116 protein-coding genes and 4 pseudogenes (1 of these 120 running past the window's edge) are annotated in these 115,343 nt (G+C 43.6%); 17 read left to right on the plus strand and 103 right to left on the minus strand.

Annotated elements, in window-relative coordinates; all coding sequences use genetic code 11:
• Positions 1–298 precede the first annotated feature (298 nt).
• Positions 299–751: a hypothetical protein gene (locus K1I44_RS04355; protein ID WP_219985374.1), complete on the minus strand. Its 453-nt coding sequence runs from the start codon at positions 749–751 to the stop codon at positions 299–301.
• Positions 752–942: 191 nt separating this feature from the next.
• On the opposite strand from K1I44_RS04355, the gene K1I44_RS04360 reads away from it, so the two are divergent.
• Positions 943–1,356 (plus strand): helix-turn-helix domain-containing protein, encoded by a 414-nt coding sequence (locus tag K1I44_RS04360; protein WP_219985375.1) that lies wholly within the window; start codon positions 943–945, stop codon positions 1,354–1,356.
• Positions 1,357–1,463: 107 nt separating this feature from the next.
• On the opposite strand, the gene K1I44_RS04365 is transcribed toward K1I44_RS04360, so the two are convergent.
• On the minus strand, positions 1,464–1,868 hold the full coding sequence (locus K1I44_RS04365) for a DUF1640 domain-containing protein (protein ID WP_219985376.1): 405 nt from the start codon (positions 1,866–1,868) through the stop codon (positions 1,464–1,466).
• Positions 1,869–2,227: 359 nt separating this feature from the next.
• Here K1I44_RS04365 and K1I44_RS04370 point away from each other — a divergent pair, with 359 nt between their 5' ends.
• A complete protein-coding gene (locus tag K1I44_RS04370; RefSeq protein WP_370627957.1) occupies positions 2,228–2,635 on the plus strand; it encodes a YwpF-like family protein in 408 nt (135 codons plus the stop codon).
• 10 nt (positions 2,636–2,645) lie between these two features.
• Here the strand turns inward: K1I44_RS04370 and K1I44_RS04375 are convergent, their stop codons facing one another.
• The 10 genes from K1I44_RS04375 to K1I44_RS04420 form a co-directional block, all read right to left on the minus strand.
• Complete coding sequence (locus tag K1I44_RS04375) at positions 2,646–3,161, minus strand: class D sortase (RefSeq protein ID WP_219985378.1); 516 nt, start codon at positions 3,159–3,161, stop codon at positions 2,646–2,648.
• The gene (locus K1I44_RS04380) at positions 3,143–4,066 is read right to left on the minus strand and encodes a processed acidic surface protein (RefSeq protein ID WP_219985379.1); all 924 of its coding nucleotides are present in this window, start codon (positions 4,064–4,066) and stop codon (positions 3,143–3,145) included. The genes K1I44_RS04375 and K1I44_RS04380 overlap by 19 nt, the downstream gene beginning before the upstream one ends.
• Before the next feature lie 60 nt (positions 4,067–4,126).
• The gene (locus tag K1I44_RS04385) at positions 4,127–5,473 is read right to left on the minus strand and encodes an aspartate kinase (RefSeq protein ID WP_219985380.1); all 1,347 of its coding nucleotides are present in this window, start codon (positions 5,471–5,473) and stop codon (positions 4,127–4,129) included.
• Between the two features lie 109 nt (positions 5,474–5,582).
• Entirely contained in the window at positions 5,583–6,011 is a 429-nt protein-coding gene (locus tag K1I44_RS04390) for a DUF1284 domain-containing protein (RefSeq protein ID WP_219985478.1), read from the minus strand.
• 40 nt (positions 6,012–6,051) lie between these two features.
• The gene (locus K1I44_RS04395; protein WP_255573213.1) at positions 6,052–6,537 is read right to left on the minus strand and encodes a competence protein ComK; all 486 of its coding nucleotides are present in this window, start codon (positions 6,535–6,537) and stop codon (positions 6,052–6,054) included.
• Positions 6,538–6,623: 86 nt separating this feature from the next.
• Positions 6,624–8,732 (minus strand): methyl-accepting chemotaxis protein, encoded by a 2,109-nt coding sequence (locus K1I44_RS04400; RefSeq protein ID WP_219985381.1) that lies wholly within the window; start codon positions 8,730–8,732, stop codon positions 6,624–6,626.
• Between the two features lie 94 nt (positions 8,733–8,826).
• Positions 8,827–9,909, minus strand: a complete 1,083-nt coding sequence (gene csaB / locus K1I44_RS04405; RefSeq protein ID WP_219985382.1) for a polysaccharide pyruvyl transferase CsaB — start codon at positions 9,907–9,909, stop codon at positions 8,827–8,829.
• Complete coding sequence (locus tag K1I44_RS04410; RefSeq protein WP_255573225.1) at positions 9,906–11,777, minus strand: DUF5693 family protein; 1,872 nt, start codon at positions 11,775–11,777, stop codon at positions 9,906–9,908. Before K1I44_RS04410 ends, csaB begins: the two co-directional genes overlap by 4 nt.
• Positions 11,774–13,306 carry a putative polysaccharide biosynthesis protein gene (locus K1I44_RS04415; protein WP_219985384.1) on the minus strand — a complete coding sequence of 511 codons (1,533 nt, stop codon included), beginning with the start codon at positions 13,304–13,306 and terminating at the stop codon, positions 11,774–11,776. Before K1I44_RS04415 ends, K1I44_RS04410 begins: the two co-directional genes overlap by 4 nt.
• Complete coding sequence (locus tag K1I44_RS04420; RefSeq protein WP_003398081.1) at positions 13,303–14,037, minus strand: WecB/TagA/CpsF family glycosyltransferase; 735 nt, start codon at positions 14,035–14,037, stop codon at positions 13,303–13,305. Before K1I44_RS04420 ends, K1I44_RS04415 begins: the two co-directional genes overlap by 4 nt.
• A 140-nt stretch (positions 14,038–14,177) precedes the next feature.
• Between K1I44_RS04420 and K1I44_RS04425 the strand changes: the two genes are divergently transcribed.
• Positions 14,178–14,738: a hypothetical protein gene (locus K1I44_RS04425; RefSeq protein WP_219985385.1), complete on the plus strand. Its 561-nt coding sequence runs from the start codon at positions 14,178–14,180 to the stop codon at positions 14,736–14,738.
• 23 nt (positions 14,739–14,761) lie between these two features.
• Here the strand turns inward: K1I44_RS04425 and K1I44_RS04430 are convergent, their stop codons facing one another.
• On the minus strand, positions 14,762–15,889 hold the full coding sequence (locus K1I44_RS04430) for a YecA family protein (RefSeq protein WP_219985386.1): 1,128 nt from the start codon (positions 15,887–15,889) through the stop codon (positions 14,762–14,764).
• 126 nt (positions 15,890–16,015) lie between these two features.
• Between K1I44_RS04430 and K1I44_RS04435 the strand changes: the two genes are divergently transcribed.
• From K1I44_RS04435 to K1I44_RS04445, 3 genes are all read left to right on the plus strand, one after another.
• Positions 16,016–16,873 carry a CvfB family protein gene (locus tag K1I44_RS04435; protein WP_219985387.1) on the plus strand — a complete coding sequence of 286 codons (858 nt, stop codon included), beginning with the start codon at positions 16,016–16,018 and terminating at the stop codon, positions 16,871–16,873.
• Complete coding sequence (locus K1I44_RS04440) at positions 16,870–17,862, plus strand: Gfo/Idh/MocA family protein (RefSeq protein WP_219985388.1); 993 nt, start codon at positions 16,870–16,872, stop codon at positions 17,860–17,862. Before K1I44_RS04435 ends, K1I44_RS04440 begins: the two co-directional genes overlap by 4 nt.
• A 111-nt stretch (positions 17,863–17,973) precedes the next feature.
• Positions 17,974–19,026, plus strand: coding sequence for a Fic family protein (locus K1I44_RS04445; RefSeq protein ID WP_219985389.1), 1,053 nt, complete (start codon positions 17,974–17,976; stop codon positions 19,024–19,026).
• An 8-nt stretch (positions 19,027–19,034) separates the two neighbouring features.
• On the opposite strand, the gene K1I44_RS04450 is transcribed toward K1I44_RS04445, so the two are convergent.
• On the minus strand, positions 19,035–19,454 hold the full coding sequence (locus K1I44_RS04450) for a VanZ family protein (RefSeq protein WP_219985390.1): 420 nt from the start codon (positions 19,452–19,454) through the stop codon (positions 19,035–19,037).
• Positions 19,455–19,594: 140 nt separating this feature from the next.
• On the opposite strand from K1I44_RS04450, the gene K1I44_RS04455 reads away from it, so the two are divergent.
• Entirely contained in the window at positions 19,595–21,220 is a 1,626-nt protein-coding gene (locus tag K1I44_RS04455; protein ID WP_219985391.1) for an SWIM zinc finger family protein, read from the plus strand.
• The gene (locus K1I44_RS04460; RefSeq protein ID WP_219985392.1) at positions 21,217–23,919 is read left to right on the plus strand and encodes a DEAD/DEAH box helicase; all 2,703 of its coding nucleotides are present in this window, start codon (positions 21,217–21,219) and stop codon (positions 23,917–23,919) included. Before K1I44_RS04455 ends, K1I44_RS04460 begins: the two co-directional genes overlap by 4 nt.
• A gap of 119 nt (positions 23,920–24,038) precedes the next feature.
• Here the strand turns inward: K1I44_RS04460 and K1I44_RS04465 are convergent, their stop codons facing one another.
• The 3 genes from K1I44_RS04465 to K1I44_RS04475 all read right to left on the minus strand — a co-directional run bounded on the left by K1I44_RS04465 (position 24,039) and on the right by K1I44_RS04475 (position 29,536).
• The gene (locus K1I44_RS04465; protein WP_219985393.1) at positions 24,039–27,095 is read right to left on the minus strand and encodes an efflux RND transporter permease subunit; all 3,057 of its coding nucleotides are present in this window, start codon (positions 27,093–27,095) and stop codon (positions 24,039–24,041) included.
• A gap of 96 nt (positions 27,096–27,191) precedes the next feature.
• Positions 27,192–28,163 (minus strand): UDP-glucose 4-epimerase GalE, encoded by a 972-nt coding sequence (gene galE / locus K1I44_RS04470; protein ID WP_219985394.1) that lies wholly within the window; start codon positions 28,161–28,163, stop codon positions 27,192–27,194.
• A gap of 62 nt (positions 28,164–28,225) precedes the next feature.
• The gene (locus K1I44_RS04475) at positions 28,226–29,536 is read right to left on the minus strand and encodes a UDP-glucose dehydrogenase family protein (RefSeq protein WP_219985395.1); all 1,311 of its coding nucleotides are present in this window, start codon (positions 29,534–29,536) and stop codon (positions 28,226–28,228) included.
• A gap of 162 nt (positions 29,537–29,698) precedes the next feature.
• Between K1I44_RS04475 and K1I44_RS04480 the strand changes: the two genes are divergently transcribed.
• A complete protein-coding gene (locus tag K1I44_RS04480) occupies positions 29,699–30,391 on the plus strand; it encodes a plasmid pRiA4b ORF-3 family protein (RefSeq protein ID WP_255573215.1) in 693 nt (230 codons plus the stop codon).
• A gap of 213 nt (positions 30,392–30,604) precedes the next feature.
• Entirely contained in the window at positions 30,605–32,446 is a 1,842-nt protein-coding gene (gene amyS / locus K1I44_RS04485) for an alpha-amylase (RefSeq protein WP_219985396.1), read from the plus strand.
• Between the two features lie 126 nt (positions 32,447–32,572).
• On the opposite strand, the gene tagU is transcribed toward amyS, so the two are convergent.
• The 9 genes from tagU to K1I44_RS04530 form a co-directional block, all read right to left on the minus strand.
• Positions 32,573–33,496: a polyisoprenyl-teichoic acid--peptidoglycan teichoic acid transferase TagU gene (tagU, locus tag K1I44_RS04490; protein WP_219985397.1), complete on the minus strand. Its 924-nt coding sequence runs from the start codon at positions 33,494–33,496 to the stop codon at positions 32,573–32,575.
• A gap of 103 nt (positions 33,497–33,599) precedes the next feature.
• On the minus strand, positions 33,600–33,746 hold the full coding sequence (locus tag K1I44_RS04495; RefSeq protein WP_219985398.1) for a hypothetical protein: 147 nt from the start codon (positions 33,744–33,746) through the stop codon (positions 33,600–33,602).
• Positions 33,739–33,936, minus strand: coding sequence for a hypothetical protein (locus K1I44_RS04500; protein ID WP_219985399.1), 198 nt, complete (start codon positions 33,934–33,936; stop codon positions 33,739–33,741). The genes K1I44_RS04495 and K1I44_RS04500 overlap by 8 nt, the downstream gene beginning before the upstream one ends.
• Before the next feature lie 198 nt (positions 33,937–34,134).
• Positions 34,135–34,974 carry a dTDP-4-dehydrorhamnose reductase gene (gene rfbD, locus K1I44_RS04505; RefSeq protein WP_219985400.1) on the minus strand — a complete coding sequence of 280 codons (840 nt, stop codon included), beginning with the start codon at positions 34,972–34,974 and terminating at the stop codon, positions 34,135–34,137.
• Positions 34,971–35,984, minus strand: a complete 1,014-nt coding sequence (gene rfbB, locus K1I44_RS04510) for a dTDP-glucose 4,6-dehydratase (protein ID WP_219985401.1) — start codon at positions 35,982–35,984, stop codon at positions 34,971–34,973. The genes rfbD and rfbB overlap by 4 nt, the downstream gene beginning before the upstream one ends.
• 3 nt (positions 35,985–35,987) lie before the next feature.
• Positions 35,988–36,545 (minus strand): dTDP-4-dehydrorhamnose 3,5-epimerase, encoded by a 558-nt coding sequence (gene rfbC, locus K1I44_RS04515; protein ID WP_219985402.1) that lies wholly within the window; start codon positions 36,543–36,545, stop codon positions 35,988–35,990.
• An 18-nt stretch (positions 36,546–36,563) separates the two neighbouring features.
• Entirely contained in the window at positions 36,564–37,451 is an 888-nt protein-coding gene (rfbA, locus tag K1I44_RS04520; protein WP_219985403.1) for a glucose-1-phosphate thymidylyltransferase RfbA, read from the minus strand.
• A gap of 17 nt (positions 37,452–37,468) precedes the next feature.
• Positions 37,469–38,626 (minus strand): beta 1-4 rhamnosyltransferase Cps2T, encoded by a 1,158-nt coding sequence (cps2T, locus tag K1I44_RS04525; protein WP_219985404.1) that lies wholly within the window; start codon positions 38,624–38,626, stop codon positions 37,469–37,471.
• Between the two features lies 1 nt (position 38,627).
• Positions 38,628–40,010, minus strand: coding sequence for a glycosyltransferase (locus K1I44_RS04530; protein WP_219985405.1), 1,383 nt, complete (start codon positions 40,008–40,010; stop codon positions 38,628–38,630).
• A gap of 692 nt (positions 40,011–40,702) precedes the next feature.
• Between K1I44_RS04530 and K1I44_RS04535 the strand changes: the two are divergent.
• Positions 40,703–41,916: pseudogene (locus K1I44_RS04535) on the plus strand (IS701 family transposase).
• 65 nt (positions 41,917–41,981) lie between these two features.
• Here K1I44_RS04535 and K1I44_RS04540 read toward each other — a convergent pair.
• The 3 genes from K1I44_RS04540 to K1I44_RS04550 all read right to left on the minus strand — a co-directional run bounded on the left by K1I44_RS04540 (position 41,982) and on the right by K1I44_RS04550 (position 44,116).
• Positions 41,982–42,818 (minus strand): glycosyltransferase family 2 protein, encoded by an 837-nt coding sequence (locus K1I44_RS04540; RefSeq protein ID WP_128356943.1) that lies wholly within the window; start codon positions 42,816–42,818, stop codon positions 41,982–41,984.
• A gap of 237 nt (positions 42,819–43,055) precedes the next feature.
• On the minus strand, positions 43,056–43,559 hold the full coding sequence (locus tag K1I44_RS04545) for an IS630 family transposase (RefSeq protein WP_219985406.1): 504 nt from the start codon (positions 43,557–43,559) through the stop codon (positions 43,056–43,058).
• A gap of 26 nt (positions 43,560–43,585) precedes the next feature.
• The gene (locus K1I44_RS04550; protein WP_219985407.1) at positions 43,586–44,116 is read right to left on the minus strand and encodes a helix-turn-helix domain-containing protein; all 531 of its coding nucleotides are present in this window, start codon (positions 44,114–44,116) and stop codon (positions 43,586–43,588) included.
• 165 nt (positions 44,117–44,281) lie between these two features.
• On the opposite strand from K1I44_RS04550, the gene K1I44_RS15585 reads away from it, so the two are divergent.
• Positions 44,282–44,494: a winged helix-turn-helix domain-containing protein gene (locus K1I44_RS15585; RefSeq protein WP_219985408.1), complete on the plus strand. Its 213-nt coding sequence runs from the start codon at positions 44,282–44,284 to the stop codon at positions 44,492–44,494.
• Positions 44,495–44,717: 223 nt separating this feature from the next.
• Here the strand turns inward: K1I44_RS15585 and K1I44_RS04560 are convergent, their stop codons facing one another.
• Positions 44,718–45,809 carry an O-antigen ligase family protein gene (locus tag K1I44_RS04560; RefSeq protein ID WP_219985409.1) on the minus strand — a complete coding sequence of 364 codons (1,092 nt, stop codon included), beginning with the start codon at positions 45,807–45,809 and terminating at the stop codon, positions 44,718–44,720.
• A gap of 645 nt (positions 45,810–46,454) precedes the next feature.
• Between K1I44_RS04560 and K1I44_RS15590 the strand changes: the two genes are divergently transcribed.
• From K1I44_RS15590 to K1I44_RS15325, 4 genes and pseudogenes are all read left to right on the plus strand, one after another.
• The gene (locus tag K1I44_RS15590) at positions 46,455–46,685 is read left to right on the plus strand and encodes a hypothetical protein (protein WP_255573235.1); all 231 of its coding nucleotides are present in this window, start codon (positions 46,455–46,457) and stop codon (positions 46,683–46,685) included.
• Positions 46,628–46,750: a winged helix-turn-helix domain-containing protein gene (locus K1I44_RS15595; RefSeq protein ID WP_255573227.1), complete on the plus strand. Its 123-nt coding sequence runs from the start codon at positions 46,628–46,630 to the stop codon at positions 46,748–46,750. Before K1I44_RS15590 ends, K1I44_RS15595 begins: the two co-directional genes overlap by 58 nt.
• Before the next feature lie 17 nt (positions 46,751–46,767).
• On the plus strand, positions 46,768–47,142 hold the full coding sequence (locus K1I44_RS04570; protein ID WP_219985481.1) for an IS630 family transposase: 375 nt from the start codon (positions 46,768–46,770) through the stop codon (positions 47,140–47,142).
• Positions 47,143–47,390: 248 nt separating this feature from the next.
• Positions 47,391–47,816 (plus strand): annotated as a pseudogene (locus K1I44_RS15325) (winged helix-turn-helix domain-containing protein); the annotation flags it as partial.
• Between the two features lie 14 nt (positions 47,817–47,830).
• Here K1I44_RS15325 and K1I44_RS04580 read toward each other — a convergent pair.
• The 63 genes and pseudogenes from K1I44_RS04580 to K1I44_RS04885 form a co-directional block, all read right to left on the minus strand.
• A complete protein-coding gene (locus K1I44_RS04580) occupies positions 47,831–49,036 on the minus strand; it encodes a CDP-glycerol glycerophosphotransferase family protein (RefSeq protein WP_219985410.1) in 1,206 nt (401 codons plus the stop codon).
• Positions 49,037–49,087: 51 nt separating this feature from the next.
• Positions 49,088–50,038 (minus strand): Gfo/Idh/MocA family protein, encoded by a 951-nt coding sequence (locus K1I44_RS04585; protein ID WP_255573228.1) that lies wholly within the window; start codon positions 50,036–50,038, stop codon positions 49,088–49,090.
• A 12-nt stretch (positions 50,039–50,050) separates the two neighbouring features.
• Positions 50,051–50,440: pseudogene (locus tag K1I44_RS15600) on the minus strand (FAD synthase family protein); the annotation flags it as partial.
• Positions 50,440–51,690 (minus strand): flippase, encoded by a 1,251-nt coding sequence (locus K1I44_RS04590; RefSeq protein ID WP_219985412.1) that lies wholly within the window; start codon positions 51,688–51,690, stop codon positions 50,440–50,442. The gene K1I44_RS04590 and the pseudogene K1I44_RS15600, both read right to left, overlap by 1 nt.
• 51 nt (positions 51,691–51,741) lie before the next feature.
• The gene (locus tag K1I44_RS04595; protein ID WP_219985413.1) at positions 51,742–52,422 is read right to left on the minus strand and encodes a sugar transferase; all 681 of its coding nucleotides are present in this window, start codon (positions 52,420–52,422) and stop codon (positions 51,742–51,744) included.
• Positions 52,423–52,446: 24 nt separating this feature from the next.
• Positions 52,447–53,328 (minus strand): UTP--glucose-1-phosphate uridylyltransferase GalU, encoded by an 882-nt coding sequence (gene galU, locus K1I44_RS04600; protein WP_219985414.1) that lies wholly within the window; start codon positions 53,326–53,328, stop codon positions 52,447–52,449.
• Positions 53,329–53,668: 340 nt separating this feature from the next.
• Entirely contained in the window at positions 53,669–54,433 is a 765-nt protein-coding gene (locus K1I44_RS04605) for a tyrosine-protein phosphatase (protein WP_219985415.1), read from the minus strand.
• 136 nt (positions 54,434–54,569) lie between these two features.
• On the minus strand, positions 54,570–55,232 hold the full coding sequence (locus tag K1I44_RS04610; RefSeq protein WP_304511207.1) for a CpsD/CapB family tyrosine-protein kinase: 663 nt from the start codon (positions 55,230–55,232) through the stop codon (positions 54,570–54,572).
• A gap of 28 nt (positions 55,233–55,260) precedes the next feature.
• A complete protein-coding gene (locus tag K1I44_RS04615; RefSeq protein WP_219985417.1) occupies positions 55,261–56,001 on the minus strand; it encodes a YveK family protein in 741 nt (246 codons plus the stop codon).
• 305 nt (positions 56,002–56,306) lie between these two features.
• On the minus strand, positions 56,307–56,705 hold the full coding sequence (locus K1I44_RS04620; RefSeq protein ID WP_219985418.1) for a hypothetical protein: 399 nt from the start codon (positions 56,703–56,705) through the stop codon (positions 56,307–56,309).
• A 137-nt stretch (positions 56,706–56,842) separates the two neighbouring features.
• Positions 56,843–57,073, minus strand: a complete 231-nt coding sequence (locus K1I44_RS04625) for a hypothetical protein (RefSeq protein ID WP_219985419.1) — start codon at positions 57,071–57,073, stop codon at positions 56,843–56,845.
• 66 nt (positions 57,074–57,139) lie between these two features.
• Positions 57,140–57,568, minus strand: coding sequence for a 3-hydroxyacyl-ACP dehydratase FabZ (gene fabZ / locus K1I44_RS04630; RefSeq protein ID WP_219985420.1), 429 nt, complete (start codon positions 57,566–57,568; stop codon positions 57,140–57,142).
• A gap of 86 nt (positions 57,569–57,654) precedes the next feature.
• Positions 57,655–57,858, minus strand: coding sequence for a DNA-directed RNA polymerase subunit beta (locus tag K1I44_RS04635; RefSeq protein ID WP_219985421.1), 204 nt, complete (start codon positions 57,856–57,858; stop codon positions 57,655–57,657).
• Positions 57,859–57,870: 12 nt separating this feature from the next.
• Entirely contained in the window at positions 57,871–58,695 is an 825-nt protein-coding gene (locus tag K1I44_RS04640; protein ID WP_219985422.1) for a flagellar hook-basal body protein, read from the minus strand.
• Between the two features lie 10 nt (positions 58,696–58,705).
• Positions 58,706–59,494: a flagellar basal-body rod protein FlgF gene (gene flgF, locus K1I44_RS04645; RefSeq protein WP_219985423.1), complete on the minus strand. Its 789-nt coding sequence runs from the start codon at positions 59,492–59,494 to the stop codon at positions 58,706–58,708.
• A gap of 87 nt (positions 59,495–59,581) precedes the next feature.
• Positions 59,582–60,586, minus strand: a complete 1,005-nt coding sequence (gene mreB / locus K1I44_RS04650; RefSeq protein ID WP_003396964.1) for a rod shape-determining protein — start codon at positions 60,584–60,586, stop codon at positions 59,582–59,584.
• Positions 60,587–60,678: 92 nt separating this feature from the next.
• A complete protein-coding gene (spoIIID, locus tag K1I44_RS04655) occupies positions 60,679–60,942 on the minus strand; it encodes a sporulation transcriptional regulator SpoIIID (protein WP_003396966.1) in 264 nt (87 codons plus the stop codon).
• Between the two features lie 222 nt (positions 60,943–61,164).
• Entirely contained in the window at positions 61,165–61,956 is a 792-nt protein-coding gene (gene spoIIQ / locus K1I44_RS04660) for a stage II sporulation protein SpoIIQ (RefSeq protein ID WP_241762325.1), read from the minus strand.
• Positions 61,957–62,010: 54 nt separating this feature from the next.
• Positions 62,011–62,997 carry a stage II sporulation protein D gene (gene spoIID / locus K1I44_RS04665; RefSeq protein ID WP_219985424.1) on the minus strand — a complete coding sequence of 329 codons (987 nt, stop codon included), beginning with the start codon at positions 62,995–62,997 and terminating at the stop codon, positions 62,011–62,013.
• Between the two features lie 98 nt (positions 62,998–63,095).
• Positions 63,096–64,394 (minus strand): UDP-N-acetylglucosamine 1-carboxyvinyltransferase, encoded by a 1,299-nt coding sequence (gene murA, locus K1I44_RS04670; protein ID WP_003396974.1) that lies wholly within the window; start codon positions 64,392–64,394, stop codon positions 63,096–63,098.
• A 31-nt stretch (positions 64,395–64,425) separates the two neighbouring features.
• The gene (locus K1I44_RS04675) at positions 64,426–65,121 is read right to left on the minus strand and encodes a YwmB family TATA-box binding protein (RefSeq protein WP_003396976.1); all 696 of its coding nucleotides are present in this window, start codon (positions 65,119–65,121) and stop codon (positions 64,426–64,428) included.
• An 81-nt stretch (positions 65,122–65,202) separates the two neighbouring features.
• Positions 65,203–65,433, minus strand: coding sequence for a DUF1146 family protein (locus tag K1I44_RS04680; protein WP_219985425.1), 231 nt, complete (start codon positions 65,431–65,433; stop codon positions 65,203–65,205).
• Positions 65,434–65,490: 57 nt separating this feature from the next.
• Positions 65,491–66,993 (minus strand): NADH-quinone oxidoreductase subunit NuoN, encoded by a 1,503-nt coding sequence (gene nuoN / locus K1I44_RS04685; protein WP_219985426.1) that lies wholly within the window; start codon positions 66,991–66,993, stop codon positions 65,491–65,493.
• A 4-nt stretch (positions 66,994–66,997) separates the two neighbouring features.
• Positions 66,998–68,515 carry an NADH-quinone oxidoreductase subunit M gene (locus K1I44_RS04690; protein ID WP_219985427.1) on the minus strand — a complete coding sequence of 506 codons (1,518 nt, stop codon included), beginning with the start codon at positions 68,513–68,515 and terminating at the stop codon, positions 66,998–67,000.
• Entirely contained in the window at positions 68,515–70,371 is a 1,857-nt protein-coding gene (gene nuoL, locus K1I44_RS04695) for an NADH-quinone oxidoreductase subunit L (protein ID WP_219985428.1), read from the minus strand. The genes K1I44_RS04690 and nuoL overlap by 1 nt, the downstream gene beginning before the upstream one ends.
• Positions 70,372–70,430: 59 nt before the next feature.
• On the minus strand, positions 70,431–70,742 hold the full coding sequence (gene nuoK / locus K1I44_RS04700) for an NADH-quinone oxidoreductase subunit NuoK (protein ID WP_219985429.1): 312 nt from the start codon (positions 70,740–70,742) through the stop codon (positions 70,431–70,433).
• On the minus strand, positions 70,739–71,248 hold the full coding sequence (locus K1I44_RS04705) for an NADH-quinone oxidoreductase subunit J (protein WP_219985430.1): 510 nt from the start codon (positions 71,246–71,248) through the stop codon (positions 70,739–70,741). The genes nuoK and K1I44_RS04705 overlap by 4 nt, the downstream gene beginning before the upstream one ends.
• Positions 71,245–71,664 carry an NADH-quinone oxidoreductase subunit NuoI gene (gene nuoI, locus K1I44_RS04710; RefSeq protein ID WP_003396988.1) on the minus strand — a complete coding sequence of 140 codons (420 nt, stop codon included), beginning with the start codon at positions 71,662–71,664 and terminating at the stop codon, positions 71,245–71,247. The genes K1I44_RS04705 and nuoI overlap by 4 nt, the downstream gene beginning before the upstream one ends.
• Before the next feature lie 22 nt (positions 71,665–71,686).
• The gene (gene nuoH, locus K1I44_RS04715; protein ID WP_219985483.1) at positions 71,687–72,688 is read right to left on the minus strand and encodes an NADH-quinone oxidoreductase subunit NuoH; all 1,002 of its coding nucleotides are present in this window, start codon (positions 72,686–72,688) and stop codon (positions 71,687–71,689) included.
• Positions 72,688–73,788: an NADH-quinone oxidoreductase subunit D gene (locus K1I44_RS04720; RefSeq protein ID WP_003396992.1), complete on the minus strand. Its 1,101-nt coding sequence runs from the start codon at positions 73,786–73,788 to the stop codon at positions 72,688–72,690. Before K1I44_RS04720 ends, nuoH begins: the two co-directional genes overlap by 1 nt.
• 3 nt (positions 73,789–73,791) lie before the next feature.
• On the minus strand, positions 73,792–74,805 hold the full coding sequence (locus K1I44_RS04725; RefSeq protein ID WP_219985431.1) for an NADH-quinone oxidoreductase subunit C: 1,014 nt from the start codon (positions 74,803–74,805) through the stop codon (positions 73,792–73,794).
• Positions 74,806–75,318 (minus strand): NuoB/complex I 20 kDa subunit family protein, encoded by a 513-nt coding sequence (locus K1I44_RS04730; protein ID WP_003396994.1) that lies wholly within the window; start codon positions 75,316–75,318, stop codon positions 74,806–74,808.
• Complete coding sequence (locus K1I44_RS04735) at positions 75,309–75,707, minus strand: NADH-quinone oxidoreductase subunit A (protein WP_035044958.1); 399 nt, start codon at positions 75,705–75,707, stop codon at positions 75,309–75,311. Before K1I44_RS04735 ends, K1I44_RS04730 begins: the two co-directional genes overlap by 10 nt.
• Positions 75,708–75,854: 147 nt before the next feature.
• Complete coding sequence (locus tag K1I44_RS04740; protein ID WP_003396996.1) at positions 75,855–76,259, minus strand: F0F1 ATP synthase subunit epsilon; 405 nt, start codon at positions 76,257–76,259, stop codon at positions 75,855–75,857.
• A gap of 23 nt (positions 76,260–76,282) precedes the next feature.
• Positions 76,283–77,704, minus strand: a complete 1,422-nt coding sequence (gene atpD, locus K1I44_RS04745; RefSeq protein ID WP_003396997.1) for a F0F1 ATP synthase subunit beta — start codon at positions 77,702–77,704, stop codon at positions 76,283–76,285.
• Between the two features lie 28 nt (positions 77,705–77,732).
• Positions 77,733–78,593: a F0F1 ATP synthase subunit gamma gene (locus K1I44_RS04750; protein WP_128999602.1), complete on the minus strand. Its 861-nt coding sequence runs from the start codon at positions 78,591–78,593 to the stop codon at positions 77,733–77,735.
• 71 nt (positions 78,594–78,664) lie between these two features.
• Positions 78,665–80,179: a F0F1 ATP synthase subunit alpha gene (gene atpA, locus K1I44_RS04755; protein ID WP_009360961.1), complete on the minus strand. Its 1,515-nt coding sequence runs from the start codon at positions 80,177–80,179 to the stop codon at positions 78,665–78,667.
• A gap of 24 nt (positions 80,180–80,203) precedes the next feature.
• On the minus strand, positions 80,204–80,740 hold the full coding sequence (locus tag K1I44_RS04760) for a F0F1 ATP synthase subunit delta (RefSeq protein WP_021095061.1): 537 nt from the start codon (positions 80,738–80,740) through the stop codon (positions 80,204–80,206).
• Entirely contained in the window at positions 80,737–81,246 is a 510-nt protein-coding gene (atpF, locus tag K1I44_RS04765; RefSeq protein WP_077429188.1) for a F0F1 ATP synthase subunit B, read from the minus strand. Before atpF ends, K1I44_RS04760 begins: the two co-directional genes overlap by 4 nt.
• A 147-nt stretch (positions 81,247–81,393) precedes the next feature.
• Positions 81,394–81,606, minus strand: coding sequence for a F0F1 ATP synthase subunit C (gene atpE, locus K1I44_RS04770; RefSeq protein WP_021095059.1), 213 nt, complete (start codon positions 81,604–81,606; stop codon positions 81,394–81,396).
• 52 nt (positions 81,607–81,658) lie between these two features.
• Complete coding sequence (atpB, locus tag K1I44_RS04775) at positions 81,659–82,369, minus strand: F0F1 ATP synthase subunit A (protein ID WP_021095058.1); 711 nt, start codon at positions 82,367–82,369, stop codon at positions 81,659–81,661.
• Between the two features lie 6 nt (positions 82,370–82,375).
• The gene (locus K1I44_RS04780) at positions 82,376–82,753 is read right to left on the minus strand and encodes an ATP synthase subunit I (RefSeq protein WP_219985432.1); all 378 of its coding nucleotides are present in this window, start codon (positions 82,751–82,753) and stop codon (positions 82,376–82,378) included.
• Complete coding sequence (locus K1I44_RS04785) at positions 82,750–82,977, minus strand: AtpZ/AtpI family protein (protein ID WP_219985433.1); 228 nt, start codon at positions 82,975–82,977, stop codon at positions 82,750–82,752. The genes K1I44_RS04780 and K1I44_RS04785 overlap by 4 nt, the downstream gene beginning before the upstream one ends.
• Before the next feature lie 151 nt (positions 82,978–83,128).
• Entirely contained in the window at positions 83,129–84,280 is a 1,152-nt protein-coding gene (gene wecB, locus K1I44_RS04790) for a non-hydrolyzing UDP-N-acetylglucosamine 2-epimerase (protein ID WP_219985434.1), read from the minus strand.
• A 10-nt stretch (positions 84,281–84,290) separates the two neighbouring features.
• Entirely contained in the window at positions 84,291–84,920 is a 630-nt protein-coding gene (upp, locus tag K1I44_RS04795) for a uracil phosphoribosyltransferase (protein ID WP_009360966.1), read from the minus strand.
• Between the two features lie 100 nt (positions 84,921–85,020).
• The gene (gene glyA / locus K1I44_RS04800) at positions 85,021–86,256 is read right to left on the minus strand and encodes a serine hydroxymethyltransferase (protein WP_219985435.1); all 1,236 of its coding nucleotides are present in this window, start codon (positions 86,254–86,256) and stop codon (positions 85,021–85,023) included.
• A gap of 72 nt (positions 86,257–86,328) precedes the next feature.
• The gene (locus K1I44_RS04805; RefSeq protein WP_370627963.1) at positions 86,329–86,898 is read right to left on the minus strand and encodes a TIGR01440 family protein; all 570 of its coding nucleotides are present in this window, start codon (positions 86,896–86,898) and stop codon (positions 86,329–86,331) included.
• Between the two features lie 22 nt (positions 86,899–86,920).
• Positions 86,921–87,364, minus strand: coding sequence for a ribose 5-phosphate isomerase B (gene rpiB / locus K1I44_RS04810; RefSeq protein WP_003397018.1), 444 nt, complete (start codon positions 87,362–87,364; stop codon positions 86,921–86,923).
• A gap of 87 nt (positions 87,365–87,451) precedes the next feature.
• Positions 87,452–88,741: a methyl-accepting chemotaxis protein gene (locus K1I44_RS04815; protein WP_370627959.1), complete on the minus strand. Its 1,290-nt coding sequence runs from the start codon at positions 88,739–88,741 to the stop codon at positions 87,452–87,454.
• A 17-nt stretch (positions 88,742–88,758) separates the two neighbouring features.
• A complete protein-coding gene (locus tag K1I44_RS04820) occupies positions 88,759–89,193 on the minus strand; it encodes a low molecular weight protein arginine phosphatase (protein WP_219985437.1) in 435 nt (144 codons plus the stop codon).
• A 107-nt stretch (positions 89,194–89,300) separates the two neighbouring features.
• The gene (locus K1I44_RS04825) at positions 89,301–89,846 is read right to left on the minus strand and encodes a manganese efflux pump MntP (RefSeq protein ID WP_219985438.1); all 546 of its coding nucleotides are present in this window, start codon (positions 89,844–89,846) and stop codon (positions 89,301–89,303) included.
• Between the two features lie 62 nt (positions 89,847–89,908).
• The gene (locus K1I44_RS04830) at positions 89,909–90,952 is read right to left on the minus strand and encodes an L-threonylcarbamoyladenylate synthase (RefSeq protein ID WP_219985439.1); all 1,044 of its coding nucleotides are present in this window, start codon (positions 90,950–90,952) and stop codon (positions 89,909–89,911) included.
• 166 nt (positions 90,953–91,118) lie between these two features.
• On the minus strand, positions 91,119–91,751 hold the full coding sequence (gene spoIIR / locus K1I44_RS04835; protein ID WP_219985440.1) for a stage II sporulation protein R: 633 nt from the start codon (positions 91,749–91,751) through the stop codon (positions 91,119–91,121).
• A 90-nt stretch (positions 91,752–91,841) separates the two neighbouring features.
• On the minus strand, positions 91,842–92,693 hold the full coding sequence (gene prmC / locus K1I44_RS04840; protein ID WP_219985441.1) for a peptide chain release factor N(5)-glutamine methyltransferase: 852 nt from the start codon (positions 92,691–92,693) through the stop codon (positions 91,842–91,844).
• Complete coding sequence (gene prfA / locus K1I44_RS04845; RefSeq protein WP_003397036.1) at positions 92,683–93,759, minus strand: peptide chain release factor 1; 1,077 nt, start codon at positions 93,757–93,759, stop codon at positions 92,683–92,685. The genes prmC and prfA overlap by 11 nt, the downstream gene beginning before the upstream one ends.
• 56 nt (positions 93,760–93,815) lie before the next feature.
• On the minus strand, positions 93,816–94,436 hold the full coding sequence (locus tag K1I44_RS04850; protein WP_219985442.1) for a thymidine kinase: 621 nt from the start codon (positions 94,434–94,436) through the stop codon (positions 93,816–93,818).
• Between the two features lie 84 nt (positions 94,437–94,520).
• Positions 94,521–94,721, minus strand: coding sequence for a 50S ribosomal protein L31 (rpmE, locus tag K1I44_RS04855; protein ID WP_003397039.1), 201 nt, complete (start codon positions 94,719–94,721; stop codon positions 94,521–94,523).
• Positions 94,722–94,831: 110 nt separating this feature from the next.
• The gene (rho, locus tag K1I44_RS04860) at positions 94,832–96,118 is read right to left on the minus strand and encodes a transcription termination factor Rho (protein ID WP_003397040.1); all 1,287 of its coding nucleotides are present in this window, start codon (positions 96,116–96,118) and stop codon (positions 94,832–94,834) included.
• A gap of 164 nt (positions 96,119–96,282) precedes the next feature.
• The gene (gene glpX / locus K1I44_RS04865; protein ID WP_003397041.1) at positions 96,283–97,245 is read right to left on the minus strand and encodes a class II fructose-bisphosphatase; all 963 of its coding nucleotides are present in this window, start codon (positions 97,243–97,245) and stop codon (positions 96,283–96,285) included.
• A 26-nt stretch (positions 97,246–97,271) separates the two neighbouring features.
• On the minus strand, positions 97,272–98,558 hold the full coding sequence (locus tag K1I44_RS04870) for a UDP-N-acetylglucosamine 1-carboxyvinyltransferase (RefSeq protein ID WP_003397043.1): 1,287 nt from the start codon (positions 98,556–98,558) through the stop codon (positions 97,272–97,274).
• Positions 98,559–98,615: 57 nt separating this feature from the next.
• Positions 98,616–99,263 carry a fructose-6-phosphate aldolase gene (fsa, locus tag K1I44_RS04875; protein WP_003397044.1) on the minus strand — a complete coding sequence of 216 codons (648 nt, stop codon included), beginning with the start codon at positions 99,261–99,263 and terminating at the stop codon, positions 98,616–98,618.
• An 82-nt stretch (positions 99,264–99,345) separates the two neighbouring features.
• A complete protein-coding gene (locus K1I44_RS04880) occupies positions 99,346–100,206 on the minus strand; it encodes a class II fructose-bisphosphate aldolase (protein WP_003397045.1) in 861 nt (286 codons plus the stop codon).
• Positions 100,207–100,410: 204 nt separating this feature from the next.
• Positions 100,411–100,770 (minus strand): response regulator, encoded by a 360-nt coding sequence (locus tag K1I44_RS04885; protein ID WP_003397047.1) that lies wholly within the window; start codon positions 100,768–100,770, stop codon positions 100,411–100,413.
• A 167-nt stretch (positions 100,771–100,937) separates the two neighbouring features.
• Between K1I44_RS04885 and K1I44_RS04890 the strand changes: the two genes are divergently transcribed.
• A complete protein-coding gene (locus K1I44_RS04890; RefSeq protein WP_219985443.1) occupies positions 100,938–101,456 on the plus strand; it encodes a DUF2529 domain-containing protein in 519 nt (172 codons plus the stop codon).
• A gap of 27 nt (positions 101,457–101,483) precedes the next feature.
• On the opposite strand, the gene K1I44_RS04895 is transcribed toward K1I44_RS04890, so the two are convergent.
• The 10 genes and pseudogenes from K1I44_RS04895 to K1I44_RS04940 all read right to left on the minus strand — a co-directional run.
• Positions 101,484–103,079 carry a CTP synthase gene (locus tag K1I44_RS04895; protein ID WP_219985444.1) on the minus strand — a complete coding sequence of 532 codons (1,596 nt, stop codon included), beginning with the start codon at positions 103,077–103,079 and terminating at the stop codon, positions 101,484–101,486.
• A 156-nt stretch (positions 103,080–103,235) separates the two neighbouring features.
• Positions 103,236–103,784 (minus strand): DNA-directed RNA polymerase subunit delta, encoded by a 549-nt coding sequence (gene rpoE / locus K1I44_RS04900; RefSeq protein ID WP_035044959.1) that lies wholly within the window; start codon positions 103,782–103,784, stop codon positions 103,236–103,238.
• A gap of 122 nt (positions 103,785–103,906) precedes the next feature.
• Positions 103,907–107,161, minus strand: a complete 3,255-nt coding sequence (gene icmF, locus K1I44_RS04905; RefSeq protein ID WP_219985485.1) for a fused isobutyryl-CoA mutase/GTPase IcmF — start codon at positions 107,159–107,161, stop codon at positions 103,907–103,909.
• Positions 107,162–107,181: 20 nt separating this feature from the next.
• Positions 107,182–107,805, minus strand: a complete 624-nt coding sequence (locus K1I44_RS04910) for a TetR/AcrR family transcriptional regulator (protein WP_219985445.1) — start codon at positions 107,803–107,805, stop codon at positions 107,182–107,184.
• Positions 107,806–107,815: 10 nt separating this feature from the next.
• The gene (locus tag K1I44_RS04915) at positions 107,816–108,955 is read right to left on the minus strand and encodes an acyl-CoA dehydrogenase (protein WP_219985446.1); all 1,140 of its coding nucleotides are present in this window, start codon (positions 108,953–108,955) and stop codon (positions 107,816–107,818) included.
• A complete protein-coding gene (locus K1I44_RS04920; protein WP_219985447.1) occupies positions 108,952–110,103 on the minus strand; it encodes an acyl-CoA dehydrogenase in 1,152 nt (383 codons plus the stop codon). Before K1I44_RS04920 ends, K1I44_RS04915 begins: the two co-directional genes overlap by 4 nt.
• Before the next feature lie 13 nt (positions 110,104–110,116).
• A complete protein-coding gene (locus K1I44_RS04925; RefSeq protein ID WP_003397058.1) occupies positions 110,117–110,962 on the minus strand; it encodes a 3-hydroxybutyryl-CoA dehydrogenase in 846 nt (281 codons plus the stop codon).
• Between the two features lie 14 nt (positions 110,963–110,976).
• Complete coding sequence (locus K1I44_RS04930; RefSeq protein WP_219985448.1) at positions 110,977–112,158, minus strand: acetyl-CoA C-acetyltransferase; 1,182 nt, start codon at positions 112,156–112,158, stop codon at positions 110,977–110,979.
• A gap of 165 nt (positions 112,159–112,323) precedes the next feature.
• A complete protein-coding gene (locus K1I44_RS04935) occupies positions 112,324–114,402 on the minus strand; it encodes a (Fe-S)-binding protein (RefSeq protein ID WP_219985449.1) in 2,079 nt (692 codons plus the stop codon).
• Positions 114,403–114,575: 173 nt separating this feature from the next.
• Positions 114,576–115,343: pseudogene (locus K1I44_RS04940) on the minus strand (RNA-guided endonuclease InsQ/TnpB family protein); it runs 422 nt beyond the window's last position.

The following is a 115,343-nucleotide window of genomic DNA, read 5'->3' on the forward strand; positions in this document are numbered from 1 at the left end:
TTTTTCAATTCTGACTTGGAGAAAGGACGGTACATACTTCTACCTCTCCTTCTTCATAGTTTTCCTTTAACATATTAACAAAAGAAAAACGATTTTGTCCTTGACAAAATCGTTTTTCAACAGTCTGAAAAGGGGCTGATGAATTTCATCAGCCCCTTTTCCTTGCCTCTGGCCACCAACCGCTCTCTATCGTAAACAGAAGGAAATAGTACTACAGTTATATTTTAGCATCATTTCTCCCGTTTAACAAACATATTTTTATTTTTTATATAAATTTTTTTACCTCATGTAGCACATATCAAAACAAACAGTATCGAATTTTTTGCCCAGAACGAATAGATACGGAACGGAAAGTGCATTGGATTGCTCGCTCTTCAACTGCGGTGAGGTCGTTCATCGATGCGGGGACATATTGCTTCTCGAAGTCATTCCAACGTCGCACGCTAATTTGCGCTTTTCCTTTACTAAATAAAAAGGTGACGATGATCATCATTTGTTCATCAATCGTTTTAAAAAATAAAAATACATCATCTTTCGTGGTGCATGTAATGAGACGATAGCGAACAGGATCTAACGGCTGTTTGGCGGTTGGCGGTGAAATAAACTGAAGTGAATCAGAAAAGTGAATTGGCTCGATCGTTCGTGATGCATGAAACGGAGGATGCGGCTTTTCCTTAATGAGTACTTCGCATAGCTCCCCACCCCGTTTCACTTCGTGGATAATAAAATTTGCAAAATAAATATTCACCATTCATCATCTCCTTCAAGTTTTTCCAATGTATATTTTTACATTTTATGAATATTCAATCAACTTTTTTCGACAAATGAATCGTCGATTTTTGTTCTATTTTCGAACATATTTTATTTTTGTGCTTAAAAAGAACAAAACAATCCCTTTTATTCCTCTATTGTAAAAAGAAAAAGGGAATTTGGTGGAAGACGATGTTACAATACGTCAGTGAACAAATTAAACGGCTGCGTAAAGCGCATCATTGGACGCAAGAGCAATTAGCGCAGCGGCTGAACGTTTCTCGTTCGAAAGTGAGCAAATGGGAAAACGGTGAAGTGCTTCCAGATATCAAGTCGCTTATCGATATGAGCGAACTTTTTTCGGTCAGCATCGACTTTTTGCTTGGGAAGCCGCCGACCGATAAGCAGCTTTTACATGAGGTACAACTAGCATATGGAACGAGCGAGATGAACGACCAACTATTGTCGCTCATTCGCTACATGAACGAACAGCGCGAGCTTGCTGAGCGATTGTATGCGCTACAGTCGCTGCCTGCGCATAAACGGAAACGAGTCGAACATGTAGTGGTGAAAATGATTGATGAAATGATCGATGCGTTAAAATAAAAACGGAGTGAGGCTCTTCTCGCTCCGTTTGCTCTCTACGCACAAGCTGTGTTGCCAAAAGAAAAGGAAAAAGTTCGTATATACAAAAAAAGGGGCGTATCTGCCCTTTATTCAATCCCAATTAACTTTTTCAATCGATACACGTCCGCTTCTGTTTGCCATTGTTTTTGCGCGTGCAATTCAAATTTGTCATGCAGCTTGTCCACTTTCGTTTCTAGCTTTCCGATGCGCACGTGCAATTCCCTTATTTCTTCACGTATTTCTTGTTTGAAAGTTTCCATTTCTTGACGCATCTCTTGTTTGAAAGATTCCATTTCTTGACGCATCTCTTGTTTGAAAGATTCCATTTCTTGACGTATTTCTTGTTTGAAACTTTGCATCTCTTGGCGTATTTCTTGTTTGAAACTTTGCATCTCTTGGCGTATTTCTTGTTTGAAAGCTTCCATCTCTTGACGCATTTCACGCACTTCGTAAAGCAATTCTTTGACAGCTTGAACAACTTGATCTTCCACTTCGCTTCACCCCTTTCTTTACTCCCTAGCATATCACTCCCCCTATGGACGGTCAATTGAAAAAAAGAGGCTAGCAAGGGGTGCTAGCCAATTTGTGAGGGAGCAGTAGAGGACGCATTTTGGAAGGAAATGAGAGGAATTGTGTATCACCTCCTTGTCTCATATGATACGAAAAGAAAAAAATGATGTAAAATAACGATTTTTGAATTTTCAAGCCGTTTTTTAAAATTTTTTGCCGTTTTTCAGCTATATTTCGTGAAAAAAGCGCCCGAAAATTCAATTTTCACTTTTTGTTTGATTTTTTTCTGCACGTTTTCGTATGGTATAATGAAGACAACTCATATTGCGAGGTGGATGCGGTGAAAACATTTAAGCTCGTTGCCCTTACATTGTTGCATGAGCAAAAGCAAGACATTCCGCTCATTGATGGCTTAATGATTAATAAAGAAGATGAAAACCAACGCTGGCTTGTGGAAGCGTATGTCGAGCAAACGTATCATAAGCTATTCACGTCGCTGAAAGAAAAGGGGACGACATTTGATGCGCTCGTGACGATTTCCCGAAAGACAAACGATCCAGCTCATGTACGCGCAACCGTTCGCTCCGTTACGATGATGGGTGAACGAATAAGCGTATTAATGGATGCAGTGCTCGTCAAGCGCTCGAATTTAGCTGAAGTTGTTTTAGAAGATTTAGTTCAACGCGGGCTGCACGGGGAGACGTTGTTGCAGCAGTTTAAAGAACAAATGCACACGAAAAGAGGCTGACGAACATCAATCAGCCTCTCATTTTTTGTTTCGCTACGACAACGTATCGTTTTGGAGCATGCCCAATCCATTGAAACGGATAACATGTAATAAGCGTCAACGTCGGATGCGCTTTCGGAACGAGAACCGTCTGGTCGTCGGGTGAAACGATGCGAATATGTTGAACGACATACGTCCATGTGCCGCTGTTTGTTTTGATGACTAGCTCGTCACCGACTTGAATACGCTCAAGCGGACGAAACACCGTATCGCGATGTCCCGCTAAAATTGTATGATTGCCTTGTCCGGGAAGCGCACTTCGCTCATCGTACCCGACCCCTCGCCGCAACTGTTGCTCCGTCGTTCCTTCATAAACGGGCATGGCAAGGCGCAACTTCGGAATTGACAGCATCCCAATCGCATCATTTGTCGGATCGGGCGGACGATCCGTTCGTTGGACAGCTTCATACGCCTCATACCAATTCGTCGCATTCGCCCAAATGAGCGAAGCCCCAAAAAGAAACAACGCTATCGCAACGGCTCGCATGTTCTCGCCTTCTTCCATAACACGAAACTAATGAAAAGGAAAACGAAGCCAATGAGCATGTTTATTCCATACGAAGAAGCTGTTTTTGGCATGCGCGCGACAAGGAGACCGCTTTCTAAATCGAGCGCCATCATGCCAATATGGGCGAGTTGCTCGCTTGCATCAATAAGCGTGCTTGAATGGAGCCGCTCGTACGGGATATATAAATCGGCAACAAAGCGGCCTTCATCGTCGTACCATTCCATCACGACAGGGGCATGCACCGTTTGGAGTTGCTCAAAAGAAATGGGCTTTCTCCCTTCGGAAGTCACTTCGTACACGTTTGCTTGCAGCCCGTAAAGAGATAACCATTCGTTCCAAAGTGCATACAACGCGTGTCGCTCTTTATTTGTAAGCGGTGTCGCTGAATCGCGCAACACGAGCGCTTGCACATCTTTGTCGAGCCGTTCGAGCTTCTGTTTCGCCGACGAAGGAGTTCGTTCAAACAGGCGGCGAATTTCATCTTCGGTTAGCCCGATTGTCGCTAAAATGTCCGTCATCGCTTGCATCGTTTCGTAACGATCGCGATAAAACGATAAAGCGTATGATAAATCTTCAATAAATGTATATTGTTGCAATTTTTCACCAAACTGCCCGAGAAGCGCTTCGGCTTCCTCTTTCGTCATTTCGTAACGGAGCAATAGCTCATCCAGGCGCTCTGGTGTGATCGGAGTGCCTAATTGTTTTTTCAGCGCTTCCAATGAAGAAAAATGGTCGATTGTCATATTCCATTTTGCTAAATAACGTGTTAAGTCGTCCATCGTCCACCCGATGTCATGGACGTATTGCCGCAACGCTTCTTCCGAAATGGCCGCTTGCACCGGTGCGGCAAATAAAAGACAAATGAATAACCATAGCACGCGCATGTTTTTTCCTCCCTTATGTGTGCTATGGTTATTTTGTTCGATTATTCCATTTTTATACGATTAGAAATATACTTCATATAGCGCGCGCACTGCTCTTTCGACCGCATCCGCCTTCACGCCAAACATCATGCTCACTTCAGATGAACCTTGGTTAATCATTTCGATGTTGACGTTCGCCCGAGCAAAAGCTGCCGTCGCTTTCGCCGCAATACCGACGCTCCGCTCCATCCCTTCACCGACGACCATAATAAGCGCCAAATCGCGTTCAATCGACACTTCATCTACGCGCAATTCGTTTACGATGCGATTTAATACGCGTCGCTCGACGTCGCCAGCTAATTGTTCTTCACGTAAAATGACAGACATGTTATCAATGCCTGATGGTGTATGTTCATATGAAATGCCTTCGTCTTCTAAAATTTGCAACAGGCGGCGTCCAAATCCGATTTCGCGGTTCATTAAATATTTGCTGACGTTAATGCTGCAGAAGCCGGTGTCGCTTGCGATGCCCGCCACAGGGCGCTCGCGGTGATCTCTCGTGGCGACGATCATCGTTCCTGGCGCTTCTGGATTGTTCGTGTTTTTCACACATACTGGAATACCACGGCGATATACAGGCTCAAGCGCTTCATCGTGAAAAACAGAAAAACCGGCATACGACAATTCGCGCATTTCACGATACGTCAATTCTTTTAATTGGCACGGATGCTCAACGATCGACGGATTGACGCAATAAATGGAATCAACGTCCGTAAAGTTTTCATACAGCTCTGCTCCAACACCTGCCGCCACAATCGAACCTGTAATGTCCGAACCGCCGCGCGGAAACGTCACGATATGCCCAGAGCGCGAATAGCCGAAAAAGCCAGGAATGACTAAAATGCCGCTTCGTTCATTTAATTTGGCGAGCTGTTCGTATGACTCAGGTAATACTTGCGCATTGCCCGGTTCGTCTGTGACGAAAATGCCTGCGTCTTTCGGACTGACGTAATGCGCTTCATAACCGAGCTGGCGGAGGTAATGCGCCATCAGTTTTGCATTGTTATCTTCCCCGCTCGCTTTTAACGCATCGAGTAAACGTTCTGGCTGATCATGATACGTATCGATGAGTTGTTGTAAATGGGCAGAAATGACATCTAAAATGTCGCGCGACAAATGCAAATCGGTGACGATTTCATCATAACGTGCGACAACTTGCGCAAGCACCCCTTCGTATATGTCATGTTCGATTACTTTTTTTGCAAGCGTAATTAATAAATCTGTTATCTTCGTATCATCTTTGCATCGCTTGCCCGGCGCAGAAACAACAACAAATTTGCGCGCGTCATCCGCTGTAATGATGTTGGCTACTTTTTGAAATTGCTGTGCATTGGCAACAGAACTTCCTCCAAATTTTGCGACTTTCATATGCGATAACCCTTTCTTTCTATTTTTCTATAAAAATAACAGCTGTATAAGCCGCTATTTTACGTTTCATCGTAAGCAAGTCAACTTATTTTCTTATCATAGCACATCTTTATTTGTTTTTGTCAGAAAAATTTTTCAATTTTCGTATTCCTTCTTTGCACACACCATACGATAGCCATGAACATCCGGCGCAAAGCACATCTAAATCATCCGGCTCAACGGCCCGCTTCGTTCGTTCGATGAGCTCTGACTTCATATAAACTCCTCGTTCTTCGATCTGTAAATGGTTAAGCACGCGCCGATCCATCGCCAATACGTGCTCGTTCGAGTTTTCATCTGCTTCGCAACGGTCGATCCCATGATGCGGACATGCATAACACGCCTCATCGAGAGCAGCGATGACACGAATCGGCACATCGCTATCGGGATCGCGCATGAACGCGACAATTTCACTCATCTTTTCCACAAACGATTCGCTATATCCCATCCCTTGAAACCCATGCACACATAATAAATGATGTCCACGCAACGTCCTCATCATCGTCTCCTTTTCTGTCGTACTACCGAGATATTATACACTATTTTTCATAGTTATTCACTATTCTTTGTTGTAAAATAAAAATGAGCATCGCTGTTTTATACATTTTCCCTTCCAACGTCCCTTTTTGTATGTCGACAATGAGTTCTTGTTTATTTTTTAAAATGACTTTCGTTTTCTTTTTCTCATATGGCTGTATCGTCTTGATGTGGGATTGTGCAATCCATATGCATCGATCGCTGTCAGGAGAACATGTTGGAAAGAAGTAGAGCCGAAGCGCTTCACAAACGGAGACAGGAACCATTTGCCGAATGCCGAGAATATGTTTTGCTGCATGCACTTTTCCTTCATACGTACTTCCGTAGTAACGGCAGCTTTGTTCCATAATTTGTTTCGGTGATTGCTCTACTTCGTACGTATTGTACAATTCATACACGATTGTGCCGAGCCGGCCATATTCATCGTATTGCGGCACGAGCGCAGCCGTTTCCTCCATAATAATGTACTCTTCCATCCGTTCCATCATAACTCCCCCTCACAAATGTATGTTCGCCATTTATTATAATGAATTTTCATAATTTTAACAATAAAAAATCTCGGAAAACTCCGAGATTATACGGTAAACTGCTTTCCTTTTTCCGCTAAATGTTGCGCTTTGTCGCTTAACGTTTGCACATTTGCCGCAATTTCTTGCACGGCGGAAAGCAACTGTTCGTGCGCCGCTGCCGCCGTTTGCGTTTGTTGCTCTGCTTCTTGAGCGATCGCTTCCGTCTCTTTCATCGTTAATGCTAGCTCATCAAAAGCGCTCGTCATAACGGCGATCTTTTGGGCGACGTCGTCCATTTGAACCATCACGTCGTTCGTTGTTTGTTGAATGCGATCGAACGTATCGTCTGCTTCGCGCGCTAGCACCATGCTTTTTTCCGATTCTTTGCGCACGTGCTCCATCGCTTCAACCGATTGTGACGTATCCGTTTGCACTTCTTGCAATAGTTCACGTATTTGCTTCGCCGATAAAGACGATTGTTCTGCCAATTTTCTTACTTCATCCGCGACAACCGCAAATCCGCGGCCGTGCTCGCCTGCGCGCGCCGCCTCAATGGCAGCGTTTAACGCCAACAAGTTCGTTTGTTCAGCAATATGTGTAATCATCGTCGCCATTTGAGCAATATCGGCTGATCGTTGATGCAACGCTTGAATCCATTCGCTCGATTGCGTAATAAAGCCGTTCATTGTTTTCATTTGCTCGATCATTTTATCCATAGCGGCCGTTCCTTTTTCCGCTTCTGCCGTCATCGCCCGAGCCGCTTCTGCCGCCTGTTGTGAGCGCGATAAAATGTAGTTTGTGTCATCGACGAGCGTTTGGACAGATTCAGCATTTTGCTGCGCCCAGGCGCGCTGCTTGCTTGATCCCGACGCCACTTCTTCCATCGTCGCCCCAACTTGCTCCATCGCTTGCGCCGCCTCCTCCGTAATGGCGGTGAGCTCATGCGCCGACGCGGACACATCGCGAGAAAGTTGTTGATTGGCGCTAATCATCGCACGAAACGAAGCGATAAGCGAGTGAAACGATTGGGCAATATGCGCAAACTCATCGTTTGAAGAAACGGGCATTTGCACCGTTAAATCCCCATTTGCCGCCTGCATGCTCGCCTGTTCAATGGCGACAATTTGCTCGCGCACCGCCATGTAAAACGCGATAAATAAGTAAATGACAACCGCCACCGCAAACGCTCCAAAACCGATCGTCACCCATTTTTCAAACATGACGGCACGATATTCGCGATCTAAGTGCTGCTGGAAAGCTTGAAGTGAAAAACGGGCAAGCTCATGCAACGTTTCATGTGCGCCGTTCGTTTTTTCGTATAAATCGACAGAGGTAAGCGAGATGCGATTCGTTTGTAAAAATTCACGTTGAAACAAGCTCGTCATGCTTAATAAATCTGTCGCAATAATATCGTTGTATTGTTGCACTTTTTTCCGCATCGCTTGTTCGTCGGCAAAGAGCGGAGCGGTTGAGCGGCTGACCGTTTGCATCGCCGTTTCTAGTACGTTCGTCCAATACGTCATTTTCGAACGTTCAATTTCGTACAATTCGCTCTTTAGCGTCAGCTCTGCCGCGTATGACTGCGCGCCGCCAATCGTTTCCGTTAACAACGGAACGTGCTCAACGAACAAGCGGGCTAAATAATGATTGTTCATATCGTTATCGAGCGAGACGTTCGAGCGGTCAGCGATGTAAAGCAACATTTTTTGCACATCATAAATGAGCGCGTTGTGACGTTTTGTCGCTTCAGAAACGGTAAACGTCGTCCAGTTTTGTTGTATATCGTTTATTTGTTGAATAAGCTGTTTCCACTGTTGTTCGTCAATAAATGAAGCGCGTTTCTTTTGATGCACAGCTTGCAGCGAGTCAACCGATTTTTTTATCATCTTTTGCGCTTCCGCTACATGTTCTTCTTTCCCATGTCCTAACAAAACGGTCGTCGTATATTCACGATGCTTTTGTAAACTATACATCGCGTCAATCATCGGAGCGATATATGCAATTCCTTCGCTTTCTCGTTCAATTACCGTCGCTTTTTGCGTCAATAGCCGAACGTACAACACGCTAATCATAAAAAGAGTAAACATAAAAATGATTGCCAACAACATGAACTTTTTACTAAAAGGCAAGCGATTAAGCAACTTTTTCCCTAACGTAAACACCGCCTCATCCACGCTCCTTACGAAACAAATATGTATATATTGTTTTCTATTTTATCAGACGATTCATAAAAATTATATAAACAAAATAAAAATTAGGCCTAATGACCTAATTTTTATTTCGGAATAAAGCGAGCGCTTGTGCGGCTGTTTGTTGTGCATGTTGTTGAAGTAGCGCGACCGCGCGAGCCATCGTTTCTTTTCGTTCTTCTCGTTCATGCATACATTGCTGAATATAGGAAAATAGCGCTTCGCCGTCCCAGTCGTCTCGTTCGACATGCGCAAACACCGGTTGGTTTGCTTGCTCGGCAAACGCATCAATTTTCGGATCGTACGACAAAGCGATAAATGGCGTATGGGCGACCGCTGCAAAAATAAGGGCGTGTAGGCGCATACCTACAAGCAAATGAGCACTTTGAATGATCGCCATTTTCTCTTCAATGCTTGCGTCATGCGGCGCTACGACCGCATGTTCCGTCATCATCTGAAGCACACGACGGGACGTTTCATCATCATGACGTCCGTGCATCGGGATAAATACAACGTGATATCCGGCTTGTACAGATCGATCGAGCGCTGCCGCTATTTTTCTTTTAAAATCACGACCGCGCGGCCAATCGCGCACCGAAACGGCAATGACTGGACGGGTAAACGATTGTTCGTTCCACCACGTCGTTGGCGACGTCGGCGGCTTCAGTCCCATTACTGGATCAGGTACGACCGCAATCGACCGTTTTACACCTAACGTATGCAATAACCGAGCGGAAGGCTCATCGCGCACTGTGATGCGATCGACTTGATTAAGCGTCCATTTCATTAGCCATTGATTTTGTTTTTTATTGACAGGCCCCATTCCTTGCGCATACACCATCACCGGCTTTCCTAGCCATTTCGCTAGTTGCATAATCCCAGTGTAATACGGAATGCTGCGCCAGCCCGTTTGATCTTGAAGTAAGCTGCCACCGCCGCTAATCAAACCATCACTTTCGCGGAGCGCTTGAATGATGTCGTTTATTCGCCAGCGATTTACTGCACGAACACCGTACGTTCGTTCCGTAAACGATGGGTCGTTCGACAAAACTGTCACTTGCACATGCGGATCGTGCGCACGAAGCGCCTGAATAATCGCATATAAAATGGCTTCGTCTCCCACGTTATGAAAACCGTAATAGCCAGAAATTACAACGTTCATCGTATCACCTTTTTCCATTTCCACACCGAACGATAAGCATAAATGAGCACGACACCGAATACAAATCCGAGCCCGAGGCTATACATCGTGCGAATAAATGAAATGAAGAGCGGTATGTGTAAATGTGTAAATGTATTGATCATCGACAACCAGCCGATCGTTCCTACAACAAGAAGAACAGCACCTAGTTGCTTTTGTCGGTTTATGACCGCTAAAGCGAGCACGTAGGCTGGAAAACCGAGCAAAAATTCTTTCGTGCGCGGACGTACGTACAACCATTCTTCTAATTTTTGTCTCGCTGCTAGTTCAAACGCACTCGCCGTTCCTGTATTGCCAGAGCGCAAGACGTAATACGCCAACAGAGCGAAAATGATCAAGCTAAGCACGACATGTCCGACAGTAATCGGATGCTTCCATAGCCGCTTCATGAAAGGTAAAATCGGCTCTTGAACGATTGAAGGTAAAACGAGTGCGACCATCGCTACAATCGGAACGACATAAACGAGCTTTACCCCACGAAATCCTTCGCCAACGTAAGCGATATACTCGTTTCCATACAACATCGTTACAATCCAGCTAATCCCGGCAAACGAAATGACAATCGCACGACTATATGCCATCATCGTTCCGCGCCATCCTTCTTGGACGGAAGAAGGCTTGGCAGCGTAAACAGGTGTCACAATCGCTACAAGTAAAGCAAGTGCTTTCCAAGCTAAATCAATCGCGAGAAATGCACCAGCCACGCTAAGAGCGAACGCCCCTCCTGCCGCCACAAATGCCCATAACGGCGAAACGAGCGAACGAATAGCGAGAAAAAGGAAAGCCGTCGTCCCAACAATTAAGCCAATAGTTGCCATAGACGACCGTTCTACTGGCGCAAACGGTTCACTTTTTCCGAGCGTATAGTGGCTTGGCATATGTTGAACGATTTGTTTCATGACGGAAACGGTTTTTTCAATATTTTGTGCTATTTCTTCGGATGTATGCGGGCGAATAAATAGGGCGCGAATGTTGCGCTCTTTAATCGCACGAATCGCTACATCAACCGCTTCATTTGGCTTTCGCTGCTCTAAATTTAAACTATGCAATCGAACAACGTGCACATCCATCGCTTTCGCTAATGTCGTCAACCCTTTCGCTTCATAAAACTCCGTTGACAATAAAGCATATCCTGCACGCTTCCATCTTTCTCCCCACTTTTCCACATCAGACGGGTAGCCTGCTACTTGTTCACCAGTAGGAAGCAGCTTTGACATATGTTCATTTTTTAACGATTCCACTTGTTGGAGCACGCGGACGCTCCCTTCATTCATATCGCGCGCATCTGGAATGCGAAGTACAACCATAAAGCCGCGTTCGATGACATGGGCGACTTTTGCTTCATCGTATCCGAGCGGCACGCGCTCAATTTTTTTCGCATTTCCTTCAATGACATAGTACGTTTTTTGATTGATTTCAACTTCTCGGACATCATCACCGAACGTGTCGCGTAATGACGAAGCGACTGGGAACGCATCGTTAAGCGCATACACAACAAGTCCGCGCGATGGCATTTGATCGACACGTTCATTTAATAACACGAGCGTATGCTTCCATTCGTCCATCTTTAACAATAACACATGTCCTGATTTTTCAAGTGACTCGAGCGTTTCTGCTTCAACGCTCACCGTCGTTAACCCAGCTTCTTTCAGCTTCTTCCACACATGTTCGCTATCTTGTTGCAGCCACACCTCAATTTCGTCATACGGCATGATGATTTCATACGTCCGATTGTTCCACTCTACTTCATGCCGCTTACCTACCGCCGGGGCGATGAGCACGAGCGAAATCGCTATAATAAATAACAACCATTTTTTCACTTGTTTCATCCCTTCTTCGTTTGATTCAACCATTGGCGCATTTGCTGGAGCGTAACGCCACCGAGCGCAAAAACCACTCCAACATAAAGCAAGCCCCCTCCGATCGTTGCCGCCGCTACATAAGCGAGAGAAGCCATTCTACTAGTCGTTGGGGAAATGAAAAATAAACATGCGCCCATCATGAGTGAGGCGAGTGCGTAAATGATCGCTTGGCGATTCCAAAATGCGAGCGGAATGCGCCGACGAATCGCATAATGATTTGCCCACGTAATAAACGCATATGTGACAAACGTCGAAATGCCGGCACCGATTAAGCCGTACCGTGAAATAAATAAAACGTTTGTCCCCCATTTCACGAGACAGCCTATTAAAATAATGAAAGCAGCTCGTTTCGACTCGCCAATACCTTGTAAAATGCCTGTCCCAAGCAACGCGAATGATGTAAATAGAGAACTTGCCAACACGACCGCCATCGTCGCGCTTCCTTCGTCATTTGTAAATAAAGCGACGTTGAGCGGAACGGTTAAAGCGGCGAGTCCTGCCGCCATGGGCCATGATAAAAAGTGGGATAGACGAAACGACTGTTCGATCGTTTGCTGTGCTCGGTTTATTTCCCCTTTTGCTAGCTGTTTACTTAACAGCGGAATGAGCGGGAGCACAAGGGAAGATGAAAATACGGTCGCAATTTGCACGAGCGCTGTTCCACGGCTATACAACCCAAATAAATAGCTCGTTTCCCCTCCTTCTGTCCCATGCCAACGAAGGGCGATCGGGACGGAGAGCGAATCGACTAAATTTAAAAATGGCATCGCAAGCGCACCGAGCGCAATCGGGATAGATAAAGCTAAAATCGTTCGACTCGTCTTGATCCATTGCACACGTGAAAGTTTCACGCGCTTCGGACGATAAAGGGAACGGTGGTACAATATGCGTAAATATATAAGGCTAGCAAGCGCACCGAGCGGTGAACCGATCATGATCGCCCCTGCTACGACATCGTCTGGATACGCAGCGCGAACCATATAAAAAGCAAGCAGTAAAATAAAAGCAACGCGCACAAATTGCTCAAGTACTTGCGACGTAGCTGTCGGCTTCATATCTTCGAGCCCTTGGAAAAAGCCGCGATATACAGCCATATACGGCGAGATAAGTAACGTCGTACTGACGACGATAATCGCCCATTGCGCTTCCTCGCCACCTAGTGCTTGAGCGATCCATGAGGAGCCTCCTGCAAGGAGCGAAAAGCTGAGCACACCGAAACTAAATGCCAACACGCTCGCCGTCTGCACGAGACGCGCCACTTCATCTTCTTTTTGCTGCGCGCGCGCTTCCGAAATTAATTTTGATACCGCGATAGGAATGCCTGCGACAGATAAAATTAAGGCAACCATATAAAGCGGGTAAACGAGACTGAAAATACCGAGCACTTTATCCCCTGCAATATTTTGCAATGGAATACGAAAAATGCTGCCGAGCACTTTCGAAATGATCGTACCGATCGTTAAAATCATCGTTCCTTTTATAAATGACTGGCTCATTTTCCGACAACCTTCTGTTTTAAGATGGTCCACGCAAAGCGCGGCAATGCAAGCATTCGTTTCGCCCGCGTCGGCTGTTTTAACAGTCGATACAACCATTCTAAATGGAGACGAATCCATAGTTCAGGCGCGCGCTTCACCACGCCGGCAAGCACGTCAAAACTACCTCCGACACCCATCCATACACCGCGTCCGACTGTCTGTATATGTTGAGAAATCCACTGTTCTTGTTTCCCCATACCTAACGCGACAAAAACAAAATCTGGTTCGGCTCGCTTCACTTCTTCGATGATCGTTTCATCGTTCCAATCGAAGTAGCCGTTGCGTACCCCGACTAAACGAGCGTTCGGATAGCGGTCGCGCACATGTTTCGCTGCCGCTTGTACAACTTCTTCTTTTGCGCCGATCATATATACGCGATATTCGTGCTCATCGGCAAGCTGCAAACAGCGGCAAAGCAAGTCGTAGCCAGCCACTCGCTCTGGAAGCGGCGTTCCGAGCAGCTCAGCGGCTTTCACGACCCCGATGCCATCCGCGACGACATAATCCGCTTGCTGAATGGTCGCCATATATGTAGGCTCCTCATTTGCTTTCATAACAATTTCAGGATTGGCCGTAACGATAAAACAAGGCTTTTGTTGCTTCACGCGCGCGTGAATCGCGGAAACGACTTCATCCATCGTCGCGCGCACAAATGGAACTCCAAGTATGTGAATCGTTTGAAACGACATAAAAAACTCTCCTTCGCTTCGATCATTCGACAACATTATTAATCATATCACATGAATATAACAATTGACTATTTCTTCTTCGTCATAACATTGGTAAACTAATGGTATACATATGTGCATAAGAAAGGGTTGCATACGCCATGGAACAATGGACAAACGATACCGTCAATCGCACGGTAATGGCTCTCGTTCAACAATTAACAAAAGATTGGACGAAGACGAAAGTACACTCCGAAATATTAGAGATTTTTATGAAAATGCGCATGGAAACAAAAACAGAAGAAGAATACGTTTCGTTGTTGTTGGCGAACGTCGCTTTTGCGACAGAATCAAGTTTCGCGCTAAACAAAATATTTGAACTCATTTTACTCAGTAAACAATTTCCCCCTGCAGAAGCTGTGCAAGCGTGGGTTACCGACGCCCATCAGAAAATTGAACAACAATTGCCGACGTTGCGCGACATGTATCAAAAACATTTTAGCGGCGAAGAAAATATGAAACGGAAGCTTGAACTAAGCTACTGCCCTGTATTATTAAGCAATCGCATCAAAACAGATTTTATTTTTGCTTTCATTCACGAACAAAATCAGCCGATGATGAAAGACTTTTTCCATGCCGATCCAAAAGCGGTGCTTGAAGCACTTCATCACATTAGCGGCTTTTTCGCAAGCATGATTTTAGAAGGAATTGAACTGATATAAAAAAGGGAGCCGATTCGCTCCCTTTACTCATCTTCATCGCAGTCTTCGCACACTTCAAATATATCATCTTCCCAATCGTCTTCGTCCCAATCATCAAATTCATCATCCCAATCATCAAACAGTTCTGCTAACCGTTCGTTCACCTTTTCGGCAATGTCTTCAAAGACGTCGTAAAATGCGTCAAGCCGTTTCGATAATGCGCTCGTGGAAATGCCATATTGCGCAGCGAGCTGTGTTTTCGAAACGTTTTCGTTTAAAATCGCATCCGCCATGATGTAATGAAGCGCTGCCGCATATACTTCTGGCTTTCGAATAACAGGGTGGCACGTTTGACAATATTCAACCCATATGAAACGAGCCGTATCGATGACGGAAGGAACTTGGCTCGGAAAGTTTTCTTGAAATAATGTAAACACTCGCTCTTGTTTTGACGACAAGTTTGCCGCGTCGAAGTCAAAAATAGAAAAATGCAATACGTTTTGCAACGTGTCGGGATACATGTGAATCCATTGTTCATATTGTTTATCGCACGTTTCCCAAACGTCTTGTATGTATGCGTGCAGCTGCTCCGTCAAAGGGCGAGGCAACGGGAAAAACGTCGCAAAAGACGTGACGTATTGACCGTGCGGCACGAAAATGCCTGCGAGCGCTTGTCCTTCTTTTAATTCAAATCCATCAGACATATCAAGCAGTTTCATATGCTTCGTTTCCCCTGTTAGTAAATCGGTTACTGTCGCATGCGAATCGTGCAATTCATCTATGCGGACAAACGTAGGAAACGCCTGACGCCACGATTGAATGATATGATATACAGTCGGACGAACAGTATGTTTCCGAACGGTGCGCAAATAATAATCGAAAATCGTCATACCGTTCTCATATCGTTTGAAAAACATAACCCATATGCCGATAAAAAACCGAAACACAGGCAACGTTTCTTCATCTGTCTGTTCCTTATGAATACGCGCATCCGCCGCACGTTGCAAAAACCGTTCATGCTCAAAAGCTGCATAATGAATGAATTCGTGCATATGTTGAACGACATCTTGATCGACAAGTCCATGAATAGACACAACGTTATTGCCGCAACAATGTTTATATTTTTTTCCGCTTCCACACGGGCATAACGCATTTCGTGCTACTTTGCTCACACATTCCACCTCCACGCTTTTTCTTCCATTGTAACACGTCAAAAGGAAAGAAGATACATCCCTTTGTTTCTTTACATGTTATCGTGTACAATGAAAACGAAACGATAAATAAAAAGGAAGAGATACATGATTGGACAAATCGTAACATGGCAAGTAAAAGAACAAAAACCGTTCGGCTACATCGTCACAAATGGAAAAGAAAGCGCCTTGCTTCATGAAAGCCAATGCGAACATGCGTTGCAAATAGGCGATGAAGTCGAAGTATTTCTTTATCATGACCACGACGGTCGGATGCGTGCAACAATGAAACGACCGCTAATCACAACAACATCATACGGTTGGGTCGACGTCGTCGATGTCGTTCCGAACTTAGGTGTGTTCGTTCATATTGGCATCGAAAAAGACATCTTATTGTCGCTCGACGACTTACCGGCACTTCCGACGCTTTGGCCAGAAAAAGGAGATCAATTATACTGTTCGCTTCAAGTAGATAAACGAGGTCGCCTCCTCGCCAAGCTTGCTGACGATGACGTAATCAAACAAATTCACGTCCCTGCACCACCTTCTGCATTTAATGCAAACGTGCGCGGACGCATTTATCGCCTTATTAAAGCAGGATCGTTTCTCATTACAGATGTCGGATATATCGGATTTATTCACGAGTCACAAAGAAGACGAGAACCACGCCTCGGAGAGCTTGTCGAAGGGCGCATCATCGCTGTGAAAGAAGATGGGACGATTAACGTTTCGTTGCTTCCGCGCAAACAAGAAAGCTTAGAAAGCGATGCGGAAACGATTTACCATTACCTTGAAAGCCGTGGCGGTGCGATGCCGTATAGCGATAAAAGCGATCCGGAAGACATTCAAACCCGCTTTCATATGAGCAAAGCGGCATTTAAACGCGCGCTCGGGCGGCTAATGAAAGAAAATAAAGTGTACCAACAAGACGGTTGGACATATATACAAGGGAGAGACGAAAAATGATTCGTTTTGCGACAATCGGAACAAACTGGATTACTGAAGCGTTTATTCAGGCGGCGAAACGAGTGCCATCCTTTCACTTACAAGCCGTTTATTCGCGCCAGCAAGAAACAGCTAGCGCCTTCGCTGAAAAAACAGGTGCTACTGAAACGTTTACAAACTTGCATGAGCTCGCAACAAGTGAACATATCGATGCGGTATATATCGCAAGCCCTAATTGTTTTCACGCCGAGCAGGCGATTATGCTTATGAATCACGGCAAACATGTCATATGTGAAAAACCGCTCGCTTCTAACGTCAAAGAAGTGGAAGCAATGATTGAAGCAGCAAGAAAAAATAATGTCGTACTCATGGAAGCGATGAAAACAACGTGTTTGCCAAACTTTCAAGCCATTCAACATCACTTGCCAAAAATCGGGCGCATCCGTCGTTACGTCGCAAGTTATTGCCAATACTCTTCGCGCTACGATGCGTTTAAGCAAGGAACGGTCGCAAACGCCTTCAATCCCACCTTTTCAAGCGGCGCATTAATGGATCTTGGCGTGTATTGCTTATATCCGCTCGTTGTTTTATTTGGAGAACCAAAAGAAATTCAAGCGCATAGCGTCCTACTATCTTCTGGAGTAGATGGCGAAGGCAGCATCATTCTTGATTACGGCGACATGGATGCAGTTGTTATGTATTCAAAAATCGCAAACTCTTATACCCCTGCCGAAATTCAAGGGGAAGAAGGAACAATCGTAATCGACACGATCCATACCCCAACGCGCGTCCATATTCATTACCGCGACGGGCGTATAGAAGATATAAGCGTTCCGCAACTGCATGAGCCAATGTACTACGAAGCACTTGAATTTATGACGCTCATCGAACGAGAAGAAAAGGAATCAACAATCAACTCACACGCTCGCTCGCTCGCAACAATGAAGATTATGGAAAAGGCACGAAAACAAACAGGCATCGTTTTTCCTGCAGACGAACGTTTCGCTTAAAACGAAACGTTCTCTTTTTTTAATTTGTTTTTTAATTTGTAATGAGTATATTTTTATAAAAATAGGTTCACTATGTTATAATTAAATATAATCATTTATAAACGAGGTGGTATGATGCGCATATACAATTACGAGCTATTGAAACATCTCCCATACTCCATGGAAACGATTCAACTACTGACAAAAATTGATGAATATAAAGGAAAACAAGACTTATACAAAAAACAATCTCCTCAAATACTTGAAACGCTGAAAAATGTAGCAATCATTCAATCAACAAAATCATCAAACGCAATTGAAGGGATTGTTATTACAGATAAACGTCTCAAAAGCATTATGGCTGAACGGACGGTACCGATGGATCGATCGGAAGGAGAAATTGCTGGATACCGAAATGTGTTAAAATTGATCCACGCATCATACGACGCCATTCCGCTATCCCCTTCTATCATTAAACAACTGCATCGCGATTTATACGAGTATGTTCCTTCGCAAGGTGGAGAGTGGAAAAATCAAGATAACTATATAAGTGAAGCACTCCCGAATGGCGAAAAGTTTATCCGTTTTATTCCTGTACCAGCTTTCCAAACCGATGAACATATGCGCCTTCTTTGCATGACTTTTCAACATACAACTCAAAAAAGCGACATCCATCCATTAATCGCAATTGCAACCTTCATTTTAGATTTCCTTTGCATTCATCCATTTCACGACGGCAATGGACGGATGTCACGTTTATTAACTCTTCTTTTATTATACAAATTCGGGTACGAAGTCGGTCGCTACATTAGTATGGAAACACTCATCGAAGAAAGTAAAGAAACATATTACGACGTGCTAAAGCGCTCATCAATCCATTGGCATGAAGGGAAAAATGACATTTTCCCTTGGCTACATTACTTCTTATCGATTATTGTTGCCGCATATAAAAAGCTTGAAGAACGTGTTGGTTATATAGAAACAGGTCGCGGAAACAAACGAAAACGCATTCAAGATTTTATTGAAGGAAAAGTTGGATATTTTACAAAGGGAGATATTCGCCACGCTTGTCCTGACATTAGCGAAGCAACAATTAATCGCGTTTTGAATGAATTAAAGGAAGCGAAGAAAATTACACCAATCGGTAAAGGGAGAGGTTCGAAGTGGCGGAAAATAAGCGAATAAGCGAGCGACTATGCTCGCTTATTCGTCTTCCAAACGATCCATAAAACGATCGTTGCCCCGACCATATCGATCATGACGTCAGAAAATAGTGCCGTTCGGTTCGGCTGAAACGACTGATGCCATTCATCAAATATCGCACAGACGAGCGTAAGCAACCATGCGAAGCAATAAGAAGCTGTCGCTTTCCATGCAAGAAAAGAAAACGTCCCAAACACGATCATATGAGCGCATTTACGAACAATAAAATTCCATGAAAATACCCCATCGCTCACAGGGCGGTTCGTTTCAATTCCAAAATAATTCAACCAATGGCGTATCCATTGCGCGGTTTGCTCTCCAGTAAATAGCGGAGACTCTGTAAAATAGTAAATGAGACCACACCATATAAACACAAGTCCCCACCATATCAAACGATTTGTTTTCGTCATCTTTTAAGCCCTTTCTACATATGGAAATCTACACATCATTTTACCATTTTCATCGCCTTTGTACGATTGATTTGTTCCATTTGTAAACAACAAGCACACATGCTAAAATAAGGGCAAATTGATAAAAAAGGAGCTTTCGTATGTTACAGACGATGTTATCGCAAGAAGTGATGACAAAAGCGGCTCAACGTCTCATGAAGCTTTTACCGTACAAAAAACATAGCGACGTCATCAAGCGAGCATGGCATTTGTATCGCACCGGACATGTATATAACGTGACAATCGAAAATAACGTGCTAAAAGGAAAAGTGACAGACAAAGGGCAGACGTACGAGCCAACGTTTCGGCTGAAGCAAGCAGCAAGCTCATCTTGTGGTTGTACAGCTGTCGGCCTATGCCCTCACAATGTCGCGTTATTTTTATATGCGTACAATCAAATTGACGCAGTCGGAAATTTAATTCGGCAATGGAAAGAGCCGACGACAAAACAAAAAAATGTGCGTCGTGATGAAAAACAAAAACACATACAAGTGAATGAACAACATAAAAAAGACGCGACACCGAACGGAAACATCATTGACGCTTGGTGGAACTCCTTTGAAGAAGCATATCACCGCATCCCCCTTGATTATATAACGGAAGAAGAACAAATGCGGAGATTCATTCATTCCTTTTTCCAAACGTTCGAGCGTCCGACGGCAAAAAAACCGTTTTTAGACCATCTATATTACGTACACGCATCGTTATTTACATTCACGGAACTGACTCGCATCCCGCTACAACCGTGGGGCTACTCCGCGATGATGCAAGAGCGGCACGTCAACCAATTTGCCCAAACGGTACAGCAAGCGATCAAAGACTTAGCGAAAAAGCCGCGTACAAAGCTGCACGAACAACTCATATATGCGTCAATGCCGTACGCACGAAGCATATTGTCAGGCGAATTAACGTACTTTAGACAAATACTAGATGTATATGAAACAATGTGGACATATGTATTCACCGATCCGTCATATCGCGAAGAAGAATGCAACTGGGCGATAAAACAGCTAAATGAGAAAGAAACAGTCGAACAAAAACTACCATTTATCGCTACCGCTTCATACGTATCATTTTTGCTTGAAAACGATCAGCAAGCTTATCAGCTCATTGAACCGTTTCCATATTTAGCAACGGAACATATCGTCGATTTTATGCACATGTCGTTTGCGAAAAAACAAATACAACGCGGAGCTGAGTGGTTTCATCGGCTTGAAAAAAATATGGAATCGTACTTACATTCGCTTCGTATGACTGACCGCGAATGGTTTGTTCGCACCGTATTGTCCGCCTATGGTCAATACAGCATCGCAACAAAAAGCGACGAAACAGAACGATACGAACAGCTTCTTCAAAAGCTTCTTCCGTATAGTTTTTATATGTACATCGACTACTTATTCGATGAACAGCAATGGAAAAAACTAATCGAATTATATATGCTTGAAAAAGCAAACGTCGATATGATTCACCCGTTCCATTTAAAAGCAATCGAACAAGCGGATCGTTCGCTCGTTCTTCCGCTTTATCATCAAACGATTATGTACTACATCGAACAAAAAAATCGGAGCGCATACGAACAAGCAATCAAACATTTACGAAAACTGCGCGCTCATTATCGAGCATTAAAACAAACGCATCGCTGGGAAGCATATGTGGAAAAGCTAGCTGAACAAACGAAACGTTTACGCGCATTTCAACAATTGTTACAGAGAGGGAAATTTATATGATGCAACAAATCGAACTACATAGCCGCTGGCTCGATGAGCGAAAACAGTTTTTTTTATATAGCGAAGACGTACATCCTGACGATTGGAGAGACATCGTTTTTTTATGGCATGAAGAAACGTTTTATGGCACATTTGCCCCTATCGAGACGATTGGAACACATATTGGCGTTCTCCTTTCCCCTTGGGAAGCGCTCACGTTTTTTGCTTATCCATCCAAAAACGAGCTGATCGACATCATATGGGATGAACAAAGTAAACAATTTCAAGCGTGGGCGAAACAAATCATTGATGATTTGGAACAAAAGCAGTTCATGCCCGACTTTGAGGCGTGGAAAAACGGGCGCTTCGGATGGAAAGGAACGGAAGCGGACGATCATCCATTCGTATCCGTTTGGCGTTCAGAAGCAATCAATGACTGGATTCAATCAGACGTTGAGCTCAAACAAACGTGGCAACAAATGATCGACACATATCCGCTCATTGTAGGAGACGCTACGTCATTTATAGACGAGCACGAGTGGTTAACAGAAATTGGATGGGATAAAAATCGTCCCCCGTTTTCCGCCGCTATTCGCTTACATGAACCGAGTGAAGACGGAGGGGCGTGGCCGCTCGAAACCGTGCTCATCGACACGGAAACGAATGACATCACCGTATATCCGCATATACCGAAAGCTTGGGAAGCGTACGCTAGCCATATTGAACGAGCACAACAACGATGGCAGACAATTGTCCCATGGCTAGGCGAAAACGGAGCGTTGCGCAACGAACTAAACGAAGAAGAAGCATGGCGCTTTTTAGTGGAAGCAACTATTGAACTCACCGAAGCAGGTGTCCGCGTCATTGTGCCAGAATGGTGGGAAGTCGTTAAGCAAACAAAACTTCGGGTAAAAGCCCGCGTCAAATCATCAGCGACGTCTGTATTCGGGCTTGATGCGCTCGTTGATTTTGATTGGCGCATCGCCACAAACGGGGTGGAATTGACAGAACAGCAATTCGCGGAACTCGTCGAACAAAAGCGCCGCCTCGTGCGCATTCGCGACCAATGGGTTCAGCTTGACCCTGCTTTCATTCAAAAAGTACAAAAACTGATGAAACAAGCGAAACAAGAAGGTGTATCGATTCGCGACGTGCTCATGCAAACATTGGCGGAAAAAACAAACGAACAACATGAAGACGATGAAGCGATTGACATTGAACTAAATCGCTCGTTTGCCACACTCGTACGAAAAATGAAAAACATTGACCATATCCCAAACGTCACCATTCCGAGCACGTTCCATGGCACGTTACGTCCATACCAACAGCGAGGCGTCGACTGGCTCATCTTTTTACGCCAGCTCGGTTTTGGCGGCTGTCTAGCAGACGATATGGGTCTTGGGAAAACGATACAAATGCTAGCCTATCTCGCCTATGTGAAAGAAAACGAGAAACGAAACGGCCCTGCTTTACTTATTTGTCCAACGAGCGTCATCGGCAATTGGCAAAAAGAATGTAAGCAATTCGTGCCGTCTTTAAACGTTTACGTCCATCACGGATCAAATCGCGAACACGGCGATGCGTTTGCCGAAAAGGTAAAAAGCTACGACCTCGTCATTACATCGTATAGCTTGGCGCATTTAGATTTTGACGATTTGGCCAGCATCAACTGGGACGTCATTTGTTTAGATGAAGCGCAAAACATTAAAAACGCCCAAACGAAGCAAGCGCGCGCCATTCGCAAGCTGAAAGGACAGCATAAAATTGCGCTTACCGGGACACCGATTGAAAACCGGTTAAACGAGCTATGGAGCATTTTCCACTTTTTAAATCCGGGCTATTTAGGATCGCAAACCGAGTTTCAGCGCCAATTTGCGACGCCAATTGAGAAAAATGGCGATAAGCAAGCGACCGAACGTTTACAAAAGCTCATTCGTCCGTTTTTACTACGCCGCACAAAAACAGACGAACGAATTGCGCTCGACTTGCCGGATAAGCTCGAACAAAAAGAATATTGCCCGCTCACTGCTGAACAGGCGTCGCTATACGAACAAATTGTGCAACAATCGCTAGAACAGCTTGACGAAGTGGACGGATTTGCGCGGCGCGGCATCATTTTACGCATGTTAAATAGTTTAAAACAACTATGCGACCACCCTGCCCTTTACTTAAAAGAAAAGCATCCAAAACAAATCGTTGAGCGGTCGCATAAAGTAGAAAAGCTGCTTGAGCTTGTCGGGCAAATTCGCGACAGCGGAGAAAGTTGTTTAATTTTTACGCAGTACATTCAAATGGGCGAGATGATTCAACATATTCTTGCTTCTCATCTAAAAGAAACGGTCGTCTTTTTAAACGGCAGCACGCCAAAACAAACGCGCGATGAAATGATTGAACAATTTCAACATGGACAGTTTCATATATTCATTTTATCGCTCAAAGCAGGCGGAACAGGGCTAAACTTAACTGCTGCTAATCACGTTATTCATTTTGACCGCTGGTGGAATCCGGCCGTTGAAAACCAAGCGACAGACCGAGCATATCGCATCGGGCAGACGAAATTTGTCCACGTGCATAAGTTCATTACAACTGGCACGATTGAAGAAAAAATTGATGATATGCTTGAGAAAAAGCAGTCGCTCAATGAACAGCTCATCCAAAGTGAAACGTGGATTACCGAACTGTCCAACGAACAATTACGTGAACTATTTACCCTTTCATGAGGTGAAATATGGCAAAGAAAAAAGGAACGAAGCAACAAACATTATGGGAAAAACTGCTTGAACAAATGGCCAAAAAACTAGAAGAACGAAAAAAATAAACAGCCGGTGACGTCGGCTGTTTATTTTTGCATATAAAACTTTCTCGGTAACGTAAAGCTGTACACGACCGGGATGACAAATAACGTCAACAACGTGCTGCTCAATAGTCCACCAATGACAGTAATCGCCATCGGCTGATTGAGCTCCGCCCCGTCACCGAAGCCGAAAGCAAGCGGCAATAAGCCTAAAATCGTCGTTAACGCCGTCATTAAAATCGGGCGAAGGCGAAGCTTAACCGCTGTGACAATAATGTCTCGCTCTCCGCGGGCGCGCAATTGATTCATATAATCAACGAGCACGATCGCATTGTTGACGACAATACCGGCAAGTACGATGCCGCCGATAATGACCATGACGCTTACTGGCGTCTGCGTCAACGATAATCCACCCGCAATTCCGACGATCATTAACGGAATCGTAAACATAATGATGAACGGATGTTTAAACGACTCAAACTGCGCCGCCATGACGAGATATACAAACGTAACCGCCAATCCGAAAGCTAACGCTAAATCGTCAAGCGACGACTCAAGCAATTCCCGATCGCCGCCAAAGACGATGTCCGTCTCAGCTGGAAGATCGAGCTTTGCGATTTCACGGTCAACAAGTGCCGATATGTCGCCAAGCGTCACCGAACTTTTATATTTCACAGTAAACTGAACGGCACTTTGTTCATTTACTCGCTGAATTTGGACGCGGCTTTTTCCAACGGTGACCGAAGCAATATCCCCAAGTTTTACAAACGTACCGTCCGGTTTTTTTACAAGCAATTGCTTTAAGTCAGACACGGAATTTTTCACGTTTTCATCGTATTCGACCGTCACATCGTACACGTTCGCGCTCGCATCAATGATGCGTGTCGCCGTCATTCCGCGCGTCATTTGTTGGGCAGCGATGGCGACTTGCGCGGGCGTCAGTCCATGTTGTAACGCTTTATCGCGATCGATTTGCACTTGAATTTCATCGACCGTTTCCGATAAATCTGTCGATACTTCTTTCACTTCTTTTAACGCCTTTACTCGTTTTTCAATTTTGCTGACGACTTGCTTCAATCGCTGTTCATCCGTATCTTTTACGCTAAATGTTAACGTATTTGGCGCACTTCCTGTCGACGCTTGCAAGTTAAACGATACTTCCGCTGTTTGATTTACGTTTTTCACCGCTTGCTGCACAGGTGCTTTTAATTTATCAACGACAACAAACACAGACCGATTCCGCTTATCTTTCGGCTTCATTTTCACATATATTTCGGCGACGTTCGTTTGCGTCGTTCCGCGAAACGACTGTTCTTGCGTCGAGCCGATGAGACTCACATACGTCTCAATCTCATCGACTTTCTTTAACTCATGTTCAATCGCCGCCACGACGCGCTCTGTCGCTTGCAGCGAAGCTCCATCGTCTGTTTGCACGCGAATGGAGAAAAACCCTTCATCTGTATTCGGCAAAAACTGCATACCTACTTTCGTTAGCCCGACAACGCCGACGCCAAGCAATCCAACCGCTGACAATAACACAACAAAACGATGACGCAATGCCCAACGAACGCTTTTTTCGAGCGCGCGCATCGGGGCGGAAGATAATCGCGCTTCCTCGCGATACCGTCTGCGCGGGCGCAACCAACGGCTCGCAAGCATTGGCACAACCGTCAGCGCAACAAATAGCGATGCCAGCAAACTAAACGCAATCGTTAACGCAAACTCGGTAAATAAATCTCCAATTAACCCGGTAATAAATAATACAGGAACGAATACAGCGACGCTCGTTAACGTCGATGCGACAATAGCGCTTCCGACTTCGCTTACGCCATCTTTCGCTGCTTCTTTCGGATCTTTTCCCATCGCTAAATGACGGGAAATGTTTTCAATGACGACAATCGAGTTGTCGACAAGCATGCCGATTCCGAGCGCCAACCCGCCAAGCGTCATAATATTTAGCGTAAAGTCGGAAAAATACATTAAAACGAACGTCACAATAACCGAATACGGAATAGCGATGCCGATAATGATCGGGCTTTTTATATTTCGCAAAAATAAAAACAACACAGCCATCGCAAACGCGCCGCCTAGAACGAGCGACTGTGCGATGTTGCGGATCGTTCGTTGAATAAATTCCCCTTGGTCAAATAATATATCGACGTGTACGTTTTTAAATTGTTCTTTTTTCAATAATTTGTCCAACTGCTTTTGGAACGCTTCGGACACTTCCGCTGTGTTTGCATCTGCCTTTTGCAGTACGCTCATGAGCACAGACGGCTGTTCATTCGTTCGAGTAATCGTTTGTTGTTTTTCCGAAACGAGCTCCACTTTTGCGACATCTTGCAGACGAATGCGTTCATTTGTGAGCGGATTGATCGCAATGACAAGCTTTTTTAATTCATCGACCGATTGCACGGTGCTTAAAATGCGCGTCGATAGTTGCCGCTCGTCGATGACAACCGTTTCTCCCGGCAACGACACGTTGTTGGCCGAAATGAAATTCGCAACGTCTTGTTGGGAAAGCCGATATGTACGTAGCTTATTTGGATCTACGAGCACGCGCACCCGTTTCGTCAACGTACCTGATACATTTACGCTCGCCACCCCTTCCGTTTTGGCAAGCTCCGCTTTTAACTGTTGCGCTAATGCGTTCAACTCACCCGCCCCGTCTTTACTCGTTAACGTCATTTGAATGACCGGAAACTGCGACGGGTCAAACTTTAAAAATCGCGGCTTTTGCACATCATCTGGAAGCGTCGCTTGATCGATGCGCTGCATCACATCATTTTGCATCTCATCAATAACTGTCGCCCATGAAAACTGCAACAAAATGAGTGTCGATCCTTCTTGCGACGTCGAAGTTATCGTTTTCAGCCCCGGCAGCGTCGCTAAGCTGCTTTCTAACGGCTTCGTCACTTTTTCAAGCACTTCCGTCGGGCCTGCCCCTGGATACGTCGCCACAACTACACCGACAGGGGGCTGAATATCAGGAATTAACTTCATCGGAATATTGAGCAACGATACCGCCCCTAAAAGAATGACGATCACCATCGACACAAATGTCAGCACCGGGCGTCGAATCGAAAAATGACTAATGCCCATTATATCTCCCCCCATGTTTGTTCTAATGATAGAGTAACGAACATATAAATCCATTGTCAAATTTGGAAACAAACGAAAAAAGAGGCTGAAACGTCTTCAACCTCTTTGCTTATTATGCCAATTCCAAGCAGTTTTAATGATGTCCTCTAACGAACGCGTCGCTTTCCAGCCGAGTTCGCGGGCAATTTTTTCGGACGACGCAACAAGCCGAGCCGGATCTCCTGGACGGCGCTCTGTATATTCAATCGTTGCTTTTTTCCCTGTCACACGCTCGCACATGTCGATTACTTCTTTCACCGAGTAGCCGAGCCCGTTACCAAGGTTGTATACAGCCGTCTTTTTCTCATCAGCAAGAAGGGCATGCAAGGCAAGAATGTGCGCCTCCGCTAAATCGGTCACATGAATGTAATCGCGAATACATGTGCCATCTGGCGTATCGTAATCTGTGCCAAACACTGAAATTTTATCGCGCAATCCGAGCAAATGTTGCAAAATAAGCGGAATTAAGTGCGTCTCTGGGTCGTGATCCTCCCCGATTTCACCGCTTTCATGCGCACCCGCCGCATTAAAATAGCGCAAGACGACGTAACGTAAATCGTACGCTGATGCAAAATCTGAAAGCATATGCTCGATCATTAATTTCGAGCGACCGTACGGATTAATTGGGTTTGTCGGGCAATCTTCCGTAATGAGATCAACGTTTGGAATGCCGTACACCGCAGCTGTCGATGAAAAAATAAAACGCTTGATGCCATATTCCATCATCGTTTCCAATAATGTCAGCGTCGCTGCAACATTGTTTTTATAATATTTCATCGGTTCAACGACCGACTCGCCTACTAAACTATTTGCAGCAAAATGCATGACCGCATCGATCGGATATTTTTCAAACACGCGTACAAGCGTCGCTCGGTCGCCTAAATCGCCATGAACGAACACCGCTCGTTTGTCAACGAGATGACGATGCCCTGTCGATAAGTTATCAAGCACGACGACCGGCTTCGTTTCAACTAACTCCTTTACCACATGGCTGCCGATATATCCTGCACCACCAACGACTAAAATCATACAGCATCCCCTTTCCTTGTCATACACTTCAATTTTATCACACATATATAGGGAAAATGGACTTATTTTATATTCGTTATCGGTTTTCGTCCGATCGAGTAATATTCAATTGGGTAGCGCGCTACATCATCGAGCGCATAACAATTGCGCCCGTCAAAAATAATCGGCGTTTTCATTTGCTCGACGTATACAGATAAGTCCAACTGGCGAAACTCGTCCCATTCTGTTAAAATCATCGCCGCATCCGCACGTTCAAGCGCCTGTTCTACCCGATCTGCATATATGACTTCTTTCGGCAGCACATGTGCCGCCTTCCCCACCGCAATCGGGTCATACGCAACGACGATCGCCTGTTCAGCAAGCAGCTCGCGCGCAACGACAAGCGATGCAGCTTCCCTCATATCGTCTGTATTTGGCTTAAACGATAAACCGAGAAGGGCGATTTTTTTGCCTTGAAGATGTCCAAAACGTTTTTTTGCTTTTTCAATGAGCTTTCGCTGTTGTTTATTGTTTACTTCAATGACCGCTTTCAGCAGTTCAAAATCATGATCGATATTTGCGGCGATTTTTGCCAATGCTTTCGTATCTTTCGGAAAACAAGAGCCACCATAGCCGATGCCAGCGCGCAAAAACGAGGAGCCGATGCGCGCATCCATCCCCATACCAGCCGCCACTTGTTCAATGTCCGCCCCAACTTTTTCACATATGTTCGCAATTTCGTTAATAAAACTAATTTTCGTTGCTAAAAAGGCGTTAGAAGCGTATTTAATCATTTCTGCACTTCGAATATCGGTTTGAAAAATCGGAATGCCAAATGGACGATGAATGTCTGCAACCACAGCTGCTGCTCGTTCATCATCCGCCCCGATCACGATGCGATCGCCATGAAACGTATCATAAATGGCAGAACCTTCCCGTAAAAATTCCGGGTTCGACACGACTTCGATACGTACATGTGGAGCAAGCTCCGCAAACATGCGCTTCATTTCGTGATTCGTCCCGATCGGCACCGTACTTTTTGTCACAACGATGACATCTTTCGTTACCGTCGCCGCAATGTCTTTCACCGCTTGTTTCAAATACGTTAAATTCGCTGATCCGTCCTCGTTTTCCGGCGTGCCGACTGCGATGTAAATCACATCTGCTTCCCGATACGCACGCGCACCGTCCGTCGTAAAAAACAATCGCCCAGCGTCCATATTTTCCTTCATAAACGGCTCAATGCCCGGCTCATAAATGGGTGAAATGCCTCGTCGCATTCGCTCCACTTTTTCTTTATCGACATCAACGCACGTCACCCGATGTCCGATATGCGCAAGCGCCACCCCCGTCACTAAGCCAACGTACCCTGTGCCAACTACTGCAATGTTCATATCCGACCTCCGTGCCCTTTTTCTTTCAGTGTACACAAATGTGAGCACTTTTGCACGGTACAGCTATTCTGAAAAATACTTTTCAAAAAATAAACCATTTCACTTATAACAAAGTGAACATTTGTCTATGATTATAGTAAAAGGACAGAGGAGGAATAGCGTATGCCTACTGCATGGGAAACATTAAAAAAGATTACAAAATTATCAGATTACGAGACATTACCTGCTTCGCTCCGCCACGAGATTGAAAAAACTTTAGAACAAGTCAAGAAAGCCGAAACAATTTATCAATTAAAAATCCAGTTGCGCGGTATCCGTCCACCGATTTGGCGACGTGTGCTCGTCCCAAGCGACATAACATTCGATCAACTCCATCTCATTATCCAAGAGGCGATGGGATGGGGAAATTACCATTTGTATCAGTTCGAAACAAGTGATGCGATCATTGACGTCCCGCACCCAGATGATCGATTTATGACTCTTTGGAAGGATAAGCTCGATTCACGAAAAACACCGATTAAAAAATATTTAAGTAAAGAGAAACAAAAAGTGCTATATACGTATGACTTCGGAGACAACTGGGATCATATCATTACATTGGAGAAAATAGAAAAACGAATCGAACCGTTAACACATCCGATTTGTATCAAAGGATCACGGGCATGCCCTCCCGAAGATGTTGGTGGAATTTGGGGCTACCAAGATGCGATCGATATGATGAAGGATGATACGCGAAAACAAGAGCGTCAAGAGTTTTTAGAATGGTATGACGAATGGCACGGAGACGATTTTGATCCAGAGCGCTTTGACATCGAAGAAGTAAACCAACGACTTGCGACCATTCGCTTCAAGTAGCGCAAAAATGTGAGAGGACTGCCGAAGAAGGGCGGTCCTTTATACATTCCTCCACATAAAATAACCACAAAGCTTTCATATTTGTTGAAATATATGAAAATAAAAAACTATATTGTAAGCGTTAACAAACATCATTATAATGACTTCAAACGCGTTTATGTTTTAATGCAAACGTTTGCACCATCATTTTACTTCAAGAAAGGATGTGTGTGTATGAATTATTTGAAAAAAGTGTGGTTGTATTACGCTATCGTCGCTACCTTAATTATTTCCTTTCTCACGCCCTTTTCAACCGCCCAAGCAAATACCGCACCTGTCAACGGAACAATGATGCAGTATTTCGAGTGGGACTTACCGAATGATGGCACACTATGGACGAAAGTAAAAAATGAAGCTGCCAACCTTTCATCTTTAGGTATTACGGCACTATGGCTCCCACCGGCATATAAAGGAACGAGTCAAAGCGATGTCGGATACGGCGTGTACGATTTATATGATTTAGGGGAATTTAATCAAAAAGGAACGATTCGTACGAAATATGGGACAAAAACGCAATATATTCAAGCGATTCAAGCTGCTAAGGCGGCGGGTATGCAAGTATATGCCGACGTTGTATTTAATCATAAAGCAGGAGCTGATGCGACGGAATGGGTCGATGCTGTTGAGGTCAATCCATCTAACCGTAATCAAGAAGTGTCAGGAACATATCAAATTCAAGCATGGACGAAGTTCGACTTTCCTGGTCGCGGAAACACGTATTCTAGTTTTAAATGGCGTTGGTATCATTTTGACGGAACAGATTGGGATCAAAGCCGTCAGTTAAATCGAATTTACAAGTTTCGTGGTACAGGAAAAGCCTGGGATTGGGAAGTTGACACAGAAAACGGAAACTACGATTACTTAATGTTTGCTGATTTGGATATGGATCACCCGGAAGTTGTAGCCGAGTTGAAAAACTGGGGAAAATGGTATGTGAACACAACGAACGTAGACGGATTTCGCTTAGATGCGGTGAAACATATCAAATATAGCTTTTTCCCTGACTGGCTGTCATATGTACGTAATCAAACAGGGAAAAATTTATTTGCCGTCGGTGAATTTTGGAGCTATGACGTCAATAAACTGCACAACTACATTACAAAAACGAATGGGGCTATGTCATTATTCGATGCCCCGTTGCATAACAACTTTTATATTGCTTCAAAATCAAGTGGTTACTTTGACATGCGTTATTTGTTGAATAACACGCTAATGAAAGACCAACCGGCACTAGCAGTCACACTTGTTGACAACCATGACACACAGCCTGGTCAATCTTTGCAATCTTGGGTAGAGCCTTGGTTTAAACCACTTGCTTACGCCTTTATTTTAACGAGACAAGAAGGGTATCCATGTGTATTTTACGGCGACTACTACGGCATTCCAAAATACAATATTCCAGGCTTAAAAAGCAAAATCGATCCACTTCTTATTGCACGTAGAGACTACGCATACGGAACGCAGCGCGATTATATCGATCACCAAGATATTATCGGTTGGACGCGCGAAGGAATAGACGCAAAACCAAACTCTGGACTCGCAGCTTTAATCACTGACGGCCCTGGTGGAACAAAATGGATGTATGTAGGCAAAAAACATGCCGGTAAAGTTTTTTATGATTTAACTGGAAACAGAAGTGATACGGTAACGATTAATGCAGACGGCTGGGGGGAGTTCAAAGTCAACGGAGGCTCCGTCTCCATTTGGGTTGCGAAAACTTCAAACGTAACATTTACCGTCAACAACGCAACGACAGTATATGGACAAAACGTATATGTCGTTGGAAATATTCCAGAGCTAGGGAACTGGAACATAGCGAATGCTATTCAAATGACGCCATCTTCTTATCCGACATGGAAAACAACTGTTTCCTTGCCTCAAGGAAAAGCAATTGAGTTTAAGTTTATTAAGAAAGACAGTGCAGGAAACGTTATATGGGAAAGTATAGCCAATCGAACGTATACGGTTCCGTTCTCATCAACCGGATCATATACCGCAAACTGGAACGTGCCATAACATGCTCAAGTCAGCTTGCCGATAAAAACGGCAAGCTGTACTCATGTACACGTTACGCTCTTTAGCACGGATCATCGCTTTCTTGTTTCTTTCCAATTCCAAATGGTAGAGGTCGAAACACGGACGTTACAATCCGATATTTAAATGTTTCTTTAATTGGTTGGATATCATTGCCCTTTCTTCCTCAGGGACAATGAAGTAGTAAATGCCATTCATTTTTTGACCTTTTCCTTGCATGTGGAGTTGTTCTATATGATGGCGAGCCTCTTTGTAATTCGCTTGAATTTGCTTCATTTCGTCAAACGTCATATTCGTCTTTACATTTTTCCCAATGGCTTCAAGTATATCGCTATAGTTGACTAGAGAAGAAAAGCTCGCCCCTTTTTTAATAATAGCCGCAATCACTTGCTTTTGGCGATCTTGTCTTCCGAAATCACCGCGCGGATCATCATAGCGCATGCGCGTATATTTTAAAGCACGATCCCCATCTAAAGTAATTTCACCTTTTGGGAAAGATTCTCCTTCATAATTAAAGGCAAAAGGATTACTTACCGTTACACCGCCAACCGCATCAACGATATCCTTGAAACCTTCCATATTGACTTTTATATAATAGTCAATTGGAATATGTAAAAACTGCTCAACCGTTGCAATCGTCATTTCCACCCCGCCAAAAGCGTAAGAGTGGTTAATTTTATCCTCTTTTCCTTTTCCGACAATCGCTGTGCGAGTATCGCGCGGAATGCTCAACATTTTAATCGATTGCTCTGTCGGATTTAACGTGACGACAATTAACGAATCTGCTCGTCCACGATCGTTTTTACGTTCATCTACCCCGATAAGCAAAAAGGATATCGGCTCACCTTTTCCGAGCGATAACTCATTCTCTCGCTGTTCCGAACGTTCTCGCTCAATCGGCTCATGCATCTCATTTATTGTTTCCTTGAACTTACCGTACATCGAAAAAGCATACGCTCCCGCCATGACAAAAAGTAGCACAACAATAGCTATAATCTTATAACGTATTTTTCCACCTTTGTTTGCTTCCATTTCTATCTTCCCTTTATGTATGCTGAGATATCATTCAAGTGAAGCGTACCATATGGAAACAAAAAGGACAAGGGGAATAGCGTCAAAAAGTCGCTGAAACACATTATTCAGCAACCGTCAGACGCTTCCTCGCCTCATCAGTAAGCACTAAATATGAACGGGATTTACCGTCCTCATCACGCTCCACTTTCTCTGTCCACGGATGAAGTAAAAGCAAACCTAGCTTTAGTCGAGCGTTTGGATCAACCACTTTTTTGACGCACACCGTCTTTATGAACGATCAACTTTTCCATGACACGAAACATCACTTCCTTACTTAAAGGCACTTCTTTTTCTTTGGACGTTAAGCTTACAGTTATTCCATCATCAAAGAGTGCCACAATACGAAACGCTTCCTTCCCCTTAAATGTTGGTACTGTTTTCCCTTCGTAAAGGTTCATCACCACAACATGTGCTTGACAAATGATGCTCACTTCTGAACAAAAATGTGAGAATATTATTGATTTGCTGATTGTTTCTCACAAACGTCAGTAGAGTGTGTTGTAAAAAATCATGTACAGCTTTTGGTGAAGAGCCTTTTTATTTTACATTTAACAAATGATGTACAAACTACTCGATTAAAAAGCCCGAGTTCCAATTTATTGCTTTCTCAAAAAATCCCTCAATGAATCCCGCCAGTAAGGCAGTTCTCTGAAGCCGTTCATTCTTAATGCCATGTGCGCAAGAACCGAATAGACCGGCCTAGGCGCTGGTCTTGGAAAATCTTTTGTTGTACAAGGATTTACCTTAACTTTTATCCCAGCTTCTTCAAAAATGGCTTTCGCAAATTCATACCAAGAACAATGTCCCGAATTAGAAACATGATAAATTCCGTACTTTTCTGTTTGAATTAGTTCTAAAATACAATTTGATAAATCGACTGTATATGTCGGACAGCCAACTTGATCATGAACTACCATTAACTCGTCTCGTTCTTGCGCTAACTTTAACATTGTTTTGACGAAGTTATTTCCATGCTTTCCATACACCCAAGAAGTTCTGACGATAAAAAACTTAGAGTGTAAGTCTCGAACAAACTGTTCCCCGGCTAATTTGCTTTTTCCGTATATACTAAGTGGATTTGTTGGTGCAAATTCATTATATGGTGTAGTAGCCGTTCCATCAAAGACATAATCCGTGCTTATATAGACAAGTTTCGCTCCCACTGCTTCTGATACGACAGCAACATTTCTCGTCCCATATGCGTTAATTAAAAATGCTTGATCTGGCTCTGATTCTGCTAAATCGACTTTTGTATAGGCAGCCGCATGAATGACCACATCAGGACGAATTTCCGTAATGACCTGTTTCACTTGGTCAAAGTTTGTGATATCTAACTCTTCTCGTCCATAACCATAAACTTCATACCCTCTATCAGCAAGTAAATGGACTACATCGGTACCAAGCTGACCTTTTGCACCTGTTACAACCACTTTCATAGCTTGTCACCATACTGTTTTTGATAATAGTTCATATATTCACCGGATTTAATATTTTTCCACCATTCTTGGTTGTCGATATACCATTGAATCGTTTCAACGATACCCTTTTCAAAGGTATATTGCGGCTTCCAGCCAAGCTCTGTCATAATTTTCGTTGGATCAATTGCATAACGGCGGTCATGCCCTGGACGATCAGCAACATATTTAATTAAATCTTTCGAAACCCCTAGTTTTTCGACGATTAGATGCACGATTTCATTGTTTGTCCGTTCATTATGCCCGCCGATATTGTATACTTCTCCCGGTCCTCCTTTATGAATGACTAAATCAATTGCCGCACAATGGTCTTTCACATGCAGCCAGTCGCGAATATTTTGGCCGTCACCGTAAATCGGAAGTTCTTTCCCTTCCAACGCATTCGTGATCATTAACGGAATGAGTTTTTCAGGGAAGTGATACGGCCCATAGTTATTGGAACATCTTGTGATATTCACATTAAGTCCATACGTTTCATGATACGCTCTTACAAGCAGGTCTCCACCAGCTTTACTTGCCGAATAAGGGCTATTTGGCGCTAATGGCGTCTCTTCTGTAAAATATCCCGTTTCGCCAAGCGTTCCGTACACTTCATCCGTTGAAATTTGCACATATTTCTTGATATTGTTGGCTTTCGCCACATCCAATAACGCTTGCGTGCCCAATACATTTGTTTTTACGAAAATATCAGGATCTGTAATACTACGATCAACATGCGACTCAGCCGCAAAGTTCACAATAACGTCAATCTCATGTGTTTTAACAAGATAATCGACTAGCTCACGGTTATTGATATCACCTTTTACAAATGTATAGTTAGGATGATTCTCTACATCTTTTAAGTTTTCCAAGTTACCAGCATAAGTGAGTAAATCGTAATTGACTACTTTATAATTTGGATATTTCTCAAGCATGTAACGGACAAAGTTGCTGCCAATAAAACCCGCTCCGCCTGTGATTAAAAGATTCATTATTTATCTCTCCCACTCAAAGTTGATTTCAGCATCTGCTAATAGCGGATGTTTCATATCTTTGTCAGAAAGAATTGGATTCGCTGTCGGCCAGTCAATTCCTAACGCCGGATCATTCCAAAGAATGCCTCGATCATGTTCTGGAGAATAGTATTCATCCACTTTATATTGTACCTCTGTATTTTCCACTAATGTACAGAAACCGTGCGCAAAACCTTTCGGCACAAGCAATTGCCGTTTATTATCCGCGCTTAAAATAAACCCTTGCCATTTGCCAAATGTCGGTGAACCTTTACGAATATCGACAACGACATCGTAAATAGCTCCTCGAGTAACACGAACTAACTTCGTTTGCGCCTTCGGGTTTAACTGGTAATGAAGTCCACGTATCGTCCCCGCTTGTTGGGATAACGAGTGATTATCTTGAATAAAGTCGAAATCAAGCCCGTATTCCGCAAAAAGCTTTTTGTTGTAGCTTTCCATAAAAAAGCCTCGGTGATCACCAAACACTTTTGGTTCAATAAGCAAAACACCAGGCAATGAAGTCTCCAAAATTTTCACGACGCACACCTCAACATTTTATAAATAGATTGGTCGTTTTTTCTGGTTAGCAATATCTATCAAGTATCGACCATATTGATTTTTCTTTAACGGCTCAGCTAACTTCAATAACTGTTCTCTTGAAATATACCCTTTTAAATAAGCAATTTCTTCAAGGCATGCAACTTTTAAGCTTTGACGTTTCTCGATTGTTTCGATAAATTGCGAAGCTTCAAGCAATGACTCATGTGTACCTGAATCTAACCAAGAAAAACCACGACCTAAAATTTCAACATGCAATTCGCCAAGTTCCAAATATTTTTTATTCACATCCGTAATCTCTAGTTCTCCACGTGCAGAAGGTTTAATACTTTTAGCAATTTCAACAACACGATTATCATAAAAATACAACCCAGTTACCGCGTAATTGGACTTAGGATTTTGGGGTTTCTCTTCAATAGAAATTACTTTTCCATTCTCATCAAACTCCACAACACCAAAACGTTCAGGATCCTTGACATAATATCCAAAAATCGTTGCCCCAGTTTTGCGCTCAACCGCTCTTTGTAACAAATGTGTCAAACCGTGACCATAAAAAAGGTTGTCTCCTAGGATAAGGGCGACATTATCATTACCAATAAATTCTTCGCCAATAATAAATGCCTGTGCAAGACCATCTGGCGAAGGTTGCACAGCATAGGATAATGAGATTCCTAAGTCTGAACCATCTCCTAGCAATTCTTGAAAACGTGGTGTATCACTAGGAGTAGAAATAATCAAAATATCACGGATACCTGCTAGCATTAAAACAGATAACGGATAATAAATCATTGGTTTATCATACACAGGTAATAATTGTTTAGATACTGCTTTTGTTAAAGGATAAAGACGGGTTCCGCTCCCACCTGCTAAAACAATACCTTTCACTATTAACAACCCCTTAATTAACTATTTAGAAATAATTGTTCATAGTCATTAACAATTTTCCCCCATGAATACTCGCTAATAATGCGATTTTTTGCTTTTGTTCCTAATAATTCTATTTGTCCTTCATCGTATTGATCAGTCATATTAATTAACTGGCTTAACGCCCCTTTTCCTTTTGTAAAGTATACTGCCCCATCAGCACCAACTTCTTTATTAAAAACCACATCTAATAACAAATTAATTTTAGTTGATGCCAATGCTTCTAAAAGAGATGGATTTGTTCCACCAACTTCATGACCATGTAAATATCCGTAAGCTTGTTCTCGAATTTTCTTTAAAAGCTCCTGGTCATATACAGTTCCAACAAATTTAATACGAGAATCACGGTCAAATTTAGTTCGCTCAAGCAATTGTTGATAGAAAGCATTTTGTTCAACATTTGAAATAATAACTAAATCTTTTTTGGAGTTAGATGCCATAAACTCTCGAATCATTAATTCATAATTATTTTCAGGCACAAAACGACCAACAATTAAATAATATTCAAACGGCTTTACCTGATGTTTACGATACCATTCAACAAGTTTCGGATCATCATCGGTAAGTAAAGATTCTTTCACGTCCGCTCCATAAGCAATAAATGTGGTTTTAGGGTGATAGTGACTATACTCTTCCTGAATATAAGACTCAATCCCTCGCGAATCACATACTAATAAGTCTGCATGTTTAACCATTAAACGCTCTGAAAATTTCCAATAACGTTTAATCCAGTAATTCCACTTGCTTCGCTTCCATTCATGTCCATCTGGATTGACAAATACTTTAACACCCATTTTTTCTAGCTGTTTCTTATAAAATGAGAAAAATGGACCAATTCGACAAGCTAAAATATAGACAATGCTGTTAGTTAGATTTTTTTCTTTAATATATCGAATACATTCCTGTAAACTCATTAAATCATAAAGAACCGCTTTCGCACTTCCCACATTAGGAACCTTCACATTAAAACATCTAGCATTGTTATAATAAAATTCATCATTATTTTCCCCTAAACATGAAACATGGTAAGTGATATCCTCACTTACCTTCCTTTTCGTTAAATATTCTACAAACGTTTCAAACCCCCCATATTTGGCTGGAATGCCTTTAGATCCAATAATAAATACATGTTTCATTTTATCTGACTCCTATTACTTTTTCATAAAGTGACTGAATTAAATGAACATGGTAGTCCATTACATATTTAAAGTCCATATTACAAATATTTTGATTTATTCTTTTTAGAATGTTTCTATCCTCAATAAGCTTTTCTATATAATGTGCAAGATCATTTACATCGGCTTTAAAAATTATTCCTGTTTCTTTATCTTTTATAATGTCTTTAAAGCCCACATGCTCTGATACAAGTATAGGTACACCATAAGATAATGCTTCTAGGCCAATAAACCCAAATGTTTCTTTCCAAACACTCGGAATAATTAATACATCTGTTTCCTGAAAGATGTTAAATAAATCCTTATATTGATATCGACCATGAAACGTAACGAAATCCTTTTCTACATCTAAAGGAATGCAATAATCATTGCCATAAACGTTTAAATGCCAATTTGTTTTTCCTTGTTTTAATAATGAGGTTAAGCTCTTTCTTAATAAGAAAAAGCCCTTATATTCTTCTAGAGGCCCTAAAAATGTAATTTTTAAAGGTTTTTGCACATCATAATTTTTTAATGAACGATTATCCTTAATACCAGAATGCGCAATGGGAATTACTTCCCCTGTAATATCCACATAGTTCTCATATACTTTTTTCGTAGTAGAACTGTTAAAATGAAAATAGTCAATGGATTCTAATATACTACAATAATAGTCTCTTAACTTTTGAAACTGAACATCTAAACCTAAATCAACTTTGTCTTCCGAAATTATAGATTTTTTTTCACTAAGTTGCTTTATCTTCTGTTTTTTACTTTCCCTTAATTTCTTCACTAAGAAGCTATTTTTAAACGTTTTATACACTTTCGATTGCATAATATAAATTAAAGGAAAACTGTAAGCATTAGTATTGCATATTACACATTTTTGTCCATCTCTATAATCTATACAAATTTGATTATTATAATCCATTAAATTCACTTTTGGACAAATACCGTAATAGTCATGAGTTGTAAAAACAACCTTAATTTTTTTTTCTTCAACAACTTCAAAAAACTCTTTATGAATTCCCATTAGCGTGTGGACATGGATAATATCAGGTTTTACTTCTTCTAAAAAAGAAGAAAACACAGCTTTGGAAGAAGCTCTTTGCATAAAAAGTTCAGGATTTTTTACTCCACCTAATAAAGGAACAGGCAGAGGATTGACCAATTCAAATACAGAAATCCCCTGATATTCATTATCTCCTTGGATTGTAATCTTACGAGAAAAATTATAATGTCCAGGATAAAGCAAATAAACCTTATGTCCTAATTTTGACTGTTGAAGCATTAGGTCAACAGAGTATTTTGTAAGTCCCCCCGACCGATAAGGGGGAAGACCCAAAGTGTAATGTAAAATTCTCATAATATAACACCACATATCTCCAAATTGAATTCATATACATATACTTTAACTCATCAACCTCCGGCTGAACAACTCCCATCTTGACTACGCTGAGCCCATTACGCCAAACATGGTACGAGCCTTCTTAGAATTAAAGACAGAAAACCCTTTCATCTTCTTATCGCCATATTCCCAACAGCAGTTAAACCTAATTGAATGGTTATGGAAAATGGTTAAAAGATAAAATTACACGAATTGATCGCCAACGTGTTTCATACAGATCAAGCAGATATTGATCAATCTGTCACAATCTTGTGGACTATATTCTTGAGCATCTAGTGTTTTTGGCAATTAAAAAATGTACCAAATGGCAAATAATAGTATACGTTTGATTGAATATTAACTCACAGGCCACGTTACTTGACATGGAGTCTCTACGGTCATGATTCTACGCAAAGGAGCAAGGCTATATGATTTTGCAGGCAAAGAAGCCTATCATGACCGCCACTGCATATCAAGTTATAATTATGCAGAAATAGATGCATACGCTAATTGCCAAACTGTACATTTTCTGACTGCCACTAACACCTAGATGAAATCTTTCAGCATCTAGGATGTGCTGTGTAAATCAGAGGTTAATTTTTCACTGTAGATGAGCAAATTCGCTAACATAAATTTACAGACAAACAAAAAGGAGACATGAACCAGACTCCTTGGCTAGAATAGATGTGTCACCAAACCATTCACACAAGGAGGTTCATGTCTCGTGAATAGATTACCACATCACCAAGGAATCGACAGGTTTTTATCCATGTTGGGGCTGGCACTCTATTACTCAAAGTCGGTGATGGATCATCTCGTCTATATCATCGATGCCATCACCACTAAAGGATTTGCCGGAAGGCTAACGGATATTCATCAGCTCAGCTTTCATCCGAAGCATCGGTCGACACTTGGTCACTTTTTCACCAAAAGCCCATGGGATGAAACCATCATACAGCAGTGGATTCTGCGCCATCTCGAACGAATCACCAAGCAAGAAGAGGAACCCATCTTCCTTTCGAACGACAAAAAACGAAGCCTTCGTCACGAGCGAAACAAGCGATCGAAGGGTGCGGCTTCCATTACTCGCATGCGACTCATCAGTTCGTCTGGGGCCATCAGCTCGTTTGGCTCATGGTTCACACGATGAAACAAGCCTTTCCGTTTGCGTTTCGGCTTTATGACAAAGCATCAGGCGTCATTAAAGGGCAACTCGCCATCGAAATGATTCAAGCCTTAGATATTCGCCGTCCCGTTTATGTGTTGATGGACTCATGGTATCCATCGAAAACACTCGTGGAAGCCTGTTTGAAAAAAGGCTTTCACGTCATCTCCATGCTCAAGACCAATCGCATTCTCTATCCGAAAGGCATCGCGATCCAGGCAACAAAACAGTTTGCCCAATAGATCGAACCCTCTGGCACCCATCTCGTCACCATGGGAGAGGAAACGTATCGGGTGTATCGATATGAAGGGACACTCAAAGATCTCGAAGACGCGGTCGTGCTGTTGGTTTGGAAAGCCAGCGAACCGATGACCACCGAACACCTCCATTGCTTATTGAGCACCGATCGGGAGTTGAGCGATGAAGACATCCTGCGCTACTATGTGCAACGTTGGTCCATTGAGTGCTTCTTTCGCCAATCCAAAGACCAGCTCAAACTGGATGAATACAGCATTCGTCAATGCGGGGACGATTGAACGATATTGGATTTTGGTACAACTGGCTTACGCGTACAGTATGGTCAAGTCAAAAAGCGATTTTTCCATCGGACTCGACTTGCTTCGAAAGAAAAAAGGACACAGCCTGATTGAGTTCATTTACCACGCGGCACAACAAAACATTCCTATCGATACCGTCAAAAAACAGCTACACGTGGCATAAGAGGTACCCTGTTTGTCTCTTTATAAATGGTAATTATTGTAATAAAAATGCTCATCTACAGTTTTTCAATTTGGAACCCTACATCCATCTCTTCGTTTTATTTCTTTTTGTATATTATCACAAACCTTTCTTACCTTTTTATTAAATAAAAGAAATATTTTTACATTAATTGGGTGCCACCAATACTTCTTAATTAATCTTTTCTTGTTTTCTCGGATATATTTCTTTTTACTCTCCCCAAAAGAAGTGCTTCCCCAATGATAAACAAAAGTGTTATCACAGAGAATATTTTTATATCCTTTTTTTATAACTCTGCAAGAAAAATCCTCCTCTTCTCCATATCCCATTCCAAAAGTTTCTTGGTCAAATAACCCCACTTCCTCTATTACTCTTCTCTTTATAAAAAGAGCATGTCCTACCGCCGTCGGAATGGTAGGATATAGATTCAACGATATTTCTTCAATCAGTTTCCCAAATGAAGCAATTGTGTAGCCTTCGGGAATCTCGTTATCTTGATTAAAATATGGTACAGAAGCAATAGTTCCTCTGTTTGTCAGAGCGGTAACAGTACCCACTCGTTCGTCTGAATAAGCAGCTTTTTCCATCTTATCTATCCAATAATCAGTCACTATAGTATCAGAATTCAATAATATAACATCATTATTTGAAAATTGTATACCTTTATTAACTGAGCCAACAAAACCTATGTTCTCCTCATTGTTTAGAATAATGATCTTAGGATTTTTTATTTCTAATAAAAAATCTCCAATATCTTTATTCGGAGATTTGTCATTTACTATAATCAATCTATACTCAGTTGATGTTTCTACATTCAACACAGAACGAATACACTCCACAGTTTCGCGATAACCATCATAAATTGGAATAATGATGTCTATCATAAATATTCCCCACACTCCTTTAGTATCATCATATCTTAATTTCTATTTCTCGAAAAATTAATCCTCAATCACAAAAACACCCACAAATTAACCTCTCTCGCCATCTTAAAAGTGGTGTTCAACTCCCTCCTAGGCATAAAAATAATCGTTCACGCACCTACTATTTCCCAACAAAAGAGAACTTCATCAAATCAGGTCGATACTATATACATCCAATTTAAAATTTTAACCTCTGGTTCACGCAGTACACCCGATGCGGCGCAACACCTCATCCGGGTGTTGTAGAACGTACTGTTCAAAGCGAGTAATGGATTGGGCAATGTCGTTTTGATCCTTGTGAAAAACGTTGGCAATCACTTCATCTTTCAACCACTTCCACAGCCGTTCAATCGGATTTAACTGTGGAGAATACGGTGGCAAAAAGATGAAATGAAAAGCATCGCCTTCCTCGCCATCAAGAAAGGCTTGCACCATCTTGGCATGATGAATACGCGCATTGTCCAACACAAGCACGAGGAATCGGTCCGTATATTTCCCTTTCAATCGGCGCAAAAAGTCGAGGAAGGTTTCGGCATTGGCGGATGATGCACGATGAAACACCACATCGCCTTGTTGAACATCAACTGCACCAAAGATGGACACATGGTCATGGTGACCGTAGCTTGGCACTTGTTTTTGATTTCCTACTTCTGCCCATGTCGTACGTAGCGCTTGATAAGCACGAACATGTGTCTCATCCATATAAAACAGCGTGACATTCTCGGTAATTAGTTTTTTTTTATAAATTCAAGTTCTTTTTGAAAGGCAGCTTGACGCTTGGCGTCTCCTTTGACTAGCTTGTAAGTCGGACGTGTCCATGACAAACGAAGACGATGCAATAACTTACGAATGCCTTCACGTGACATCGAAACGCCATAGGTTTGTTGAATGTAAGATTGTAAAATGCGCGTGTTCCATGACGAAGCGATGCCCCAGCCAGCATCCACAGGTGTGGTGGTTAACACGAGTTGTCTAATTTCTTGTTGTTGTTCTTCCGTAAGAAATGGCACACGACCAGGCGGCAACCGACGATCGAGTAGATAATCGAGCCCACCTTGATTAAAACGTGCAACGTAGAGGGCAACCGATTGACGGCATACGTTGACCATTTTTGCGACATCTTTACCGAGGTGACCTTCCATGACAAGACGAACAGCGGTCACCCGAACACGAAGGGAAGCATCTTTGATTTTCCGTTCTTGTTTCCGAAGTGTTCGAGGTGTCCAACCGTGATCATTTGTGATTTTCAAACGTTTCATGCCAATTCCGCTCCTTTTACACATGAGTATTTAGGAGCAGTATAGCCATGAAAAAATGTGTTCATACAGAAGTCATGGTTTTAAGGTGCATGTATATAATCGACTCTCGCCCGTGACTCATAAACAGAACGTGAATGCTTCTTAATCGACGAACAACAACAAGAGTTGAAACAGACAATTCTTACCCCCACACTAGCGGCTCTTGAATGGAATATCGCTTCATCTTGGAATACACGCATCGTTCAATCTCAATCTTATATTCATAAAAAATATGGCGTATCCATGGCTCACAAAGGAGAGCGAAAGCTGTTGCATCGCCTGAGCTTGTCTTGGAATCGTCCCACAGATTCATCACGAAAAATGGTACAAGCTTCCTGAATGAAAATGGTCACCCGTTTCATTTCATCTTTTTGCAACTAATAATTTCCACTGTTAAACCCGATTGAACGACTATGGATATGGCTAAAAAATGAAATCATCGCCAACGTATTCATCAAGACCTAACAGATATCGATCACTCCTTGACACGTTGTATGGACTACATCCTTGAACACCCAGATAAAGCATTGAGGCACCTAGAATGTATTTCGTAAACCAAAGGTTAATTTGCATTTGTATAAACACCATTAGACCGATTATCTAAAATACCTAAAAAACCCCAAAATATGAACATTGTTTCGATATCTTGTATATAAGGTAAGAAGAGATAACTGGTTAATACGAAAATTATTAGGTACTTGGTAGTCAGGTTTATGTTTCTAGTTGTACAATGGGTATTATTCTTACTGTTTTTAAAGGAATAAAACAAAATAGAGAGATAAATAAAAAAATAAAATATAGCACCAATAATTCCTACTTCAAATTGCATTAGAAAATACGAGGATTCAGTTAAATTAGGGTTAGAAAAATTCATTAGCGCTTTTGGACCATTATAGCCCAATCCTGTACCAAACCAATTGTTTTTCATGATCTCCAAAGAATGTGTATAAGAATTTAAATGACCAACAGCCGATGTATCCTGCAAAGTAAAAGTACGTATAGAGTAATCATAAACAACTTTAAATATCCCAACATTCTTAAACAATAAAGTTAAAAGAACAAAAAACGAAATTGAAAGCATCAAAATCGATAGTCTTTTGGTAGATATTTCATTTATTTTTCTTAACTTCGAAATAAATAAAATGATTGCCAACGAAAGAAAAACACTCCTGGAGAAAGTAAGAAACAACGCCATTAAAATCAAAAAATTACCCAAATAGTATATTTTATCATTTTTAAAAAATACTAGTTCTTTATTAAAAAATGATACTAAGAATACCAAACCTAAAAAGAAGGCAAATGTATTTGGATATACAAATGTTGACGTTGCTCTCTGAAAACCACTTATTCCCGAGAGAAAAAAAACATGACTAAGCTGTCCATTAGATAAAGTTGGGTAGCCAATCTTTAATAAAAAATCACTTTTTAAGAATAGAGATTGGACTACACCATATATTGATACGAGTATTGCTACAACAAAAATCGCTCTAATTATACTTTTCAGATTTGTCAAACTTATTCTAGTGTTCCTTAAAACAAAATAAAGTATTATTGGAAAAATATAAATTCTAGCATGATAGAGAGCCACTAGTGGAATATCAGAGATTAATAACTGGTAGACCACCACTATTAAAAAGAAAAAAAACGTAACCAACGTTAAGTCCACTTTTGCTTCTAACACGTTCTTAATACATAACAGGTGAGCAAATATCAATAAAATAAAAACTATATCCTTCCAGTACTTGGCGAATGATAGATCATTTAGCAATATCACAAAGAATAAATAGTGAAAAGGTAGTAGTAGCAAAAGTAGCTTAACCAACTTCAATTTTATGGAATTGATACTTAGGAACATAATATCACCACTTGTTCTATATAATCCCAGCTTAGAAACTTTAGAAACTGTAGTTGAATAAATTTAATCCCAATACGACCACCACTATACAGCGTTCCCTTTCAGTCGAACATCCTCGTCAATGCGCTGCTTACTGTATAACAATGTTATCTTGTTGGCATTCATAAAATGTTGAATATTCCTTCTGTCACAATAGGTTTACCCATTGAAGGATCTGTATACATACACTTTAACTCATCACCCTCTGTATGAACGTCTCCCATCTTGACCATACTGCTCCTAGGAACACACGTACAAAAAAGGAGCGAGGATGAAATGAAACGTCTGAAAATCACAAACGATCTTGGAAGGACACCTCGGCAAAGACGTCGCAACAATGGTCAATCTATGCCGTCAATCTGTTGCTTTTTACGTATCATTGTTTAACGAGAGGAGATTGATCGATTGCTTGAGCGCAAAACACCATCAGGACGCGAATGCTTCTTAACTGACGAACAACAAGAGTTGAAGCAAACGATTCTTACTTCCACACCAGCAGATCTTGGATGGGACATCGCTTCTTCTTGGAATACACGCACCATTTTAAAACATATGACGTACCCATGTCTGGCGAAGGTATGTGGAAGCTGTTGCATCGGTTGTATTTGTCTTGGACTCGTCCGACATGCACATTGATCAAAGACAATCCAGACAAACAAAAGGCTTTCCAAAAAGAGATGGAATTCATAAAAAAAAACTAATTGATGAAGATGCCGTTCTGTTATACGCCGATGAAACGCACGTGCGTGCCTATCAAGTTCTTCGCGCGACATGGGCGGAAGTCGGTCGTCAAAAGCAAGTACCGACGTACGGTCATCATGCTCATCATGCCCATGTGTCCATCTTTGATGCAGTCGATGTTCAACAAGGAGAGATAGTTCTTCATCGTGTGCCAGCTGCAAACGCAACTGCATTTTTGGACTTTTTGCATATGTTACAAGAGAAATATCCAAACAAATTCATTGTTCTCGTACTTGATAACGCGCGGATTCACTATGCCAAAATAGTACGAGCCTTCTTGAATGAAGATAGGAATCCGTTTCATTTCATCTTTTTACCGCCATATTCTTCACAGTTAAACCCGATTGAATGATTATGGAAATGGCTAAAAGATGACGTGATCGCCAACGTATTTCATAAAGATCAAGCAGATATCGACCAATCCGTGACAAGTTTCATGGACTACATTGTTAAACACCCAGACGAGGTCTTACGGCGCCTAGGATGTGCTGCGTAAATCAGAACTTAATTTTTCAATTGGATCTATATAAATTGAAATAAAGGCTTTCTCTCGTTCCGTGTCGAATAAAGAAGAAAACCGAGAAGAACGGAGCGAACGATATGAGTCACACCCACGAAATCGAAAGGCTATCCATTGCAATGAAGCAAACGAAAAATAAACGCATGTACGAGCACTATCAAACCCTCTATCTCTATTTGCAGAGCTATGCAAAAGAAGTCATTCCAAAGATCATCAATCACTCAGAGATATTCACCCGGTGCTCCACACGAATTGGAACCACACCAAGAACACGAATTGGCTCAGATGATTGAACACTAGTCCCTTGTTGATGTAAGGTTTGAAGCAAAACACAATTGGACAATGGCGATTGTAAGTGACCTCATCAAACAAAAATGGGGACAAACATATACCCTTAGTGGAACAAGGAAATTCTTCATCGTTTAGGCCTTAGCTACACAAAGCCGACTTACACCTTGGCAAAGACGGATGAAGAGAAACAGAAAAAATTTATCGAAAACATATTTTTACTCATCTGCATTTATAGATTTATTTTCTTTTTAATATATTCTAATATTTCGTTACTAATCGGTTGCCTTGCTTTTTCATCATAAAACAAAGATAATACTTCTTTCCTTCGCTCACTATAATTATCCTTTTCAAATGATTCTATTATCGCATTTAACAGACTCTTCTTATCATATACTTTGATTCCTGGAGTGACATCTTCATAATTAAAGTATAATTCTCTGTCATTTAATTGGTAATCCTCAAAATCATATGCAAAAAATACTATTGGTCTATCAAGCAACAAATAGTCAATATAACAACTAGAATAATCCGTAATTAATAAATCTGTATACTTTAATAAAATTTGAGTATCAATATTAACATTGTTATATAATCGTATATTGTTATAATTAGATACATCTACTTTTTGCTTCTCATGATAAAAATGTTGTTTTATTATAAACAGAATGTTATTTTCCTTACAATAGTCATCAATCAATCCTAGATCAAGAATTTCATTTAGATTTTGCTTTACTCTTCCTTCTTGTCTATGTGTCGGCATATAAACTACCGTTTTATATTCAGTGAGTTCTGATAGTATTTTGGGATCTACACCTAGATAATCTATATTATCTAGATAAAATATGTCGTTCCTTGGTTGACCAAATATTTCTATCTGATTAGCATCCTGCTTAAAAGCAGATATATATATTTCCTTAATCTTTTTACTCGTAGCTATTGTCAATTCCTTTTCTCTATCTCTACTTTTTAGTAAGTCAATAATAAATTGTACTTTACTACTATACTTAGGCAGTCTTTGAAGATTTTTTTCGTCATCATACATTATTTTTTTTAAAGGCAAACCATGCCAAAGATTAACATGTAATGCCCCTCCCATTAAATATTCATTCATATCGTATACCCCTGTAGAAGTAAAGAAAACTTTTGCCCTTAGTTGAGTCCAAATGCCTTCAATTGAGTTACTCAAAAGAACCTCATTAATCCCCTTCTTTTTCATCTCGTTATACACAGATTTACTTTTGGTAATCCAAACAGCCTTAATATCATTATCATTCAATGCATGTAAAAAAATATATTTAGAGTTATCAGAGAATTTATTCCCAAACCAAGACCCAAAAACAAATAATTTTTTTTGCTTTGGTATTACTTTTGAAAAGTTATAAATAAATAACTTAACACATTTGATGATCAATTTTGTAAAGCTCCCTATTTCCATCTACTCTATCACCTACAATTATTCCTAAAAAGTCATAAATTAAAATGTGGTCTACAAATAAACAACATTCTCCCTAGACATAAATTTCTCGATTATTCGTATTATTTGTATAGATTCTTCCTCTTCAAGTTTATAACTTTGCAGATCTTGCTTGTTTATCAATGACAAAAATTCAGCCAATTCATATCTTAATCCGTCACCTTCAAACTTATAATAATATTTTTTATTCATATTAGAATCTTCATATCTAACCTCGAAATACTCAGTTTTCCACCAAGGAGACGGAACATAAATATATCCTTTTGTACCCGAAATTATTAAATCCCCTTCTGATTTAACACCTAGACCTACTTTTCCAGTCGCAATGGCTCCCGGATATAACAAATTGAATTTCGTAAAGAGATCGACATTTTTTTCTTTATCAAAATAAGAATAAAATCTTAGTTCTTTTATATCTCGCCCTAAAAGTTTAATAAATGCCAACAGTAGATAGCTACCTAGTTCTGTCATACTCCCTCCCGCTTGAGATGGGTCAAGTTCTCTACAATGTTCGGCATCAATTAACTTTGTAAATGTGGCATCAATACTTTTTATCTCACCTATAATTCCACTTTTCGCCAAACTAACAAGCCTTATAAAACCTGGAGAATAAGCCGTTTTGATAGCTTCGAGTAATACACAATTGTTATTTTTCGCCAAAATATACAATTCTTCCGCCTCTTTGACTGATAAAACCATTGGTTTTTCACAAAGAACATGCTTGCCTCTTAAAATTGCTTCCTTAGCATATTGATAGTGAGTATGATGAGGTGTAGCAATATATACAGCATCCACTTTTTCTATAAATTCCTCATAATTGGTCGAGAAAAATTCCAGCTCATTCTCTTCCACAAACTTCCTTAATGAAGATATTTTCCTTCCAAAAACCCCCTCTATATTAACTCCACTAACATACTTTGATTCTTTAACAAATCTTCTTGCTATTCTCCCGTTCCCTACCAAACCCAGACGAACAATGCCATTATATTTATTTCTAAGCTCTGTACTGGAGATTCCTCTAGTTCTTTCTAAATAAACTACATCACAATAGTTCTTTAAATAATCGAATTTACCTATCCAATCAGATCCAATAGCAAAAACATCAATGTTGTATTTTTGTATATCTTCAATTTTTTGACCTTCATACTCTTCAATAATTATTTCATCTGCTAATCCACATTTTCTTACATTTTCTATTCTTTCTATGAGACTTTGTTGGACATTTAATTTACCTCTGCTTTTATCATAATTCTCTGTCGTTACACCTACTATTAAATAATCACCAAGTTCTTTTGCCCTTTTTAATAATCTATAATGTCCTTCATGAAACAAATCAAATGTTCCATATGTTATTACTTTTTTCATTAGTACATCTCCTTAAAAATAAGATCGTCTTTCAACAAATTATATTTTTTCACAAAATATATTCGGTAAATAAAGACAAATAGCTCAGTAAACAACACATAAAGTGCTACAAGTTTAACTGAAAGAAATGGAATTGAAACAATAAGAAAAGCGATATGTATGAAAGAAGCAATAATTACGCTATTATTTACCTCTTTGGAATAGCCTAGTGCACCTAGTAAAGGATAACCTAATAAAATACTAGGCATTAAAAATACTGCAGTAAGCATAAAAATTTTTAATAGGTCTGAGCTTTCCATAAAGTCTTCCCCAAATACAAGCGTAATAATAAAGTCAGAAGAAAACATGATTATCAGCACAATCACAAAATTTAACAAAATAGAAAAATAGAAGAGCTTCTTATACAGCTTAATGTTTTTGCTATGGGATATATATGGATAGAGAACATTATTCAATGGCTGATACAAACTTATAACCCCTCTAAATAGTTTATCAGCTGATCCAAAAATTCCAGCTGCTACAGGTCCCATAACTAAACCTATGATGAATGTATTGCTGGTAGTATAAATAGATACTGCCACTCGAGACCAAAAGAACTGTGCACTTTTTTTTATTTGACTAATCACGTCTGACTTAGAGGGGAGGTTTAAATTTACTTTGAAGAATCTCGTCATTATTATCAACGATAAACCACCAGCTAATAAATATCCTATAGAATTCAATAAAGGCACAAAAGGTAGATCAGATGAATCTTGAACAAAAAAGAATATCGCCAAAGTAAAAAAGAGCTTTACGCTAGCATTTAAAATAGTGATAAATTTCATTTTTTCTATACCTTGATAAAAGAAGGCAGAAAAACATGCATTTCCAAATATCATACCAAATGTTAGGATATAGATAATCCAATATTCATGGAAAACGGGAACGAAAAGTATTAAGGAAATTAATACAAATAGAGATATTATTGTTAGAAATATCTTAGCAGTTAAAACAGAACTCACAATTTCTGAAACCTTCCTTATATCTCCTCTATTTAACGCTACTTCTCTAGTGGCTGATAAGTCAAATCCGAAATCAACTAATATAATAAAATACTGTACAAACGCTTGCGAGAATAAATACACACCATACTTTTCAGCTCCCAAAACTCTAGCAAGGTATGGAAGTGTAATAAATGGAAGAATATAATTTAAAAGTTGCATAATCGCCAAGGCAGAAAAATTCTCTAGTAACTTCTTTCTATCTGTCATGATATTTCGTCATCCTCATTGAGTTTGCTATTATACAATTTTATAGAGAAATTAAAACGCATCCTTAGAACCAAATAGCAAGAATATTGTCCTAAAAATAATCTTCAAATCGAAAAGAACCGATCGGCTTTGAATATACTGCAAATCCAACTCCACCATTTTCTCAAACCCAACATTGCTTCTCCCGCTCACTTGCCACAACCCCGTACACCCTGGTGTGACAAGCAGTCTTTGCTTATCGTATTCCGTATATTGCGCTACTTCCCTTGGCAACGGTGGTCTTGGCCCTACCAAACTCATTTCCCCTTTTAATACATTCCATAATTGCGGGAGCTCGTCAATGCTTGTCTTACGAATAAATTTCCCTATTTTCGTGACGCGTGGGTCGTTTTTCATTTTAAACATGGCACCTGACACTTCGTTATACTTCAGTAATTCTTTCAATCTCTTTTCCGCATCGGTCACCATCGAGCGAAATTTGTACATATAAAACTGTTTTCCGTCTTTTCCAACTCGTATTTGTTTAAAAAACACTGGACCTTTTGGGTCTTCTAGCTTTATGAGAACGGCGACAATAAGAAAGAGCCAAGATAACGAAATTAATCCGATCATGGCTCCGATAATGTCCATTGTTCGTTTAGCAATTAAATAACTTTTTTTATCGTTAACAATCACTTGTTGAGTATATCTTTGTTGGGCTTGTATACTAGCAACATTGCCTGATTGCGCCAACTCCCTTCATCCCCCTTTAAACTTTTATTCCTTCACTTTCGCTTCTTGCAATATCTTCTCCATAAACGGAATGAGATGTTGTTTCAACTCTTCATCTTGCATCGCAAACTCAATCGTCGTCTGGATAAACCCAAGCTTCTCCCCGACATCATACCGTTTGCCTTCGAACTCATAAGCAAAGACGCGTTGAATTTCGTTTAGCTTTTGAATCGCATCGGTCAGTTGAATTTCCCCGCCGGCACCGGTTTCTTGTTTGTCTAGGAAGAGAAAAATTTCTGGCGTGAGTATGTACCGACCCATGATGGCTAAGTTCGATGGTGCAGTGCCTGGCGCTGGCTTTTCGACGAATTGTTTCACTTGATAGCGTCGTCCTTTTTTATCAAGTGGATCGATGATGCCGTAGCGGTGTGTTTCGTTGTCAGCAACTTGTTTGACGCCGATGATCGAGCTATGCGTTTGTTCAAACTCGTTCATGAGCTGTTTTAAACAAGGGGTATCGGCTTGGACGATGTCGTCGCCTAACAGCACCGCAAACGGTTCATCGCCGATAAATTTGCGGGCGCACCAAACGGCGTGGCCAAGTCCTTTCGGTTCTTTTTGGCGAATGTAATGAATATCAACTTTCGATGGCTCTTTTACTTTTTCAAGCAAGTCGTGTTTGTTGCTTTTTAGTAAAGCTTGTTCGAGCTCGAACGCATGGTCGAAATGGTCTTCAATTGCGCGTTTTCCTTTTCCTGTGACGATAATGATATCTTCAATGCCTGATTCAATCGCTTCTTCGACGATGTATTGAATCGTCGGTTTATCGACAATCGGAAGCATTTCTTTCGGCATCGCTTTCGTCGCTGGTAAAAATCGTGTGCCGAGTCCGGCAGCTGGAATGATCGCTTTTCGTACTTTTTTCACACACATCCCTCACTCTCGAATACTGTACACCCACGTATTTGTTATATATGCATAACATATACGTCGATGCACAATAGTTAAAAAAAACAAGGTTAGCATTGGGCATCTAACCCGTCCTCACACCGCACCATCGACGACAAGCGTCTAAGGTGGCAAGACCGTCATCGTCCCCACCCACAGCACGGCCGAGTGCCTCCGTTGATAACGGTAAGGAGACATCACCGAAACATGTAGACAACCGTCATTCGGTGTCTATCGAAAAAAGAAAGCTGATATCGACAAACGTGCGAAACCAGCAAGGCATAACTAATCTATACGATGTATTGGGAACATACAAAACTTAGAAAATACCTAAAAACTTCTTCTTCTTAATTCGCTCTGGTGCATCTTTATACAACGTTTCGTTCGCGACAAGCAGTTCGGCGTTTTCACGGAAAACGTATACTGCTTGCGAGCCGAACTGTTTTTGAATGACGTCGTACGCTTCGCGCATATAGAATGCCCGTGACGTCGTATTGTGCGCATCCGATGCGATTAAATGAGCTAAGTTCGCTTCGATGATTTGCAAGGAAAAATTCTTAATTTTTTTGCCGAACTTACCAGCGATACTTCCCGCAGTCAGCTGTGTCAATGCTCCTTTTTTCACAAGGTCATATAGCCTCGTTGGGTGCTCGATCAGCTCGCTATTTCGCTCCGGATGGGCGATAATAGGGACGAGACCTTGCAGCTGAATATCGAACAGCAACTGCTCGGTGTAACGCGGAACGTGATTGCTTGGTAGCTCGATTAAAACGTACTTCGTTTCTGCGAGAGGTAAAATATCACCGTCTCGATAACCATCTAGCCATTCCCCATAAATGCGTACTTCTTGCCCAGGCAAAACAGAAAGGGGAATGCGATGGTATTGCAGCGCTTCATTCAATGCATAAACGTGTTCCATAATGGACGATTTATCGTTTTCAAACGTTCCATTGCGGTGATGGGGGGTGGCGATGATTGTTGTAATTCCCTCCGCAACAGCTGCTTTTGCCATCTCAATTGCATCATCGAGCGTTTTCGCCCCGTCATCGACAGACGGTAAAATATGACTATGAACGTCAATCATCACAAAACCCCTTTCTACTCATTATATCGACAGGAAAGCTACGTTTTTCATAATCATTCGACAAAAAATTTGTGTCCAATTTATAGTATCATAGGAAAATAGTATGATACAATATACAATTTTTGTCGAATTTTGTCTATTTGTTACCGTAGTAATAGTAATAGCTACTTTCTTTTTGCTTCTTTTGATTCAGCACGACACCGAGCAGCTTTCCTTTTGCGTTAATGAGTAGTTCTTTCGCTTTTTGTGCAGCTTCAATTTCTGTCTTTCCGCTATGGACGACAAGAATCGTTCCATCGCATTGGTTCGCTAAAATTTGTGCATCGGTCACCGCAAGTACTGGTGGAGTGTCGAATAAAACAAGGTCAAATTGCTTATACGCTTCTGCTAGTAGTTCTTCCATCGCAGAAGAACCGAGCAATTCGGCTGGGTTTGGCGGGATAGGGCCGCTCGTTAAAACAAATAAATTGTCCACATCTGTTTCTTTCACAGCCGCTTGAAAGGGTGCTTGTTTCGTTAATACGTTCGTTAAGCCAACATAATTGTCTTTGCGAAACGTATAGTGCACGGTCGGTTTCCGTAAATCCGCATCGACTAACAACACTTTCTTCCCTTGTTGGGCAAACACGACAGCTAAATTGGCGACCGTCGTCGATTTCCCTTCTGCCGGAGCAGAAGAAGTCACCATCAGCGAGCGAAGAGGGCGATCAATGACAGAAAATAAAATGTTCGTGCGAATCGTCCGATATTGTTCGGAAATTGGTGACTTTGGATTTGTTTTTGTAATTAATGAACGCATCGTGCGTGCGAACACACGCTTTTCCCTTCTAAGAGCCAACCGTCTCACCCCGCATTTGTTTTTTTGCTCGCAATACATGAGCATCATTTCCCTCTTCATCAATTGTCGTCACCGAACCTAGCACCGGCAACTGCAACAATTTTTCTACATCTTGTTCATTTTTTATCGTGTTATCTAAATATTCAAGCAAGAACGCTAAACCGACACCTGTCATCATGCCAACGACGAAAGCGATCGCCATGTTTAATAGCGGCTTTGGTTTGACTGGAACAGGTTGTTCTTTCACTTCCGCTTTCGCTAAAATGTTAACGTTATCGACGTTCATAATTTTCACGATCTCACGTTGAAATACGCTAGCTACCGTGTTGGCGATATCGGCCGCCATATACGGATCAGCATCTTCAACTGTGACGTTAACAACTTGTGAATCTTTTTCGCTTGTGACGTTAATTTTTTCATTTAACTCTTCAACCGGCATATTTAAATCTAGTTCTTCCTTCACCACATCTAAAATGGCTGGGCTTTTCATAATGACGTTATACGTATTAATAAGCTGCAAGTTCGTTTGAATTTCGCTAATGTTGTAAATCGGTTGATCGTTTTTCGCTTGGTTGACGAGCAGTTGTGTTGATGCTTGATAAATCGGTGTTAACACAAAATAGCTGACGATGCCGCTCGTCATCGTAGCGATCACCGTAATCGCAACAATAAGCCACATGCGTTTTCGCAACGTCTGAAATAATTCTCGTAAGCTAATCGTCTCTTCCATAGTTTCCTCCTACAAAACGCAAATTTTCGACAATACGTTACTACATTCATTATAACGTTAAATGTCTACGCTTCTCTACCCCTTTTGTTAATGTTTTTCCACACAAAAAAACCAGCAGTTTCTTCTTCTGCCGGTTTAATGAATCATTTCGCTATCTTCACTTTCCTGTCCTAATACTCGCTTCGCTTCATTGATCATGTCGTTCATTTCTCGCACCGTATACTCACGATTTGGCAACGGTTCGTCATATGCTTGATAATATAAAATTTCTGCCAGTTTCCGTTGTTTGATGGTCGCACGTCTCGTTAGCTTTTCTTTTTTTTTAATTCATGTTGCAGGCGTTCGATATGATATTTTGCTTCTAATTTACAGCCGTAAGGGAAATCATCGATGCCAAGCCGTTCAACGAGACGGTTAATTTCCGCAATTTGTTCGTCCGTTGGAGGTTCATTGACGAGCTGGTCAATAATTTCGTTAATGCGGTCGGCAAGTTGTTCATGAAATTGCGGATTCGCTTTGATCGCATCGTCTAATTCAGCAAACCATGCGGCTTCGTTGTACAAATAATGGCGCCACTCTTCCATGAATTTTGCCGCGTCGTATTGTGTTTCATCCCAGCCGATTTGCGCCATATATCGTTCGAACACTTTTTTTATAGATAGCGTCATATTCATCTTCATACGATGAGGAAGTTGTTTCAACATATATAAAACCCTCCATATGATAATCGTCAACCGTTAATGTACCATAAAAAAAGAATGTTGACAAAGTTGTTTTATAACTTTGTTACGTATTATAGGAAAGGAGGGAATAAAAAAACGCAAGAGGAAGCCTCTTACGTTTATTCATCCGTATTGTCTGCATCGTTCATATCTTCTGCATCTTCAACAGCGTCTTCTTCATCTGGGACCGCATCGTTTTCATCGTCGCCGACACCTTCGTTTGTGTCTTCGCCTGGCTGCATTTCTTCTTGGTTGTTCATATCGTTGTCTGTATCATCGTTATTGCAGCCTGTAACGACCATGACGGCGATGAGCGCGCTAAGTAGTTTGAATAGCCATTTTGTTTTCATCGTTGTTCTCCTTTCTGTCATGTATGTAATCACTCATAACATGCCCAGAAAGGAGATTGTTATACATTATTTTTCTCCAAGTGCAAACATGATTTCTGTTTCGCATACGAGCTCGCCGTCGACTGTGGCGATGCCTTTTCCTTTCCCGATTGCCCCTTTGAAGCGAATCATCTCCACTTCTAGACGTAATTGATCGCCCGGTTTTACTTGTTTTTTAAAGCGGCAGTTGTCAATGCCGGTGAAGAAAGCAAGACGTCCGCGGTTTTCTTCTTTCATTAACATCGCGACCGCCCCTACTTGCGCTAGCGCCTCGACGATCAGCACGCCAGGCATGACCGGGTAGTCCGGAAAATGGCCGACGAAAAATTGTTCGTTTGCGCTAACGTTTTTTATGCCGACGGCGCGCTTTCCTTCTTCCACTTCAAGAATGCGGTCAACGAGCAAAAACGGATAACGATGTGGAATGATTTGTTGAATGTGTTGAATATCAAGCATACATTGTTCCTCCTTTATAAAAAAACGGAAGGATCTCCCTTCCGTCGTTTGTTTTCAATGTATCACGTTTTGAAGTGGTCTGTCCACTATTGTTTTTCGATTAAGTCGATCATATGTTGCCACGTCGCCGGCTTTAACGCCTCAAATGGATTTCCGTCGCCAAGCACGCCGTAGCCAACCATCGCCCCTGCCAATGCGCTCATCGTAATGAAGCAAAGAACAAGGAGTAAACGAAGCCAAATCGGAATGAGACGACGGCGCAGGCGTTGTTTCGTTTGTTTTTCTTCCATCGTCTTCCCTCTCTATGAACGAATGCCGTTAATTAGCCCCATCATTTGATCGGATAATGTAATGGCGCGGGCGTTGAGTTGATACGAACGCTGAGTGATGATCAGTTCGCTCATTTCTGTCGCCAATTCAACGTTTGATTGTTCTAAGGCGTATTGTTGTAATGAAATGTCGTTACGGTTGTTGCCTAATAAATTAACGGTAACGTCTTCGCGATTCACGTTCGTCGGGAAAGCAAAACGGTTATCGCCAAGCGCTTGCATAAGTTGCGGGCGCGTCACGTATGATACGCCGATGTTGATCGTCTGCATCATATTTCCGTTTGGAGCAATGAACCGCATCGTACCGTTTTGCGTCACTTGAATATCTTTAAATCCTTCGCGCACCGTAATCGGTTCGTTATTTTCATCTACGACGGCATAACCGTCTGCCGTCACAAGCATGAGTTCGTTCGGATTGTTCGCGGACGGACTAAGGTAAAACGCACCGTCGCGCGTATATTGAATGTCGCCATCGACGGCGATGCGGAAAAATTGTCCTTCTTTCGTTAAAGCAAGGTCTAATGGACGATCGGTTTTGACGATCGAACCTTGTTTCATTTGCATATACGTAGATGCGACTTTCGCCCCGACGCCGAGACGGACGCCTGTCGGGGTGAGGCGCGGTGCTTCATCTGTTTTTGGCGAGTTCGCAAACTGTTGAGCGAGCAATTCTCCGAAGATGGCATCGCGCTTTTTATATCCCGTTGTATTGACGTTTGCGATATTATGGCTAATTGTATCGAGTTGTTGGTGCAGTTGGTTCATCGTGTTGGCGGCAGTAATCATTGACCGAAGCATCGTCATCCCCCTACTTTAAGCGGCCGATTTCGTTTGCCGCTTTGTCCATACTTTTATCGTACGCTTGTAAAATTTTTTGGTTCGCCTCAAAGGCGCGATAAGCCGACAACATGTCCGTCATCGCGCGAGAAAGATCGACGTTTGAACGTTCAACATATTGTTGGCGAATCGTATACGTTTGCGCAGGTGGAAGGGCGTTTTCTGACCGAAATAAACCGTTTCCTTCTTTCACGAGCGCTTGAACGTTTTGCGCATAAGCGATGCCGAGGCGGGCGATTGGCGCACCGTTTTTCGTGATCGTTCCATCAGATAAGACGGTAAACTGCTCGTCGCCAACGACGATGCGGTTTCCGTTTTCATCAAGCACGTATAAGCCGTCCGTCGTCGTTAACGCACCGTCCGCATCAATTGTAAAGTGACCGTTGCGCGTATAACGAACGTCGCCCGTTTCGTTTTGAACGGTAAAAAATGATGTGCCCGTGCCATCGACAATCGCTACATCAGTGTTGTTGCCTGTTTCGCGTATATCTCCTTGCGCAAAGTTTGGCACAAGTTCTTGCACGTACACCCCTGTTGAGAGCGGACCAATGTATGTACGATCGCGCCACGTCAACTTTTTCTCCGTCGGAATGGTCGTCTGTTGAATGCGGTTCATCAACATGTCAGGAAAAGCCCGCAGCGACGCTTGGTCAGCCTTATACCCTGGCGTGTTGGCGTTTGCGATATTGTTCGTGATCATTTCGATGCGGCGCTGTTGAGAAAGCATGCCGGAAGCCGCTGTATATAATCCGCGAAACATAAAACGTCCCCCTAACCGTTTTTACACTACTTCCATTATAAAAGAAAAAGGGGAAAAAAGCGAATAGGTACCATTTCCCAATGGCACCTACACGAGTTGACGATATGGAGCTTTGTCAATGTTATCAAGCATTAATCCTGTGCCAATCGCCACGCAATCCATCGGGTTTTCTGCGATAAAGACCGGCACTTTTAATTGTTGCGCAAGCAGTTGGTCCATGCCATGAAGCAACGCGCCGCCACCGGTTAAAAAAATGCCGCGATCAATAATGTCTGCCGATAGTTCAGGTGGTGTGCGCTCAAGCACGCTTTTCGCCGTTTGGACGATCGTATATACCGTTTCACGCAACGCTTTTTCAATTTCTCCAGAACGAATCGTAATCGTTCGCGGTAAACCTGTCACTAAATCGCGGCCGCGAATGTCCATCGCTTCATCGCGCGCATCCGGAAACACAGTAGCGATGTTCATTTTAATTTCTTCCGCTGTCCGCTCCCCAATTAACAATTTATATTCGCGCTTAATGTAATGTAAAATTTCTTGATCAAATTTGTCGCCCGCTACTTTAATTGATGCGGATGTGACGATGTCGCCCATCGATAACACCGCAACGTCCGTTGTGCCCCCACCGATATCGATGACCATGTTTCCTGAAGGCTGGAAAATGTCCATTCCCGCACCGATGGCTGCCACTTTCGGCTCTTCTTCTAAATATACTTTTTTGCCGCCGCTTTTTTCAGCCGCTTCTTTAATCGCTTTTCGTTCAACGGATGTAATGTTCGTCGGGCAACAAATTAAAATGCGCGGCTTCACAAACCATCCTTTAACGTTCAGCTTGCTTAAAAAATGTTTCAACATCGCTTCAGTAATTTCAAAATCTGCAATGACTCCGTCTTTTAACGGACGGATGGCGACAATATGCCCAGGCGTGCGCCCGACCATACGCCGCGCTTCTTCCCCTACCGCTAACACCCGCTTTGTATGTTGATCAATCGCAACAACGGAAGGTTCGTTTAGTACGATGCCTTTTCCTTTTACATAAATCAACACGTTCGCCGTGCCGAGGTCGATGCCGATATCCCTTGCGAAAAACATATATGTTCCTCCTTGCCATTTCTCCTAGTACATTATTCTACCACAATGATGTCGAAAAAAAGAGAACATTTTTGACAAGAGGAACGAGAAATTTACGTCGCTTGCTCGGTTTCTTTTTTATACTTTTTCTTCGTTGCTTCCCCTCCACGCAAATGGCGAATGGATTTATGGTAATCTAAAATTTCTTTTACTTCATTCGCTAATTCGGGGTTAATTTCCGGGAGCCGCTCCGTTAAGTCTTTATGCACGGTGCTTTTAGACACACCGAACTCTTTCGCGATGACGCGAACGGTTTTTCTCGTCTCCACGATATACTTGCCAATCTTGATTGTACGCTCTTTGATGTAATCGTGCACACTGCTCGCCCTCCCTAAGTTGGATGTGAGAAGTGTGAAATGAGACGTATAAGGCGTTGATCGCAGTGGCGTTTACTCGCTCATAACAAAGTCGTCAAGCTCATCTACTAATCGTTCATCTCACCTCAAACACCCTCGTTGTTCAAGTTTGTAATAGTGTATTAGGAAGGAAGAAAATATATGCCATAAAAAAGCGAACAGATGAGCATTTTGCCCATCTGTTCATGTTCTTGCCATTCCGATCGACGCATCTGGAACAGTGCTCGATGGATCGCTTTGTTGTTCATTCGTTTTTTCTTGATTCGTTTCTTGCTGTTCCGTTTGTTGTTCGAGTGCGCTAAGCGGTTGATCGAAGTAAGCGACAGGGTTGACCGCTTGCCCATCTTTACGAATTTCGAAGTGGACGTGCACGCCTGCTTCTTGATTAAACTCGTTTGTGCCTGCTTTTGCGATCACTTGTCCTTGTTTCACTGTATCGCCAACTTTTACTTGTACATCTTTTAATGATTGATATACCGTTACAACGCCGCGATCATGCTGAATATGAACGACGTAACCGAAGAGCGGATCTTTCTCCGCTTTAATGACTGTTCCGCTTAACGATGCGGTCACATCAAAGCTTTCGCCGTTTTTCATCGCGATGTCGACACCTTTGTTCGGATAATATTCATCATTATAAGAGACGAGAGCAGCTTCTTGTTCTTCGGCTGATGCTTGAAAATCGTAAAATGGTTTAGCGATTTCAACAGCGTTTGGATCAAGGACAGGCATAGCAATTTGTTCGACCGCTTGTTGTACAGGGACAGATTCTTGTTCATTGACCGCTGTGCCCGGCTCCGTTTGCTCGTCGGCAGGCGGCTGAACGATATCGTTCGTTCTGCTTTGGAACCAAAGCACACCTGTTAAAATGAGCGCGGCACTTAACAAATAAATAGAAGGAACAACCCAACGTTTACGGAACAACTTTGAAACTTTTTTGTTTTCTTCTTTCATGTTCATCACCTCAGCAACCATTGTGAACAGAAAGAAGAACATTTATACACATGAATACAAAAAAAATTTGCCGCTTCAAAATTTTGAAGCGACGAGCGAAACGTCTTGAATGCGTACCCCTTGGTAATAATATGTGACAATGTCTTTATACGTTTTTCCTTGCTTCGCTAAAAAGTTGGCGCCATATTGGCTCATGCCGACTCCGTGTCCATATCCTTTCGTCGTAATGACGATGTTGTTTCCTTGCCTTGTCCATGTAAAGTCCGTCGATTTTAACTGCAGCTTTTCGCGCACTTCACGGCCGGTCAGCTGCTTGCCATTGATGTCGACAAGAGCTACTCGCTTGCCTGGCGTGCGCGCAATCACTTTGCCGACAGAGCCGTCTTTCGGCAACGTCACACCGAGCTGCTGTTCAAATTCGCGAACGGAGAGCGTCACTTGTTCGTAAAACTTCGGCGAACGCTCATCCCATGGGCTTTCGACGCTCGTTAAGTACGGGAAGGCGTTTTGCCAATACGCCTCTGAGTTTTCCGTATAGCCGTTGCTCGTTGAGAAAAATGCCGCTTCGATCGGCTCGTTGTTGTACGTTAAAATTTGCCCTCTCGTCGCCTCGACCGCTTCCCTTATTTTTTTTATTTTCCAATCGTAGCTGATGCCCCAACGCTCTTTTAATTGCTCATCGCTATAGTACACTTGATGCATGACGGTATCCGTCACGTTCGCTCCTTCGGGCAGTTGAATCGGCTTGTTATATATAAGCTGTTTGACGATGTACGTTCTTGCGGCAAGCGCTTGTGCTTTTAGCGCTTCCATTTCAAATTCCGCAGGCATTTCTGCCGCTACAACGCCGATGACATATTGTTCAAGCGGAAGGCGCTCGACTTTCTTTTCTTTACTTCGGTATACGGCCACTTCAACGGTCGGTTCGTCGCGCGCATAAGTCGGCATCGGCTGGTCAGGAAGGTTCGCTTCTTGTTTTTCACCAAATGCTAAAACGACTAACGCAGGAATAAGTAAAATGAGCGTAAATAACGCAATCGTTGCGATCATCCATTGTCGCAAGACACCCCCCCCTTTCGTCATTATTACACTTTATGCCGGGGGACAAGCATATATGCAAAAACGACCATTAGCTTTTCGCAAACGGTCGTTTTTTTACATTATCCTACATCTGTCATTTGTCGCTGCACTGTGTCGATATCTTCGCGTACTCGTTCAATATCCGCCCCTAACGCAGCTAATTTTTCATGGAAACGAACGTAACCGCGATCTAAATGCTTCAGTTCGGTTACGCGCGTATATCCTTCCGCCGCAAGTCCAGCTAAAATGAGCGCGGCAGCAGCGCGCAAATCAGTTGCGGCAACTTCTGCACCTTGCAAGTTGCATGGGCCGTTAATAATAACGGAACGCCCTTCAATTTTCATATCTGCATTCATACGACGAAATTCTTCCACGTGCATAAAGCGGTTTTCAAATACCGTCTCTGTCACCATGCTCGTTCCTTCCGCTTTCATAAGAAGGGCCATCATTTGCGACTGCATATCGGTCGGAAAACCTGGATGCGGCATCGTTTTGACGTCTACCGCTTTCAGTTTGTCCGGAGCGATGACGCGCAAACCGCTGTCTTCTTCGATAATGGTGACACCCATTTCCTCAAGTTTTGCGATTAACGACGTTAGATGTTCAGGCACTGCCCCTTGCACGAGGACGTTTCCACCTGTGATCGCAGCGGCAATCATAAATGTTCCTGCTTCAATGCGATCAGGAATAACCGCGTGCTCTGCACCATATAATGTAGTGACACCGTCAATGCGAATCGTGCCCGTTCCAGCACCGCGCACTTTCGCACCCATCGCGTTTAAAAAGTTAGCTAAGTCGACAATTTCAGGCTCTTTTGCGCAGTTTTCGATGACGGTTGTGCCTTCTGCCAAAACGGCAGCCATCATAATATTTTCTGTCGCCCCTACACTTGGGAAGTCTAAATAAATTTTTGCACCGCGCAATTTCCCGTTCACTTCTGCGTCGATAAAACCGTTGCCGATTTTCACCGTTGCACCCATCGCTTCAAATCCTTTTAAATGTTGGTCAATCGGTCGTGAGCCGATCGCACAGCCGCCCGGCAAAGCGACGCGCGCGCGTCCTTTACGCGCAAGCAACGGTCCCATCACTAATACAGACGCTCTCATTTTTCGTACATATTCAAATGGAGCTTCAATCGTTAACTCTCCAGATGCATCCACGACAATATTGTTGTTGCCAACCGTTACGTCCGCACCTAAATGACGTAACACTTCGCTAATCGTATATACATCGGAGAGTTCAGGTACATCGTGAATGACACTTTTTCCTTCACTCGCTAACAATGTTGCGGCGATGACAGGCAACACAGCATTTTTCGCACCTTCCACTTTCACTGTGCCGCTCAACCGCTTCCCGCCGCGGACGATGATTTTTTCCAAGGCATTCCCCTCCGCGTCCAAAGTCTCTATATTAATATTCAGCTGTAATGATTGGGGTGCCAATGACAACGGTCGTTCGCGCGCCCAATCCGTCTTGTCGTAACGCCAGTTGAAGATTCATTTGTTGTTGTCCGACAGAAAGTGACGTCTTCCACTGCTCAGTATATGCTGAGAGGGAGACAAATGTCTCTTCACGCAATGATTCAATCGGTTGCGCTTGAAACGAAGAAAGCAAGCGAACCGCATTGTCAAACAAAACACCTTTCATCTTACCATCGAATTCCCCTGTAATACAAGTGAAAAATGTAGGTTTTACGAATAATTTTGTCGTTTGTCGGACGAGCGTGCGTTCGATTTGTTTATTCCACGTTGAACCGGTTGCTTCGTATAAAACAAGGACTGTTGGATGATGAGCGACCGTGATGAGTTGAATCGTTTCAACATAAGCGGAGGTTTCACGTTTGCCAACCATCTTGTGCGGTTCAACCGTCCAACGAAAAGAGGACCATGTTCTCACGTATTGTTGGATCCATGTGTGAGGGTCTGTCGTAAGCACTTGCTCTTTGGCGTAGACGTTCCATCGTTTGAGGTGAATATGATGGGTGTCAAATGCGCCAAGCATGTCGTTGATTTTCGTTATTTCTCCTTCGACACGTTCACTGTCATACATCCGATAACCACTAAATAACAAACAAAAAATAACGAGTGCCAACCATTTTTTTCTCATCTCTTTCCCTTCCTCTCCTTAGCATTTATTGTTGCCAGATCGGAAGGGAACATACGTGAAAAAAATCGACAACACTCGCGGTTAAAATAAAAATGGCAGCTGACGCGACCAACGTAAATAGTCTAAAAAGAAATGGCTCACTAATGAGCCGATCGCAATCGTCAATAACACGTAAAATACGCGCGCTTGAATGATGCGGTTCGGCTTGAAAATGACTTCTAGTCGAACCGCTTGCAGCGTCCACCATGTTACAGTAATGAAAAATAAATGAGATAATAAGCTAATTAACGCTTCTTGTCCAAATACGTCCATATGTACTCCTCCTTTCACACAAAAAAATGGAAGGGAACACCCCTTCCATTATACGCCTTATTGAAGAAAATCGCTAAAATGTTGAAACGGCGCAAGAAAGTCGTAAGCGATGTTTGGAAACACCCCTAAAGCGACGGTGCCGATGACACAAATTGCTACAACCGCGATGACACCAGGCGGCCATTGTAACGGGCGCGCATCTTCCACCGGACGGAAAAACATTTGAACGAAAATGCCAAAATAATATACGTACGAAACGACCGTCGTTGCTATCATGACCGACGCGAGCACATAATGAGCAGGCTCGACGATAAACGCTCCGAGGAAAATGTTTACTTTCCCGATAAATCCAGCTGTTCCTGGAATGCCCGCAAGCGAGAGTAAAAAGATCGTCATCGCAACAGCCATAAGCGGTGAGCGCCGGTATAAGCCGGCGAAGACGCTTATATCTTCATCGTCGTGATGTTGAGAAACGACTTGTAAAATGGCAAATGCTCCAATCGTCATAAACAAATACGCCAATAAGTAAAACCATATCGCTTCAAACATGAAAAGCGATAAGCTCGCAAAAGCGACTAATACGTATCCAGCATGCGCCACGCTTGAATATGCAAGCATGCGCTTCACGTTGCGCTGGCGAAGCGCGATCGTATTGCCGATGATCATCGTTGCTCCTGCTAAAAAAGCGATATACGGCGCAAGCGTCATCAACATGGAAGCGGAACTTCCGGCTGGCGTTTGCGCAAATACAGAGACGATGAGGCGCAAGACGATAATAAATCCTGCCGTTTTCGACACGACGCTTAAAAAGGAGACAACTGGCGTCGTTGCGCCTTGGTATACGTCTGGCGCCCACATATGAAACGGAGCAGCCGCCAGTTTAAACGACAAACCGACAAACGTAAGCAAAAAGGCAAGCGATAAAATGTATTGATGGTTTTCATCGTACGTGCTTGCGAGTTGCTGGGCAATTTCTTTTATATTTGTCGATCCAGTAAAGCCAAATATGTAGCTCATTCCGAACAACGTAATGGCTGTTGCGATGCTTCCTGTAATGACGTATTTTAGCGCAGCTTCATTCGCTAACGTATGTTTTTTCCGGATCGCAACAAGAATATAAGAAGAAATGGACAACAGTTCAAGACCGACAAAGAGCGTAATAAGATCACCGCTCGACGCCATCATCATCGCGCCGAGGAGCGCTGTTAAAAATAAGTAGTAAAATTCACCGCGGTAGGCGATGCGTTCATTCGGTTCGTAATGAATCGCAAGAAGTAACACGAGCGCACTACCGATGAGTAATAACGCTTTAAACGATTTCGCAAACGAATCAAGGCGAAACGTATCATCTAAAATAGATGTGACACCAGTCGTCCATAATCCAAGCAACGATACGAACGAAACGGCGACGCCAACGAAAGCAAACAGCCCAAGCAGGCGCCGGTTGCGATCTTCGGGCATAAATAGGTCGATGAGCGAGAGCGCAACCGCCACGCCGAGAATGATAAATTCCGGCATCATGACGCCCCATTGATAACTAAGTAATGTTTCGAAATCCATCTCATCAACCCCCTAACCCGTTCATCATCGTTTCAATCGTCGTCTGCAGCGGCATCGCCAACACGTTCGGATATACCCCAATGATAACAATAAACAACAGTAAACTAATCGCTGGCACCCATTCGATACCACGTAAATCGTGAACGTTTGTGACCGTTGTTTGCCCGAATGTTATGCGAAGTACCGCCCGCAACAAGTACACTGCCGTCATAATAATACCGAGCGTACCGATCGCCGCTAATAAAGGCTCGGCTCGAAACGCACCAACAAACGCCATAAACTCGCTAATAAATCCCGACGTCCCCGGCAAGCCGAGCGAAGCCATCGCTCCAGCAAGAATAAATCCTGATGCATACGGCATCGTTTTTGCCATTCCACCTAAACGGGCGAGCGTCGTCGTGCGCGTCCGCTCGTACATGACCCCGACGAAGAAGAATAAAAACGCCGCGATAAATCCGTGTGACACCGCTTGGAAAATCGCCCCTTGTATTCCCGCTTCGTTAAGAGATCCAAGGCCGATCAATACAATGCCCATATGCGATACACTTGAGTAAGCGAGCACCATTTTAAAATCGGTTTGTCTAAACGCTAAAAACGCACCGTACAATAAATTTACAACTCCTAAAACGATGAGCCATGTCGAAAATTGTTGGAATTGCCCGGGAAATAATCCGAGGGCGATACGAACGAGACCGAAAGCACCAATTTTTAACAAAACTCCTGCATGCAGCATAACGACAGACGGCGGCGCTTGTACGTGCACGCGCAACATCCAACGATGGAGCGGCACGATCGGCAATTTTACCCCAAATGCGACAAGCAAGGCGATAAACAATCCGTAACGAAGATCGTCGGAAATTGGCGAAATGGTTTGCATTTGCGCAATAGGGTCCGTCAATATGTGGCGCAACTCCGCGATATTCGCTGTGCCGGTGCGGGCGAACAAAATAGCGATCACAATTAACAAAACAGCTGAACCGAGCCCGTTATAAATTAAATAACTATACGCTGCTTTTTCTTTTTCGAAATAGCCCCATTTTCCGATTAAGAAAAACATCGGAATGAGCGTCAATTCGAAAAAGATGAAAAAGAGAACGAGGTTGCTTGCCGCAAAAACGCCAAGCATGCCGATTTCAAGCAATAAAAACAGTTGAAAATAGCCTTTCCATTCTTTTTGAATGGATATGGAAGCAAGCGCAGCGAGCGTTGCTAAAATAGTTGTTAGCACGATCATGACGAGCGCAAAACCGTCGACGTGCAGTTCGTACGCGACCGTAAAATCCGTTTCCCTTAAAAACGGAAAATCGCCAAATCGAATCCATGAACGCTTTTCTGTCAGCTGGCTTATATCATACCCGTTTTGATATTGCCAAAAAGCAAACAACGATAAACATAACGATGGCAACGTCGCCAACACACCGAGCCATTTAATCGCTTTTTCTTGCTCTTTCGAAATCAAGGAAAGAACGAGTATACCTAAAAGCGGGGAGAAAATTAAGAGCGATAAAAAGTATGGCTGCATTATAAATACCCCCCTGTCACCGCAAAAATGACGACGAGAATTGCTAAAGCAACGATCGTCACTGTGCCATACATTTGTACTTGACCGTTTTGTAGACGCGAACCGATTCGTCCGATGCCGCGCGTAGCTGCTGCAAGCGACCGAGCTATTCCTTCGACGAGGAAGCGATCGATGTATTCAAACAGCAAGCTGATGAATGCGGTCGCACGAATGACAGTCAGTCCGTAAAACTCGTCGACGTAATATTTATTCATAAGCACGTTGTACGTCATCGGAAAACGCGACGATAGCCAATCGCGAGCAATCGCCCGTTTGCCATATATGAGCCATGCGAGCGCAATGCCGCATAATGAAACGATTGTCGCAACAATCATAATCCAGCTCGGTCCTTCCGTATGTGCATGCCAGTTCGTTCCTTCCGTCAACCATTCGCCTAAAAACGCTCCCCACGGTGTTTGGACGTAGCCAGAAACGACAGCAAGCACGCCGAGCACAATCATCGGAAGCACCATAACCATTGGCGATTCGTGAACGTCGTGGACGCTCGTTCGCGCTTCCCCTGCAAATACAAGGAAAAATAAGCGGAACATATAAAACGCTGTGAAAAAGGCAGCGATAACGGCGACGACAAATAAACCGACGTGCCCGTGCGTCCACGCGGCAAGTAAAATTTCGTCTTTGCTGAAAAAGCCTGAGAACAACGGAAACCCGCTAATAGCTAACGTTCCGATTAAAAAGAGCGGAGCGGTCCATTTCATCTTTTTCCATAATCCACCCATTTGTTCAATGTTTTGCGTATGCACCGCATGAATAACGCTACCTGCCGCTAAAAAGAGGAGCGCTTTAAAAAATGCATGCGTCATTAAATGAAAGATACCTGCAACATATCCAGCTGAACCGAGCGCCAACATCATGTAGCCGAGCTGGCTGACTGTAGAATACGCGAGTACACGTTTAATGTCTGTTTGTACTAAGCCGATGGACGCTGCAAAAATAGCGGTAAATCCACCGACGTAAGCGACGGTCATCATCGCCGTCTCGCTCGCTTCATAAAGCGGGAACAACGCCGCCACTAAATATACCCCAGCCGCAACCATTGTCGCCGCGTGAATTAATGCGGATACAGGCGTTGGACCTTCCATCGCATCCGGAAGCCACGTATGAAGCGGAAATTGACCTGATTTTCCGACGGCGCCAACGAAAATAAGAACGGCGCTTAACGTGATGATTGTAGTCGATATATTTCCGTTTTGTAACGCGGCAAAAATGGCTTCATATTCAAAGCTTCCTACTTCAAGGAACAATAAAATCATGCCGATCAGCAAGCCGACATCCCCGATGCGCGTCATAATAAACGCTTTTTTCGCTGCAGCTTTTGCTTCTTCTTTGTAAAAATAAAATCCGATCAATAAGAACGAGCCGAGACCGACAAGCTCCCAAAACATGTACGTTTGCAATAAGTTAGGCGATATGACGAGCCCAAGCATCGCAAAAGTAAATAAGCCTAAATATGCATAAAACACCGGAAAGCGCTCATCACCATGCATATACCCTTTCGCATACGTATGTACGAGAAAACTAACAAGCGACACAACAACGAGCATGAGTGCGTTTAACGCATTCACTTCAAAACCGACCGTCAATTGTACATTCCCGATCGTAAGCCATGTGTATGCTTGTTTGTATGTTGGCGCCGTCCATCGCTCATACAACACTCCGAGCGCATATACGAGCGAAATAAACGTCAACAACATCCCTACATACGCGCTTCGTTCTTTTAACTGCTTGCCGACGACAAGCAGCACAACAAACGATACGAACGGAAAAAGCGGTATGAGCCATGCGTTTTCCATCATCGTTCAATCATCCCCTTTTTCAGGTGCGTTTATATATTAACCCCTTTGTTTCCCATCCTTTATCGTTTCATCGTATCGACTTCATCAATATGGATCGTTTTACGGTTGCGGTATAGCGCAATTAAAATCGCTAAACCGACCGCTGCTTCTGCGGCGGCAACGGTAATTGTAAACAGCGAAAACAGTTGCCCTGTAATGCCCGGATTCACCCCATATTTACTAAACGCCACTAAGTTTACGTTGACCGCATTTAACATGAGCTCGATACAAATGAGGACGATCACCGTATTTCGTTTTGTTAACGCTCCGTACAGCCCGATGCAAAATAATAAAAGCGCAAATACGAGATAGGCGGATAACGGTACGCTCATTCTCCCTCCTCCTTATCATCTTTTTTTGCTAAAATGACGGCGCCAACGAGAGCAACGAGCAATAATACAGATGTTAGTTCAAACGGAATGACGTATTTAGAATAAAGGGCAATCCCGATTTGTTCCGTATTGTTTTCATGAAGTCCGACCGCTTCCGTACCGAAATCAAGCGTGCGAATGCCGATGTACATAACCACACCGAATGCTACCGTACCGAGCAACGCGAGCGCTTTACGAAGCGGGCTTCCTGTCGATTGTCCGTCATCTTGGTGGCGCGTCAACATAATGCCAAATAACATAATGATCGTAATTGCTCCGGAGTAAATGAGCACTTGTACTGCCGCAACAAACTCAGCAGATAAAAGCACGTAAATGCCGGCGAGACTGACGAACGTAAATACAAGGGCGACGACCATATGGACGACTTTGTTTAAATTTAACATAAATATGCCGCCGCCTAGCGCAATGAGCGCAAGAACGAAAAATGCGAGATATTGTCCGCTCATGGTTTATTCACCTTCCGCACATTCGTATCGTTTTCGTCAAGCCACGTTAAATCTTTAAATAATTCATCGCGGCTATATTCCGCTAATTCAAAGTTGTTCGTCATGACAATCGCCTCGGTCGGACATACTTCCGTACATAAATCGCATAAAATGCAAATTTCAAAATTAATGTCATACGTATCAATAATTTTTCCTTTTTTCGTCGGGTCCGGATGCTTTTTGCCCGTCAGCTGAATACAGTCGGTCGGGCAAATGTTTGCACACTGATTGCAAACGATACATTTTTCCGGATAAAACTTTTGAATGCCGCGAAAGCGATCCGGAAGCGGAAGCGGTTCATTCGGATAATCGTACGTCACTTTTTCTTTCGTTAAATTTTTCAGCGTATACGCTAATCCTTTCATTAAACCGAGCATTTCTGCCCACCCACCTTTTTATTTAAAAAAATAGTTGTTTCACAAGCGCTGTCACGAAAATGTTCACGAGTGCGACAGGCAATAATACTTTCCAGCCAAACTCCATCAATTGATCGGCGCGGACGCGCGGGAACGTAATGCGGAACCAAATGAATAAAAAGACGACGAAACTAAACTTTAAGGCAAACCAAACCGCTCCTGGAATAAAACCGAGAAACGGAAGCGGATGCCATCCCCCTAAGAAAAGAACAGTTGTTAAAGCTGCCATCGCAAAAAAGTATACGTACTCGGCAAGCATGAAAAACGCCCAACGGAAGCCAGAGTATTCTACGTGGAATCCTGCAACAAGCTCCGATTCTGCTTCCGGCAAGTCAAACGGCGTTCGGTTTAACTCTGCCACAGCGGCGATGAGGAAAACGAGAAATCCGATCGGCTGCGCGATAATAAACCAAACATCTTTTTGCGCCTCAACAATGTCGTTTAAGTTTAAGCTTCCCGCCAACAAAATGACGCCAATGACCGACATGACGAGAGGCACTTCATATGAAATCATTTGCGCGGCTGCGCGCATGCCTCCAAGTAGTGCATATTTGTTGTTGGACGCCCATGCGCCTGTCACAACGCCAATCGTCGTTAATCCTGATACCGCGATGTAATACAACAAGCCAACGCCAATATCAGCAAATTGCAACGCATCAGTAAACGGCAACGCTGCAAGTACCATAAAGGCAGGGGCAAACGCGATAACCGGCGCTAAAATAAACAACGGCCGATCGGCTGCTTTTGGAATCGTATCTTCTTTCAACAGTAGTTTTAATACGTCCGCAACCGTCTGCAATAACCCCCAGCGACCTCCCACTTGGTTCGGGCCGATGCGTCCTTGCATAAATCCCATTACTTTTCGTTCCGCTAAAATGCCGTACGTAACAAACCCTAATACAACGAGCAACAAGCCAACACCAATCGCGAAAAATATCGCAACGTTCGTCCAGCTCGGCGTCGACTGTAAAAGTTGTTCCATCATCATCCATCGACCTCCCCAAGCACGATATCAATCGCGCCAAGTATCGCAATTAAATTCGCGATATTTTCCCCTTTTAATAGTTTCGGAAGGATTTGCAAATTATAAAATGACGGTCGACGGAATTTTAAGCGATACGGCTCTTTTTTCCCGTCGCTCGCAATATAGCACCCAATTTCCCCGCGCGGCGACTCGATGCGGACGTATGCTTCTCCCGGCGGCGCTTTAATGATTTTTGGCACTTTTGCCATAATTTCGCCGCCATTTGGAAACTGCTCACACGCCTGCTCGATAATACGAAGCGATTGTTCAATTTCAGCAAGGCGGCATTCATAGCGGGCGAAGCAATCACCTTCCGTACGAACAGGCACGTCAAAATCAAACCGATCGTAAATAGAATACGGCTCATCTTTTCGTAAATCCCATTTTACACCTGTACAACGCAAATTGACGCCGCTTAATGAATACGCCAACGCTTCTTCTTTCGTATACTTTCCGACTCCGATGACGCGATTGCGGAAAATTTCGTTTCCTGTGACGAGCTCATGATATCCTTCCAGCTGTTTGCGCATATACGGAACGAACTGCTTCACTTTATCGATCCATCCGTCTGGCGCATCCCATTTCACACCGCCAACACGCATGTAGTTAAACGTTAGGCGTGCGCCTGATAGTTCGTTTAATAAATTAATAATCATTTCCCGCTCACGAAACGCATATAAAAACGGGCTGACTGCACCAATATCAAGCAAATACGTACCCCACCAAACGAGATGGCTCGCAATGCGGCCGAGCTCCATCGCAAGCACACGCAAATATTCGGCCCGCTCCGGCACTTCAATGCCCATCATTGTTTCTACCGCATGGCAAATGACGTAGTTGTTCGTCATCGCTGATAAATAGTCCATGCGGTCGGTGTACGGAATAATTTGTGTATATTGTAAATTTTCAGCGATTTTTTCGGTGCCGCGGTGAAGATAACCGATGACAGGAGTCGCTTCTTTAATGATTTCCCCATCGATTTTTAGCACGAGGCGAAACACGCCGTGTGTGCTCGGATGTTGCGGTCCGACGTTTAAAAGCATCTCCTCTGTTCTAAGCACATTTTATCCCTCCATATCGTACGGCTCGTAATCTTTTCGGAGCGGATAGCCGACCCAGTTCTCCCCTAAAAATATGCGAATGAGTTGCGGATGACCTTCGAAACGAATGCCAAGTAAATCGTACGCTTCGCACTCTGGCCAATTCGCCCCTGGCCAAAGCGGAACGAGGGAATCGATCACCGGATGGTCACGATCAATTTTCACTTTCAACGCAACAGATTGGCGATTTTTATAGGAGTACAAGTGCACGTACACTTCCATATGCGTTTGAAAATCCGTTCCGTGCAACTCCGATAAATAATCAAAACTTAGCTGCTCATTATATTTTAAAAACTCAGCCACTTTAAAATATGTATCTTTTTTCACAACGAGTGTCGGTACGTCTTTCGACAAACGATTGATGTAAGCGTTTTCTAGCACGTCTTTTCCGAAATGTTGTTCAATCACTTTGACGTATTTGTCGAGATATGGCTGATTTGGTGAAGGTTTTTCCTCTTTTTGTTCAGCGACATCTGCACTTTTTGCTTTTGCTGCTGCTGCAGCTTTCGCTTTCGCTGCTGCTGCCGCTTTTTTCTTCGCCAACTCTTCTTCGCTTAGTTCGCTTGACTCCAGCGCCTTTTGTTTCGCTAGCGCTGCAGCTTTTGCTTTCGCCGCTGCTGCCGCTTTTTTCTTCGCCAACTCTTCTTCGCTTAGTTCGCTTGATTCCAGCGCCTTTTGTTTCGCTAGCGCTGCAGCTTTTGCTTTCGCCGCTGCTGCCGCTTTTTTCTTCGCCAACTCTTCTTCGCTTAATTCGCCTGACTCCAGCGCCTTTTGTTTCGCTAGCGCTGCAGCTTTTGCTTTCGCCGCCGCTGCCGCTTTTTTCTTCGTAAGCGCAACATCATCTTCCTGTTCGAGCGTCGGCTCAGTTTGTTTCGCTTGTTCAGCTGTTTGTTTGGCAGCAAGACGCTCTTTTGCTAATTGTTTCGCCCGTTCGGCCGCTTCTTTTTTTAGTTGCTGTAAATCTTTCTCATCGCTCATTTACAGCACCCTCTTTCCTGTTTTTGCTTCATAGCGAATCTTCTCTTTTAACTTATTAATGCCATAAATAAGGGCAGCTGGATTTGGCGGACAGCCTGGAATATATACATCAACAGGGACGATTTGATCGACACCTTTCACAACGCAATACGATTTCACGTACGGACCACCTGCCGTTGCGCATGATCCCATCGCAATGACCCATTTCGGTTCAGGCATTTGATCGTACAAGCGGCGAACAATTGGCGCCATTTTTTTCGTGACTGTACCTGAGACGATCATTACATCTGATTGACGCGGCGACGTGCGGAAGAAAGATCCGAAACGATCTAAGTCGTAATGGGAAGAGCCGACTCCCATCATCTCAATGGCGCAACAGGCAAGTCCGAACGTAAGCGGCCATAGCGAGTTGCTGCGCGCCCACGCTTTTAGCTGTTCTAATGTCGTTAAAAAGACGTTGCGGCGCATTTCTTCCATTTCTTGATCTGATACGTTCAATAATTTTACATCCATTTTAACACCTTCTTCTTCCAAGCATACACAAGTCCAATCAACAACATGATGACGAAAATGAGCATTTCGATGATGGCAAATGCACCGAGCTTTTCAAATGCCACCGCCCACGGATATAAAAATACAGTTTCTACATCAAAAATGACGAACAGCAACGCAAAGATGTAATATCTGACGTTAAATTGCACGCGCGAATCGTGGAATGGATCCAATCCGCTCTCGTACGTTGTTTGTTTCGCTGCATTCGGCGCATGTGGACGAAGAAAACGTCCTGCTGTGAGCGCAACGATCGGAAGCAAAATACCTAAACAAAGAAACACAAAGACGACTACATAACTGTTTACATACACGTTCAACGATGGCCCACCCCTTTGTGACTTTATACACATTTTTCGAAAACGTCATACTATTACGACTGTAACCGATAACATTATATCACTTCTTCACATATGTGTCGATAAAACTTGTTCCAAAAACAAGAAAAACACCCCCTCTTTCTAATAACAAAAAAACCCTAAGAGACGATGCTCTTAGGGTTAAAAGTTGCGATTCGCGACATTTAAACGGTTGAGCGCGCGACGTAAAGCTAGCTCAGCCCGCTTATGATCAATATCTTCTTGTTTCGCTTGCAGACGGCGTTCAGCCCGCTCTTTCGCCGCTTTTGCACGCGCCACATCAATATCTTCTGCTCGTTCCGCTGCTTGCGCCAAAATCGTGACGCGATCAGGGCGAACTTCTAAAAAGCCGCCGCTCACCGCGACAAGCTCTGTCGCGTTTCCTTTTTTCAAACGAACCGCGCCAATCTCTAGCGGTGCGACCATCGGAATGTGCCCTGGCAACACGCCGAGTTCGCCGCTTTGCGCTTTAGCGCTCACCATTTCCACATCCGCTTCATATACTGGGCCGTCCGGAGTTACGACACTGACTTTAATCGTCTTCATGGAAAATCCTCCTCGGTCCCTTATTAAACTTCTACGCCCATTTTTCTCGCTTTTTCAATTACTTCTTCAATGCGGCCAACTAAGCGGAACGCATCTTCTGGAAGATGGTCATATTTTCCTTCCAAAATTTCTTTAAAGCCACGAACTGTCTCTTTTACAGGAACGTATGAACCTGGTTGTCCTGTAAACTGTTCAGCAACGTGGAAGTTTTGTGATAAGAAGAACTGAATGCGACGAGCGCGATGAACGACAAGTTTATCTTCTTCTGAAAGCTCATCCATACCGAGAATCGCAATAATGTCTTGCAATTCTTTGTAGCGCTGTAACGTTTGTTGTACTTTGCGCGCAACTTGATAGTGCTCTTCACCGACGATTTCAGGCGAAAGCGCACGAGATGTCGATGCGAGTGGGTCTACCGCTGGGTAAATACCCATCTCTGATAGTTTACGCTCTAAGTTTGTCGTTGCATCTAAGTGCGCGAACGTTGTCGCTGGCGCTGGGTCTGTGTAGTCGTCCGCTGGTACGTAAATCGCTTGGATCGATGTAACCGAACCGACTGCTGTTGATGTAATACGCTCTTGTAATTGACCCATTTCTGTCGCAAGCGTTGGTTGGTAACCTACCGCCGAAGGCATGCGTCCTAATAGGGCGGAAACTTCTGAACCTGCTTGCGTGAAGCGGAAAATGTTATCGATGAAGAACAATACGTCTTGTCCTTGCTCATCACGGAAATATTCCGCCATCGTCAATCCTGTTAATGCGACGCGCATACGTGCTCCAGGCGGCTCGTTCATTTGACCGAATACCATCGCTGTTTTGTTAATAACGCCAGAGTCTTTCATTTCATGGTACAAGTCGTTTCCTTCGCGCGTGCGCTCACCAACGCCCGCGAATACGGAAATACCACCGTGCTCTTGCGCGATGTTGTTAATTAACTCTTGAATTAAAACCGTTTTTCCTACCCCTGCACCACCGAACAAACCGATTTTTCCACCTTTAATATAAGGTGCAAGCAAGTCAACGACTTTAATTCCTGTTTCAAGAATTTCAACTTGTGTTGAAAGCTGTTCGAATTTTGGTGCCGGACGGTGAATCGAATCGCGGCGAGCGTCTGCCGGGATGTCTTCCCCTAAGTCAATCGGCTCCCCTAGTACGTTAAATACGCGTCCGAGCGTCACTTCACCAACAGGAACAGAAATTGGTGCTCCTGTATCAATGACTTCCATGCCACGCACTAATCCGTCTGTCGTTGACATCGCAATTGTGCGTACTGTATCGTCCCCAAGGTGAAGGGCTACTTCTAACGTTAAGTCAATATCGACTTCTTTTTCGTTACGCGCTTTATGTTTAATTTTTAGGGCGTTGTAAATCGCAGGTAAGTGTCCGTCTTCGAACTTTACGTCTACAACAGGACCCATAACTTGAATAACGCGTCCTTTTGCCATCGTTTTCCCTCCTAACTAACTGCTTAAGCTATTGCAAGGCGTTCGCTCCGGCCACAATCTCTGTAATTTCTTGCGTAATTGCTGCTTGACGGGCACGGTTGTAAGAAAGTGTAAGCGTCCGAATCAATTCTTTTGCGTTGTCTGTTGCGTTTTTCATCGCCGTCATACGCGCAGCATGTTCGCTCGCTTTTGCATCAAGCAACGCGCCATAAATTAAGCTTTCAGCGTATTGCGGCAACAACACTTCTAAAATTTCTTCTTGTGACGGCTCAAATTCGTAAGCTGTCAACTTTTTATCGGAAGCTAAATCCGTTAACGGCAACAGCTTTTTCTCCGTTACATCTTGTTGGATGGCGCTCACGAAATGGTTGTAAAACATATACAGTTCATCAAACGTACCATCCGCAAACATATTGACAGTTTTGTTCGCAATTTCTTTAATATCCGCAAACGTCGGTTGATCTGGCAAACCGGTAATATGTAAAGCTACTGGGATGTTGCGGCGTTTAAAGAAATTTAAACCGACGCGGCCGATTGCAATAATCGCATATTCTTCTGGCGAACGGTGACGCTCTTGAATCGTTTGAAAAACGGCACGAAGCACGTTGCTATTGTAAGCACCTGCTAAACCGCGGTCAGACGTAATGACTAAATATCCCGTCTTTTTGACTGGGCGCTTCACAAGCATCGGATGAGAAGCGTCATTGCTGCCAAGTGCAACGCTCGCGACGACTTCTTCAATTTTTTCCATGTACGGCGTGAACGATCTCGCATTATGTTCCGCACGGTTTAACTTTGAGGCCGAGACCATTTCCATCGCTTTCGTAATTTGGCTCGTCTTTTTTGTCGTGTTAATGCGCGCTTTTATATCGCGTAACGATGCTCCCAAAGGTTTCACCACCTTTTTCGCTCAATTGTTGAAAGGGGGGCGGAACAGCTTAACTGCTCCGCTTACGTTTCTTACTCCGATACAACAAACGTCTTTTTGAACGCTTCAATTGCTTTATTGAAGTCTTCTTCGTTTGGAAGATCGCCTGTTGTGCGAATATGCTCCATTAGTTTTTGACCGTTCTCGTCCTTATCTAACCATGCATGGAACTCTTTTTCAAAGCGGCGAATATCTTCGACTGGAATATCATCTAAGAAACCGCGCGTTAATGCATAAATGATCGCTACTTGCTTTTCAACTGGCAGCGGCTCATGTAAACCTTGTTTTAACACTTCAACTGTGCGCGCACCGCGAGCAAGTTTTGCTTGTGTCGCTTTATCAAGGTCGGAACCGAACTGCGCGAACGCCTCTAGCTCACGATATGCCGCTAAGTCAAGACGCAACGTACCTGATACTTTTTTCATCGCTTTAATTTGCGCTGCTCCACCGACGCGCGATACGGAAAGACCGGCGTTAATCGCTGGACGCACACCAGAGAAGAACAAATCAGACTGCAAGAAAATTTGTCCGTCTGTAATAGAAATGACGTTCGTCGGAATGTATGCTGAAATGTCGCCCGCTTGCGTCTCAACGAAAGGTAACGCTGTTAATGAACCTGCACCTTTTGCATCGCTTAATTTTGCTGCGCGCTCAAGCAAGCGAGAATGCAAGTAGAATACGTCACCCGGATACGCTTCACGACCTGGCGGACGGCGTAATAATAACGAAAGCTCACGATAAGCTGCCGCTTGTTTTGATAAATCATCATATACAACGAGAACGTGTTGTCCTTTGTACATGAAGTATTCGCCCATCGTTACGCCCGCATATGGCGCTAAGAATAAAAGTGGAGCTGGCTGTGATGCAGAAGCCGTCACGACAATTGTGTAATCTAATGCCCCGTATTTGCGCAACGTTTCAACGACGTTACGAACGGTTGATTCTTTTTGTCCAATGGCAACGTAAATACAAATCATGTTTTTACCTTTTTGGTTGATGATTGTATCTACTGCAACGGACGTTTTACCTGTTTGACGGTCTCCGATAATTAACTCACGCTGACCGCGACCGATTGGCACAAGCGCGTCAATCGCTTTAATTCCCGTTTGTAATGGCTCATGAACAGATTTACGATCCATAACGCCAGGTGCTGGGCTTTCAATCGGGCGAGTTTCTGTCGTTTCAATTGGACCGAGCCCGTCAACTGGTTGTCCTAATGGATTTACGACGCGACCGATTAACGCTTCACCGACTGGCACTTCCATAATGCGACCTGTACGACGTACTTCATCGCCTTCTTTAATGCCTGTGTACGGTCCTAAAATAACGATACCGACGTTGTTTTCCTCTAAGTTTAGCGCCAGTCCCATGACGCCGTTGGCAAACTCAACAAGCTCTCCTGACATAACGTTGTCGAGGCCATGAGCACGAGCGATTCCGTCACCAACTTGAATGACTGTGCCAACATCGCTCACTTCGATTTCAGACTGATAGTTTTCGATTTGCTTTTTTATCAGCGCGCTAATTTCTTCCGCTTTGATGCTCATGCATTTCACCCCTATCTATAAATGTTAGCGAGTTAACTGTCGCTGTAATCTTGCTAGTTTTCCGCTGACGCTTCCGTCGAAAATGCGATTGCCGATGCGCACTTTTACCCCACCGATCACATCTTTATCGATGATGTTTGTGATGCGAAGCGTGTCGACGCCGACTTTTTTCGCAAACACTTCTGCAAGCGCCTTCGTTTCGTCTTCTGTTAACGGACGAGCCGAATAAACGATCGCTTCAGCTACACCGCGCGCCTCATTCGCTAGCGTAATGAAAGCATCTACTAAATCTTCTACAATGTCGATGCGATGACGATCTAAAAGCAACATAAACGTATGTTGCAGTACATTTGAAACGCTTGCAAACGCTTCTTGGATGAGCGCTTTCTTTTTCGCTAGCGCAACTTTCGGATGGTTCAATACAGAAAGAAGCGCTTCATTTTGTGCAAATACTTGTTTAACGACGCGAAGTTCCTGTTCGAGCTGATCAAGAAGCTGTTGTTCTTTCGCAATTTCAAAAAGTGCCGACGCATATCGTTTCGCTACGACTTGTTTGTTCATCGGCGTTCTCCTACCTCTTGAATATATTCGCTAATCAGCTTTGCTTGATCTTGTTCGCTCAATTCTTTTTCAATTACTTTCGATGCAATAAGTACGGATAAGGAAGCAACTTGTTGGCGCAACGCCGCCATCGCTTGTTCTTTCTCTTGCGCGATTTCTTGTTTCGCGACTTCTTTTAAGCGCTCCGCTTCAGCGCGCGCTGCTTGAATGATTTGCTCTTTTTGCTCTTCACCGAGCTTGCGTGCTTCCTCGATAAGTGCTTGCGCTTCTTGGCGCGATTTTTTCATTAATTCACGTTGCTCTTCTGCAAGCTTTTTCGCTTCTTGATGATGTTTTTCTGCTTGCTCGATTTCGTTCGCAATATGCTCTTCGCGTTGCTTCATGACGCCCATTAACGGCCCAAATGCATATTTACGTAGCAAGAACATGAGCAAGAGGAACATGAGTAACTGGAATGCAATATCACCACCGTTGAACCCATGTCCACCAGCACCTAATACAAACATGTTTACCACCGCGCGTTTCACTCCCTTCAAAAATCGCCCGAATATCGCTCGGAGCGTGTGCGTACGAACATAAAGGAATGGCGAAGGTTCTCGTATGAGACGGACTTCGCCATTATTGAACCGTTTCGTATAAGTTCACTTTGACAATTACATGCCCATAACCATGAACGCTACGACAACCGCGATAATCGGAATCGCTTCGACTAGTGCTACCCCGATGAACATCGTCGTTTGAAGTGCTCCACGAGCCTCAGGTTGACGAGCAATTCCTTCTACCGTACGGCTGACAATCATACCGTTACCAAATCCTGCACCAAGTGCTGCTAAACCGATTGCAATTGCAGCTGCTAAAGCTCCCATATTTAACTCCTCCTTAAAAGCTGTTTTTTGAGAACAAAGTTGTTAATATATTCTAATGGTCATGGCTCACTTTGTGAGACATATAAACCATCGTTAACATAGTGAAAATAAATGCTTGAATCGCACCAACGAAAATACTAAATGCTTGCCATACAATTGTAGGAATGATCGCTACAACCGTGCCAGCAAATCCAGTCGCTAGACTACCAGCCAACAATCCTAGCAAAATTTCACCCGCGAAAATGTTTCCGTATAAACGGAGACCGAGCGTCAGAGTATTCGCAAACTCCTCAATAATCTTCAACGGGAACAAAAACGGCATCGGGCTGACAAAACCTTCGGCATATCCTTTTAACCCTTTCATTTTAATGCCGTAATAGTGAGACAATCCAACTACCATTGTAGCTAGTGTAAGTGTGATCACAGGATCAGCGGTCGGGGACTTCCACCATAGTTCGTCGTTAATGACGACCGCAAAAGGTAGACCAAGCATATTGGCTACAAAAATATACATAATCAGCGTAACACCTAAAACTTGGAATCTCCCGCCTGTTTGCCAATCCATGTTACTTTTAATAATTCCTTTAACAAAATCCATAACCCACTCAAGAAAATTTTGCATGCCAGTTGGTTTCATCGACAAGTTGCGGGTAGCCAATAAAGCGATCACAAAAACGATGGCGGATGTAACCGTAATCATCATTACGTTTGACAAATTAAAGGTTAATCCAAACAATTCATACAGAGGAGCCTCATGATGCACCTTTACTCACCTCTCTTCCCCTTTGTTTTTTTGGAAAAAGAAATCTATCATAATGACAACATAAGATGTCATTAATCCTACCACTATCCAAACGATCGACAAGTGTTCTGGATAACGCAACGCAAAAATGGCACCCAATGTAGCGGCCGCCATGCGTGAGAGCATGCCGAGTGAAACTACTCGTCTCCCTAGAATAACAGCTCGTCCTAGTCGCTCAACCCTTCTAATGAGCGTCCACGTATTAAATAAGCCGACAATCGTTCCAATAATTAAACTTAAAAATATTTTTTCGTATGACGAAAAACCCCATCCTAATACATAAACAGCCAACAAATATAGTATGTATGATTTGTGACGTCGCCAATGTTGCTGTAGCTCGTTCATTTTTCCTCTCCTGAAAAAAATGAGCGAATGAGGCGAATCATCGCATAAACACCAGCCGCTAAGCCGAGCAACAAGCCGACAATCAAAAAGAGCGGTTCAGTGTCAAAACGCTCGTCGGCAAAACGTCCCCCAAAAATCCCAACTAAGACGGATCCGACAAGTTGAGAAGAGATGGCCGTCATCAAACCGATCGCTCGAAACGGGTGGCGCTCACGTTGTCGCATACGAAAGCCTCACTTTTCATTTTCAGAATTTACTGTATTTTTAAAAAGGTTATCCTTATCCCTTTGTAAGCATACAATAGTGAAAACGTGATGTCAATGCGTTCGGTCACAAAAGTAGGGAAAATTTTTGGTAGAAAAAAGGGATGCGTCATCACATCCCTTTTTCGTGTTGAAATGGCGTCGGTGGAACATCGCTTTGCCCGAAATAATAACGAATCGCTTCGACAATCCGCTTTGATGCCCATCCGTCACCGTACGGATTTGACGCTTTCGCCATTTGGTCATATGCTTTTTCGTCCGTCAGTAGCTCGCTAGCTAACTTGTAAATCGTTTGTTCGTCCGTTCCAGCTAATTTTAGCGTTCCCGCCTCGATCCCTTCCGGACGCTCTGTCGTATCGCGCAACACGAGGACAGGCACACCGAGGGAAGGCGCTTCTTCTTGAACGCCGCCTGAATCGGTTAAAATCATATATGCACGGGCTGCGAAGTTATGGAAATCTACGACATCTAACGGCTCGATTAAATGAATGCGTTCATCGTCTCCTAATATATCATTCGCCAATTCGCGAACGACGGGATTTAAATGAACGGGATAAACAACTTGAACGTCGCGGTAATCGTCTACGAGCCGTTTAATCGCCCGGAACATATTGCGCATCGGTTCACCGAGGTTTTCGCGGCGATGCGCCGTCAGTAAAATCATACGGCTTCCCGCTACCTTTTCTAAAATCGGGTGGGTATACGTGTCGCGCACCGTCGTTTTTAACGCGTCAATCGCGGTGTTGCCGGTAATAAAAATGGCGTCGTCCCGCTTGTTTTCCGCTCGTAAATTTTCCGCTGCTTTCGCTGTCGGGGCAAAATGCAAATCAGCTAGTACCCCCGTTAATTGGCGATTCATTTCTTCTGGAAACGGCGAGTATTTATTCCACGTTCTTAATCCCGCTTCTACGTGCCCAACAGCAATTTGGTTGTAAAACGCCGCAAGGCTAGCGACAAATGTCGTTGTCGTGTCGCCGTGGACGAGCACGATGTCAGGCTTTACTTTTTTCATGACGTCGTCTAAGCCAGCAAGCGCTCTTGTCGTAATATCGACAAGCGTTTGACGCTCTTTCATAATGTTTAAATCGTAATGCGGTTGAATACCAAAAATATCAAGCACTTGATCAAGCATTTGTCGATGTTGTGCTGTAACGGTAACGATCGACTCAATGTCCTCGTATTGTTGCAATTGTAAAACGAGCGGAGCCATTTTAATGGCTTCCGGTCTCGTTCCGAAAATGGTCATGACTTTTCGTTTTCCCATTATGCTCACCTTACTTCGTTCCAAATAGACGATCTCCAGCATCGCCAAGACCTGGAACAATATAGCCATGATCGTTTAGCTTTTCGTCTAACGCAGCGATGTAAATGTCGACGTCTGGATGCGCTTGTTGCACCGCTTCTACCCCTTCTGGTGCAGCAATTAAGCACATAAACTTAATGTTTTTTGCCCCACGTTTTTTTAACGCATGGATCGCTTCGACAGCCGATCCGCCTGTCGCAAGCATCGGGTCGACAACAATAAAGTCGCGCTCTTCGACGTCTGTCGGAAGCTTTACGTAATATTCAACCGGCTTTAACGTCTCTGGATCGCGATACAATCCGATATGACCTACTTTCGCAGCTGGAATGAGCTTTAAAATGCCGTCTACCATTCCAATTCCTGCACGCAAAATCGGAATGATGCCTAATTTCTTCCCTGCGATTACTTTCGCTTTTGCTTTGCTGACAGGCGTCTCAATTTCGACTTCTTGAAGCGGCAAGTCACGTGTAATTTCAAACGCCATAAGCGTTGCCACTTCTTCGACAAGCTCTCGGAACTCTTTCGTTCCTGTATGTTTGTCGCGAATGTATGTAAGCTTATGTTGAATTAACGGATGATCAAATACGTACACTTTACTCATGTCAGTCGCCCCTTTTTTCATATGCATTCTTGTAAATTTTACATAAAAACAAACGAGGATTCAACTCGCGATGAAAGAAAAAGGTGCCCCAATGGACACCTTATACATATAGTGGGAATTTTTCAGTTAAGGCAGCAACACGTTGGCGCGCCTCTTCTAATTTTTGCTCATCGTCTTTATATTTGAGCGCAAGCGAGATGATGCGCGCAATTTCATCCATTTCCTCAAGCCCAAATCCGCGGCTTGTCACCGCTGCTGTACCGATGCGAATGCCGCTAGTAACGAACGGGCTTTCTGGATCATACGGAATCGTGTTTTTATTGACCGTAATGCCAATGTCATCGAGAACTTTTTCAGCGACTTTTCCTGTTAAACCAATGGAACGTAAATCGATTAACAATAAATGGTTGTCTGTGCCGCCAGAGACGAGCGTAAACCCTTCGGCCGTTAAGGCTTCGGCTAGATGCTTAGCATTGTTCACGATGTTTTGGGCATATGTTTTAAAGTCATCTTGTAACGCCTCGCCGAGCGCGACTGCTTTCGCGGCGATGACGTGCATAAGCGGGCCCCCTTGAATGCCTGGGAAAATCGCTTTATCAATTTGTTTCGCAAACTGCTCTTGGCATAAAATCATTCCTCCGCGCGGACCACGTAACGTTTTATGCGTCGTTGTCGTCACAAAATGGGCGTAAGGAACAGGATTCGGATGCAAGCCTGCCGCCACAAGCCCCGCGATATGCGCCATATCAACCATGAGATATGCGCCCACTTCATCCGCAATTTCACGGAACTTCGCAAAGTCAATCGTGCGAGGATATGCGCTTGCCCCAGCAACGATCAATTTCGGTTTATGTTTTAATGCTTTTTCGCGAACGTCATCATAGTTAATGCGATGCGTTTCCGGATCGACGCCATATTCAACGAAATTGTACTGCATACCGCTAAAGTTCACCGGGCTTCCGTGCGTTAAATGCCCTCCGTGCGACAAATTCATGCCAAGCACTGTATCCCCGTGTTGTAAAACTGTAAAATAGACAGCCATGTTCGCCTGTGCCCCTGAATGAGGCTGAACATTTGCATGCTCGGCTCCGAACAATTGTTTCGCACGTTCACGCGCAAGCTCTTCTACGACGTCGACATGTTCACAACCACCGTAATAGCGACGTCCCGGATATCCTTCTGCATATTTGTTTGTTAACACCGATCCTTGCGCTTCCATCACTGCTTTACTAACGAAGTTTTCTGATGCAATCAGTTCAATTTTTGTTTGTTGTCGTTTTAATTCATCTTGAATAGCTTGAAATACTTTCGGATCTTGCTGTGACAAGCGACTCATCGACAATCCTCCCCTAAATTGTGAATATTCTTTTTTATCTTAACACATTTTCAAATGAAAAAGTGAACAAATTTAGCCGATCGAACATGATTTGTTCGCCTTTTCTTGTGAGTATACGGCTCGCTCGCCCCCGATCAATTTCGGTCTCGTTTTGGCAAACGTAACGAAGGCATGCCCAATTTGCTTGACAGATGTCCGCACAGGAACAGCGACATGTTTTAAATGCATGCCAATTAACGTCGCACCAATATCAATTCCCGCATCTGCGCGAATATGTTCAACAACGACAGGATCAGCCAGTTGCGTGTACGCATACGCTGCCATCGCTCCACCTGCGTTGCGGACGGGAATAACCGTTACGATGTCAAGCTGCTTTGCTATAGCTGTTTGCCGCTCAACAACTAACGCGCGGTTTAAATGTTCGCAACATTGAAACGCAAGCTGAACCCCTGTTTCATCATGCCATCGTTTTAACTCTTGAAACAACATGGCTGCGACATCCATCGTTCCTGCCGTCCCAATTTTTTCTCCGATGACTTCGCTCGTGCTGCATCCGATGACGACGATATCGTTTGCTGTCAACGGGACTTGGGCGCGAAATTCAGCTAACGCCGTTTGCCACTGATTAAGCCATTGTTCCATCTCCATCACGCCATTCCCACCTTCACTGTGCACGTTCGTAAGTGGAGATTTTTTGAATACGTTGTTCGTGACGTCCTCCCTCAAATGGTGTAGTAAGCCACACTTTCGCGATTTCTCTTGCTAACCCCGGTCCAATGACGCGCTCCCCCATCGCTAATATATTGCTGTCGTTATGTTCACGCGTCGCCTTTGCGCTAAATACATCGTGAACGAGCGCGCAACGGATACCTTTCACTTTGTTTGCAGCAATGCTCATGCCGATACCTGTTCCGCAAATTAATATGCCGCGGTCAAATTCGCCATTCGCCACTTTCTCTGCTACTGGCAACGCGTAATCTGGGTAATCAACGGACGTTTCACATTCACAACCGAAGTCTGTATACTCGATGCCCATTTCATCCATTAATTTTTTAATTTCTTCACGAATGCGAATGCCTCCATGGTCTGATGCGATTGCTACTTTCACGTTTAAACCCCTCCTTGTTTGTGTAAAGAAAAAACCGTCTCTTTTCATTTTAACGATTCGAGACGGTCTTTTCACCATTTATTATGCTTATAAACGGAAGCGAGCAATCGTTTGTTTTAATTTTTCTGCTTGTTCCCCAAGTTCCGTCGCCAGCTCACGCATGCTTTCAATGACAGCTGTCTGTTCTTGCGTAGCCGCCGTCACTTCTTCCGCGCCAGCCGATGTTTGTTCGGCGATCGCTGCCACTTCTTGTGATTGAACAGATGTTTGCTGAATATATTTCATTTGTTCATCAACAAGTTGAGCAATTTGTTTTACAGCATTTGCGACTTCATGAATGGATGCGCTCATATGGGAGATCGCTTGATTTGTTTCGTTTCCTTTCCTCGCTTCGTCATTCGCTTGCTTCACTTGCTCTGTAATTTGTTGGACGACGTTCGCTACTTCATGTTGAATGTTTTGAACGAGCTCAGAAATACCTTGTACCGCTTTAGCGCTTTCATCCGCCAGCTTTCTTACTTCTTCCGCAACAACCGCAAATCCTTTTCCATGCTCCCCTGCCCGCGCCGCTTCAATGGAAGCATTTAACGCTAATAAATTCGTTTGTCCAGCGATATCTCCGACGAGGGAAATAATTTGACCGACTTCTTTGGCATGATCTTCTAAACGCTGGACAACATGGAGCGAAAATTCATTGCTTTTCGCCAATTGCTGAATGCCAACGATGAGCGAACCGATTACTCGTTGGCTTTCTTCAAGCGTTGTTACCATGTCGGTCGATAGCTTTTCAGACTGCATCGCTTTTTGTTGGACGTTCCCCGCAATCGCTAACACATCTTCTACTGCTTCCGCTGTCGTCTGCATTGCAACGGCAGAATTGTCTGCCCCTTTTGAAATTTCGTCAATCGTTCGCGCGATGTTTTCCGCTTGTTCTGCTGCAACTCGAGAAACGTTTGTCATCTCCACTACCTTTTCATTTGTATGAGCAAAATTTTGTTGAATGTTGCGCACCATTTCGCGCAAGTTTCCAAGCATGTCATTAAACGCAAGCGCCAGTGAACGAATTTCATCGTCGGACTTTGGCACAGGCACATCTTGTCCGATTTCACCTTGCGCTGCTTTTAACGCCGCTTGCTCGAGCTGAGAAAGCGGTTTCGTAATAAAGCGCGCTGCAAAATACGCTAACACGCCTGACCAAAAAATGCCGAGTAATAACGTCAAAATTGTAAACATATTTTTTCCGAATGGAAGCCATTGCTTGACGTAATCGTACAGTACGTAAATGTAAAACGCGCTTGTTGAATACGTAATGATTGCTAATACCGTTGTAAAAATAGCTAGCTTTTTTTGTAAGCTAAATGTGTATTTTCCCCCCATCATACATCCCCCTTGACTTATAGCCTTTCATGTAGCTTTTCAATCGCTTGCTCGAGCTCATCGCGCGTTTGGCGGTACACATCGATAGAACCGCCGAATGGATCAATGACATCTTTATCGTCACCGAGAAATTCGTTTAACGTAAATGTTTTTCCTGCTGCTTCTGGAAAGCGCGACAGCACATGTTGTTTATGACTTTCGGTCATCGTTAATATGTACGTCGCCCAGTCAATATGTTCTTTCGATAATAACGTCGCACGATGGTCGATATGGATTCCTTTTTCAGCGAGCGCAGCTTTTGCATGTTGTGAAGCATCACTCCCATCAAACGCAAAGATGCCGGCTGATCTCACTTGCACATGCGGCAATTGTTTATGCTTTAACAACGCTTCGGCCATCGGACTGCGGCACGTATTTCCTGTACATACAAACAAAACGTTCGTTTGGTCCACAACGTACACCTCTCATCATTTCCCACATGTTTACTATTATTATAAAACAAACGGTAGGACAAAATATAGACCAAACAAAAGAAAAAAAAGAACTGGAAATTCCCAGATCACAACGGAAATAACAGTTTACAAGCAAACAAAAGCAAAATAGCTCCACCTAATACTTCGCTATATGTACCTAGCCAACGTTGAAAGCGGCGTCCAAGAAGCAGCCCCATCCACGTTAATATCATACTCGTCAATCCAAACGCCATGACCGCTAATGCTATTTCTACCCCATAAATCCCTAAACTCAACCCGACAGAAAAGCTGTCAAGGCTGACGCTAAATGCAAATACAAACAAACCGATACCGATCGGCCTCAACCAATTCTCTTGTTCATGACGAAAGGAGGCGATGACCATTTGTATACCGAGAATAAACAACAGCGTCCCACCAATGTATGTCGCCATATGTCCAAGCTGAACAGATAACAGTCGCCCCAGCCCCATGCCAATTAAAGGCATAATCACATGAAAACAGCCGACGGTCAATCCAACATAGACAATTTGCTTCAGACGGAGCCGAAGCAGTCCCATGCCGAGGCTGACCGAAAATGCATCCATCCCTAATGCAAACGCCATCATCGCTAATGTCACGATTTCTCCAACCATACGAATGCCCCCTTAGGACGTGCCCTCACGTTAACATATGCACATCCTAAGGAGTTTAGACATCATTTTTCCATCAATTGTTGATAACCAGCTGCCTTTAGCAATCGATTCATAATAGCGGCCCCGATGCCTTCGTTCGGAAACGCCTCGCTATAAATGAAATGTACATGTGTTTCATCAAACGTTCGTAACGCGTCATAAAGCTGTTTTGCAACCGTTCGTAAATCGCTTCGTCGTCCGCACGCAATAACGACATCAGCTTCATACGTATCGCGCCGCTCTTCCGTCGTCAACACTCCTACAGTGAATCCACTCGCTCGTTTTTCATTCACGACTTGTTGTAAAAATGACGGTGAGCCGTACACAACGACGAGCGGAGCTTTCGGGGCGTAATGTGTATATTTCATCCCTGGAGATTTCGGCACAGCCTCTTTTTCCACAAGTGCGCGGTCGATATCCACAGCTCCGATCACCCGTTCAATTTCTTCTTTTGTCACACCGCCCGGCCTTAAAATGGTCGGGATGGCTGACGTGCAGTCTATAACCGTTGACTCAACTCCAACACCTGTCGCTCCCCCATCGACAACAGCTGCAATCCGTCCATCTAAGTCGTCGAGCACATGTTTCGCCGTCGTCGGACTCGGTCTTCCTGAACGATTCGCACTCGGTGCAGCAATAGGCAAACCGCTCGCTTGGATAAGGGCAAGCGCAATCGGATGGTTCGGCATGCGCACGGCTACCGTGTTCAAACCGGCAGTAACGCGCGGAGAGACAGCATCTTTTTTCGGCAAAACGAGCGTGAGCGGACCCGGCCAAAAATGATCCATTAACGTATACGCGACAGACGGAATGTCACAAGCAACATCGTGCAGCTGTTCCTTCGTCGCAATGTGGACAATAAGTGGATTATCGCTCGGTCTTCCTTTTGCGATAAATATATTTTCCACAGCAGATGTGGACATCGCATTCGCTCCTAGACCATATACGGTTTCTGTCGGAAAAGCGACAAGCTCATCTCGCTTCAAATACGAAGCGGCTTCTATAATCTGTGGATAAGTGCTTAAATCATCCACATTTTTATCCACAAAAAATATGCGTGTCTTCAACGTTTTCACCTCATAAACATTCGAGTTGTTCGTTTTTTATCCGGTTTTATCCTTGTTGGACAACCGTTTCTTCAATTGAGTATAAAAAATTGCCACAACATACACAATAATTGTCCACAAATTGTGAATAAGTTTCTTCTTTTTGTTGATAATTTTGTGGATATATTTATTGCATCAGCTTTTTCCATACTTCCGCAACGAAAAATTTCACTTCTACTTCCTGTTCATCATCAACAACGAGCGGAGTTGCGTCTGTTTGTACAGCTTCTTCTTGTTGTTCATTTCGTTTTTCCACAGAACGAACCGCTTCACCTGTGGAAAAGTCGAGAAAACAAAGCGGTGGAAATAAAACGCACCACCAATTCGCCCCTTCACCCTTGCCGAGCGTAATTAATACGGCATCATACTCCCCGGCAGGATATATGTACGATCCATATATTTTTGTCGGAAACGACACGCGTCCGAACGTTACTGTATACGATTGGTCGCTCTTCTTTTCGCGAACAATGCGCGCAACGGTTTGTTCAATTTCCGGTATATGTTCGGCAATTACTCGTTTTGCTTCTTCAAATGACGTTAAATCGCTCACCCATGTTGTAATTTGATCGTTTACCGCATCGCGAACGGCACGTTTTAACGCTTGATCAGCTGGTGCATCGCTATTTGCTAAAATGCGTAGCCGCACCGCTTCATTTGGAATGACAACATCTCCTTGCGCTTCCGTTTGTTGTCCGTATATCGCGACAATCGCACCAATCATCACCATTGTTATATATACCATCATAACGTATTTGTTCATCGTTTACCTCCCCTTTCTTGTTATGCATTGTAACCAGGGGAGAAGCGTTATAAACTATGAAAATAAAAAAATATAAAAAAGCTTCCGATGTTACTCGGAAGCGAGATCGGCGATGACGATGCGCTCCTTGCCGTTTATATCACACATCACATCCACACGCGCAGAAGGAAATGCATGTTGCAACATCGCTTGAACAGCTCGACCTTGACCGTGACCGATTTCAAACGCAATAAGCGATCGATCGGAAACGACGCGGGGAAGTTGCTGCGTCAAACGGCGGTAAAACAACAAACCATCTTCGCCACCGACAAGTGCGCGGAGCGGTTCTTTTTGTACGACGGGCGATAGCGTCGAAATTTCGTGCGATGGAATGTATGGCGGATTGGAAACGACGATATCGACCGTTATCCCTTTTTCGATGATCGGCTTAAGTAAGTCTCCTTCGAGCCAATGCACGTGAGCGCCAAGCTTTTCGGCATTTTGTTTAGCCACTTCGAGCGATCGGACGGCAATATCAATGCCATACACTTGCCATGCTGGCCGCTCTAACGCCAACGTAATGGCAATCGCCCCGCTCCCTGTTCCGACGTCAACTAGACGAAGGGGCTGTTCGGTCGTACGTGCAAGTATGTGGGCGACGAGCTCTTCCGTTTCTGGACGCGGAATGAGTACGTGTTCATTCACGATAAACGTTCGTCCGTAAAACTGTTCATATCCGATTAAATATTGAATCGGTATATGTTCAAGCGCATGTTTTTTTACATCAGCGATAAATGTTTGCTTGCTCGTTTCATCGATTGGTTCACGCAACGAAGCAAATAATTGCGCGCGCGTCATGTGCAAATGGTGGCGCAACAACCATTCTGCAGCCGTTTCTTCTTTGCCGTGCTCTCGGAAAAAAGAAGAAGCCCATTGAAGGACTTCATATATTTTACTGCTCATTGTTCGCTTGCTCCAATTTTTTCGATTGATCGTCTAAAATGAGCGCATCAATAATTTCGTCTAGCTTTCCTTCTAACACTTGATCAAGCTTTTGAATCGTCAAGCCGATGCGATGATCGGTCACGCGGTTTTGTGGGAAGTTGTATGTGCGAATGCGCTCGGAGCGATCTCCTGTTCCGACGGCTTGTTTGCGCGTTTGATCATACTCCGCACGCGCTTCTTGTTGGTATTTATCGTAAATGCGCGCACGCAATACTTTCATCGCTTTTTCTTTATTTTTAATTTGCGATTTTTCGTCTTGGCAAGACACGACAATACCTGTTGGGATGTGCGTTAAACGAACGGCTGACATCGTCGTATTGACGCTTTGCCCCCCCGGACCGCTTGATGCAAACGTATCGACACGAATGTCTTTTTCGTTAATTTCAATTTCGATTTCTTCCATCTCCGGCAAGCAAGCGACTGTCGCCGTTGATGTATGAATGCGCCCGCCTGATTCTGTCTCTGGTACACGCTGAACGCGATGGGCACCGTTTTCGAACTTCAGCTTCGAATACGCTCCTTTTCCTTGAATCATAAAAATGATTTCTTTATAGCCTCCAAGTCCTGTCGGATGTGCTTCAATGACTTCTGTTTTCCACCCTTGCGACTCGGCATAGCGCGTATACATGCGATATAAATCGCCTGCAAAAAGCGCTGCTTCCTCTCCACCTGCCGCTCCGCGAATTTCCATAATAACGTTTTTATCATCGTTCGGATCTTTCGGAAGCAACAATACTTTTAGTTTTTCAACAAGCTGCTCTTCACGCTCTTCTAGTTCGCTAATTTCTTCTTTCACCATTTCGCGCATATCTGGATCGAGCTTTTCTTCAAGCATCGCTTTCGCATCCGCAAGCTGCTCACGCACCGTTTTATATTCACGATACGTTTGGACAGTCTCAGCTAAATCGGATTGCTCTTTTGAGTAATCACGCAACTTTTTCGGATCATTTAACACATCTGGATCCATTAATAGTTCATTTAATTTTTCATAACGGGCTTCTACCGCTTGTAAACGATCGAACATTTTTCTCACCTCGACTTTTCATTATATCATAAACGATCATACGAAAAAACTCGCCCTTATGGACGAGTCGCCGTCTCTGTACATGTTTTATTTTTCGCTGGATGATCGGGCACTTCATGATGATGGCGGCAACGTGGTTCGTACGATTCGCTCGCACCGATTAAAATGACAGGATCATAATAAGATGCAGGACGTCCGTCAATGAGCCGCTGCGTGCGCGATGCTGGGGAACCGCAGACAGTACAAACAGCTTGTAGCTTTGTCACCGATTCAGCGATGGACATTAACGTTGGAACGGGACCGAACGGCTCACCGCGAAAGTCTTGGTCCAATCCAGCTACAATGACGCGATACCCTTCATCAGCAAGCTGTTGCACGACGGCAACGACATGCTCATCAAAAAACTGCACTTCATCAATTGCCACAACGTCCGTATGCGCAGTAATATGCTTGCGAATGTCTGATGCACATGACACAGGAATAGCGATAACAGATGTTCCATTATGGGAAACGACAGCTTCTTCGCTATATCGATTATCAATCGCTGGCTTAAACACTTTCACTTCTTGCTTCGCGAACTGCGCGCGGCGTACACGACGAATGAGCTCCTCTGATTTTCCCGAAAACATGCTGCCACAAATGACTTCAAGCCAGCCGGATTGCTTCATAACATACATGAGGGCGTCCCCTTTCTTTCAAGCTTTCACGAAAAAAACAGGCAAGTGAAAAATGTTCGCTTGCCTGTTTTCATGACATACGGATTACTTAAGGCCGTATTTTTTGTTAAATTTATCAACACGTCCTGCAGCAGAAGCGAATTTTTGACGTCCTGTGTAGAATGGATGGCACGCTGAGCAAATTTCTACGCGCACTTCGTCTTTAACAGAACCGCTCTCAAACTCGTTTCCACACGCACATTTAACCATCACTTTTTTATAGTTTGGATGGATTCCTGCTTTCATCTCATTTCATCTCCTTCCGCCCTGAATCTTTTCGAAACAGAGTTTATATGCAATGAAAAACACACATGATAAAATTATAACAACCGTCCCGATGTTTTGCAACTATCCATTTATAACCGTTTTAAATTTCCATTTGCTTTCCACTCTTCATCTAACATCGCAAAAAACTCGTCGTTCGTTTTCGTTTGCTTTAAACGTTGAATAAAACGTTCAATAAAGTCTGGCGTGTCCGACATCGTCTTGCGAATCGCCCATAATTTTTCTAAATGTTCCCTCGGAATTAATAACTCTTCTTTTCGCGTGCCAGAACGACGAATGTCGATGGCAGGGAAAATACGTTTTTCCGCTAGTGATCGGTCGAGATGAAGCTCCATGTTTCCTGTTCCTTTAAATTCCTCGTAAATGACGTCATCCATGCGCGAACCTGTGTCGACAAGGGCGGTAGCTAAAATTGTTAAACTGCCCCCTTCTTCAATGTTGCGCGCCGCCCCGAAAAATCGCTTCGGACGATGGAATGCCGCTGGGTCAATTCCTCCCGAAAGCGTACGCCCGCTTGGCGGAATGACTAAGTTGTACGCCCTCGCTAACCGCGTAATGCTGTCCATTAAAATGACGACGTCACGCTTATGTTCGACAAGACGCATCGCCCGTTCGAGCACAAGCTCCGCCACTTTAATATGGTTTTCTGGCACTTCATCAAACGTGGAGCTGACGACATCGGCTGATACAGAACGTTCAATGTCCGTCACTTCCTCTGGGCGTTCATCAATGAGCAAGACAATCAGTTCAACATCAGGGTGATTCGTTGTGATGCTGTTGGCGATTTCTTTTAATAACATCGTTTTTCCTGCTTTTGGCGGTGCGACAATTAAGCCGCGCTGACCGAATCCGATCGGAGCAATCAAGTCGATGAGGCGGGTAGATAGCTTGTCCGGCGTCGTTTCCAGCTTCATTTGACGGCTTGGGTAAAGCGGTGTGAGCGCTGGGAAATGGACGCGTTCTTTCGCGATTTCTGGGTCTTCACCGTTTACAGCCTCAACGTGCAATAAGCCGAAATATCGTTCATTTTCTTTTGGCGGCCGCACTTTTCCTGAAACTTTATCACCGTTGCGCAAATCAAAACGACGAATTTGCGATGCGGAAATATAAATATCTTCCGAACTCGGGGAATAGTTAATCGGACGCAAAAAGCCGAATCCTTCTGATTGAATAATTTCAAGCACGCCTTCCATGAAAAAGAGGCCGTCTTGCTCGGCGCGCGCTTTTAAAATCGCAAAAATTAATTCTTTTTTTGTCAGTTTGCTGTAATATGAAATTTTGTATTGGCGAGCTAACTCATATAGCTCTTTAATTGTCATATTTTCTAGCGTTGCAATCGTTAAATCTCCTAGCTCCATACTTACACCACTCTTTTATTTATTTTGATGAATTTCTCTTTGGATGGAAACAGCGAAGATGAAAAGATGATGAGAAGGGACGTAACACGACTATTTTACCCTTTTTTCATATTGTCAATCAATAGAAAAAGAGCGAGAGCGCAAAAAGTTCGCGCATCTCGCGATCACTTCATAACAAGGTTCGGCTTTTTCTTCAAGCTATGGCGTCCTTCAATAAAACGAACGGTTCCTGATTTCGCCCGCATGACAATTGAATGCGTCTCTCCGTACGCCCCTTTGAATTGAACGCCGCGAAGCAATTCCCCGTCAGTGACACCCGTTGCGGCAAAAATAGCGTCATCCCCTTTGACGAGGTCCTCCATGCGCAACACACGGTTTATATCTAAGCCCATGCTCTTGCATCGTTCTACTTCAGCATCGTTTTGCGGCAACAGTTTTCCTTGTATTTCTCCACCGAGACATTTGAGCGCGACAGCGGCTAATACCCCTTCTGGTGCACCGCCTGAACCGAACAAAATGTCTACCCCTGTATGATCGAACGCTGTATTGATCGCCGCCGCAACGTCGCCGTCATTAATAAGCTTAATGCGCGCCCCCGCTTCGCGCAACTCGGCAATGATGCGCTCATGGCGCGGACGATTCAAAACGATCGCTACAACGTCTTCCACATCTTTATTTTTTGCTTTAGCGACAGCTTTTAAATTATCGATAATGGGAGCGTTAATATCAATCATGCCGACCGCTTCTGGTCCAACCGCAATTTTGTCCATATACATGTCTGGTGCGTGAAGCAAGTTACCGTGATCTGCTACTGCTACAACAGCTAATGCATTCCAACCACCAGAAGCGACGATGTTTGTCCCTTCAAGCGGGTCGACCGCTACATCGACGCGCGGACCGTAACCGTTACCGAGCTTCTCGCCAATATATAACATCGGAGCTTCATCCATTTCACCTTCTCCGATGACGACTGTTCCTTTCATCGGAACGGTGTCAAATACATCGCGCATAGCGGACGTGGCAGCTTCATCCGCTTCGTCTTTTTTGCCGCGCCCCATCCAGCGCGCTGCGGCTAGCGCAGCCGCCTCTGTCACTCGGACAAGCTCCATTGATAAACTTCTTTCCATCGTTTCTCCCTCTCCCCTTTGATGCATTATATGTTCTTCATTTGTTCAATTTCTTGTTCAGTCATTTGTTCGCGCCAAATCGTCGCGCCAAGATTGGCCAGTTTGTCAACTAAGTTGCTATAGCCGCGATCAATATGTTCCAACCCTGTAATTTCTGTAATCCCTTCGGCCATTAATCCAGCAACGACAAGCGCTGCTCCTGCGCGCAAATCGGTCGCACGCACTTTTGCCCCTTGCAGCCGCGATGGTCCTGTAATGATCGCTGAACGCCCTTCGACTTTCACATTGGCGTTCATGCGCCGCAATTCATCAATATGTTTGAAACGCGCACTATAAATCGTGTCGGTGACGATGCTCGTCCCAGACGCTTTCGTTAATAGTGAAGTGAATGGCTGTTGTAAATCGGTCGGGAAGCCCGGATAAACGAGCGTTTTAATATCGACTGCGCGTAAGTGATCTTTCGTCGCTACAAAAATTTGGTCATCGCTCGTTTCCACACTAACGCCCATCTCGCGCATTTTCGCAATCACAGCTTCTAAATGTTGTGGAATGACGTTATCAATGACGACTTCTTTTCCCATTGCTGCACCGATAATCATGTACGTCCCCGCTTCAATGCGATCCGGAATAATGGAATGGCGGCAACCGTGCAACTGTTCAACACCATCAATGCGAATGACGTCTGTTCCTGCTCCTTTGATGCGCGCACCCATATTTGTTAACAGCGTCGCTACATCAATAATCTCCGGTTCTTTTGCCGCGTTTTCAATAATCGTTCTCCCTTTCGCTAAGACAGCAGCTAACATAATGTTGATCGTCGCCCCGACGCTAACGACATCTAAGTAAATGCGCGCACCCCGAAGCTCTTCCGCCCGTAAATAAATCGCGCCTTGTTCATTTGTTACCTTCGCCCCGAGCGCCTCGAATCCTTTAATGTGTTGGTCGATCGGACGCGGACCGAGATGACACCCACCCGGAAGACCGATGACCGCCTTTTTAAAACGTCCTAGCATGGCGCCCATTAAATAATATGACGCGCGCAACTTTTTTACTTTTCCGTTCGGTAAAGGCATGGAAACGATATGCGACGGGTCGATGGCAACTTCGTTTTCATCGAAATGAAACGTCCCGCCAATTTCTTCAATTAACTGTCCTAGCACATGAACGTCTGAAATGTTCGGCAACCCTTCAATGACTACAGGTGAGTTGGCTAAAATAGCGGCGGGAATGAGAGCGACAGCGCTATTTTTCGCCCCGCTAATGCGCACGGAGCCTCGAAGAAGGTCACCGCCAACGATTTTTAACTTTTCCATATTTGTCTCCCTTCTCGCAAAGCAAGTACTAAAACGCGACGGAAAACGGTTCGATCATCATTTTTGGTTCGCTTTATTCCAGTCTGCTAAAAACTTTTCGATGCCTTGATCTGTTAGTGGATGCTTAAACAGTTGCATCAACACGTTGTAAGGAACTGTCGCGATGTGCGCCCCTTTTAATGCCGCTTCTGTCACATGTTGTGGATGACGGATAGATGCGGCGATAATTTCCGTTTCAATATCGTGAATCGCAAAAATGTTTGCGATCGTTTCAATTAAATCTAAGCCGTTATGACCGATATCATCGAGGCGTCCTAAAAATGGAGAGACGTACGTTGCACCAGCGCGTGCCGCTAACAACGCTTGATTTGCGCTAAAGATGAGCGTGACGTTCGTTTTAATTCCTTTTTCACTAAACACTTTTACCGCTTTTAGTCCCTCTGGCGTCATTGGCACTTTAATTGTAATGTTTGGAGCAATTTTCGCTAACTCTTCTCCTTCTGCAATCATTCCTTCTGCATCTGTTGCAATCACCTCAGCGCTAACGGAGCCTGAAACGAGAGAAGTAATTTCACGAAGGCGATCGTGGAATGATACGTTTTCTTTGGCAACGAGGCTCGGATTGGTCGTTACCCCCGCTAAAATGCCAAGTTCGTGAGCGTGGCGAATTTCGTCAATGTTCGCTGTGTCAATAAAAAATTTCATAATTTTCAACCTCCTAAACGCTTTCAAAATGGAATGAAACAAAACCGCCCGCTTCAGCAAGGCTGAAACGGCGCGGCTTGTATTACAACGCTTTGCCGGAAGAACCGAACTCGCGCATTTTGCCAATCACTGTTTCTTTAATCGCATCGCGACCAGGGCCAAGGAATTTACGAGGATCGTACACTTTTTCGTCTTTCGCTAACACTTCGCGCACTACTTTTGTAAACGCCATTTGATTTTCTGTATTGACGTTAATTTTTGATGTACCTAAAGAAATGGCGCGTTGAATTTGCTCTGTTGGAATGCCTGTTCCACCATGCAATACGAGCGGCACACCTGTACGATCACGAATTTCTTCCATTTCTTTAAATCCTAACTTCGGCTCACCTTTGTATGGGCCGTGCACAGAGCCGAGCGCAGGTGCTAAACAGTCAATGCCTGTACGCTTCACAAGCTCTTCGCACTCATCTGGATTTGCATAAATGATTCCTTCTGCAACAACGTCATCTTCTTGTCCGCCGACTGTTCCGAGTTCAGCCTCAACAGACACCCCGCGCGCATGAGCGTACTCTACTACTTTTGATGTAATGTCAACGTTTTCTTCAAACGGGTGATGGGATGCGTCAATCATAACGGACGTAAATCCAGCATCGATCGCTGCTTTACATTTTTCAAAGCTCGAACCGTGGTCAAGGTGAATGGCGACAGGAACAGTAATATTCATGTCTTCCATTAATCCTTTCACCATGTTTACAATCGTCTTAAAGCCGCCCATATAGCGAGCTGCTCCTTCAGACACACCAAGAATGACAGGAGATTTCTCTTCTTCTGCCGCCGCTAAAATAGCTTGCGTCCATTCTAAGTTGTTAATATTGAATTGACCGACCGCATACTTACCCGCCAATGCTTGCTTAAGCATTTCCGTCATTGAAACTAAAGGCATCGTTAAATCCTCCTTAAATGTAGCCATTGTTCACTATCCGAAAGCGCCTTTCACATGTACAATGACCAAAATACGACAAATTTATACAAGACGGTCTCGAATAGTATGTACATTATAAGAATAACAAACTTTGTTTCCATCCATCAACATTATTCACCGAAACGAACAAAACTTTGTGAAAAAAGTTCAAAAAGCTGTCAATGGTTAACCAATATATTTTTTTACTGCATCACGCATATCATCAATGTCAAAAGGTTTCGCAAAATGCGTCAACGCACCGAGCTTTTTCGTTTCATGAATCATATCGAGTTCTCCGTAGGCCGTCATCACGATGACTTTCACATGTTCGTTCATCTGTTTCATTCTCTTTAAAATTTCTACCCCATCCATCCCAGGAATTTTCATATCTAACAGCACTAAATCGGGAGAATGTTTCGCAAATATATCGAGCGCCTGAATGCCGTTCGCCGCTTGGTACGTTTCGTATCCTTCTTTTTGAAACACTTCATTTAGTAAAATACGAATGCCAAACTGGTCGTCCACAATTAAAATCTTCCCCGCCATACTCAACACCTCTATTTTCTCTTTATATCATACCCCTATTTTTATTATCGTATCATTATTTCGAAATTTTTACCATTTATCCTGCTTGCTGTTCGAATTTTGATCATTTTTTTATTTTTTAATATAATGAACAACAAACGAGTAGTCGCATGAAAAGGAGATTAGTCATGTTAAAAATATTATGCACACAACTTGCAGGGGTGTTTCAACGAATAAGTGCCCAAGAAGAACAACAGTTTGAAGATGCGGCACGGCTGCTTGCGCAAGCGATGATTAGCGAAGGAACGATTTTCATTTACGGGATTGGTGAAATGGAAGCGGTCGTTGTTGAAGCGTTGCATGGGGCTGAACGATTCCCAAACGTCAAACGGTTCAATATGGACGATGTAACAACTGTGGATCGCGTGCTTATCATCTCCCGCTTTTGCACAGATGAAGAAGCAATTCGCCTCGCCAAACAACTACGCGAACAAAACATATGGACGATCGGTATGTCATCTATTGTGGAGGCGATGGAGACATCGCTTGTCGACCACGTCGATGTGCATATTGATTTATGTTTAAAACAGCCGCTCGTTCCAACAGAAGATGGCACACGTATCGGCTTCCCTTCGGCAGTCGCTGCTTTGTTCGCTTATCATAGTTTAGTGCTGATGACAAAAGAAATTGTGAGCGAATATGAATAAGAGGATGCCCATAGCGGACATCCTCTATTATTTTTCTAGCGATGCGCGAATAAATTCGCGGAAAAGAGGTTGTGGACGTGTCGGGCGAGATGTAAATTCCGGATGGAATTGCGCCGCAACAAACCACGGATGATCTTTTAACTCAATAATTTCTACAAGACGGCCATCTGGGCTTGTACCTGAAAACATAAAGCCGTTCTCTTCCATCATCGTACGATATTCGTTATTAAATTCATAACGATGACGATGGCGCTCATAAATGACTTCATCTTGATACGCATCATACGCTTTCGTTCCTTCTACAAGCTTGCACGGATATAAGCCGAGGCGAAGCGTTCCGCCTAAATCTTCAATGTCTTTTTGTTCCGGCAATAAATCGATAATCGGATGCGGCGTATTCGGATCAATTTCTGCCGAGTGAGCGCCTTTTAAACCGACGACATGGCGGGCAAACTCAACGGATGCCAGCTGCATGCCTAAACAAATGCCAAGGAACGGAATGCGCTGTTCGCGAGCGTAGCGAATCGCTTCAATTTTTCCTTCGATGCCGCGATCGCCAAATCCGCCTGGAACGAGAATACCGTTTACTCCTTGCAGCAATTGCGCCACGTTGTCCCGATCAACATGTTCGGAGTTAATCCAACGAATATCGACATCCGTATCAAACGCATATCCCGCATGACGTAACGCTTCCACGACAGAGATGTAAGCATCTTGAAGCTCGACGTATTTTCCGACGAGGGCAATCGTTGTTTTGTTTGATAAGTTGCGCACTTTTTCAACGAGCGCGATCCATTCTGTCATATCCGCTTCGTTGCAGTTTAGTTTTAAATGTTCGCAAACGATTTGGTCTAACTTTTGTTCTTGAAGCATAAGCGGGACAGCGTATAACGTGTCAGCGTCACGCGCTTCAATGACCGCTTTCGGATCGATGTCGCAAAATAGGGCGATTTTATCTTTCATATCTTGGGACATCGGCATTTCTGTGCGCACGACGATCACGTTTGGTTGAATGCCTAGGCTGCGCAATTCTTTGACGCTATGTTGCGTCGGTTTCGTCTTCATCTCACCTGCCGCCTTAATGTACGGGACAAGCGTACAATGAATGTACATCACGTTTTCGCGGCCAACGTCGCTTTTTATTTGACGAATCGCTTCTAAAAACGGGAGGGATTCAATGTCACCAACTGTCCCTCCGATTTCTGTAATAACGACATCCGCATTCGTTTCGCGACCTGCGCGAAAGACGCGCTCTTTAATTTCATTCGTAATGTGCGGAATGACTTGTACCGTACCGCCTAAATAATCACCGCGACGTTCTTTTTTCAATACAGTGGAGTAAATTTTTCCCGTCGTTACGTTGCTGTATTTGTTCAAGTTAATGTCGATAAAGCGCTCGTAATGTCCTAAATCTAAGTCTGTTTCTGCGCCATCATCTGTGACGAATACTTCTCCGTGTTGATACGGACTCATCGTCCCCGGGTCAACGTTAATGTATGGATCAAATTTTTGAATCGTCACTTTTAAGCCGCGATTTTTTAGCAATCGGCCAAGTGATGCAGCCGTAATTCCTTTCCCAAGCGATGATACAACGCCACCTGTTACGAAAATATATTTGGTCATGAAACCTTCCCCCTCAACTCATTTGGAATAGTTACAGTGTGTGCGAATTCGGGGAAAAATAAAAACGCTCCACTTACAAATTAGTAAGGGAGCGAACGTATCTCTATGAAAAGAGCCCAAACAGAATTCTACATATATCGATGTAAAAAGTCAAGGTTATAATTCCTCATCTTCTTCTAACTCAAGCTCTTCATCGACGACATCTAATTCTTCGTCAATCGGAGCATCGTCTAAATCTAGTTCTTCATCTAATAAATCGTCGATCACTTCTTCATCTTCGTCTAAAGCAAATTCATCGTCAAGCAATTCCTCGTCCTCTAACAATTCTTCATCTAAATCGTCGTATACGAGTTCATCTTCATCCATTAGCTCATCGAAATCATCAAAGTCATCGGCCGCTTTTTTCTTCTTCTTGACGCGTTCCACAGGTACCGCTTCGTCTTCTGTTTGATCGTATGGATACCATGCGCGCAAGCCCCAAGCTGTTTCCCCGATACAAATAAACCGTCCATCGACGTTTAAATCTGTATAAAACTGCGCCAAGCGCGGGCGCACTTCACTTTCGGATAACCCTTTTATCGCGACGAGCTGTTCGACCATCTCTTGAAATGATACCGTCTGCTTTTTCTCACACAATAGCAAATACGCAAGTTCGACGAAAGACATCTCTCGCAATTGTTCTTGAGAGTATTGCTCCAAACTCACTTTCCGCACTCCCTTTCTCCAACGTATGAAAACATCAAAAATCCATACCATTCATTATAAACAAATTCATTTACTTTATGCTAGAGCGTTGCCCAAAAAAAATGTCGGGACATTCCCCGACATTACATATTGCGGCGATATTGTCCACCGACTTCGTACAACGCCTTCGTAATTTGTCCTAAGCTTGCTACTTTTACCGTCTCCATCAGTTCAGCGAAAATGTTTCCACCGCTTACTGCTACATGTTTTAATCGTGCAAGCGCCTCTTCTACTTCCCCTTTATGCTCTTCATGGAATATGCGCAAGTTTTCAAGTTGCAACTGTTTTTCCTCGTATGATGCGCGAGCAAGCTGCAAGCTCTCAATTTCTTCTTCGACAGCAGCATTCGGATTTAAATACGTGTTTACTCCGATAATCGGGAGTTCCCCACTATGTTTTTTCATCTCATAATACATTGACTCGTCTTGAATTTTGCCGCGCTGATATTGCATCTCCATCGCTCCGAGCACGCCGCCACGCTCATCGAGACGTTCAAACTCTTTTAACACTGCCTCCTCAACTAAATCGGTTAACTCCTCAATAATGAATGAACCTTGCAGCGGGTTTTCATTTTTCGTCAACCCGTGCTCTTTTGTAATAATGAGCTGAATGGCCATCGCGCGACGAACAGATTCTTCCGTCGGTGTAGTAATTGCCTCATCATAAGCGTTCGTATGGAGCGAGTTGCAATTGTCATGAAGCGCCATAAGCGCTTGTAACGTCGTGCGAATGTCGTTAAAGTCGATTTCTTGGGCATGTAGTGAACGACCCGACGTTTGTACGTGATATTTCAATTTTTGGCTCCGTTCATTTGCTCCGTATTTTTCGCGCATCGCTACCGCCCAAATGCGCCGTGCGACCCGACCGATTACGGTATATTCTGGATCGAGACCGTTGCTGAAGAAAAATGATAAGTTTGGTGCAAAATCATCAATATGCATACCCCGGCTTAAATAGTATTCCACGTACGTAAAGCCGTTAGCGAGCGTAAATGCCAATTGCGTAATCGGGTTCGCTCCCGCCTCGGCAATATGATAGCCTGAGATCGAAACAGAATAGTAGTTGCGCACGCGGTTGTCAATGAAATATTGTTGAATGTCCCCCATCATGCGCAAAGCGAATTCCGTCGAGAAAATACACGTATTTTGCCCTTGGTCTTCTTTTAAAATATCGGCTTGCACCGTTCCGCGCACCGTTTGCAGCGTCCATGCTTTCACTTGCTCGTATTCTTCTTTTGTCAGCTTTCGCCCAAGCTCCGCTTCTTTCTTTTCGACTTGTTGATCGATCGCTGTGTTCATAAACATCGCTAAAATGATCGGCGCCGGACCGTTGATCGTCATCGATACGGACGTGAGCGGATCGCACAAATCAAAACCTTTGTATAGCTTTTTCATATCATCTAACGTACAAACGCTTACACCGCTCTCGCCAATTTTTCCAAAAATGTCCGGGCGTTCGTTCGGATCCTCGCCATATAGCGTTACAGAATCAAACGCTGTGCTCAGCCGTTTCGCGTGATCATCTTTACATAAGTAATGGAAACGTCGGTTCGTCCGCTCTGGCGTCCCTTCCCCTGCAAATTGCCGCTTCGGATCCTCTCCTTGCCGTTTAAACGGAAATACGCCTGCTGTAAACGGAAACGCGCCCGGAACGTTTTCTTTATAAATCCATCGTAAAATTTCCCCGTAATCTTTAAACTTCGGCAACGCTACTTTTGGAATATCTAAACCTGCTAAACTTTTTGTCGTTAGTGGGGTGACGATTTCTTTATCCCGCACTTTCGTCACAAACTCTTTTGCGGCATATTTCTTTTTCACGTCTTCCCATGATGCTAACAGCTTTCTTGACTCCGGCGTTAATTTTTCTTCATATGATCGCTTAGCCTCTTGCAAAGCTGCCACCGCTTGTTCATCATGGCGCTCGTTCATCGTTTCGATGGCGCCTTCAAGCTGAAATACGCGACGAGCGATGTCACATTGCTCATTGACGCGTTTATGATATTGTCGGATCGTATCAGCAATTTCCCGCAAATAATGGCGCCGTTCGTTCGGAATGATCACATTTTGTTTTTCGACATGATCGACTTTTTGTAACGTCGTCGTCCAATTTGTTCCCATTCGTTCGTTAATTAAGTCGATTAATGCAACAAAGAGCGTATTTGTTCCTGGGTCGTTAAATTGGCTTGCGATTGTACCAAACACAGGCATTTCGCTCACATCGCGATCAAACAATTGATGGCTTCGTTGATATTGTTTTTGCACTTGGCGTTTCGCATCTTCTGACCCTTTGCGTTCAAATTTATTAATAACGATCAGATCGGCATAGTCGATCATATCGATTTTTTCAAGCTGTGATGGGGCACCGAACTCGCTCGTCATGACATACATCGCAATGTCGCAAATATCTTTAATCGCCGCATCACCTTGCCCGATCCCGCTCGTCTCAACAATTACTAAATCAAAACCTGCCGCTTTGACAACGTCAATTGCATCTTGAATCGCAAGCGACAATTCCGAACGGGAGCTGCGCGTCGCTAAGCTGCGCATATAGACACGCGGGGAAGAAATCGCATTCATACGAATGCGGTCGCCAAGCAACGCACCACCTGTTTTTTGTTTTGTCGGATCAACGGACAAAATGGCCACTTTTTTGTCTGGAATTTCGTTTAAAAAGCGACGGACAAGCTCATCAGTAAGCGAGCTTTTGCCGGCCCCGCCTGTTCCTGTAATCCCGACGACGGGAACGCACTTGGCCATCGCTTTGACCCTTTGTAAAACCGCTTCTGCTGTCGCAGCTACTTCACTATGGGCATTTACGCGGTTTTCACACACAGTAATTAATCGCGCCACCGCTTGAACATCCCCGTTTGCTAATCGTTCCACTTCATCTGTTATTTCTCTGACCGTTGGGAAATCGCATTCTTCCATCATGATGTTAATCATTCCTTGCAACCCGTAACGCCGCCCGTCTTCTGGTGAAAAAATACGAGCGATCCCATACGCGTGCAATTCTTTTATTTCCCTTGGAATAATCACACCGCCACCGCCACCGTAAATGCGAATATGCGAAGCGCCTCGCTGCTGCAATAAGTCGTACATATATTTAAAAAATTCCATATGTCCGCCTTGATACGAAGATACAGCAATCCCTTGTACGTCTTCTTGAATCGCAGCGTTCACAATTTCTTCTACTGAACGATTATGCCCTAGATGAATGACCTCCGCTCCGCTCGCTTGTAAAATGCGACGCATAATGTTAATGGCCGCATCGTGTCCATCAAACAAACTTGATGCCGTTACAAAGCGAACATGATGTTTCGGACGATAAATGTGCGCCATCTTTCTCCCATCCCCTTTCGCTACCGCTTCATAATGCCTTCGAGCAATAGCTTTGTTTGCCATTCAATATATTCATCGAGCGTATACATTTTTTTCAACGCCCACCGACGGAACCCCCACATTTGACCGAGAACGAAAATGTTATGTGCAAATAATTGAATTTCTTTTTCTGTAAGGGAAAATACCCCGTTGTCGACACAGCGCCGTAAAATATGTTCAAACATCGCCACCATTTGCAATTCTTTGTTTAACACGTACGGGAGCGATTCTTTGCCGAGCGACTTCGCTTCTTGATACATGACAAGCACTTCATCTTGCAGCTCGTCAACAACGCGAAAATAGTAATCAATCGCTAATTTTAACCCGTCTAAATCCCCTTTTGTCGTATCGATTGCTTGCTCCATGCGATCGCGTACTTCATCGTAAATTCGGTCGCACACTAAATAAAGAACGTCTTCCTTTTTGCGAATGTATTCGTATAACGTTCCGATGCTAAAGCCAGAAGCGCGGGCAATTTCGCGCGTCGTCGTCTGGTGAAACCCTTTTTGTTTAAATAACGAAATTGCCCCTTTAATCATTTGATTGCGCCTTTTTTTCACAAGCCGTTCGTCTTTCACAGACGCGGGCACTTCACGCTTCTTCATTACATCACTCCTATTTCGTTAACATTCTTGAAATAACGATGCGCTGAATTTCTTGCGTGCCTTCATAAATTTGCGTAATTTTTGCATCGCGCATAAAGCGTTCTACTGGATAATCTTTCGTATAGCCGTAACCACCGAAAATTTGTACCGCTTCAACGGTGACTTTCATCGCTGTATCCCCTGCAAACAGTTTCGCCATCGCTGATTCTTTTCCGTACGGTAAGCCGTTTGATTCAAGCCATGCGGCTTGATATGTTAATAAACGCGCCGCTTCAATGGCCGTTGCCATATCCGCTAGTTTAAAAGCGATACCTTGTTGTTCTGCGATTGGTTTGCCGAATTGAACGCGCCCTTTCGCATATTCAACCGCTGCGTCTAACGCCCCTTGTGCGATGCCAACCGCCTGCGCCGCAATGCCGTTTCGACCGCCATCGAGCGTCATCATCGCAATTTTAAATCCTTCTCCTTCTTGACCGAGTAAATTTTCTTTCGGAATGCGGCAATCTTCAAAAATGAGCTCAGTCGTTGGCGATGAACGAATGCCAAGCTTTTTCTCCTTTTTCCCGATCGAAAACCCAGGCGTTCCTTTTTCAACAATAAATGCGCTAATGCCGCGATGCTTTTTCTCTGGATCCGTGACCGCAAAAACGATATAAATTTCCGCTTCTCCGCCGTTTGTAATCCATACTTTTGAGCCATTTAGTACGTAATGGTCGCCATCGCGCACGGCACGCGTTTTCATCGATGACACGTCAGAACCAGCCCCCGGTTCAGACAACCCGTATGCTCCAAGCTTTTCACCTGTTGCTAATGCCCGTAAATACGTTTGTTTTTGTTGTTCTGTCCCAAATTTATAAATCGGCCAACTCGCTAACGAAATGTGAGCGGAAAGCGTTACTCCTGTTGATGCGCACACTTTCGACAGTTCCTCAACAGCAATCACGTATGCTAAATAGTCGCTCCCGATGCCGCCGTATTCCTCTGGCCATGGGATGCCTGTTAAGCCAAGCTCCGCCATTTTATTAAAGATACTGCGATCAAACCGCTCTTCTTCATCGCGTTCGGCCGCTGTCGGCGCGACTTCATTTTTCGCAAAATCGCGCACCATTTTTCGAATCATTTCATGCTCTTCACTTAACTGAAAATTCATTTCCCCATCCCCCTTAACACATGTTTACTAATGACGAGCCGTTGAATTTCGCTCGTTCCTTCGTAAATTTCACATACTTTCGCGTCGCGGAATAACCGCTCGACCGGATAGTCTTCTGTATAGCCATTTCCGCCGAAAATTTGCACCGCTTCAATCGCGTTTTCCATCGCTGTTTTTGATGCAAACAGCTTCGCTATCGATGCTTCTTTTCCGCACGGCATGCCGTTTGTACGCAAAAAGGCAGCATGATACACGAGCAATTTGGCCGCTTCAACATTCGTTGCCATATCTGCTAGTTTAAAAGCGATCCCTTGTTGCTCGGCAATTGGCTTGCCGAACTGAATGCGTTCTTTCGCATAGCTCGTCGCATGTTCCAGCGCTGCTTCGGCAATGCCGAGCGACTGCGCCGCAATGCCGATGCGCCCGACATCTAAATTAGCCATCGCGATTTTAAAGCCATCCCCTTCTTGCCCGAGCAAGTTTTCTGCTGGCACACGCATATCTTCAAACGACAGTTGTACCGTGCGCGATCCGTGAAGCCCCATTTTTTTCTCGTCTTTTCCAATAACAAGACCGGGCGTCTGTTTTTCAACGATAAATGCGCTAACTCCTTTGCTTCCCTTTTCTTCTAGATTTGTGCGGGCAAACACGATGTACGTATCCGCTTCGCCACCGTTTGTAATAAATACTTTTGAGCCGTTTAATACGTAATGGTCACCATCGCGAATGGCTGTCGTTTTTAAACTCGCCGCATCGGAACCTGATCCTGGCTCTGTTAAACAAAACGCCCCTAAATATTCGCCCCGAGCGAGCTTTGGCACATATTTTCGCTTCTGCTCTTCCGTTCCGAAGTATAAAATCGGGTTTGTGCCGACGGATGTATGAACGGATAAAATGACCCCGACAGTTGCGCTTACTTTTGAAATTTCATGAATGGCAATAATGTATGACGTAAAGTCCATCCCTGCGCCGCCATATTGCTCAGGCACAGTAATGCCCATTAAACCAAGCTCTGCCATTTTTTCGAGAATGGGGCGCGGAAACTCTCCCCGCTCCATGCGCTCGACAAACGGTGCAATTTCATTTTCCGCAAACTCGCGCACCATTTGACGCATCATTTGTTGTTCTTCTGTAAAATGTAAATTCATGATGCCAACCCCTTTATTCGTACGTGTAAAATCCTCGTCCCGTTTTTCTTCCGAGCCAGCCCGCTTTCACATATTTGCGTAAAAGCGGACACGGACGGTATTTGTCATCCCCAAGTCCATCATGAAGCACTTCCATAATGTATAAACACGTATCTAATCCGATGAAATCGGCTAAGGTGAGAGGTCCCATCGGATGATTCATCCCAAGCTTCATCACTTCGTCAATCGCTTCTTTTGTCGCAACCCCTTCATATAAACAATAAATTGCCTCGTTAATCATCGGCATTAATACGCGGTTAGAAACAAATCCTGGGAAGTCGTTCACTTCAACTGGCACTTTTCCTAACGTTTTTGTCATTTGTTCAATCGCTTCATACACTTCATGAGCTGTTGCGAGACCGCGAATAATTTCGACGAGTTTCATAATCGGTACTGGGTTCATAAAATGCATGCCAATCACTTTTTCTGGTCGTTTCGTTGCTGCAGCGATTTCTGTAATTGGTAGCGAGGACGTATTTGTTGCTAAAATGGCATGCGGAGGTGTGATTTCATCTAGCTGGGCAAACAGTGCTGTTTTCACATCCATATGTTCAACGACTGCTTCAATGACGACATCGACGTCGCTTCCATCACGCAAATCGGTCGATGTGCGAATGCGGCTCATCGCTTCATCGCGCTGTTGTTCGCTTAGCGCTCCTTTTTCGACGAATTTGTTTATACTTTTTGTGATATTGTTAAGCCCCCATTGTACGCGCTCTTCATTGACATCGTTTAAAATAACGTCATATCCTGCTGTGGCGCACACTTGGGCAATGCCTGATCCCATTTGACCAGCACCAACAACCATTACTTTTTTCATCGTCCCATCCCCCGTTAATGAACTTCAATCATGATCGCATCACCTTGACCGCCACCGCTGCAAATCGCTGCGATGCCAGTGCCGCCTCCGCGACGTTTTAATTCGTGAATAAGCGTAATAATGATGCGCGCCCCACTTGCTCCGATCGGGTGCCCAAGCGCGATCGCGCCGCCATTGACGTTTACTTTTTCTTCCGGCAAGTCGGCAATTTTCATGCTCGCTAAAGCGACGGAAGCAAACGCTTCGTTAATTTCAAATAAATCAATGTCGTTTGCTGTTTTTCCTGTTTTGCGCAACAATTCATTAATGACAATGCCGGGCGTTTTCGGAAAATCTTTCGCTTCAATCGCAATCGCCGCATGTGCAACAATCGTCGCAAGCGGAGTAAGACCTTCTTTTTGCGCCCGTTCTTCGCTCATTAATACGAGCGCGGCAGCCCCGTCATTGACCCCTGGTGCATTGCCTGCGGTAATCGTTCCCGTCGGATCAAAAACTGGTGCAAGTTGCGCTAATTTTTCAAGCGATGTATCTTTTCGTGGCGATTCATCAACCGCTACCGTGATCGGTTCTCCTCTTCGTTGTGGAACGGTAATAGGAACAATTTCTTCTGCCAGTTTGCCGCCTTCCATTGCAGCAATCGCTAATTGATGGCTTCGATACGCCCAACGATCTTGCTCTTCGCGCGTAATGCCTAACTCTTTTGCTGTTTCGCTTCCGTAAATCCCCATATGCACGCCTGTAAAGCTGCATGTCAATCCGTCATACACCATCATATCTTTTACCGTCGAATCGCCCATGCGCAATCCCCAGCGCGCTTTCGGCAACATATACGGCGCATTGCTCATCGATTCCATTCCCCCAGCCACGATCACGTCGGCATCACCTGCGCGAATAATTTGATCGCCGAGCGTGACGCTACGCATCCCTGAGGCGCACACTTTGTTGATCGTCTCCGTTTTCGTCTCCCAGGGAATGCCTGCCTCTCTTGCGGCTTGTCGCGATGGGAGCTGCCCTTGTCCACCTTGCAATACCGTGCCGAAAATGACTTCATCGACATCTTCTGCACGAACGTTTGCGCGCACTAACGCCTCCTTGATCGCCTTTCCACCGAGCTGCGCTGCGCTAAATGAGCTTAAACTTCCACCAAACTTTCCGAATGGCGTGCGTACCCCGCTAACAATGACCGTTTTCCCCATGTTTCTCCCCCTTTTCGTAATAAGAAAGCCCTTTCAAAAATGTTGAGCGAACGCTCGTTCAATTATGGACGGGCAAAGAAGGCGCACGCAACCGTACACCTTCCTATTGCTTTCATTATACTTAAAATATCTTAAAAATAAAACTATTTATTTTTTTTAGAATTTTTAATGAATCGGGCCAAATACAGCTTTTTCTAACAGTTCAGCTACATCATACGTACCTACTTTTTCTTCGACCTCTTTCGCTTTCGTTCCATCCGAAAGCATCGTTAAACAGTACGGACAGCCGGAGCTAATAACTGTCGGATTCACCTCAAGCGCTTGTTCTGTCCGCGCCACGTTAATGCGCGTGCCTGTCGTTTCTTCCATCCACATTAGTCCACCGCCTGCACCACAACACATACCGGTCTCGCGATGACGTGCCATTTCGACGAGTTTTACTCCCGGAATCGCTTTCAATATTTGACGCGGCGCATCGTATACGTCGTTGTATCTACCTAAATAACACGAGTCGTGGAATGTAACGACCTCGTTTACTTCATATTTCGGAACGAGACGACCTTCGGCAACGAGCTTCGCTAATAGTTCCGTATGGTGATATACTTCCGCTTCAAATCCGAAATCTGGGTATTCATTTTTAAATGTGTTATACGCATGAGGGTCAATCGTCACAATTTTTTTCACGCCTGCTTTTTCAAACTCTGAAATATTCGCTGTCGCTAATTCTTGGAATAAAAATTCATTTCCTAAACGGCGTGGCGTATCGCCAGAGTTTTTCTCCTTATTGCCTAAAATCGCAAACTTCACCCCTGCCTCGTTTAGTAAGCGCGCAAAAGCTAGCGCAATTTTTTGGCTTCGATTATCAAACGATCCCATCGAACCAACCCAAAATAAATATTCGAATTCTTCCCCTGCTTTTTGCATTTCTTTTACTGTCGGAATGCGCACATCTTCACGCAATTCGCGCCAGTTTTCTTTTTCTTTTCGGTTTAGTCCCCACGGATTTCCTTGGCGTTCAATATTCGTCATCGCCCGTTGCGCATCTGGATTTAACTTTCCTTCTGTCAGTACGAGATAGCGACGCAAATCAATAATTTTATCGACGTGTTCATTCATGACCGGACATTGATCTTCACAGTTGCGACACGTCGTACATGCCCAAATTTCTTCCTCGGTAATGACATCGCCAATTAAGTTTGGCAGTTCGATCGTTGCCGCTTGTTCTTGCATTCCTTGCGCCATGAAAGCGAGCTGGTTCCCTTTCGTATTAGCAAACGCAAACGTTGGCACCCAAGGAGCTTTTGATGTAATCGCTGCCCCTTTCTCTGTTAAATGGTCGCGCAATTTTAAAATGAGGTCCATCGGCGATAACATTTTTCCTGTTCCTGTTGCCGGGCACATGTTTGTACAGCGCCCGCATTCCACACAGGCATATAAATCGATCAGTTGGGTTTGCTTAAAGTCTTCGATTTTACCAACGCCAAACGACTCTTGTGTTTCGTCTTCAAAGTTAATTTTTTCAAGTTTTGGCCGCGTTAATCGACTGAAAAAGACGTTGATCGGCCCAGCGATTAAATGCGCATGTTTCGATTGTGGCACGTACACTAAAAACGTTAATAAAATAAGCAAGTGCACCCACCAAGCGACGAAAAACAATACCGCTGCACCTGTTTCCCCTACCCAGCCAAATGCAAGGGCGATGGCCGAAGCGACAGGCTCGCTCCACGACGTCCCTTCGTTATGCCAAATGCGGCCCATGCCGTTACCGAACAACACCGAAAGCATAAGTCCACCGATAAAAATGAGCACAAGCCCTGCTTTCAAATCGCGCTTTAAACGGACAAGCTTTTCAATGTAGCGACGATAAAACGCCCATAACACTGCCACTAAAATAAGCAATGTGACGATTTCTTGGAAAAACGTAAACGCTGGATAAAGCGGCCCAAGCGGCAAGTGCGCCCCCGGTATAAGACCTTTTATAATAAAGTCAATGGCACCAAACTGAACGAGAATAAAGCCGTAAAAAAACATGACGTGAATGATCCCGCTTTTTTTATCTTTTAACAGCTTTTTCTGTCCGAAAACGTTCACCCATATGTTTTGTAGTCGTTCTTTTACCTTTCCATCAAACTCAACTTTTTTTCCTAGCTTAATATACGCAATGCGCGTTTTGACGAGATAAACGAACAAATGAACGGCGTACGCTGTCACAAGTAGAAAAGCGATCCAGTTCAACCAAAGCACGATACTCTTCCGTTACAGAAAACTTATAAGGCTTTATAAGATAGCTAAAAATCTTATAAAGACCTATGTTTCTTTCCTTGTTCATCGCGCCCGATTTCGCCAAAGCTACTCTCGTTTGATATGGCGCTCCGAAGGCTTAAACTCCCCACAAACGAATGGGTACATATCAATTGCTAGGCTATTGATTTGCCATAATTTTTTAGGTTTATACTTGCGTTTACATCCCTGTCTATTTTATTTCCACATTCATCGCATATAAACGTTCTTTCTGATAAAGAAAGTTTATCTTTTACAACACCACAATGGCTACAAGTTTTAGACGAAGGGAAGAATTGATCTGCAACTATAAACTTGATCCCATTCCAAGCACATTTATATTCCATTTGCCTTTTAAACTCGCGGAATGTTTGTTCTTGTATAACTTTAGATAGCTTTCTGTTCTTTAACATTCCACGAATGTTTAGGTTCTCCATCACGACATATCTGGCTTGGTTTTCACCAAAGATGCAGTGATTTGATGAATATAATCGTGCCTGATATGTTTCAGCCTTCGATATGTCTTTAGAACAAGGAATTCCAACTTCTTTATATTGTTTGTTTTTCTGTAACGGAATTCACCTCCTTCTGTTTTTATTTTATTTTTCTCATATTTTTTCGCTAGTTTACGTTGTAGCCTTTTAAGTCTTTTCTCCAGCTTCTTCACTTTTTTTGATTTGTTTATATTGCTAAACTTCTGCCCATTACTGAAAACGGCTAAATCTTTTACCCCTAAATCGATGCCTATGCCGTCAGTATATTTTTGGTTTTGGTTTTTGTTTTCAACTTCTTCAACTCCAATAGTAAGCCACCAATTTATCCCGTCAAACGTAATTCTTGGGTTGAAATATTTTATATTGCTCCCTGTTGGTATTCTGCCTTTTTCAGCTAACTTAACATAGTTG

Origin of the sequence: Anoxybacillus sp. ST4, from assembly GCF_019448545.1 — a bacterium.
Lineage (GTDB): Bacteria > Bacillota > Bacilli > Bacillales > Anoxybacillaceae > Anoxybacillus > Anoxybacillus pushchinoensis.

Coding starts and splice junctions, on each gene's coding strand:
- nuoL (WP_219985428.1), bottom strand. CDS start 70,371: ATGATGGAAAACGCATGGCTCATACCGCTTTTTCCGTTCGTATCGTTT.
- K1I44_RS04925 (WP_003397058.1), bottom strand. CDS start 110,962: ATGAAAAAAGTAATGGTTGTTGGTGCTGGTCAAATGGGATCAGGCATT.
- K1I44_RS04580 (WP_219985410.1), bottom strand. CDS start 49,036: ATGGAAATAGGGAGCTTTACAAAATTGATCATCAAATGTGTTAAGTTA.
- K1I44_RS04785 (WP_219985433.1), bottom strand. CDS start 82,977: ATGCGACAACGTGAGCGCCACCCGTTTCGAGCGATCGGTTTGATGACG.
- K1I44_RS04635 (WP_219985421.1), bottom strand. CDS start 57,858: ATGGAAGAAAAACAAACGAAACAACGCCTGCGCCGTCGTCTCATTCCG.
- K1I44_RS04815 (WP_370627959.1), bottom strand. CDS start 88,741: ATGGGGGGAAAATACACATTTAGCTTACAAAAAAAGCTAGCTATTTTT.
- K1I44_RS04675 (WP_003396976.1), bottom strand. CDS start 65,121: ATGAGAAAAAAATGGTTGGCACTCGTTATTTTTTGTTTGTTATTTAGT.
- K1I44_RS04465 (WP_219985393.1), bottom strand. CDS start 27,095: ATGGGCATTAGTCATTTTTCGATTCGACGCCCGGTGCTGACATTTGTG.
- K1I44_RS04640 (WP_219985422.1), bottom strand. CDS start 58,695: ATGCTTCGGTCAATGATTACTGCCGCCAACACGATGAACCAACTGCAC.
- glyA (WP_219985435.1), bottom strand. CDS start 86,256: ATGAGTCGCTTGTCACAGCAAGATCCGAAAGTATTTCAAGCTATTCAA.
- atpA (WP_009360961.1), bottom strand. CDS start 80,179: ATGAGCATCAAAGCGGAAGAAATTAGCGCGCTGATAAAAAAGCAAATC.
- amyS (WP_219985396.1), top strand. CDS start 30,605: ATGAATTATTTGAAAAAAGTGTGGTTGTATTACGCTATCGTCGCTACC.
- K1I44_RS04420 (WP_003398081.1), bottom strand. CDS start 14,037: ATGTCGTTTCAAACGATTCACATACTTGGAGTTCCATTTGTGCGCGCG.
- K1I44_RS04545 (WP_219985406.1), bottom strand. CDS start 43,559: ATGGATGAGACACATGTTCGTGCTTATCAAGCGCTACGTACGACATGG.
- K1I44_RS04705 (WP_219985430.1), bottom strand. CDS start 71,248: ATGAGCGGACAATATCTCGCATTTTTCGTTCTTGCGCTCATTGCGCTA.
- K1I44_RS04805 (WP_370627963.1), bottom strand. CDS start 86,898: ATGGAACAATGGCTTAATCAGTGGCAAACGGCGTTAGCTGAATTTCGC.
- K1I44_RS04730 (WP_003396994.1), bottom strand. CDS start 75,318: ATGGATGTAAAATTATTGAACGTATCAGATCAAGAAATGGAAGAAATG.
- icmF (WP_219985485.1), bottom strand. CDS start 107,161: ATGGCGCACATTTATCGTCCGAAACATCATGTTCGCTTTGTAACGGCA.
- galE (WP_219985394.1), bottom strand. CDS start 28,163: ATGATTTTAGTCGTTGGTGGTGCAGGATATATCGGCAGCCATGTGGTA.
- K1I44_RS04425 (WP_219985385.1), top strand. CDS start 14,178: ATGGAACAATGGACAAACGATACCGTCAATCGCACGGTAATGGCTCTC.
- K1I44_RS04680 (WP_219985425.1), bottom strand. CDS start 65,433: ATGGACGTATTTGGACAAGAAGCGTTAATTAGCTTATTATCTCATTTA.
- K1I44_RS04610 (WP_304511207.1), bottom strand. CDS start 55,232: ATGCGTTCATTAATTACAAAAACAAATCCAAAGTCACCAATTTCCGAA.
- K1I44_RS04880 (WP_003397045.1), bottom strand. CDS start 100,206: ATGCCTTTAGTTTCAATGACGGAAATGCTTAAGCAAGCATTGGCGGGT.
- glpX (WP_003397041.1), bottom strand. CDS start 97,245: ATGGAAAGAAGTTTATCAATGGAGCTTGTCCGAGTGACAGAGGCGGCT.
- nuoH (WP_219985483.1), bottom strand. CDS start 72,688: ATGATGGAACAACTTTTACAGTCGACGCCGAGCTGGACGAACGTTGCG.
- prfA (WP_003397036.1), bottom strand. CDS start 93,759: ATGTTCGATCGTTTACAAGCGGTAGAAGCCCGTTATGAAAAATTAAAT.
- K1I44_RS15595 (WP_255573227.1), top strand. CDS start 46,628: ATGTGGAAGCTGTTGCATCGGTTGTATTTGTCTTGGACTCGTCCGACA.
- rpmE (WP_003397039.1), bottom strand. CDS start 94,721: ATGAAAGCAGGAATCCATCCAAACTATAAAAAAGTGATGGTTAAATGT.
- K1I44_RS04760 (WP_021095061.1), bottom strand. CDS start 80,740: ATGAACAAACAAGTCGTAGCGAAACGATATGCGTCGGCACTTTTTGAA.
- K1I44_RS04910 (WP_219985445.1), bottom strand. CDS start 107,805: ATGAAGAAGCGTGAAGTGCCCGCGTCTGTGAAAGACGAACGGCTTGTG.
- K1I44_RS04435 (WP_219985387.1), top strand. CDS start 16,016: ATGATTGGACAAATCGTAACATGGCAAGTAAAAGAACAAAAACCGTTC.
- K1I44_RS04895 (WP_219985444.1), bottom strand. CDS start 103,079: ATGACCAAATATATTTTCGTAACAGGTGGCGTTGTATCATCGCTTGGG.
- K1I44_RS04450 (WP_219985390.1), bottom strand. CDS start 19,454: ATGACGAAAACAAATCGTTTGATATGGTGGGGACTTGTGTTTATATGG.
- K1I44_RS04605 (WP_219985415.1), bottom strand. CDS start 54,433: ATGATTGACGTTCATAGTCATATTTTACCGTCTGTCGATGACGGGGCG.
- nuoI (WP_003396988.1), bottom strand. CDS start 71,664: ATGCTCGGTTTAATGAAAGGATTAGCGTATACGCTGAAAAATTTAACG.
- K1I44_RS04385 (WP_219985380.1), bottom strand. CDS start 5,473: ATGAAAGTCGCAAAATTTGGAGGAAGTTCTGTTGCCAATGCACAGCAA.
- K1I44_RS04410 (WP_255573225.1), bottom strand. CDS start 11,777: ATGAAACAAGTGAAAAAATGGTTGTTATTTATTATAGCGATTTCGCTC.
- wecB (WP_219985434.1), bottom strand. CDS start 84,280: ATGGGAAAACGAAAAGTCATGACCATTTTCGGAACGAGACCGGAAGCC.
- K1I44_RS04920 (WP_219985447.1), bottom strand. CDS start 110,103: ATGAATTTACATTTTACAGAAGAACAACAAATGATGCGTCAAATGGTG.
- K1I44_RS04550 (WP_219985407.1), bottom strand. CDS start 44,116: ATGAAACGTTTGAAAATCACAAATGATCACGGTTGGACACCTCGAACA.
- rho (WP_003397040.1), bottom strand. CDS start 96,118: ATGGAGCTAGGAGATTTAACGATTGCAACGCTAGAAAATATGACAATT.
- K1I44_RS04355 (WP_219985374.1), bottom strand. CDS start 751: ATGGTGAATATTTATTTTGCAAATTTTATTATCCACGAAGTGAAACGG.
- K1I44_RS04445 (WP_219985389.1), top strand. CDS start 17,974: ATGATGCGCATATACAATTACGAGCTATTGAAACATCTCCCATACTCC.
- K1I44_RS04455 (WP_219985391.1), top strand. CDS start 19,595: ATGTTACAGACGATGTTATCGCAAGAAGTGATGACAAAAGCGGCTCAA.
- K1I44_RS04390 (WP_219985478.1), bottom strand. CDS start 6,011: ATGAGGACGTTGCGTGGACATCATTTATTATGTGTGCATGGGTTTCAA.
- K1I44_RS04740 (WP_003396996.1), bottom strand. CDS start 76,259: ATGAAGACGATTAAAGTCAGTGTCGTAACTCCGGACGGCCCAGTATAT.
- rfbB (WP_219985401.1), bottom strand. CDS start 35,984: ATGAATCTTTTAATCACAGGCGGAGCGGGTTTTATTGGCAGCAACTTT.
- atpE (WP_021095059.1), bottom strand. CDS start 81,606: ATGGGAGCTTTAGCAGCTGCAATTGCAATCGGTTTAGCAGCACTTGGT.
- atpD (WP_003396997.1), bottom strand. CDS start 77,704: ATGGCAAAAGGACGCGTTATTCAAGTTATGGGTCCTGTTGTAGACGTA.
- nuoK (WP_219985429.1), bottom strand. CDS start 70,742: ATGAGCGTACCGTTATCCGCCTATCTCGTATTTGCGCTTTTATTATTT.
- K1I44_RS04480 (WP_255573215.1), top strand. CDS start 29,699: ATGCCTACTGCATGGGAAACATTAAAAAAGATTACAAAATTATCAGAT.
- rfbD (WP_219985400.1), bottom strand. CDS start 34,974: ATGAAAGTGGTTGTAACAGGTGCAAAAGGTCAGCTTGGTACCGATGTA.
- K1I44_RS04380 (WP_219985379.1), bottom strand. CDS start 4,066: ATGCGCGTGCTATGGTTATTCATTTGTCTTTTATTTGCCGCACCGGTG.
- tagU (WP_219985397.1), bottom strand. CDS start 33,496: ATGGAAGCAAACAAAGGTGGAAAAATACGTTATAAGATTATAGCTATT.
- K1I44_RS04890 (WP_219985443.1), top strand. CDS start 100,938: ATGTTAAAAATATTATGCACACAACTTGCAGGGGTGTTTCAACGAATA.
- K1I44_RS04615 (WP_219985417.1), bottom strand. CDS start 56,001: ATGGAAGAGACGATTAGCTTACGAGAATTATTTCAGACGTTGCGAAAA.
- K1I44_RS04690 (WP_219985427.1), bottom strand. CDS start 68,515: ATGCAGCCATACTTTTTATCGCTCTTAATTTTCTCCCCGCTTTTAGGT.
- flgF (WP_219985423.1), bottom strand. CDS start 59,494: ATGTTTCGCGGATTATATACAGCGGCTTCCGGCATGCTTTCTCAACAG.
- K1I44_RS04885 (WP_003397047.1), bottom strand. CDS start 100,770: ATGGCGGGGAAGATTTTAATTGTGGACGACCAGTTTGGCATTCGTATT.
- K1I44_RS04725 (WP_219985431.1), bottom strand. CDS start 74,805: ATGAGCGATGAGAAAGATTTACAGCAACTAAAAAAAGAAGCGGCCGAA.
- K1I44_RS04735 (WP_035044958.1), bottom strand. CDS start 75,707: ATGTGTATAAAGTCACAAAGGGGTGGGCCATCGTTGAACGTGTATGTA.
- K1I44_RS04475 (WP_219985395.1), bottom strand. CDS start 29,536: ATGAACATTGCAGTAGTTGGCACAGGGTACGTTGGCTTAGTGACGGGG.
- csaB (WP_219985382.1), bottom strand. CDS start 9,909: ATGAACGTTGTAATTTCTGGCTATTACGGTTTTCATAACGTGGGAGAC.
- nuoN (WP_219985426.1), bottom strand. CDS start 66,993: ATGGATTTCGAAACATTACTTAGTTATCAATGGGGCGTCATGATGCCG.
- K1I44_RS04850 (WP_219985442.1), bottom strand. CDS start 94,436: ATGTATGTTATGAAGCAATCCGGCTGGCTTGAAGTCATTTGTGGCAGC.
- prmC (WP_219985441.1), bottom strand. CDS start 92,693: ATGAGCAGTAAAATATATGAAGTCCTTCAATGGGCTTCTTCTTTTTTC.
- K1I44_RS04375 (WP_219985378.1), bottom strand. CDS start 3,161: ATGCGAGCCGTTGCGATAGCGTTGTTTCTTTTTGGGGCTTCGCTCATT.
- spoIIR (WP_219985440.1), bottom strand. CDS start 91,751: ATGAACAAATACGTTATGATGGTATATATAACAATGGTGATGATTGGT.
- mreB (WP_003396964.1), bottom strand. CDS start 60,586: ATGTTTTTCGCAAGGGATATCGGCATCGACCTCGGCACGGCGAACGTG.
- K1I44_RS04930 (WP_219985448.1), bottom strand. CDS start 112,158: ATGGGGAAAACGGTCATTGTTAGCGGGGTACGCACGCCATTCGGAAAG.
- cps2T (WP_219985404.1), bottom strand. CDS start 38,626: ATGAAACATGTATTTATTATTGGATCTAAAGGCATTCCAGCCAAATAT.
- K1I44_RS04540 (WP_128356943.1), bottom strand. CDS start 42,818: ATGATAGACATCATTATTCCAATTTATGATGGTTATCGCGAAACTGTG.
- K1I44_RS04870 (WP_003397043.1), bottom strand. CDS start 98,558: ATGGAAAAGTTAAAAATCGTTGGCGGTGACCTTCTTCGAGGCTCCGTG.
- K1I44_RS04500 (WP_219985399.1), bottom strand. CDS start 33,936: ATGAACCTTTACGAAGGGAAAACAGTACCAACATTTAAGGGGAAGGAA.
- K1I44_RS04360 (WP_219985375.1), top strand. CDS start 943: ATGTTACAATACGTCAGTGAACAAATTAAACGGCTGCGTAAAGCGCAT.
- K1I44_RS04415 (WP_219985384.1), bottom strand. CDS start 13,306: ATGAGCCAGTCATTTATAAAAGGAACGATGATTTTAACGATCGGTACG.
- fabZ (WP_219985420.1), bottom strand. CDS start 57,568: ATGCTTGATATTCAACACATTCAACAAATCATTCCACATCGTTATCCG.
- upp (WP_009360966.1), bottom strand. CDS start 84,920: ATGAGTAAAGTGTACGTATTTGATCATCCGTTAATTCAACATAAGCTT.
- K1I44_RS04460 (WP_219985392.1), top strand. CDS start 21,217: ATGATGCAACAAATCGAACTACATAGCCGCTGGCTCGATGAGCGAAAA.
- K1I44_RS04620 (WP_219985418.1), bottom strand. CDS start 56,705: ATGTTGAAACAACTTCCTCATCGTATGAAGATGAATATGACGCTATCT.
- K1I44_RS04440 (WP_219985388.1), top strand. CDS start 16,870: ATGATTCGTTTTGCGACAATCGGAACAAACTGGATTACTGAAGCGTTT.
- fsa (WP_003397044.1), bottom strand. CDS start 99,263: ATGAAATTTTTTATTGACACAGCGAACATTGACGAAATTCGCCACGCT.
- atpF (WP_077429188.1), bottom strand. CDS start 81,246: ATGTTTGTATTAGGTGCTGGTGGACATGGGTTCAACGGTGGTGATATT.
- spoIIQ (WP_241762325.1), bottom strand. CDS start 61,956: ATGGTTGCTGAGGTGATGAACATGAAAGAAGAAAACAAAAAAGTTTCA.
- K1I44_RS04780 (WP_219985432.1), bottom strand. CDS start 82,753: ATGAACGAGCTACAGCAACATTGGCGACGTCACAAATCATACATACTA.
- K1I44_RS04590 (WP_219985412.1), bottom strand. CDS start 51,690: ATGACAGATAGAAAGAAGTTACTAGAGAATTTTTCTGCCTTGGCGATT.
- K1I44_RS04825 (WP_219985438.1), bottom strand. CDS start 89,846: ATGGTTGGAGAAATCGTGACATTAGCGATGATGGCGTTTGCATTAGGG.
- K1I44_RS04395 (WP_255573213.1), bottom strand. CDS start 6,537: ATGATGGAACGGATGGAAGAGTACATTATTATGGAGGAAACGGCTGCG.
- K1I44_RS04915 (WP_219985446.1), bottom strand. CDS start 108,955: ATGAATTTTCAGTTAAGTGAAGAGCATGAAATGATTCGAAAAATGGTG.
- K1I44_RS04530 (WP_219985405.1), bottom strand. CDS start 40,010: ATGAGAATTTTACATTACACTTTGGGTCTTCCCCCTTATCGGTCGGGG.
- K1I44_RS04625 (WP_219985419.1), bottom strand. CDS start 57,073: ATGAAAACAAAATGGCTATTCAAACTACTTAGCGCGCTCATCGCCGTC.